This window comes from Micromonospora kangleipakensis (assembly GCF_004217615.1).
Lineage (GTDB): Bacteria > Actinomycetota > Actinomycetes > Mycobacteriales > Micromonosporaceae > Micromonospora > Micromonospora kangleipakensis.
In genome coordinates this window covers 5,324,337-5,439,679 of the sequence record NZ_SHLD01000001.1, presented here as the reverse complement: position 1 = coordinate 5,439,679, position 115,343 = coordinate 5,324,337, and the positions used below count along the sequence as shown (strand labels likewise).

Genomic DNA, 115,343 nt, shown 5'->3' with positions numbered 1-115,343 from the left:
AGCGCCTGCCGCATGGAGTCCCAGTCGAAGAAGGTCTCCCAGAGGGTGCTCAGTGGATCCATGTCACCGTCCGCCCTGCTCGTTTCCGTCGCTCGGGATCAGGAAGCCGCCGAGGCCGACGGCGCCGGGACGCTGCCGCTGCCCGGCTTGAAGTCGGCCGGGACCGGCCGGCCCGGGTAGTACTGCGCCTGGAGCTTCGTCCAGGTGCCGTCGGCGATGACCTCGTCCAGGCCCTTGTCCAGCGCCTCGCGCAGCTTGTCGTTGCCCTTGGCGAACGCGTACGCGGTCGGCGCGGGGCTGAGCTGCTTGGCGGCAACCGTGATCTTGCCGCCGCTGTCGGCGGCGGACTTCTCGCCGATCTCGGCCGGGGCGATCCACGCGTCAGCGGTGCCCGCCTTGAGCTGGTTCAGCGCCCCGTTGTAGTCGGGCACCCGCACCGGGTTGAGGTTCTTGCCGGTGGCGTAGTCGTCCTGCACGGTGCCCTGCACGACCACCACCCGCTTGCCGGCGAGCTGGTCGAAGCTCGTGATCGACGAGCCGGCCGGCACGTCGAGTCCGAAGTAGCCGAAGTCGTAGCCGTTGCCGAAGTCGACGGTCTTCTTCCGCGCCTCGGTGATCGTGATGGACGAGCTGCCCACGTCGAACTTGTGGTTGTTGACCTGCGACAGCAGCGCCGAGAAGTCGGTGCCGACGAACTCCACCTTCAGGCCCGCCTTGGCGGCGACCGCGGTGAGCAGGTCGTTGTCGAAACCGGTGAACTTCCCGTCCTTCAGGTACACGTTCGGTGGGGCGTCGGTGAGCGTGCCGGCCCGCAGCACGCCGGGCTGGAGCAGGCCGTACGGGTTGGCGGCCTCGCTGGTGGCGGCGTCGTCGCCGCAGGCGGTGAGGCCGGTCGCGGCGAGCACGGCGGCGGCGCCGAGCGCGGCGACGCGGGTCAGGGCAGGAAGGAATCGCACAGGTGTCTCCAAGGTCGCGTGGCGGCGTGGACGCACGCCGCCGACGGCACGCCCGGGGCGGGCGAGCCGGAGTGGGTGGTTCGAGGAAGGGGGTTGTGGCGCTCAGCGCGCGTCGGCGCGGCGACAGCGGTCGCTGCACACCCGCATCAGGTCGACGTGCCGGCGCTTGACCAGCGCGAAGCCGGCCGGGTACGCGACATCGTCGGTGAGTGGGGCGCGAAGATGAGCAGACATGGTTCCCTCGGGTCGGTGATGACCTGGGTACCAGGCCACGCTTGCACCGGCGTGCTGCCGGTGCCTGGTCTTCACCCGGGGCACCCCACCGCGGAGGAGGGTTGCCGGCCAGCGAGCCGGGGCTTGACGCTGGCGCTCATGACCTGCCGAGAAGGCTAGCAGCAGCGCCGCCCCGATCGTCCAGCCGTTATGACCACGCTCACGTAGGTAGCCCCGGCAAGGGACGCCGGCGGCGCCCTCGGCTCAGGGCCGGCGCGCCGCCGCGGGCGTGGCCGTCGCGGTCTTCGTGACCCGCCGGTGCCCGTCCGGGTGGGCGGGCACGATCGGCGCGTCCCGTCCGGTGCCGTGCCGCCCGCCCGCGGTGGGGGAGGAGGTCTTCTGCTCGTGGTAGTCCTGCTCCACGTTGACCGTCCAGACGTCGTGACCGGCGCCGTGGGCGATGTTCTCGGCGGTCAGCATCGCGGTCAGCATCGAGTGGTCCTGGTTGTTGTACCGGTGCATGCCGTTCCGCCCGACCGGGTGCACGTTGGGCACCTCGCGGGCCAGCCAGTCCCGGATGACGTCCACGTTGTGCTGGTACCGCTCGTCGTACACCGGGTAGGCCTTCGGCATCCGGACGACGTGGCCGGCCTCCACGCAGCCCGGCCGGACCAGGCCGAGCCGCTCCAGCTCCGCGGTGGCGAGCGCGATCAGGTCCGGGTCCGGGGTACGCCACATCTCGTCGTCCTCGAAGACGAAGTACTCCAGCCCCAGGCAGGTCCGCCCGTCCTTGACCAGGTACGGCGACCAGGAGCCGAAGTTCTGGATCCGCCCCACCTTCGCCGCCGGGTCGTGCACGTAGATCCAGTTGTCCGGGAACGAGAACTCCTCCGGGACGACCAGCGCGACGGTCAGGAAGTCCCGGTAGCGCAGGTCGTCGGCGGCGGCGAGCACCTCCGGCGGGGCGGCCGGGCGCATCGCGCGGACCAGCGCGGAGATCGGCATCGAGGAGATGACGTGGTCGGCCGGCTCGGTCCGCTCACCGACCGCGTCGGCGACCGTCACGCCGGTGGCGCGCCGGGCCGCCGGGTCGCGGTGCACGGCCCTCACCCAGGTGCCGGTACGCACCGAGCCGCCCCGCTTCTCCACCTGCTCGGTGCAGCGTTCCCACATCATCCCCGGCCCGTGCTTCGGGTACTGGAACTCCTCGATCAGGCTGGTGACGTCCTTCCGGTTGCGCCTAGGGAGGAGGGCGTTGAGCACCGCCTTGGACAGCGACAGGTTCTTGATCCGCTGGGCGGCCCAGTCGGCCTGCAACTGGTCGGCCGGCATCCCCCAGACCTTCTCCGTGTACGTCTTGAAGAAGATCGAGTAGAGGCGCCAGCCGAACCGGGCCGACACCCAGCCCTCGAAGTGCGACTGGTCCTTCGGCGGCCGCAGCCGGGCCTGCCCGTACGAGCCGACGCAGCGCAACGCCTCGACGATGCCGAGGTTGCGCAGCGCGTTGCCGGCGTTGAGCGGGTAGTCGTAGAGCGCGCCGCGGTAGTAGATGCGGCTCATCCGCGGCCGGAGCAGGAAGTCCTCGTCGGGCAGGATCTCGTGCCAGAAGTCCTCGACCCGGGACACCTTGGTGAAGAACCGGTGGCCGCCGATGTCGAAGCGCCAGCCGTCCCGCTCCACCGTGCGGCTGATCCCGCCGACCACGTCGTCGGCCTCGAAGACCCGGACCGGCTCGCCGTGCCGGAGCAGCTCGTACGCCGCGGTGAGTCCCGCCGGCCCGGCGCCGATGACGACGGTGCCGTTCTTCTCGCCCATGCTCTCCGAGCCCTCCGCCGCCGTCCGGTCAGTTGCGGCAGCGCGGTTACCCGGTCTGCCCCCGATCTCACCTTCCCGTGCGGCGCGATTCTCGCCGCTCCCCGGCCGGTCCGCCGCCCGCCTCCGCCGCCCGCGCCCGTCCCGGTCCTGCGCCAGATCGTTGCCAGCTCGCCGACATCGCGCCATCAGGCGCCGCCGGACCCCGTAACGTCGGCGACGTGCAGACGATCACCGCCCGCGGGCAGGTGTCAACGGCTGGGGAGCGGGAATGCCGGGCGACGGTTCGCGCCCGGGGGCGGTCGCGGGCGGGGCGAGGCGTGGGGGACGGATGGTGGACGGGCGAGCAGCCGGCGTGGCCGGCGGTCCCGCCACGGACCGGCCGGGACCGCGAGTCCAGGTTCGCCGCGCCGGCCGCGGGCTGTCCCGGCTCGCCGCCCGGGTGCCCGCCCCGTGGGGCTTCGTGCTGGCGGTCTTCGGCGGTTCGAAGGTCGTGCTCAGCCTGGTCGGCGTGATCGCGCTGAGCGCCTGGGACGGCGTGCCCGGCACGCCGCCCGCCGACGAGACGACGATGCGGGAGCAGCAGGACGCCGTCTCGCCGCACCGGTGGGTCTCGCTCTGGTTCGCCTGGGACTCCTTCCTCTACGACCACCTGGCCCGGCTCCCGCTGGACCGGCCCTGGCGGGACTTCGGCTTCCCGCTGCTCTACCCGTTCCTGGCCCGGCCGGTCGCGCCGCTGCTCGGCGGGCACACCGCGTGGACCCTGCTGCTGATCAGCAACCTCGCCCTGATCTTCCAGCTCTACTACGCCCACCAGCTGGGCGCCCGCCTGCTCGGCGCCGGGACGCCGGGCGGCGACGACCCGGCGGGCGGTCGGCGGTTCGTGCGTTACCTGCTGCTGCTGCCGACCGCCTTCCTGTTCCAGGCGGCGCTGACCGAGTCGCTCTTCCTCTGCCTCGCGCTGGCCGCCTTCTGGTACGCCGAGCAGCGCCGCTGGCTGCTGGTGGGGATCATCGGCTACTTCCTGGCGCTGAGCCGCTCGGTCGGCTTCCTGGTGGTCGTCCCGCTCGCCCTGGTCCTGCTGCGCGAGCACCGCTACCGGCTGGACCCCCGCACGCTCCGGCGCTACCTACGGCGGGGCTGGCCGCTGCTGCTGGTGCCGGCCGGCTGGCTGACCTTCATGGCGTTCTGTCGCTGGCAGTCCGGCGACTGGTACGCGTACAAGCACGCCCAGGAGCGGGGCTGGGGGATCACGGTGCAGAACCCGTTCCGGGTGGCGTACGCGGCGCTGACCGGTGAGAACAGCGCCGACGCGCTGCGGGTCTGGTGTGCCGTCGCCGTCCTGGTGGTCGTCCTGGCCGGACTGCGCCGGGCCGAGCTGCCGTACCTGGTCTACACGGCGATCGTGGTGCTGGTGCCGCTGTCGATGGGCCCGCCGGTGCACAAGAGCCTGCTGCGCTACCTGCTCGCCGCGTTCCCGGTCGGCCTGGTGCTGGCCCGCTGGACCCGCCGGGCCAGCCTCGACACCTGGCTGACCGCCGCGCTCGCCGTGCTCCAGGGGGCGCTCTTCGTGGTCTGGCTGACCTACTGGACGCACTTCATCATCTGAGCCCGGTCTTGCTATGCAACGAGTTGCATAGCAGGATGCTCGGCATGTCGTTGGAGCACGCCATCCTGGTCTCGCTGCTGGAGCGGCCCGCCTCCGGGTACGACCTGGCCCGGCGCTTCGACCGCTCGATCGGCCGCTTCTGGACCGCCACCCACCAGCAGATCTACCGGGTGCTCAAGCGGATGGCGGCGGACGCCTGGATCGTCGGCGAGGAGATCGGCCAGGACGGGCTGCCGGACAAGAAGGTCTGGTCGGCGACCCCGGCCGGCCGGGCCGCGCTGATCGCCTGGCTGCGCGCCCCGGTGCAACCGGAGGCGGTCCGGCACGAGCTGGCCGTCAAGATCCGCGGGGCCGCGTTCGACGACCCCGCCGGCCGCGCCGCGCTGGTCGCCGAGGTCGAGCGGTACCGCGCCGACCACGAGGCCACCCTCGCCGGCTACCTGGCCGGCGAGCGCGGCGACTTCCCGGACCCCGACGTGCTGGACGCCCGCGAGTCGCTCCAGCACGTCGTGCTGCGCGGCGGCATCGCGTACGAGCGGATGGTGCTGGCCTGGCTCGACGACGTCCTCGCCACCCTCCGCGACCTCGACCCCCCGACCAGGAAGGCGACCCCGTGACCGACCCGCTGCTGCTCAACCCGCGCACCTACGACCCCACCCACCTCGACGAGCCCTCCCGCCGGCTGCTGCGGGCCACCGTCGACTGGTTCGAGCAGCGCGGCAAGCAGGCGCTCGTCGACAGCTACAACCGGCGCGACTGGTACGGCGACTTCCTCGACTTCGCCGCCAAGGAGGGCCTCTTCGCCACCTTCCTCACCCCGGCCGCGGACGGCGGCGGCGACCCGGACAAGCGCTGGGACACCGCGCGCAACGCGGCGCTCAGCGAGATCCTCGGCTTCTACGGCCTCGGCTACTGGTACACCTGGCAGGTCACCGTCCTCGGCCTCGGCCCGGTCTGGCAGAGCGGCAACGCCGCCGCCCGGGCCCGCGCGGCCGAGCTGCTGGACCAGGGGCACGTGATGGCCTTCGGCCTCTCCGAGCGCCCGCACGGCGCCGACATCTACTCCACCGACATGGTGCTCACCCCGGACGGCGCGGGCGGCTTCCGGGCCACCGGCGGCAAGTACTACATCGGCAACGGCAACGTCGCCGGGCTGGTCTCCGTCTTCGGCCGCCGCGCCGACGTCGAGGGCCCCGACGGATACGTCTTCTTCGCCGCCGACAGCCGGCATCCCGCGTACCGACTGGTGCGCAACGTGGTCAACGCGCAGATGTACGTCAGCGAGTTCCGGCTGGAGGACTACCCGGTGCGCGCCGAGGACGTGCTGCACACCGGGAAGGCCGCCTTCGACGCCGCGCTGAACACCGTCAACGTCGGCAAGTTCAACCTCTGCACCGCCTCCATCGGCATCTGCGAGCACGCCATGTACGAGGCGGTCACCCACGCCCACGACCGGGTCCTCTACGGCAGGCGGGTCACCGACTTCCCGCACGTCCGCCGGGAGCTGACCGACGCGTACGCCCGCCTGGTCGCGATGAAGCTGTTCAGCGACCGGGCGGTCGACTACTTCCGCTCGGCCGGCCCGGACGACCGGCGGTACCTGCTGTTCAACCCGATGACCAAGATGAAGGTCACCACCGAGGGCGAGAAGGTCATCGACCTGCTCTGGGACGTGATCGCCGCGAAGGGCTTCGAGGCCGACACCTACTTCGACAAGGCCGCCAAGGACATCCGGGGGCTGCCGAAGCTGGAGGGGACGGTGCACGTCAACCTGGCGCTGATCCTCAAGTTCATGGCGAACTACCTGTTCCAGCCGACCGGCCACCCGCCGGTGCCGACCCGCCACGACGCCGCCGAGGACGAGTTCCTCTTCCGGCAGGGCCCGGCCCGCGGCCTCGGCGCGATCCGCTTCCACGACTGGCGTGCTGCCTACGACGCGCACGCGCAGGTGCCCAACGTGGCCCGGTTCCGGGAGCAGGCCGACGGGCTCTGCGCGCTGCTCGCCGCGCACGCCCCCGACGAGACGCAGCAGCGCGACCTGGACTTCCTGCTCGCGCTCGGGCAGCTCTTCGCGCTGGTCGTCTACGGCCACCTCATCCTCGAGCAGGCGGAGCTGACCGGGCTGGACGCCGACCTGCTGGACGAGATCTTCGACCTCCTGGTCCGCGACTTCTCCGCGCACGCCACCGAGCTGCACGGCAAGGCGGCCACCACCGAGGAGCAGGCCGCCTGGGCGCTGGCCCACGTCCGGCGCCCGGTGCGGGACGCCGAGCGCACCGCCCGGGTCTGGGAGCGGGTGGCCGCGCTCTCCGGGACGTACGAGATGCGCCCCTGACCGATCGCCTTACCGCCGGGTCCCTGTTCTTCCCGCTACAAACCTGATGACGTGAACGGATCACCTCGGCGCGATCCGTTCACGTCGTCAAGTTCGTAGGGACAAGCGGGGATCCGGTCGCCCGGCCCGGCCGACCGCCCCGACGCTTCGCGCCCTCTCTTCCGGTCCGGCGCGGGAGTGCACGCGGGACCGGCCCGCGTCGCGGCCCCGTCAGGCCAGCGCGGTGGTGAGCCGGCGGGCCTCCGTCACCAGCCGGCTCCCGCCGCCCCGTGCCACCACGTCGGCCAGGCCCGGCACCTCGATCCGTACCCCGGTCGCGGTGGCGGTCTCCGCGGCCAGGGTGAGCAGGTCCGGGGTGCCCCGGGGCGGCGTCGGCGCGGCCAGCAGCGCCGGCAGCGTCGCGGCGAGCAGCCGCCACGTGCTCAGCCGGGCACCGGCCGCGACCGCGTCGCGCAGCGGGGTCGCCGCCCGGGCGAGCGTCACCTGGCCGTCCGCCGCCAGCGCGCCGAGCTGCGCGCCGACGGCCGGCGCGTCCAGGTCCCTGGCCGCCGCCAGCATCAGCAGGGCGTCGAGCGTGGCGACACGGTCCACCTCGTGCCGGGCGCACAGCCCGTACGCCAGCGCCAGGTCGAGCGCCGGGCCGCCCGCGCCCGTGCACTCGGCCAGCACCGGCAGGACCGTGGCACCCTCCCGCAGGTCCTCCTGCGCCGCCTTCGCGACTTCGGCCAGCAGGTGCGCGGCGACCAGCCCCCGGTGCCCGGGCAGCAGAGCCGGCCACAGGTCGCCCCAGCCGCCGTGCCCCCGTCCGACCAGGTGCGCCGGCACGGTGAGCAGCCCGAGCGGGTCGGCCACGCCGTCGGGTGGGGTGGTGGCGACCACGGTCCGCCGTTCCGGCATGCGGTCGTACCGGAAGTCGTAGTCGCCCATCCGCTCCCGCCGGCCGACCGTCACCACCCGGTGGACCGGTGCCGGGAGGACGTCCCCCCGCAGCCAGCCGGCCAGCTCGGCGCCGGCCGGCGTACCGAGCGCCGCCGCCCGCGCCGCCAGCGCCTCGTCCACGTCGGCGGGCAGCCGCAGCAGCGCCTGGGTGATGTCCCACCGCCAGACCGGGCGGCCGCCGAGGGCGGCCAGCCGGTCGTACAGCGCGGTCGGGTCGACGGCGCCGGCGGCCGAGGTGGGCGCGGCGAGCAGTCCGGGATCGTCCCGCCCGTCCAACCGCTGCCCGATCTCGGCGAGCCGGGCGCAGTACACCTGCGCCAACGCGGACCGGCGGGGCGGCTCGCCGGCCGGCCGGCCCCGGAACGGGCGCAGCGCCCGAGGGCGGGAGTCGGTGAGGATTCCGGCCCACTGGTCGCGGCGGGTGGCCGCCTCGGCCGGGGCGGCGGCGGCCAGCAGGACCCCGTGCAACTGGGCCGACAGGTTGAACACCGCCCACGGGTGGTCGAAGGCGCCGACCTGGTGGCGTTGCAGCACCGGCAGCAGCGCGGTCTCCAACCGGTCCCGGTCGGTGGTGCCCAACCGGACCAGCCCGTCGAGGACCCGCTCGACCGCCAGCGCCGGCCAGCGCCGGCCAAGCAGCGCCGACACCTCCTCGACCAACTCGTCCACCTCGGCGATCGGGGGCGGGACGGCCGCCGCCGGGCCCGGGGGAGGCAGCTCGTCGCCGGCCATCGTCACCGCGACGGCGGGGACCGGCCGGTGCCCGTGCCGCTGCGCTAGCGCCATCGCCCGGTCCCGCAGGTCCGCCGCCGGGTGTTCGGCGGCCACCGCGAGCGCGGTGGCGATCTCCGCCGCCCGGTCCGGCTGCTGCCGGGCGAGCTTGTCCAGCCAGGACAGCTGCGCCCGCACCAGCGCCTTCTCCGGCCGGGTCAGCACCGCCCGGGCGGCGTCCAGCAGGGACTCCAGCTCCACCGCGTCACCCGGGTCGCGCAGCGCCCGCAGCGCCGTCGTGGCGACCGGCCCCGGCCCGTCGGCGAGCAACCGTAGGTACGCGCTCGCCCGCGCCGCCACCTCCTCCGGGGTCGGCGTCAGCAGGTCGTGCAGGGCCAGGAACGGGCGCAGCGCGACTGGCCGGTCCCCGCGCAGCAGCCGACCGAGGACCCCGTCCAGCAGGACCGCCCGGTCGACCCGCCCCTCCGCCGCCAGCGCGGCCAGGGCCCGGGGCGCCGCCTGCCGGTCGCCGCCGAACGTCAGGTCGGCTCCGACGCCGTCCACCTCGAACAGCCGGGGCAGCAGCACGTCCAGGAACGGGTCGGCGCGCAGCCGGTCGAGCAGGGGTGGCTGCTGCTGGCCGGAGGGCCGCTGCCACCACATCGCGTACGCCCAGCCGGCGACGAACGCGTCCCCGGTCGGCGGCGGCACCTTCTCCGCCAGCAGGAGCCCCGCCGTGAAGCGCCAGCCTTCCCACGGCTCGCTGCGGCGCATCCGGTCGGCCAGCTTGTACGCCAGGTCGGCCAGCCAGGTCACGCCCCGCTGCCGGGCCATGGCGACCACCGGCTCCGGGTCGGCGTCCCGCAGCATGACCGACCGCCGGCCGAGCAGCGCCGCCGTCTTCGTCGCGGTGCTGAGCGTGCCGACGGCCGCCAGCGCCAGCGCGGTCGCCTCCTTCCCCCACCACCAGTTGTCGCGCCGCCGCCGGACGTGGGCGACCAGTTCGTCGCCGAGCGCCCGGCGGGCCGGCTCGTCCAGCCCGTTCAGCGCCGACCGGACGGCGTGCACGTCGCCCCGGATCAGGGACTCGAAGAAGTCCGTCACGCCCCCACCTCCGCCGGCGCCGCCACCATCGACACGGCCAGGGCATGCTTGCAGGGCCCGCGCTGCCCGCGGTGCCGCCCCCACCATCGGCAGGAGCAGGTGTACGCCCCGTCCGGCAGCCGCCGCACCCGGTAGACCTCGTCGCCGCTGCGTACCGTGGCGTGCTCGCCCTCCCGGTGCACCGCGCCGCGCTCGACCAGCACCCGCGCCCCGACCAGGCGGGGGTTGTCCCGCTCGGCCCGCCCGGCGTCGTAGGGCATGACGCGGTGGAAGTACCCGCCCTCGGCCACGTCGTAGCCGACCCGCCCGGCGGTGCCGAGCTGGGCCAGCGCGGCACGGACCCGGCCGTCGGGCAGACCGGCCGCGTCGGCGAGCGCGGCGACGTCGATCGTCGGGTCCCAGGAGAGCAGGGCGGCCACCAGTTCCGCGTCGTCAACCACCTCGTCAGCGGCGAGTGCGAGCAGGGCCGCGCCCTCGCCGGAGAACCCCCGGTACGGCTCGGGGGAGAGGGTCAGCGACAGCCGCAGCGCCCCGGTGTCGAGCTCCCAGGTGCTCGGCACGGCGGGGGAGCCAGCTCGCACCGGTGGCCCGTACACCCGCAGGGTGCGCGCGTGCCGGAGCAGGCCGCGCAGCGCGGCGAGCCGGCCCGCACCGGCCAGGCAGACGGCGCCCGGCGCGGGCCGCGAGGTCAGCCGGAGCGTACGCCCGGCGGGCACCGCCCAGAGCACCGAACGGTCGGCACCTCCGAGGAGCCGGCGCAGGAACGCCGCCCCCTCGGCGGCGGGAATCTCGGCGCGTGGCTCGAACGCCGCGGTGAGCACCTGCACCTCGGCGAAGCCGCGCAGCCACCGTCCCGGCAGCGGGACCTTCCGCTCTACCACCGCGGCGTCCATCGTCGAGACCGTCAGGTCGTCCGGGCCGACGGCCACGTGCAGCGGCTCGATGCCGCCGACCCGGGCCAGCGCCTCCCGCAGCGGCGGGTTGACGTCGACGTTGGTGGTGCCGTGCCCGACGATCTCGCCGTCGAAGCCGGCCGGCACGATGTCCATCCGGGCGTACACCCCGCAGCAGCCGGAGAACGACTCGAAGCGCAGGCGGTCCCGGCTGCCCGTCACCACCGGGTCCAGGCTCGCCGGGCTGACCGGCTGGTGGTAGCGGGTACGGGCCACCTCGGCGACGGCGAGCAGCCCCGTGGCCGCCGCCGCGGGGGTGGTCAGGTACCCGGAGAAGAACCGTGGGTTAGCCGCCGGGCCTCCGCAGGTCTGCAGGTCGAGACCGGCGGGGTGCAGCGCGGACGGCTGGCGGTATCGGTACGTCTGGACGGCGTTCACGGCGCACACCGTAGGGCGACGGACCGACATCCCCGCCCTCGGCCTGCGAGTGCCGTGTCCACAAACGTTGGCCGGGTTGGCCGGGGTGGGAAAGTGTCGTAGGGGTGGTGTTGGCTTCGGTTCGTGCCTCGCCGTCGGGATCCCGCCGCTCCGCGGGTCGTGCATCGCACGGCGCGGGTCGCGTTGCGGGTGACGCCGGGTCAGCGGCGGCGGTGTTTCGGGCTGCTGCGCTCCGCCGGTGACGTGTGGGCGTGCGTGTTGGAGGTCAACGCGTGGCGGCGGCGCCGGCGCCGGGACGCGCCGCTGGTCGGCTATCAGCAGTTGTGCTGCGAGTTGGCGGCATCCGGGCCGGGCACGTTCGCGGAACTGGATTCCGTCGGTGCGCGGTCGGTGTTGCGCCGGTTTTCGGATGCGTGGTTCGCGGCGGCGAAGCGCCGCAGCGCGGGTGACGTGTCGGCGCGGTTTCCGCGTCGGCGGCGGGGGTTGGTGCCGGTGCGCTGGTATCACGGCACGTTCACCCTCGACGGGCGCCGGGTGCGAATCCCCACCGCCAAAGGCAGTGCGCCGTTGTGGGTGCGGCTGGCGCGGGAGGTGCCGTATCCGGTCGAGCAGGTCCGGTCGGTCACCCTGCTGTACGAAGGTGGGCGCCTGTTCCTCGACGTGACCGCCGAGGTTCCGGTGGCGGTCTACCCGCCCGGTGAACAACCGGACCCCGGCAGGGTGGGCGGGGTGGACCTGGGGATCGTCCACCCCTACGCCGTCGCCGGCCCCGACGGGGACGGGTTGCTGGTGTCCGGGCGGGCGATCCGCGCCGAACACCGCATGCACCTGGCCGACACGAAAGCCCGCCGCCGTGCCGTGGCACGTCGGGCGCCGAAGCCGGGTGAGCGGGGGTCGCGGCGGTGGCGGCAGTACCGGCGTCGGGCCCGCCTGGTGGAGGGCCGGCATGGCCGGCGGGTCCGTCAGGCCCAGCACGAGGCGGCCCGCAGCGTCGTTTCGTGGGCGGTGGGTCAGCGGGTGGGTGTGCTGCACGTCGGGGATCCCCGCGGGGTGTTGGACCTGCCGGCGGGCCGGCGGCACAACCTGCGGTTGCGGCAGTGGCAGATCGGCCGGCTCCTGCAGGTCCTCACTGACAAGGCCACCCTGGCCGGCATCAGCGTTCGGCTGGTCGACGAACGCGGCACGTCCTCCACCTGCCCCGCCTGCCGAAGGCGGGTACCGAAACCCCGCGGCAGGACGTTGTCCTGCCCGCACTGCGGATTCTCCGGGCACCGCGACCTGGTCGCGGCTGCCATCATCGCCACCCGTATCCCGGGCGGCGGATCTACCACCCCGGCAGCTGTTGTGCTGCCGGAGGTGGTCACGCACCGTCGAGCCGGCCGGCACCTTCCCGGTGCCGGTCGGTCCCGACGTGACCCCCGCCGTCCAGCGCACGACCGGGCGGCGCGAGGATCAGTTGGCCCGCGGAGGCCCGCCCCACCACCCAGCGGTGGGGAGTCGCTCGCTCCCAAAGCGAGGATCCACAACAGCCACCGAAAACCCGGTGAACGTTAGTGGACACCGCACTAGGTTGCTCCCCGTGTTCGCCCTTCCCCTGACCGACGACGCCGAGCTGCGGCCGCTCGAACCGTGGCACTCCGACGAGTTCCTCGCCAACCTCGACCGGTGCCGGGAGCACATCTCGCCCTGGGTGGGGGCGTCCTTCGTGGCCACCGACGCCGCCTCCGCCCGCAAGGTCCTGCAGAACTACGCCGACCGGTGGGCGCGCGACGACGGCGGCATCTGGGGCATCTGGCAGCGCGGCACCCTGGTCGGAGGCGTGCTGTTCGTGTCGCTCAACACCACCACGGGCGTCTGCGAGGCCGGGTGCTGGCTGGAGCCCGCCGCCGAGGGGCAGGGCCTGGTCACCCGCGCGGCCCGCGTGATCATCGACTGGGCGATCCGGGAACGCGGCATCCACCGGGTCGAGTGGGTGACCAAAGCCGGCAACGAGCGCAGCATCGCCGTCGCCCAGCGGTTGGGCATGCGCCGCGACGGTGTCCTCCGTGCGGCAGCCCCGACCTCCACCGGCCGGGCCGACATGGAGGTCTGGTCGGTGCTGGCCCCGGAGTGGACGGCCTGACGTTCTGTCGTACCCGGGCATCACCATGTGTCCATGGCTGCCCCTGCACTGGCCGACCGGCCTCCCCAGCCGCGTGCCCTGCCGCTCCGTGAGGTCCGCACCCGGCTCACCCAGCTCGTCGCCCTCGCCGAACTGACCGACACCGTCACCGTCGTCACCCGCGACGGCGACCCGCGTCCGGTCGCCGCGATCGTGCCCGCCCCGGCCGCCCGGACGGCGGCGCAGGCCCGGGCCGACTCCGAACGTATCGCCGCGATCAGCGCCGGCTGGTCTCGTCGCCTGGAGGAGCTGCACCGGCAGAGCGGCCGGCGGCACGCGGCCGAGCTGCGCGCGCTCACCGACGCCCTCGCCGAGGTCTGGGCGGAGCTGGATCGCCGGGCACCCGTCGGCGATCCGGTGCTGGCCCGGTTGCGCGCTGCCCACGCCGACCTGCTGCGCGATTGACCCGGCCCGGTTGGTCGGTCACCGACCACGATATTCACCGTCCGGCGCTGCTGACCGGCTGATTGACTGAGGTTTGATGATCGACTGGCGCACTGAGATCGACGAGATGTCGCTGGCGAAGCGGCTCGTGCAGGACGTCGACTCGGAAGGGCTGTGGCGGTACGCAGACTGAGCGTCTGCGGCGGAGAAGTTCGGAGACCTGAGTCGGTCAACGAACGGGCTGTCCGGAGCGACACCGACGATGGCGACGACCCGTCAGCGGGCCGCCGCCACCGGCACGTACGTCGTCAGTCCCGGCCGCGCTGGGCGCGGTAGCGGCGAATCAGCGCGGCGGTGGAGGAGTCCACGTCGCCGAGGTCCGGCTTGGTCCCGGTGAGCTTCGGCGCGAGCTGGTTGGCCATCACCTTGCCCAACTCCACGCCCCACTGGTCGAACGGGTTGATGTCCCAGACGGTGCCCTCGGTGAAGACGATGTGCTCGTAGAGGGCGATGAGCTGGCCGAGGGTCGCCGGGGTGAGCTTCGGCGCGATGATCGAGGTGGTCGGGTGGTTGCCCGACATCACCCGGTGCGGCACCACGTCGGCCGGGGTGCCCTCCGCCTCGACCTGCTCGCGGGTGCGGCCGAAGGCCAGCGCGGCGGTCTGTGCGAAGAAGTTCGACATGAACAGGTCGTGCATGTCACCCAGGTCGTGGTTGGGCTGGCTGAACGCGATGAAGTCGGCCGGGATGAGCAGCGTCCCCTGGTGGATGAGCTGATAGAAGGCGTGCTGCCCGTTGGTGCCGGGCTCGCCCCAGAAGATCTCCCCGGTCGGGTACGTGACCGGCTTGCCGTCGACCGTGACCGACTTGCCGTTGCTTTCCATGGTGAGCTGCTGGAGGTACGCCGGGAACCGGTGCAGGTACTGCGAGTACGGCAGCACCGCGTGGGTCTGCGCGCCGAGGAAGTCGGTGTACCAGACGTTGAGCAGGCCCAGCAGCGCCGGCAGGTTCCGCTCCACCGGCGTGGTGCGGAAGTGCTCGTCGACGGCGTGGTAGCCGGCGAGCATCTCCCGGAACCGCTCCGGCCCGATCGCCAGCATGACCGACAGGCCGACGGCCGAGGGCAGCGAGTACCGGCCGCCCACCCAGTCCCAGAAGCCGAACATGTTCGCCGGGTCGATGCCGAAGTCGCGGACCCGCTGCTCGTTGGTGCTGACGGCGACGAAGTGTCGGGCGATCGCCGAGTCGTCGGCGTCCAGTCCGGCGAGCAGCCAGCGCCGCGCCTGGTTGGCGTTGGCGAGGGTCTCCTGGGTGGAGAACGTCTTGCTGACCACGATGAACAGCGTGGTGGCCGGGTCCAGGTCGGTGGTCTTGTCGTGGATGTCGGTGGGGTCGATGTTGGAGACGAAGCGGCAGGTGATGCCGGCGTCCCGGTAGGCCTTCAACGCCTCGTACGCCATCACCGGCCCGAGGTCCGACCCGCCGATGCCGATGTTGACCACGGTGCTGATCCGCTCACCGGTGTGCCCGCGCCAGGCGCCGGAGCGGACCCGTTCGGCGAACGCGGACATCCGGTCGAGCACGCCGTGCACGTCGGCGATCACATCCTGTCCGTCCACCACCAGCTTCGCCTCGCGGGGCAGCCGCAGCGCGGTGTGCAGCACGGCCCGGTCCTCGGTGGAGTTGATGTGTTCGCCGGAGAACATGGCGGCGATCCGGTCGGTCAGCCGGACCCGCTCGGCGAGGGCGGTGAGCAGAGTGAGCGTCTCGTCGGTGACGAGGTTCTTGCTGTAGTCGACGTGCAGGTCGGCGACGTCGCCGGTGAGCCGCTCACCCCGCTGCCCGTCGGCGGCGAACAGCTCCCGCAGGTGGGTGCCGCGCATCGCCTCGGCGTGCTTGCGCAGGGCCTGCCATTCGTCCGTGGTGGTGACGTCCACAGCCATCGGGTCGATCTTCTCCTTCACGACGGGTCGGTCGGCGGGCACTAGTCGGGTCCGCCGCCGGCGACTCCACCAGCCTGCCACCCGGGGCGGGCCGGCGCGACGCGACGCGACATCGCCCACCCCGTGGAACCGCCGCCTTCCGGTATCCCGGCGACACACGGTTGGGACGCCTGTTCGACACGCCGGTCACCTCGGGACAGCGTACCGTCGCGGAACGTAAGCTCCTTGGTCCGTGGCTGTTCGGCCCGGTGAGGAGGCGCCATGGCGACGGTGATCGGTCCCCGGCACCCGTCCGACCCGGACGAGCCGGCCGACGACGACGCCACCGTCCTGCCCGAGCTGGAGGACGGCCACTGGATGCACCGGGCGACCGAGTTCGCGCACACCAGCTTCCAGGCGGTGGCCCGGCGGCTGCCCGCGCTGGTTCGCGAGGCGGTAGTCCTGGCCTGGGGGACCAGTCGCCGGGACACCGTCGCCTCCATCGGGCTCAACGTGGCGGCCGGCGTGATGACCACGCTGGGCCTGCTCGCCACGACCGGCGTGCTCCGTCAGCTCTTCGCCGCCGGGCCGACGCCCGACCGGATCCGCGCCGCGCTGCCCGCGCTGGCCCTCGCCGGGCTCGCGGTGACGGTCAAGGGCGCGCTGACCGTGGCCGCCGGCTGGGCGCAGGCCCGGCTGATCCCGCAGATCAACTACCAGGTGGAGCTGCGCCTCTTCGAGACCACGACGACGGTGGAGCTGGCCGCCTTCGACGACGCGGGCTTCGCCGAGGAGATGGACCGGGCCCGGGACCGGGGCATGGCCGAGGCGGCGTCGATCGTCGACCACACCGTCAACCTGCTCACCGGCGTGGTGGGGGTGCTGGCGACCGCCGCGGCGGTGACGGTGGTCCAGCCGGTGCTGCTGCCCTGCCTGCTGCTCGCCGCGGTGCCGGAGGCGGTGACGGCGGTGCGGATGGCCCGCCGGCAGTACCTCGTCATGCTGGCCCGGATCACCCGCCGCCGTCGGATGTGGATGCTGGCCAACCTGATGGCGGACCGGCACACGGCCGCCGAGGTACGGGCGTACCAGATGCGGGACTTCCTGCTCACCGAGTTCCGCCGGATGATGGCGGCGGAGACCCGGGCCGAGCTGCGGCTGGCCCGCTCGCAGAGCACCACCCGCGCGGTCGGCATGTCGGCGACCGGCATCGCCGCCTTCGGGGTCTACGCGGTCCTCGGCGGGCTGCTGCTGGTTGACGTGGTCGCGCTGGCCGCCGCGGCGACCGCCCTGCTGGCGTTGCAGTCCGCCCGCTCCTCGCTGCGGATCGCCGTGTTCGCCACCAACTCGCTCTACGAGGACGCGCTCTACTACCAGGACTACCGGGACTTCCTCGACCGGGCCCGGCAGCGCGTCCCGGTCGGCGGCGGCCGGCCCGTCGACGGCTTCGACCGGATCGAGCTCGACCGGGTGAGCCTGCGCTACCCGGACACCGCGACGGCCGCCGTGGACGGGGTCAGCCTCACCATCCGACGTGGTGAGGTGATCGCCCTGGTGGGGGAGAACGGCTCCGGCAAGACCACCCTGGCCAAACTGATCGCCGGCCTCTACCGGCCCACCGACGGGGTCATCCGCTGGGACGGCACGGACACCGCCGAGCTGGACCCGCGGCAGACCGGCGCCCAGGTCGCGGTGATGACCCAGGACTGGTGGAAGTTCCCGTTCACCGCCGGGCAGAACATCCGGATCGGCCGGCACGACCGGCCGGCCGACCGGCCCGGACCGAGCGTCGAGGACGCCGCCCGCGGCGCCGCCGCGCACGACATGATCACCGGCCTGCCGTACGGCTACGACACCCTCCTCGACCGGCAGTTCAAGGACGGCCAGGACCTCTCCGGCGGCCAGTGGCAGCGGCTGGTCGCCGCCCGCGGCCTCTACCGGGACGCCCGGCTGCTGATCTGCGACGAGCCCTCCGCGGCCCTCGACGCCCGGGCCGAGCACGCGCTCTTCCAGCACCTGCGCCGGCACCCCGAGCGGGCGGTCGTGCTGATCACCCACCGGCTCGCCAACGTCCGGCACGCCGACCGGATCTTCGTCATGGACCACGGCCGGCTCGTCCAGCAGGGCGACCACGACGAGCTGATGGCGCAGGACGGCCCCTACCGGGAGCTGTTCGAGCTGCAGGCCGCAGGCTACCTGGCGGGCGCGGGGGACGGCACCAGCTGACCGGCGCGGCCTTGACCTCGAGCGCACTCGAATTCCTAGGTTGGTCGGACCGGCCCCGCCGCCCGGACAGCGCGGCGCATCCCTCGGGAGGACTCATGCGTTACCGCGTGCTCGGCGGCACGGGCATCGAGGTGAGCGTCCACTGTCTCGGCACGATGATGTTCGGCGCGGTCGGCAACCCCGACCACGACGACTGCGTCCGGATCGTCCACGCCGCCCTCGACCAGGGGATCAACTTCGTGGACACGGCCGACATGTACTCCGCCGGCGAGTCGGAGGCGATCGTCGGCCGGGCGCTGCGCGGCCGGCGGGACGAGGTGGTGCTCGCGACCAAGGTGCACTTCCCGATGGGGGAGGGCCCCAACCGCGGTGGCAACTCCCGGCGCTGGATCGTCCGAGAGGTCGAGGAGAGTCTGCGCCGCCTGGACACCGACTGGATCGACCTCTACCAGGTGCACCGCCCGGACCACACCACGGACGTCGAGGAGACCTTGGGCGTGCTCAGCGATCTCGTCCGGGCCGGCAAGATCCGGGCCTTCGGCTGCTCGACCTTCCCGGCCGAGGAGATCGTGGAGTCGCATCACGTCGCCGAGCGGCGGGCGCTCGGGCGGTTCCGCACCGAGCAGCCGCCGTACTCGATCCTGGCCCGGGGGATCGAGAGCGCGGTCCTGCCGGTCTGCCAGCGGTACGGCATGGGGGTCCTGGTCTGGAGTCCGCTCGCGTCGGGCTTCCTCTCCGGCCGGTACCGTCCCGGCCGGGCGGTCGACCTCACCGCCGGCCGGGCGGCCCTCACCCCGGCCCGGTTCGACCCGGCGATCGCCGGCAACGCCGCGAAGTACGCCGCGGTGGAGGAGCTGCTAGCGCTCGCCGACGAGGTCGGCTGCACCCTGCCCGAGCTGGCGGTGGCGTTCACCGTGGCGCACCCGGCGGTCACCTCGGCGATCCTCGGCCCGCGCACCATGGAGCAGCTGGAGGGGCTGCTCAAGGGGGCTTCGCTCACCGTCGACGACGCCGTCCTCGACCGGATCGACGAGATCGTCCCGCCTGGGGTGAACCTCTACCAGCCGGACGGGGCCTGGGCGCCGGGGGTGCTCACCGACCCGGCCCGTCGGCGGCGTCCGCTGCCGGACCGCGCGGCCGCCTGAGCCGGCCGGACGCGCAGGCCGTCGGGTCGCGCGGGCCGCTGGACGCCGCGGCCGGTCCTCGGGCAGGATCCCGGGGATGCCGCAGCCGACGTTCCGCCGCGCGGGCGTCGTCCTGGCCGCGTTGGTCGTGCTCGCCGCCGGCTGCACGACGCCGGACCGTACGCCCGTCGCCGCGCCCGGGACGGTCACCCCGGCTCCGACCGGGGCGGTGACCGGCACGCCGGTCGCGCCGAGCCCGGCCGCCTCCGGTCGGGTCGGCTTCGGCAGCCGGCCGCGTCCGGTGGCCCGGGCCTGCCCGGTGCTGCCGGCTGACAACGTCTGGCACGCCGACGTCTCCCGGCTGCCCGTGCATACCCGGTCAGCGGCGATGGTCGGCGCGATCGGTGCCGGCGCCACCGTCCATCCCGACTTCGGCGCGGGCACCTGGGCCGGGGCGCCGATCGGCATCCCGGTCACCGTCGTCCCCGCCGGGCAGCGGCGGGTCCCGGTCACCTTCTCCTACGCGGCCGAGAGCGACCCGGGGCCGTACCCGATCCCGCCCGACGCGGCGATCGAGGGCGGGCCGCGCGGCGACGGCGACCGGCACGTGATCGTCTGGGACCGGGCGGCCTGCCGGGCGTACGAGCTCTTCGACGCGCACCCGGCCGGCGGCGGTTGGTGGGCCGGCTCCGGGGCGGTCGTCGACCTCCGGTCGAACCGGCTGCGCCGGGCGGGCTGGACCTCCGCCGACGCGGCCGGTCTGTCGATCCTCGCGGGTCTGGTCCGGTACGACGAGGTCGCCGCCGGCCGGATCGACCACGCCATCCGGGTCACCGTGCCGCGTACCCGCACCGGCTGGACCTGGCCGGCGACCCACTCCGCCTCGGACGCGTCCGACCCGGCGCTGCCGCAGCTCGGCCAGCGGCTGCGGCTCAAGCGGTCGGTGGACGTCTCCCGGCTGCCCCGGCAGGCCCGGATCGTCGCCGAGGCCATGCAGCGGTACGGCCTGATCGTCGCCGACCACGGCTCCGCGTGGTTCCTCTCCGGCGCGCCGGACGAGCGGTGGGACAACGACGCGCTGCGGACGCTGGGCGGCCTGCGCGGCAGCGACTTCGAGGTGGTCGACGCGTCCGGGCTGATGGTCGGACCCACCTCGGGCGCCACCCGCTGACCGGCGATATCCGTCGACGGGTGCCACCGTGTGGGCCACACTGTCGCCGTGGATCATCGCGACCTGGTCCGGGTGAGCAAGAAGATGTCCCTGGCGCTGCGGCACCGGCCGGACCGGTTCGGGCTGACGCCGGACCCGGCCGGCTGGGTGCCGGTCACCGACCTGCTCGCCGCGCTGCGGATCAGCCGCACCGTCGTCGACGAGGTGGTGGCCGGGAACGACAAGCAGCGCTTCGCCGTCGAGCGGGGCGCCGACGGCGTCGACCGCGTCCGGGCCAGCCAGGGGCACTCCATCCCGGTCGACCTCGGCCTGGCCCCGACGCCACCGCCGGACCGGCTCTACCACGGCACCAGCGCCGCGGTCGTGCCGTCCATCATGGCCGAGGGCCTGCGTCGCGGCGGCCGGCACCACGTCCACCTCTCGCCCGACGTGGAGACCGCCCGCCGGGTGGGCGCCCGGCGGGGCGGCCAGGTGGCGATCCTCATCGTCGACGCGGCGGCGATGGCCCGGGACGGTCACCTCTTCTACCGCAGCGCGAACGGCGTCTGGCTCGCCGACGCCGTCCCCGCCGCCTACCTGACCGCCTGACCTCGCCCCGCCGCCACGACGCCGCCCGCCGCGTCCGCGCGGCGGTGTGCCGGACGGGCAACGGGTCGCGAGGTCAGGCCACGGTCACCGGGTGCCGGACCACGCCGTCGAAGAGGTACCCGAAGTCGTTGTGAGCGGCGGTGTCGGGCTGGCCGGCCCCGGTCACGTCGGTGGCGCGGGCGCGCAGCGTCCACCGGCCGGGGGCGGGCGGCCGCCAGACGGTGGTCCAGCGCTGCCACGCCCCGCCCCGGTCGGCGGCGACCAGCTCGGCGGGGCGCCAGTCCTCGTCGCCTGTGCTGACCTCGACCCGGGCGATCGGCCCGTTGCCGGACCAGGACCGGCCGCGCAGCAGCACCTCGGTGCCGGCCGGGATGCGGGCGTCCCAGGCCAGCTCGAAGGCGCTCTTCACCGACTGGGCGGCCAGCTCCCCGCCGCCGCCCGGATGCCCGGGGCCGAACATCCGGTAGAGCTGGGTGTTCCAGGGGGAGAAGAGGGGAGTGGCGGAGACCTCGACGGCTCCCACCCACTTGATCGAGGAGATGCCGATCCAGCCGGGCACCACCACCCGCACGGGGAAGCCGTGGTCGGCGGGGAGCGGCTCGCCGTTCATCTCGTACGCCAGCAGCACGTCGTCGAGGGCCTTGCCGACCGGCAGCGGCCGGCGTACCCGGCCGAGGTTCACCCCGCCGGTGACGTACTCCGGGTCCAGCCCCTCCGGCATCACGTCGACCGCCGCGTCGGTGAGGCCGGCCAGCCGGAGCACGGTGCCCAGCCGTACGCCCCGCCAGCGCGCGACGCCGACCCCGCCGAGGCCCCAGGCCACGCCGGGGGAGGCGGCGCCCTGCTGCTCGATGAAGAAGCGGCGCCCGTTGCCGGCGCACTCGACCAGCGCGGATCCCTCCTCGGCGGGCAGTCTCCGCAGGTCGGAGAGGCTGAACTCGACCGGGTCCCGCCGGGTCGGCGTGCCGCGCAGCCCGGTGCCGAAGAGGCGCAGTTGCCAGGTCTCGGCGTCCAGCCGGGGCGTCACGGTGTGGTTGCGGACGAAGAACCGGTCGTTGGGGACGACATGCCCCTGCCCGGCCATCGCCTCCCACCGCATCTCGGCGTTGCTCTCCAGCCGCCGGAACAGCTGCGGCGGCAGCGGCTTGGCGATGGGCGCCGCGACGGCACCGGCTCCGGGGTCGACGCCGACCGGGGCGCGGGTGACGGCGACCGGTTCCCGCTCCTCGGCGGCGGCGGTGACGGCGGCCATGGCCACGCCCAGCTCCAGCAGCTCCTGGCGGGACACCCCGTCGCAGCGGGCCCCCCCGGCGAGCCACTGCCGGGTCCGGTGGGCGTCGTGCTCGACTTCGTCCTGGGAAAGCGGGCGTGACACGGTGACCTCCGAGCTCGGCGACGCAGCATTCCTATTCAATCAGTGGAAATAGCCGTCGATCGGAGCCGGTGGTGGCGCGGCTGGCCGCGGCACGGCGGGGATCAGACCGTGCGCTGGCCGGCGAAGAAGTCGGCCAGCGCCCGGGTGTGGGTGGAGAAGGCCAGCTCGACCGGCTCGGTGAGGACCAGCCACTCCGTGGCCTCCTCGGTCGGCGCGGACGGCGGCAGCTCCCCGGCCGCCCGCTCGGGCAGTACGCCGAAGACCATCATGGTGCCGCCGGCGGGCGCCCCGTGCACCGCGAAGAGCCGCGCCTGTTCGGGCTCGGCCAGCAGGCCGGTCTCCTCGCGCAGCTCCCGGACCAGCGCCTCCGACCACTCCTCGCCGTACTCGATGAACCCGCCGGGCAGCGCGAGCTGGCCACGGGCCGGCTCGATGTCGCGGCGGACCACCACCACCCCCAGGCCGGTCGCCGTGCGTACCGGCAGAATCGCCACCGCGACCGGCAGTGGGTTGCGCCAGACGGTCTGGCCGCAGTCCGCGCAGACGCGCGGCCAGCCGGCTCCGGCCGGGTAGGCCGTGCCGCAGTACGAGCAGTGCGAGTACGGTGCGCCGGTCACGCCGCAGCACGTTACCCGCCGGGCCGGCGGAGCGCTCCCGTCACCCGGCCGGCTCGGGGCGCGTCTCCGGGTGCCGGAGCTGCTCGGCGATCCGCTGGACGTCCGCCATGGTCATGCCGGTCCGCTGCGCCACCGCGAGCGGGTGGTCGGTGGGCTCGACCTCCACCGCCGGCTTCTCGCCCACCGGCCGGGTGTGCACGTGGGTCTTGAGCTCCAGGGTGCTCACCCCGTAGAGCGGCAGCTCGGTGGAGAGCCAGCCGAAGTAGGGCGGCTCCGACTCCCGGCCCGGGGTTTCCCACAGCTGCACCGTGCGGCCGAAGTTGGCGGCGCTCAGCGAGACCCAGACTCCCCAGGAGAACGTCCCCTCCGCGTCCCGCAGGGGGATCTCGAGGTTGCCCTGGACGAAGAAGTGCTCGCCCCGGATGACGCAGAGGTCGGGGGTCAGCTCGCTGTCGTCGGCCGCCGCCAGCTCCTCGGACCAGAAGGCGGGCGCCTGGGTGCGGTAGGAGAGCGGCAGCTCGTCGTGCCGCCGGCCGCAGGTGACGCAGGTGTATCCCGGAGTGTCGCGCACCGGCCCGACCCTAGCCGATCACTCCCGGCCGTGTCGGTCGCGCAGGACGGCGCGGGCCTCCATCAGCGCGAAGCCGCACGGCCGGCTGAGCGGGGCGCCCGGCTAGCCGGGCGCCCCGCGCCGCGGGTCAGGAGGCCGGCACCCCGGTGTACGCGGCGGTGGTCCGCTGCGCCGCCGCCCGGGCCTCGTCGGCCGGGGTGCCGGCCGCCACGCTCGCCTCGCACCAGCGCTCGCTGCTCAGCGTCATGAACTGGCGGCCCTCGTCGGAGCCCATCCAGGCGGCGGCCTCCGCCGGGGCGACCCCGCTGCCGTCGGCCGCCAGGTGCGAGGCCAGGCCGAGCAGCCCCATGTCCCAGCCGACGCCGGTGGCGCCCGGTCCGAACTCGGCCCAGCGCTGGTCGTCCACGTGCGCGACGTGCTCCAGCTCGAACCGGGTACGTCCCTCGCCCGCCGGGCTGAGCCGCACCTCGATCCAGCTCACCTCGCCGCCGTACTCCCAGGTCGCGGCGAAGCCGTGCGGCGGGTCGCAGCGCTCGACGGTGCCGCCCGCGTTGCCCTCCAGCTGGTAGCGGCCGCCCAGCCGCAGCTCGCCGGAGATCGGCAGGAACCAGCGGGGGATGCGGTCGGCGCTGGTGCAGGCGTCCCAGACGTCCTCCAGCGGCGCGTCGTACGTCTGACTGATGATGCTCACGCGCGCCTGCCCGGCGGGCAGCGTGCGGCTGCCGACGGTGCGCTCGACGGAGCTGATCTGTCCGATCACGTCGATCATGGTGTTCTCCTCTCGTCGGGGCCGGCCTCGCGCAGCCGCCGCTCCCGCCGGCCGCGGGCCAGTTCGGTGGCGAGGGCCTCCAGCGGCGGGGTCCAGAAGCGGCGGAAGTGGTCCAGCCAGGCGTCGACCTGGCGGAGCGGCTGCGGGTCCACCGCGTAGAGGCGGCGGGTGCCCTCGGGCCGTACGGTCGCGAAGCCGTTGTCGCGCAGCACCCTGAGGTGCTGCGACACGGCCGGTTGGGAGATGCCGAATTCCTGTTGGACCGCCGCGCAGAGGCTGCCGGCGGTCTGCTCGCCCTCGGCGAGGAGTTCCAGGATCCGGCGGCGGATCGGGTCCCCGAGGACGTCGAAGGCGTGCACGGACCCTTTCTATCAGATCTCGCTTATATAAGCGAGCGGCGTTGGTGCCGGTGTCGGCGCGCCGCCCGGCGTAGCTCGTCGGCGCCCCAGACGATCGGCGGGAACGCCAGCAGCAGCGCCAGCATGGCCGGCTCGGGCGGCCGGGTGCCGAAGACGTCCTGCACCGGCGGAACAGTGACGATCAGCGCGGCGAAGACGATCTCGAAGGCGATGCCCCGGAGCAACAGCCGGTTGCTGAACACCCCCACGGACCGCAGCGAGGCGTGTTCGGTGCGGACCGCGAAGGCCGTGCCGATCTGACAGGAGACGATGCCGAGGAAGGTCATGGTGGTCGCCTCCCGGTACGCGTCGTGCAGCGGAGTGCCCGGTCCGGTCGGCGCGCCGGGCGTCCAGCCCGCCCGCAGCAACAGTGTGAAGAACCCGCTCAGCACCAGAACCGTCGCGATCAGCCCGAGGAAACCCCAGCCCCGGATCACCATTGGGGCGTTCACCACCTTGTCGCTGCGCCGCCGGGGCGGCCGGTTCATCAGCCCCGGCTCGGCGGGCTCCCGGCCGAGTGCGAGGGCGGGCAGCGTATCGGTGCCCAGATCGATGGCGAGGATCTGCAGGACGGTCAGCGGCAGCGGCACTGTACCGGCAGAGAGCGCGAAGATCAGGAAGGGCACGACCTCCGGCGTGAGGTGCGCGAAGATGTAGACGATGAACTTGCGGACGTTGTCGTAGACCCGGCGACCGGCGGCGACGGCGGCGACGATGGTGGCGAAGTTGTCGTCGGTGAGGATCATCGTGGCGGCCTCCCGGGTGACGTCGGTGCCGGTCCGGCCCATCGCCACCCCGATGTCCGCCCGCCGCAGCGCCGGCGCGTCGTTGACCCCGTCACCGGTCATCGCCACCACCTCGTGGTTGGCCCGCAGCGCCTCGGCGATGTGCAGCTTCGCCTCGGGGGAGACCCGGGCGAAGACCACATCCCGCCGCTCGCCGAGCAGGTGGCGCAGCTCATTGGCGGCCATCCGGTCGAGCTGCGCGCCGGTGATCACGGTCGGCTCGCCCCGGGTGATGCCGACCTGCCGGGCGATCGCCGCGGCGGTCAACCCGTGGTCGCCGGTGACCATGATGATCCGGATGCCCGCGGTGTGGCAGCGGGCGACCGCCTCCGGCACCTCCGGTCGGGGCGGGTCGACCATCGCGACGAACCCGAGGAAGGTCAGCTCCCGCTCGGCGTCCGCGCGCCCCGCCGGCACCGTCGTCAGCCGGCGTCGGGCCACGCCGAGGACCCGCCGGCCCTGCCCGGCCTGCGCGGTCACCGCCGCGTCCAGCTCCTTCCGGTACGCCTCGTCGAGCGGCCGTTCGGACCCGTCCGCCCGGATCACGCTGGTGCACCGGCGCAGCACCTCCTCCGGCGCGCCCTTGGTGTGCAGCCAGAGCTGCCCGGCCTCCTCGTCGACGGTGGACATCAGCCGCAGCTTCGGATCGAAGCGGAACTGCGCCCGCCGCCCGGCATGGTCGGGGTCCGTCACCCCGAGGTCGGCGGCGAACCGGAGCGGCGCCACCTCGGTCGGGTCGCCGCTGTCCACGTGGGCGTTGTTGCAGGCCGTCACCGCGACGGCCAGCGCGCACAGCGCCGCGTCCGGTCGGGTGCCGGGACCGGGAGCCGGGTCGAGCAGCGTGTCGGCGGCCCGGACCGCCACGACCCGCATCTTGTTCTCGGTCAGGGTTCCGGTCTTGTCGGTGCAGATCACGTCGGTCGAGCCGAGCGTCTCCACCGCGCTGAGCCGCTTCACCACGGCGCCCACCCGGGCCAGGCTGCGGACGCCGACGGCCAGCGCGAGCGTGATGGTGGGCAGCAGCCCCTCCGGCACGTTGGCGACCAGCAGACCGATGGCGAAGGTGAAGGCGTCGGAGATCGACATTCCGGCGACGAACACGCCGATCGGGAAGAAGACCAGCCCGGCGCCGACCGCCACCGCGGCGATCAGCCAGGCGACCCGGCGGACCTGCTTCTCCAGCGGGCTCTCCTCGCGCCCCACCCGCTGCGACAGGGCGGCGATCCGGCCCAGCTCGGTCCGCATCCCGGTGGCGTGCACCAGCGCCCGGGCCTCCCCGCTCAGACAGTTGGTGCCGCTGAAGACCAGATTGGCGGCCTCGGTCGGCCCGCCGGCGGACGACGGCGCGTCGGCCGAGCGGTAGACCGGCTGGGACTCGCCGGTGAGGGCGGAGAGGTCGACCTCCACCAAGCCGTCGATCAGGCGGGCGTCGGCGGAGATCCGGTCCCCCTCGGCGACGGCCAGCACGTCGCCGGGGACCAGCTCTGCCGCCAGGATCTCCTGCCAGCGTCCGTCCCGTCGGACCCGGGCGTGCCGGGGCAGGTAGCGGGTGAGCGCCTCCACCGCCCGTTCGGCCTGGCGTTCCTGCGCGGAGGCGAAGAGGGCGTTCAGCGCGATCACCACCAGGATCGCCACGGCCAGCACGGCCGTGCCGGCCACCCAGGCCAGGGCCGCGGCCACCCAGAGCAGCAACGCCAACGGGTGGACGACCTGCCGTCCCAGCTCCCGCCACCAGCTCCGCCGCCGCTGCCGTCGCAGCTCGTTCGGCCCGTACGTGGTCAGCCGCCGCCGGGCCTCGGCGGTCTCCAGCCCCTCCGGGCCGGCGGAGAGGGCCCGGTACAGCTCTGCCAGCGGCGCCCGCGGGTCCGGCCCGCCGGTCGCCGCCTGCTTCTCCGCCACGGTCCCAGGCTGCGGCACGGTCCGGCCCCGGCGGGCCCGGTTCGGGGTTTCCATGACCGGACCCGCTCGGTGGTTGCGGTGAACCGCCACCAGCCCGGCGCCACGACCGGCCGACCGGATCCCGTGACCGGGGTGTTGACGACGCCGGGCTGGGGTTTCCGGGCCGCTCCTGGTCAGCCGAGCCGGGCGGCCACCGCGCTGCGCAGCTCGGGGAGCCGGTCGTGCAGCAGCCCCGGGCACTGGGTGTTGTTGAAGTCCTTGTGGCCGTAGATCTCGGTGGCCGGGATGGCGTACTGCTGGCAGGTGAACGCGCAGAAGAGCACCAGGCTGTCCCAGAGCGCCTGCGGCGGCTGCACGTCGAGGTAGATGCCCTCGTTCTCGATGCCGATGGCCTGGCTGTTCTGCCCGACGCAGTGTGCGCCCTGGACCATGGTCTGCCCGTGCAGCAGCGCGTAGAGGCTGCCGTGCCGGCCCTCGGTGAGGTACCCGCCGCGGCTGTTAGTGAAGTGCTGCCCGGAGTCGAGCCAGCCGTTGGCGTCCATGTGCAGGTTCTGGATGTCGCGGGAGTTGGCGTACGCGTGGGCCAGGCTGTAGTCGGTCGAGTTGGGGAACGCCGTGTGGTGGACGATGATCTTGTTGGGGCGGCTCTGGACCACGGTCACCGCCGACGACGGCGGCCGGGCGCCCCAGGTGGCGCAGTTGGCGATCACCGGCTGGTCGACGCGGGTGGCGAGCGCCCGGGCGCTCCGGTCGCCGGTGAGCTGGCCGAGGGCGGTGACGCCGGCGGCGGCGCCGAGCAGGACGGCGCCGCGCAGCATGGTCCGCCGGGGTACGGGGACGGACATCGGGACCTCCTCGAGGGGACGGTCCGGTGGCGGGCCGGGGCGGCCCGCCACCGGCGGCGGTCAGCAGGGTCCGTTGCAGGCCAGCACCTTGAGCCGGTCCCAGGTGCCGTTCCAGACGTTCTGGTCGCCGGGGAAGGTGCCGGAGGAGGCCCACTGCCAGAAGGAGTACGTCGACCAGCCGGCCGGCAGGGTGCCGACGGTGCTGGAGTACCGGGCGATCCAGAGCGGGTTGTTGGCGGCGAAGCCGCTGTAGTTGCCGGTGCAGGTGGTCCACCAGTCGGTGGTGGTGTAGATGGTCGCCCACCGGCCGGTGCGGGAGTGGTACTGGTTGACGAAGGAGGCGATCCAGCTGCGCATCGCGGACTGGCTCAGCCCGTAGCAGGTCGAGCCGTACGGGTTGTACTCGATGTCGAGCGCGCCGGGCAGCGTCTTGCCGTCCTTGGACCAGCCGCCGCCGTGGTCGACGAAGTAGTTGGCCTGGGTGGCGCCGCTGGTGGTGTCCGGACGGGCGAAGTGGTACGAGCCCCGGATCATCCCGACGTTGTAGGAGCCGTTGTACTGCTGGGCGAAGTACGGGTTGGTGTAGTACGTGCCCTCGGTGGCCTTGACGTACGCGAACCGGGCGCCGTTGTTCCAGGCGGCGGACCAGTTGACGTTGCCCTGGTGGCTGGAGACGTCCATGCCGGGCAGGCCGGCCGGGGCGGCGCTGGCCGGGGTGGCGCCGAGGGTGGCCGAGGCGGCCAGGGTGACCGTGGCGAGCAGGGCGGCCGCGGCGGCCCGCAGCGCCGATCTGAGGGGACGGTTCATCTTTCCTCCCGGGGGGATGCCGCAGCACGCGGCGGGAGTGGCGAAAGGAACTGTCAGTATTAGGTCACAAGGTGAAGATTAACTTCAATAGATACATGGAAGATTTTCTCTACGATGCGGCGGGTCGCGGCTCAGCCGGCGAGGGCGGCGAGCACGTCCGCGGAAATCATCCCGGCCGGCGTGTCGATCCGGCGGTGGCCCGTTCGTGTGGAGGGTGAAGGGGCCGGCGACGGACCGGCCGCCGGGCGAGGAGGAGACCGTGAAGCAGTACCTGATCAGCATGTACCAGCCGACGGGCGAGGCGATGCCCGAGCCGGAGTTCCTGGCCGAGGTGATGCGCAAGGTCGACGCCATCCACGACGAGCTGGTCGAGGCCGGGTCGTGGGTCTTCGGCAACGGGCTGCACGCCCCGGAGACCGCCACCGTGCTGCGTCCGAAGGGGGAGGAGGTGCTGGTCACCGACGGGCCCTACCTCGAGGGCAAGGAGTACCTCGGCGGTTTCACCATCATCACCGCGCCCGACCTGGACGCCGCCCTGGAGTGGGGCCGCCGGTACGCCCTGGCGACCACCCTGCCGATCGAGGTGCGCCCGTTCCAGGGCGAGGTCTGACCGTCGCCGATGCCCGAGCTGACCGACGTCGAGCGGGTGTTCCGCGCGGAGTACGGCCGCGCGGTCGCCGTCCTGGTCCGCGTCCTCGGCGACATCGACCTCGCCGAGGAGGCGGTCCAGGAGGCGTTCACCACGGCGGTCGGCCGCTGGCCGGTCGACGGGGTGCCGCCGAGTCCCGCCGGCTGGATCATCACGACCGCCCGGAACCGGGCGATCGACCGGCTGCGTCGCGAGGCCACCCGGGCCGACCGGCACGCGCAGGCCGCGCTCCTGTACGCCCGCGACGCACCGGCGGAGGAGGGACCCGTGCGCGACGACCGGCTCCGCCTGATCTTCACCTGCTGTCACCCGGCGCTGGGCGCCGTCGCCCGGGTCGCGCTGACCCTGCGGCTGCTCGGCGGGCTGAGCACCGCCGAGATCGCCCGCGCCTTCCTGGTGCCGGAGCCGACCATGGCCCAGCGCCTGGTCCGGGCCAAGGCGAAGATTCGGGACGCCGGGATCCCGTACCGGGTGCCCCGCGACGCGGACCTGCCCGACCGGCTCCGGGCGGTGCTGGCCGTCGTCTATCTGATCTTCAACGAGGGGTACACCGCCAGCTCGGGGGAGCGGCTGGTCCGCGACGAGCTGTGCGCCGAGGCGCTCCGGCTCGCCCGGCTGCTCGCCGAGCTGATGCCGGACGAGCCGGAGGTGCTCGGGCTGCTCGCGTTGCTGCTGCTCACCGAGGCGCGCCGGCCCGCCCGCACCGGACCGGACGGCGCTCTGGTGCCGCTGGCCGAGCAGAACCGGGGCCGCTGGGACCGCGAGCTGATCGCCGAGGGGCACGCGCTGGTCCGCCGCTGCCTGCGGCGGGGCCGGCCCGGGCCGTACCAGATCCAGGCGGCGATCACCGCGGTGCACAGCGACGCGGCGACCGCCGCGGAGACCGACTGGGGTCAGATCGTCGCGCTCTACGACCAGCTCATGACGGTCGCCCCCGGCCCGGTGGTCGCGCTGAACCGGGCGGTCGCGGTGGCCGAGGTGGCCGGGCCGGCCGCCGCGCTCGCCCTGGTCGACGAGCTCGACCTGGCCGGCTACCACGTCTTCCACGCCGTGCGCGCCGACCTGCTGCGCCGGCTGGGCCGCACCGGGGAGGCCGCCCGGGCGTACGAGGCGGCGATCGCGCATACCGACAACACCCCCGAGCGGGAGCACCTGCGGCGGGCCCGCGACCGGATGGGGAGGCACCGATGACGGCACCACGCGTACTGGTGGACGGACTGGCCTTCGGGGAGTCGCCGCGCTGGCACGACGGGCGGCTCTGGCTGGCCGACTGGGGCGCCGGGGAGGTGCTGACGGTCGACGCCGACGGCGGGACCGAGGTGGTCGCCCGGGTCGACGGCCTGCCGATCTGCCTGGACCGGCTGCCCGACGGGCGGCTGCTGGTCGTCGCCGGCGGCGCGGGGCGGCTGCTGCGCCGGGAGCCGGACGGCGTGCTGACCCCGTACGCCGACCTGCGGTCGCTGGTGGCGCACCCGTGGAACGAGGTGGTGACGGACGCGCGGGGCAACGCGTACGTCAACACCATCGGGTTCGACTTCCCCGCGGGCGAGTTCGCGCCGGGCGCGATCGCCCTGGTCCCGCCCGACGGGCCGCCCCGGCTGGTGGCCGACGGTCTCGCCTTCCCCAACGGCATGGCGCTCACCCCGGACGGCGGCACGCTGATCGTCGCCGAGTCGTACGCCGCCCGGCTCACCGCGTACGACGTCGCCGCCGACGCCTCGCTGACCGGTCGGCGGGTGTGGGCGGAGATCTCCGGTGCCGCGCCGGACGGCATCTGCCTCGATGCCGAGGGCGCCGTCTGGTACGGCGACGTGCCGAACCGCTGCGCGGTGCGGGTGGCCGAGGGCGGCCGGGTGCGGGACCGGATCGACCTGGACCGGGGCTGCTTCGCCTGCGCCCTCGGCGGGCCGGACGGCCGGACGCTGTTCCTGGTGGTCACCGAGTGGTCCCCGCGGGCGTTGGCCGGCGGCCCCCGCACCGGTCAGGTCCGCACCCTGACCGCCCCCGCCCCGGCGGCCGGCTGAACATGCGGCGACGGTCAGCAGAGCGCGGCGATGAGCCGGTCCCGGGTGTCCGCCGGGTCGACGACGTCGTCGAGTTCGAAGCTCGCCGCGGCGGAGAGCGCCCGGCCCCGGTCGTAGGCGTCGGCGACCAGCTCGTCGTATCGGCGTCGGCGCTCGTCCTCGTCGGCGATCGCGGCCAGTTCCCGGCGATGACCGAGGCGCACCGCGCCCTCCAGGCCCATCGCGCCGACCTCGCCGGTCGGCCAGGCCAGGGTGAGGCGGGTGGTGTGGAAGCTCCCGCCGGCCATCGCCATCGCGCCGAGGCCGTACGCCTTGCGCAGCACCACGGCCACCAGCGGGGTACGCAGCGACGCGCCGGCGGTGAACAGGTCGCCGACCGCGCGCACCAGCCCGGTCCGCTCGGCGTCGGGGCCGACCATGATTCCCGGGGTGTCGCAGAGGCTCACCACGGGCAGGCCGATCCGGTCGCAGAGCCGCAGGAACCGGGTGGCCTTGCCGGCGGCGGTGGCGTCGATGGCCCCGGCCCGGTGCATCGGGTTGTTGGCGATCACCCCCACCGGACGCCCGTCGAGCCGGGCGAGGGCCGTCACCAGGGACCGGCCGTGCCGCTCCCGCAGTTCGAGCACCGAGTCGACGTCGAAGAGCAGGCGCAGGACGCCGCGGACGTCGTAGGCTCGGCGCCGGTTCTCCGGCAGGACGTCGCGCAGCCCGCGCTGGTCCGCGCGGCGCCCGTCGGTCGGGGTGCCGTCCGCGTGGCCGAGGACGCGCCGGGCCAGGCGGACCGCGTCGGCGTCGTCGGCGGCGGCGAGGTCGACGACGCCGCTGGCCAGGTGCGCGTCGAGCGGGCCGACGTCCCGCGCCGCGACCACGCCGAGCCCGGCGGCCTCCACCATGGCCGGTCCGCCCATGCCGATGCTGGCCCCCGCGACGCCGATGGTGACGTCGCAGATGCCCAGCAGTGCCGCGTTGCCGGCGAAGCAGTACCCGGCCGCGACCCCGACCCGCAGCGAGCGCAGCCGGGCCAGCGACGCGAAGGTCGTCAGCTCCAGACCGGCCACAGTCGGGTGGTCGGTGTCGCTCGGGCGGCCGCCGCCACCCTCGGTGAGGACGACGACCGGCAGCCCGTCCCGGGCGGCGACGTCGAGGAGCCGGTCGGTCTTGCGGTGACCGGTGACGCCCTGGGTGCCGGCGAGGACGGTGTAGTCGTACGCCACCGCGGCCACGCGCGCACCGCCGACCCGGCCGACGCCGACGAGGACGCCGTCGGCGGGGGTCGCCGCGGCGAGCTCCGCGAGCGGCCGCCGGGACCGCTGCGCCGCCACGGCCAGGCCGCCGTACTCCAGCCAGCTGCCGTCGTCGATCAGGTCCGCGAGATTCTCCCGTACGGTGCGCCGCCCGGCCGCGTGCCGCTTGGCCGTCGCCTCGGCGCGGGCCTCGTCGCGCAGCCCGGCCTGGCGCTGGAGCACCTCGGCCAGCTCGGCGCGGACGGGTTCCCCAGGCTCCGCCGTCCCGGATCCCGGGGGCGGCTCCTCGTCGCTCACGGGTTCTTGCTGGCCGGGCTCGGCCCGCACCGCTGGGCGTCGCTGCCGGCCGGGCGCCGCCCGGGCTCGGCGGGGTGCGGCGCGACCGGCTCCGGTCCCGGCGGGCGCAGGCCGCCGAGGAAGAGCGCGACGAGCTGGTGACCGACCTCCGCGAAGGTCAGCGGCCCGTCGGGGTGGAACCAGGTGTGCGTGTTGCCCAGGGCGCTGAGGAACGCGTGGGTGATCACGGTGGCGGAGAGGTCGGTACGCACCACGCCGCTGGCCTGCCCCTCGCGCACCAGGTCGCGGAACAGGTCGTGGTAGCGGCGCCGCTCCCGGCGGGTCGCCTCGGCCTGCTCGTCGTCGAGCAGGTGCGCCGATCGGGCCCAGACGGTGAGCTCGTCGGCGTGCTCGGCGGTGTGCTCCACGACGTCGAGGGCGGCCGCGCGCAGCCGCTCCTCGACCGGTCCGGCGCCGTCGGCGATCTCCCGCAGCCGCTGGGTCTGCTCGGCGAGCAGCTCCCGGTAGATGCTGGTGAGCAGCTCGGACTTGGACCCGAACCAGTGGTACAGGGCGCCCTTGGTGACCTCGGCCGCGGCCACGATGTCCTGCACGCTCGTCGCCTCGTAGCCGCGTCGGGCGAAGAGTTCGGTGGCGGCCGCGACGATGCTGCGCCGGGCCGAGCCGCGCGGCGCCCGCCGGCGCCCGGCCGCGGCGGGCGGCTCGGTGGTCGCCACGGTCATCGCGACTCCAGCTGCCGGCGGATCTCGCGCCGGGCGACGTCGCGTACGTGCACCTCGTCGGGGCCGTCGGCGATGCGCAGCGTGCGGGCGCCGGCGTACATCGAGGCGAGCGGGACGTCGTCGGAGACCCCGGCGCCGCCGTGCACCTGGATCGCCCGGTCGAGCACCTCGAGGGCGACCCGGGGAGCGATCACCTTGATGGCGGCGATTTCGGTCCGCGCGGCCTTGGCGCCGTACCGGTCGATCATCCAAGCGGCCTTGAGGGTGAGCAGCCGGGCCTGCTCGATCGCCATCCGGGACTCGGCGATCTGCTGCTGCACCACGCCCTGCTCGGCCAGCTTCCGACCGAAGGCGACCCGGGAGGCGGCGCGGTGCACCGTCAGCGCGAGCGCGCGCTCGGCCAGGCCGATGGCCCGCATGCAGTGGTGGATGCGACCGGGTCCGAGCCGGGCCTGGGCGAGGGCGAAGCCGCCGCCCTCCTCGCCGAGCAGGTGCGACGCCGGCACCCGGACGTCGGTGAAGACGACCTCGCCGTGGCCGTGCTGGTCGTGGTAGCCGAAGACCGGCAGCGAGCGGACCACCTCGACGCCGGGGGTGTCCACCGGCACCAGGATCATCGACTGCTGGCGGTGGGTGTCGGCCGTCGGGTCGGTCTTGCCCATCACGATCATGATCCGGCAGCGCGGGTCGGCGATCCCGGTGGTCCACCACTTGCGGCCGTTGATGACGTACGAGTCGCCGTCGCGTTCGATCCGGGTGGAGATGTTGGTGGCGTCGCTGGAGGCTACGTCCGGCTCGGTCATCGCGAAGGCGGACCGGATCTCGCCGTCGAGCAGCGGGCGCAGCCAGCGTTCCTGCTGCTCGGCGGTGCCGAACATGTGCAGGATCTCCATGTTGCCGGTGTCCGGCGCCGCGCAGTTGATGGCCTCGGGGGCGAGCTCGATGGAGCGGCCCGTCAGCTCGGCGAGCGGGGCGTACTCCAGATTGGTCAGCCCGGAGACAGCGGGCAGGAAGAGGTTCCACAACCCCCGGCGGCGGGCCTCGGCCTTCAGGTCCTCGACGACGGCGGGCAGGTGGTGCAGCTTGCCGGCCGCCGCGAGCTCGGCCCGCTGCGCCGCGTAGACCGGCTCGGCCGGGTAGACGTGGTCGTCCATGAACTCCTGGAGTCGCTTCAGGTGCTCGGCACCGCGTGCGGTCGGTTCGAAGTCCATGGCTGCCTTCCCATTGACGCGCATGTCGGCGGCTCGCTACCGTCGCCGGACGCCGAACATACCGGCTGGTCGGTATGCCGTCCAGGGTGCGGCGCAGCGAACGTGAGGAGTCCCAGGTGAGCGTGATGGACCGGTTCCGCCTCGACGGGAAGGTCGCCGTGGTGACCGGCGCCTCCTCCGGCCTGGGGGTGTCGTTCGCCCGCGCGCTCGCCGAGGCCGGCGCCGACGTGGTGCTCGGCGCCCGCCGGGCCGAGCGACTGCCGGAGACGGGCGCGCTGGTCGAGGCGGCCGGCCGCCGGTACGCGGCCCGCGCCACCGACGTCAGCCGGCCCGAGGACTGCGAAGCGCTGATCGCCACCGCCGTCGAGCACTTCGGGCGGGTGGACGTGCTGGTCAACAACGCGGGGGTCGGCACCGCCGTTCCCGCGACCCGGGAGACGCCGGACCAGTTCCGCGCCGTCGTCGACGTCAACCTGATGGGCAGCTACTGGATGGCGCAGGCCTTCGCCCGGGCCGCCACCAACGGCGGGGCGATCGTCAACATCTCCAGCGTCATCGGCCTGCGCCCCGGCGGCATCCCGCAGGCCGCGTACGCCTCCAGCAAGGCCGGCGTCATCGGCCTGACCCGCGACCTGGCCGCCCAGTGGACCGGCCGCAAGGGCATCCGGGTCAACTGCATCGCCCCCGGCTTCTTCCAGTCGGAGATGAGCGACCAGCTGGAGCCGGGCACCTTCGAGATGGTCAAGGCGCTGGCGCCGGCCGGCCGCCTCGGCGAGCACGAGGAGCTCGCCGCCACGCTGATCTGGTTGGTCAGCGACGCCTCGTCGTACGTGACCGGAGCGACCGTGCCCGTCGACGGCGGCCTCGTCATGCCGTGACCCCCCACCCCCGGTCGGCCGGTGCCCGGACCGGGAGCCACCCGCCGCACAGGAGGTGCCGCATGAGCTTCAACCTCGCCACCATCCTCCGGGAGCCCCGCCGGGAGCACCCCGACAAACCGTTGTGCCACCTCAACGACCTGACCTTCACCTACGCCCAGGTCGACGAGATGTCCGGGCGGGTCGCGGCGGCTCTGCTGGGGCTCGGGCTGCGGCGCGGCGACAAGGTGGCCGTGCAACTGCCCAACCTGCCGCAGTTCCTTTTCACCTACTTCGCCATCCTCAAGGCGGGCCTGGTCATGGTGCCGCTCAACCCGCTGCTGCGCGCCGGCGAGGTGGCCTACCACCTGGCGGACTCCGACACGAAGGTCTTCATCACCTTCGAGCTGTTCGCGGCGGAGGCGGCCAAGGGGGCGGCCGAGGTCGACAGCGTGACGACGTACGTGGTGAACCTGCCGGGCAGCGACCGGCGGCCCGAGGGCACCCGACACTACGACGAGTTGTACGCCGCCGAGGACAGCGCCGAGATCACGCCGACGAACGCCGACGACACCGCGGTGCTGCTCTACACCAGCGGCACCACCGGCCGGCCCAAGGGCGCCGAGTTGACCCACTTCCAGCTCTACATGAACTGCACGGTCGGCGGCGACCTGTTCGGCTTCGCCGACGACGACATCGGCCTGGCCGTCCTGCCGCTGTTCCACGTGTTCGGGCTCTCCAGCGTGCTCAACGTCGCCGTCCGCTACGGCGGCACCATCGTGCTCGTGCCGCGCTTCGAGGTGGAGCCGGTCGTCGAGGCCATCGAGCGGCACCGCTGCACGATCTTCTCCGGCGTCCCGACCATGTACTTCGCGCTGATCCAGGCCGACCTCACCGGTCGGGACCTCTCCTCGCTGCGGGTCGGTGTCTCCGGTGGCGCGGCGATCCCCGGCGAGGTGATCCGGGCCTTCGAGGAGAAGTTCCCCGGCGTGGTGATCCTCGAGGGGTACGGGCTGTCGGAGACGGCCAGCACCACGACCTTCAACATCAGCGCCGAGCAGCGCAAGGTGCTCTCGATCGGCAAGCCGATCTGGGGGGTGGAGACCCGGATCGTGGACGACCTCGACCGCCCGCTCCCACCCGGGCCCGAGCACGTCGGCGAGATCGTGGTGCGCGGCCACAACGTCATGAAGGGCTACTACAAGAACCCGGAGGCGACGGCCGAGGCATTCCGCGGCGGCTGGTTCCACACCGGGGACCTGGCGTACGCCGATGCCGACGGCTACCTGTTCATCGTCGACCGGAAGAAGGACATGATCATCCGGGGCGGGTTCAACGTCTATCCGCGGGAGATCGAGGAGGTGCTGTACGCCCATCCGGCCGTGGTCGAGGCCGCGGTGATCGGCCGCCCCGACGAGAAGCTGGGCGAGGAGGTCGTGGCGGTGCTCAGCGTCAAGCCGGACGCCGAGGTGACGCCCGACGACCTCGTGGCGTACTGCAGGGAGCGGCTCGCGGCGTACAAGTACCCGCGGCAGGTCCGCATCGTCGCGGAACTGCCGAAGGGACCGACCGGCAAGCTCCTCAAGCGGGAGCTGAAGGGGGAGCTGCCCGGGTGAGCCAGGTCGCCACCGGTCAGCAGGGTCCGGACCGGTTGGCGCCGCAGCCACGCGGCACGAACCCTGCACAGCGAGTGCAATAACCGTGGTCGGCAGGGTTGCGGTGACGAGGACGCCGCAGCTCGCCGGCGACCAGGTTCTCGTGGCGCTCGATATCTTCTCAACGCGGCTCTGACCTGGCTGTTGTCTGGATTGGCCCCGCCTTCGTGCCGCGGCGGCAAGCAGAGCCTGAACGGCGGAACATGGACGAGCATCTCCCTCCCGGCGACCCTCACCACCACCGTCGTCCGGACATTGGCTCCCGGTCACACCTACCGCTTCCGGGCCCGGTCGAGCGACCACGCCGGCCTGTGAAGCGGCTGGCAGTACGGCCCGGTGCTGACACCGGCCCTCCACCAAAGACCTCCACCTCGCTGACCTGGTCCGGGACCTGGACCCGGACGGCGCTGACCGGCGCCTGCGGCGGCCACGTCCGGTACTCCACCCGGGCCGGCGCCCGCGCGACGTTCACCGCCAGCACCCGCGCCGTCGGTGGGGTCGCGGCCCCGGCCGCGGCAGGGCGATCGTGTACGTCGACGGAACCGCGGTGGCGACGGTGGACCTGTACGCCGCGACGGTCCAGCCGGCGACGGTGGTCTACGCGTACTCGTCGGCGTCGACCGGCACCCACACCGTCGTCATCTCGGTGGCGGGAACGAGCGGGCGATCCCGGGGTGGACGTCGACGCCATCGTCTCGCTGCGCTGACCGACCCGACGACGTCAGCCGCACAGCATCCGCACCAGCCGGGCCGGACCATTAGAACCGGGTCATCCGGTGGCGGACCTTCGTCTGCGACCGCCCTTCGCGATCGCCTCGGCGCGCCGGTGCCACCCATCGACCGCTTCCCGCAGCTCACCCGGCTCCAGATGCCACTCCTGCTCCCGCACCGGCAACCGTCGCAGCGTTGTCAGGAGGTGGTCGACCTGGCCGATCATGCCGCCGCGCCTCCTGGCCGCCATGGTCCGGCCCGAGTCGGTCAGGAAGAACCGCCGCTGCGATGTCGAGATGAGATCGACGCCCCGCAGCCGACGCACGGCTTGCTCAATCTCGTTCTCCAACAGGATCGCGTGGTTGATGGCGTCCCCGGCGGCGACCACCTCAGTGAGGGAGGAACCCTCATCTCCGTCGAGCACCATGATGGCGGCCAGGACCCACGCGTCGGACCGCGCCCACTCAGCTGAGCCCTCCATCCGAGCAGTGTCTCACCGCCGGTAACCGCGAATCACCATGCCGGCACCGGCAGGCGCGCGGAAAAAGCGGCATGTGCGGACGTCGACGTGGGGCAGCCTGGGCAGGGTAGGCAGTGCATTTCCTGACCTTTAGGATGACCTCCGCCGGCTGGTTCGACCGCTCATTGGACGAGTTCGAGTTCCAGATGCCCTACGGCAGTCGCCCAGAGGAGCGGGCCCGGCCGGCCGCGGCCAGGGCCAAAGTTTCCGGACCTACCTGCCCTACGACAGCGACTGCTACGACTACCCGATGCGCCGGCTCGCCGAGCGCGCCTCGAACGTGGTCTTCTTCGCCCGCGCCCTGGTCCTCAGCGGTAGTCGGCTGGCTTGGGAGAGGGGTTGAGCGGGGCGGCGCCAGCCGGAATGATCCACTAATGGATCTCGTCGCCTCGCTACCTGCCTTCGTTGTTGCCGTTGTGCTGATCTCGGCATCTCCAGGTCCTGCGATGGCGCTGATCATGCGTCGGGCCGCGCTGCGCGGATTCGCCGGAGCGGTGCCGACCGTACTGGGACTGGAGGCCGGTCTCTACCTCTGGGCGTTGTTCGCCGCCGCAGGTCTGGCAGCCATGGTTGCCGCTTCGGAAGCAGCCTTCATTGTCCTCCGGGTGATCGGCGCGGGATTCCTGATCTATCTAGGAGTCAAGGCGTGGCGGACCGCCTGGCAGAGCCGGAAGCTGGGGTCGGTCCAGGAGCCGACCGAGAACCTGCTGTCCAACCCGAAGCGGGGCTGGTGGAAGCCCTTCGGCGAGGGTGCGTTGGTGATGCTCGCCAACCCGAAGGCCGCCGTGTTCATGATCGCGTTCTACCCCCAGTTCGTGCCGGCCGACCGGCCGTTGTTCGCGACCACCGCCCTCCTTGCACTGCTCCAGGTAACTGTCGAGATCGTCCTGTACCTCGGTCTGGCGGCCGTGGTCGGGCGAGCGGGCGCGTGGTTCCGCAGACCGGTGATCCGCCGTCGACTGGAAGCGGTCAGCGGCACCGTGCTCATCGCCCTGGGGCTACGGGTAGCCGCCGCGACCCGCTAACCGCCGCGACCCGCCCAAATCCCCCGTTTGGGGGGTGGCACCGGGGTCGGGCTCGTCGACGGAAGAGGCCATGCTCAGTCGGCGGCAATTGCGGACGTCGGAGGATCCCGTCGTTTGGCCAGCTCGCCGGCGCATGCCACATGCTTGGTCAGCCGGGTTCGTTGATCTGGTCGATGATCTGCGGGTTGGTGGCCCGCCACTCGCTACTTGTGAGGGCGCGGGCTCGTTCGGCCAACCGACGAAGGGCTGCTATCGCCTCCTTGTCCAGCTGCGAGCCGCTGTAGCCGACGTAGGCCACGATCCCCTGTGCTGGCTCCCAGGCGAGCGTGGCGTTGCCGCCGGATATGTGCGAGACGACAGCCGGTCTACCGTGGACCAGCCCTCCGTCGTCGGCTCGCGCGGCGTAGAGCTGATCTTCGAACCCGCCGCCGCTGGTCACCCCGGTGAAGGTCAGACCGCTGCCGAGCGCCTCTTGCTCTCCAACCTCAGCGCTGCCGTAGCGGATCTCGTGGATGGTGGGCGGCCGGTACGGACCCCTAGACAACACCACATACCCGACTGGTTGGTGCATGATGGGCCGGCCGGCCACGACGGTGGTGCGGGCAGCGATGGCAATCAGCTCGACCTCGCTCAGGTCACCACGGATTCGAGCGTAGGCCTCGGCAACCGGCCAAATGACCGTACCGCCTTCCGCCCTGCCGATCACCCCGCCCACATCGACGCTGCGGCCCACCCTCGGGGCGCCAACCGGAAACGTCACAACCGCCCCGTTTCTCCCGAGTGAGCCGTCTGGTCGACGCACAACCAGAGTCCACGGGTCATTCACCGCCGTGCGGTCACAGCTCTCCAGCGTTGAACCGCGCCCGGCCGAGACCCGAGCGATGAGCAGGCCGGCCACCGGGTCCACCGCCGCAGGGCTCTGGGCCCAACCGACCGGCACGCACGCCGGGCCCGCTGAGGTGTCCACCGGCACCGGGCTCGGGCTGGGGCTCGGGCTCACAATGGTCACCCGCCGCACCCCACTATCGCCGGAGTCAACGACGGTCACAGCGAGAACAGCGGCAGACGACAAGACAACCCCGATCACGACCAGCCACCGCGGTAGCGGCCGCCGGGGCTTGTCTGAGCCGAAGCTGACAATGTCCACACCGCCATCATCTACCTTGCTAGGCACGTCCTCGGTGACCCGGCGCCTGAACGCGACAGGCCCACTCCTACTCCCGGCGAGCCAGCCGTACGACATTCACAGCGGCTGACATGACAGTGCACGTGATCACGGCGGCTTGCTGTGCTCGCATCTGCTCGCAGCCGCCAGGCCCGCTGGCGGAGGTGTCGTCCCCCTCGCCCGGATGGCACTAATCTGCCGAGCATGCGCATGTTGCACCTCGGGCTGCGGGTCACCAACCTGGAGCGCTCGCTCGCCTTCTACACAGCGGTCGGGTACGCCAGGATCGGCGGTGTCCCCGAGACAGAGTTCGGCAGCCTGACCATGCTTCAGCTTCCCGACGATCCGTTCGCCAGTCTCGAGCTCGTGTACGACCCCGCGAGACCGGTTGAGGACATCGGCGCCGTCAACCACCTCGTCGTCCAGGTGGACGACCTCAGCGCCACGATCGCCGATCTGGCAACCAGGGGCGTCATGGCCGAGCCGCCGACGGAGCTGGGGCCGGGGATGCGGACGTCATGGCTCACCGATCCCGACGGCTACAGGATCGAGCTCGTGCAATGGCCACCCGATCATCCGGCCGGCATGACGGCGGCCGATTTCGCCTGACCGGCCTGGCCGAACACGAATCGTGGCCGGCTTCATCCCGCTCGACCTCCTGCCGTTGCACCTCGTGCCGCCTCCGCGACAAGACCGGCCGGTCTCGATGAGCATCGGAACCGCCTCAGCCGCACCCAAGCGACGCGCCCGACATTGGAGGTGAGCGGCTACCGCCGGGCAGCCGGGAGCGCGGTCCGCGGCAGTTGAGTGCGCCACCTGCATTGGCAAGACGATGGTCGTACCCCGCGGAGCGCTGTCCCGGACGGTCAACCCGGAGAACTGATCTTCTCCGCCTCAATCGTCATGATCACGCGAGTCTGATCACGGCCACCGAACCACGGATAGGGGCGGCCGAGGTACTTCTGGGACAGGCGGTCGATGTGCTCGACGGCGCCGTGCTCGGTCAGGTCGAGGACCCGGCCGCGTACCGCGATGTAGCGACTCGGGTCCTCCGGGTCGGCGATCGCTACCGCGACGCGCGGGTCGCGTACGACGTTGCGCACCTTCTGAAAACCCTGAACGGTGTTGATGACGATGTGCTTGCCGTCGGTGTCCACCCAGGTCTCGCTGATCTGAGGTGACCCATCGGGCATGAGCGTCGTGATGAAGCAGATGCTGGGCCTATGGAGCAGGTCGACCAGGTCCTCGGGTAGATCCATGATCCGACACTATGCCGCACCCAGCGCCGCCGGGGTGGACAGGCCCGCATAGTGCACTGACTTTGGCAAGACTGCCCCTCGAGCGTCACCGCAGTGCCTGACGGGCGCGCGATCGGCGGCAAATCCGGATGTTGCCGGTTGGTGTTGATCAGTCCGTCATGAAGTTCCACCGCGCGGGCAGGGCGCTGTTGCAGAGGGCGCAGGTGAAGTCGTCGTCCCGCACGATGTTGCGCTCGATGCAGGTGGGACAACGACGGAAGACAACCTTGTCGGTGAAGTTGCCGGGATGGCGTACGCCCACGTGGTCGAGCGCCCCAGCCACGGCAGGCCAGGAGTCCGGATCAGGGCAGTATCCGGTCGACTGATTGGTCACCTCGGCCACGCACCAGCCGGTCTCGGCAGAAGCGAACGTCATCTCCCCGGCGGCGAGGACGTCCGTCCCGCCCGCGAGAGCGACGTGTTCACTGCGACGGGGCGCCAGCCTGAGCATGCCGTCAAGAGCAACGACGAACGTAAGGGGTTCGACGAGGTCCCCGCGGTCCCGCCTGGCGAGCCGGGCGTCGAGCGAGGCAGGCGTATCGATGGCGGCAACAGCGTCCACCGCGACCACCTGATCGCGTAGCTCCGCCGGACCGACATAGCGGTACCGCATGGTCTGCGCCACCGCGCGACAGTATCCAGCGGACACGGAACACGTCTAACGAAAACAGGCCACATAGGCGACGCCCAAGTAACGCCCGGACGGCGACAGGAGAGTTCGGTCGCGGCCGGGTAAGTGAGGACGCAGGCGCCGGACGGGGCCCGGTATATGGCTTGGAATGCCTCCTCGCTTGGCTCACGATGAGCGCATGTCTGATCCCGAGGGTGCGGCTGATGCCGTCGCGACTGACCGCTTGATCCTTCGAAAGCCGAGGCGGGCGGACGTACCGGAGCTGTTCGTGCTGTACGCCGACCCACGAGTGTGGGGGCCCGACCCGCTGAGTCGCCACGATACGATCGAGCAGACCGACAGGATGGTCGATAACTGGTGTGCGGCTTGGCGGCGTGATGGCCTGGGAATGTGGACCGCTTACGGTGCGGACAACACCTTCGTCGGCATTGGGGGCTGCTTCGTCCGCTACGGCGTCGCGTGGAATCTCGGCTTCCGCCTTCTTCCAGGGTTCTGGGGACAGGGCTATGCGCAAGAGATCAGCGCAGCAGCGACGACGGCGGCGCGAGTTCTTCGCGCCGACCTGCCAATGACCGCTTACCTGTTGGAGGGCAACGAACGGTCTCGGCGGGTTGTCGAGCGTACCGGGCTCAGGCTGGCCTGGCGCGGCGCGGACGCGGGGAATCCCGACGCCTCGGCCGTTCGACTGCTCTACAGCGATCGGCAGCTGTCCCAGGAAGCCGTGACTGCTCTGACCGAGCGCTGAACACGCTGGACATAGCTTGCCCCGCTACTCATTCCGAAGCAGTATGAGGCAATCGGGAAGCGCACTGTCATCGGCATGACCGCGCGACCGGCGGCAGCCGAGTGCTCGACGTACCGCACTCCACGCTGCCTTGCACGAACGGTCCGGCTGGCCACGATCGAACAGTTCGGCGCAAACTGCGTGGATCAGCTGGCCGGATTCGCAGTTGTCAGAACCGACGATCGCAGCCGGGAGAACTCCCACTACTCGCGCTGAACGCCAACGCACTCAGCTCGGCAGATTTGGTCGTCTCGGCTGCGCTGCCAACGGCATGTGAGGTCGTTCCTGGTGGCGAAGCTACGACACGATGACAGGCGTGGCGGACGTCGGTAACCACCAGGGCCAGCGGCTCTGGAACGCGACTGTCACGGCGTTCGCGGTCCTGGATGGATTCGGCGTTCGGGTATGTGAGCCGCACCTGGATGCCTGGCGAGGCGCTGACGTCGTCGTGGCCAGCGAGACTGTCACTATCGCGGTGGCGGCGGACTGGTTGGAACGCGAGTTGGCGGTGTGGGTGCACGTCGTCGGAGCGCGCCCCATGCCTGTCGAAAACCTCATTCCCGAGCTGCACGGACTCCTGCGGCTGCCCCGTGACGCGACGCGCGGCGCGCTGCAACGCCGCCTCGAACGCATCGTGCAGGCACTCCAGGCACGAGCACCAGAAGTCCTCGATGGCGGCCAGCGAGCGCTCGCCCGCGTTCTAAAGGCCGGCGGCGAGGCGACGTAACGAGTCAGGGCGTGGGCTGACCACCGGTACCCCGGTAGCCACCGAGGGTCACATCGCCACGCGCTGTGGTCACCGGCCGGCGGGGTGCGAGCGTCCCGGCAGGGCACGCCGACGTCACAGCGTCGTAACGCAGCATTGACGAGCTCCGCTCGAAAGTTACACTCCCGGTGTAATAACCAGCCCCATGCTTCGCCCGAGCCGCCCAGCGCATCCCCCGTCGCCGCGTCTTTGCAAGAGGTGAAGATGAGCCCTCCACCCACCGACGGAATCGATCTGGCCCTTCAGCACGTCGGCGTGCGCTTCGGCGGGCTGGTCGCCCTCGACGACGTCTCCCTGCGGGTGCCGCCCGGCCGGATCGTCGGCGTGATCGGCCCCAACGGCGCCGGCAAGACCACCCTGTTCAACGTGGTCTGCGGGTTCGTCCCGCCGACCAGCGGTGCGCTCACCCTCGACGGCCGGCCGTTCCGGCCGCGCCCGCACCGGCTCACCCGCCTCGGCATCGCCCGTACGCTCCAGGGCGTCGGCCTCTTCCCGGGTCTCAGCGTCGTCGAGAACGTGATGGCCGGCGCCAGCCACGCCGCCCGGGCCGGCTTCGCCGCCGCCCTGTTCGGCCTGCCGCGCAGCGACCGCGACGAGCGGCGGCTGCGGGACGTGGCCCACGACCTGCTGGCCGAGCTGGGCGTCGCGGAGCACGCCGCGGCGGCCCCCGCCGCCCTGCCGTACGCCGTCCGCAAGCGGGTCGCCCTCGCCCGAGCGCTGATCGCCCGGCCCCGCCTGCTGCTGCTCGACGAGCCGGCCGGCGGCCTGAGCGCCGAGGACATCACCGAGCTGGGCGAGCTCGTCACGGCGCTGCCCGGCCGGGCGGGCGGGGCCTGCTCGATCATGCTCGTCGAGCACCACATGGACCTGGTGATGTCCGTCTGCCACGAGATCGTGGTGCTCGACTTCGGCCGGGTCATCGCCGCCGGCACACCCGAGCAGGTGCGGGACGACCCGCTGGTGACCGAGGCGTACCTCGGCGCCGACGTCCCGGCCGGGGCCGCGGCGCCGGGCGCGGGGGCCTCCTCGTGAGCGCCCTGCTGGAGGTGGAGGCACTCAGCTCCGGCTACGGCCCGGTCCCGGTGCTGCGCGACGTCACGCTCAGCGTGCCCGCCGGGACCGTCGCCGCCCTGCTCGGCGCCAACGGCGCGGGCAAGACCACCTTGCTGCGCACCCTCTCCGGCCTGCTCCGACCCACCGGCGGGCGGGTCCGCTACGACGGCGCGGACCTGCGCGGCGTACGGGTGGAACGCCTGGTGCGGCGCGGCCTGGCGCACGTGCCCGAGGGGCGTGGCATCGTCGCCGAGCTGACCGTCGAGGAGAACCTGCGCCTCGGCGGCCTGTGGCGCCGGGACCGGGCCGACGCCCGCCGGGCGCAGGATGAGGTGTACCAGCTCTTCGAGCCGCTGGCCCGGCGCCGGCGGCACGCCGGCCACCAGCTCTCCGGCGGGGAACGGCAGATGCTCGCCATCGGGCGGGCGCTGATCGCGCGCCCCCGGCTGCTCCTGCTCGACGAGCCCTCGCTCGGGCTCGCCCCCCGGGTGGCCGCGCAGATCATGGCGCTGCTGCGCCAGCTCTGCGACAGCGGCGGCCTGACTGTCCTGCTCGTCGAGCAGAACGTGCGCAGCGCCCTCTCCGTCGCCGACCAGGGCGTGGTGATGTCCCTCGGGCGGGTCGTGATGGCCACCCCGGCGGCGCAGCTACGCGACGACGCCACCCTCCGGCACGCCTACCTCGGGTTCTGACCGCCCGCCACGCAGGAAGGATCCGCGCTTGGACCGGTTCTTGTTCCTCACCTTCGACGGACTCGCCACCGGCGCCGTCTACGCGGCGTTCGCCCTCGCCCTGGTGCTCATCTGGCGGGCGGCCCGTCTGGTCAACTTCGCGCAGGGCGCGATGGCGGTGGCGACGGCCTACGTCGGCTACGCCGTCGTCTCCGTCACCGGCTCGTACTGGCTCGGCCTCGGCGCCGCCGTCCTCGCCGGCCTCGCGTTGGGCGCGCTGGTCGAGCGGGTGCTGATGCGCTTCGTCGGTCACGCCAACCCGCTCAACGACGTCATCGTCGCCCTCGGCCTGGTGCTGCTGATCCAGGCGGTGCTCGGGATGGTCTTCGGCAACGAGTACCGGCCGGCGGCCGCGCCGTTCGACACCGACGCGCTCTCCGTCGGCGGGGTCGCCGCGATGTCCCCTTACGACCTGTGGGTCCTCGGCGCGGTCCTGGCGGTCGTGGTGTCGCTCGGGCTGCTCTTCACCCGGACGCCGATCGGCCTGCGGATGCGGGCGTCCGCCTTCGCGCCCGAGGTGTCCCGGCTGCTCGGCGTCAACGTCGGTCGGATGCTGACGGTGGGCTGGGCGCTGGCCGCCGCGGTCGGCGCCCTCGCCGGCATGCTGGTGGTTCCCACCGGGCTGGGGCTGCACCCGCACGCGATGGACCTGGTCTTCGTCGTCGCGTTCACCGCCGCGGTGGTCGGCGGCCTGGACAGCCCGGCCGGCGCCGTGGTCGGTGGCCTGCTGGTCGGTCTGATCCTTTCGTACGTCACCGGCTACCTCGGCCCCGACACCACGCCGCTGGCCATCCTCGTCCTGCTGCTGGCGGTCCTGCTGGTCCGCCCCGGTGGGCTCTTCTCCAGCGTGAGAGCGAGGCACGTGTGACCGCGACCGAGGTCTCCCCGGATCCCCGGCCCACCCGGCCGTCGCCGCTGCGCCGGCTGCTGCCCGGCCCGCCCGGCGCCGCCGGGGCGCGCGGGTCGACGCTGCTGCGCCACCTGGTCCTGGCGGTGCTCGCCGGCACGGCGGTCGTGCTGCTGACCAACCAGTTGGCGCCGTACCAGAACCTCCAGGTCGCCCGGGTCTGCGCGTTCCTCTGCGTGACCGCCGGCTACACCGTCCTGGTCGGGCTCAACGGCCAGCTCTCCCTCGGGCACGGGGCGCTGATGGCGACCGGCGCGTACACGGTCGCCCTGATGCAGCAGGGCTTCGACGAACGGGCGGTGCAGGGCCGGTGGATCCTGCCGCTGTCGCTGCTGCTCGCCGTCGTGGTGACCGCGGCGGCGGGCCTGGTCATCGGGCTGGCCGCCGCCCGGCTGCGCGGTCCGTACCTGGCCGGCGTCACCCTCGCCGTCGCGACCCTGGTCCCGGCGATCACCACGATCTTCACCGACGTGTTCAACGGCGAGCAGGGGTTGCGCTTCCCGATGGAGACGCCGCCGGCGTTCCTGGGCGCGTACTTCCAACCGGAGCGCTGGCTGGCCTGGGTCGCGCTGCTCGCCGCGCTGCTCACGATGCTGCTGATGGCGAACCTGGTGCGCAGTCGGTTCGGCCGGTCGCTGCGCGCCGTCCGCGACGACGAGGTGGCCGCCCGGCTGGCCGGCATCCACGTCGCCCGCAACCAGGTGCTCGCCTTCGTGGTGAGCGCCGCCTGCGCCGGGCTCGGCGGTGGCGTGTACGCGGTGCTCACCGCGACCGTAGCGCCGGGCAAGTTCTCCCTCGACCTGTCGCTGTTCCTGCTGATGGCGATCGTGATCGGCGGGCTGGGCAGCCTCGCCGGCGCGGTCTGGGGAGCGATCCTGCTGGTGGCGCTGCAGGACCTGCCGAGCCTCATCACCGAGACCTTCACCCTGCCGTCGGGCCTGGCCCAGCGGCTGGAGGGCAACCTCGCCCTCGCCGTGTTCGGTCTGATCCTCATCGTCGTCATGCTCGCAGCCCCGGGCGGCCTCCACGGCGCCGCCCGCGCGCTCACCGCACGTCTCAGGGCACGTCGCCGGGCCGCGCGCCGCTGACCCACCCCGGTTCCACCCACCCGTTCGCCCCCGTCGCACCGGAATGGAGAACCATGCATCCCACCGCACGCCGCGTACTCGCGGCCGCCGCCGGCCTCGCGCTGCTGGTCGGCGCTTCGGCCTGTGCCAACGACGAGCAGCAGGCCGCCGAGAACGTCCCGGGCGTCACCGACACCGAGGTGGTGATCGGCACCCACCAGCCGCTCACCGGCCCCGCCGCCCCCGGCTACTCCCGGATCTCCGCCGCCACCAAGGCTTACTTCGAGCACGTCAACAGCAAGGGCGGGGTCAACGGCCGGAAGATCGTCTACAAGGTGATGGACGACGGCTACAACCCCGCGAACACCGACAACGTGGTCCGCAAGCTCGTCCTCGACGACAAGGTCTTCGCGCTCCTCGGCGGGCTCGGCACCCCCACCCACACCAACGTGCTGGAGTTCGTGAAGGCCCAGAAGGTGCCCGACCTCTTCGTCTCCTCCGGCAGCCGGAACTGGAACCAGCCCGACAAGTACCCGACCACCTTCGGCTGGCAACCCGACTACACGGTGGAGGGCAAGATCCTGGCCACCTTCGTGAAGCAGCAGTTCCCCGGTGCGAAGGTCTGCCACTTCGGGCAGAACGACGACTTCGGCCGCGACTCCCTCGTCGGGGTCGAGAAGGTCCTCGGACCGGTGGCGGCCAAGCAGACGTACACCACCACCAACCAGCAGGTCGGCCCGGCGATCGGGGCGCTGAAGGCGGCCGGTTGCCAGGTGGTGATCTCGGCGAGCATCCCCGGCTTCACCGCCCTGGCCATGGGCCAGGCCGCCGGCCAGGGATTCAAGGCGCAGTGGGTGGTCTCCAACGTGGGCGCGGACTACACCACGCTCGCCAAGCAGCTCGGCGACAAGAAGGTGATCCTGGAAGGGTTGATCGCCGACAACTACCTGCCGATGTCGAACGACCCGGCCGACCCGTGGATCCAGGCGTTCACGAAGATCCACCAGCAGTACAACGCGGCCAACCCGATCGACGGCAACGCCGTCTACGGCTACTCGATGGCGTACACCTTCGTGCAGGCGCTGCTGACGGCCGGCAAGGACCTCACTCGCGAGAAGCTGGTCGAGGCGGTGCGCAAGGGCGGCTTCACCGGGCCGGGCCTCACCCCGTTCCGGTACAGCGCGGACGTGCACGCCGGCTACAGCGGCGTCCGGATGAACAAGGTCACGGGCGGCGTGCAGAGCTACTTCGGTCCGACCTGGACCACCGACGACGGTGACGGCGAGGTCAAGGAGTTCAGCGGGACGCCGACCGCGCCGCCGGCGGACGCGATCCCGACGACCTGACCCGGCGTGACCGCCGGCCACCGGGTCGGCGGGCCGGCCGGCACCGGGCCGCCACGGCGCCGTGGCGGCCCGGTACCGGCGGATCGCGGCTGGTTCCGGGGCACGGCGGGCGTCGTTACGCTTTCGGTTCAGCTTCCTCCGGCACCGCCGGCCGTACCGACAGGGGACCGTCACATGATCGACGTGGACGCCGACGCGCCGGCAGCCCGGATGGACGGGCGGGCCGCGCGCGCGGAGCGCACCCGCGGCGCCATCGTCGAGGCGCACCTGGCGCTGATCGACGAGGGGGACCTCAAGCCCACCGGGGAGCGCATCGCCGAACGCGCGGGGGTGTCGCTGCGCACCCTGTGGACCAACTTCAAGGACATGGAGACCCTGTACGCCGCGACCGGGCAGCGGGTCCGGGAGCGACAGGAGGCGCAGTTCCGCCCGATTCCGCCGGAGTGGCCGCTCGGCCGGCGGATCGCCGAGTTCTGCGCCCAGCGCGTCGAGATGCTGGAGGTGCTGGCGCCCACGGCCCGCGCCGCGGCGCTGCGCGAGCCGTTCTCGCCGCAGTTGCGGCGCAACCGTGGGGGCGCCATCGCCCGGGCGCGCGGCGAGCTCGAGCTGGTCTTCGGCCCGGAGCTGACGCAGGTGGGGGAGGGGCGCGAGCGGCTGCTCGACGCGCTGACCGTGGCGAGCACCTGGGCGGCCTGGTCGATGATGCGCGACGCGATGGGGCTGGACGTCGAGGCGGCCCGGGCCATCCTGACGCGGACCGTCGGCGCGCTGCTCGTCGACGCCATCGCCGCCAGCCTCCGCTAACCCACCCCGCCCCCGCCCCGCCCCCTCTATCCCTCCTGCGCCGCCCCTCCCGCGCCGCCCCCTTGCTCTGCACCAACCCACGCGCGACGGTCAAAGGCCGCTCCATGATCGTCTGCACTCCAGGGTCGTGACACGCCGGGTTGAAGCACCGGCGACGTCAGAGGATCTTGTATGCCCCGTAGCAGACCGAGCTGGACGGCGGGGCGTGTCCACAGGGGGCGCGGCCCTCCACAGGAGCGGGCGGCCACGTTGCCCAACTGGTCCGGCGCGGGTGACGGTCTGCGGCGTGAACGGTGTGCTCCAGTTGCTGGTGGACCACGGTGGCAGGCTGGTGACCCGGGGGCTGGCCGTCCAGGTCGTGCCGGAGTCGACGCTGCGGGCCGCCTGCCACGCCGGCCGGCTGCTCCGCGTGCTGCCGGAGGTGTACGTCCACACCCGCCTGGTCCCGCCCCGGCCGCACGCCGACCTTCCCCTCCTCGCCCGCCTGAGTCCCGAGCTGGCTCGGCGCGCCGTGCTCGCCTATGCGGACGGGAGGGGTGCGCTGAGCAGCCTCACCGCCCTCGACCTGTGGGATCTGCGCGGGCAACCCCCAGGCGAGCCGGTGCACCTGGACGTGCCGGCCGACTCCGGTCTCCGCACCCGGCCCCATCTCGTGGTGCACCACCGCCAGGGTTTCACGGCCGAGCCGCCGCACGCGATCACCCGTCGCGGCCTCCCGGTCGTACGGTTGGAACGCGCACTGGTGGACGCGTGGCCGCTGTTGCCGCCAATCGATCGCCCCGCCCCGCTGATCCGGGCGGTCAACGAGCGGCTGACCACGCCCGAGCGGGTCGACGCGGCCCTCGGGACCGTGCCGAAGCTGACCGGCCGGGCCGAGTTGCGGACGCTGCTCGCGAGGCTCACCGCCGGCTGCCGCAGCCCACTGGAGATCTGGGGGCACGACCATGTCTTCACCGGCCCAGACATGCCCGCCTTTCGGCGGCAGGTACGGATCCAAGCCCGGCGACGCACCATCTACCTCGACCTCTACGCGGAACGCGAGCGGGTCGACATCGAGCTCGACGGCGCCACCACGCACGGCGATCGTCGACAGCGCGAGATCGACCTGAGGCGGGACGCGCTGTTGGCCACGCTCGGCATCCTGGTGGTGCGGTTCGCGCACCGCCGGCTGGTGCATGAAACCGACGAGGTACGTCGGGAGATCCTCGCGATCCTCGCCAGCCGTCGTCGTGACGCCTGACGGGGGTGGGGGAGGGCGGTCAGTCGCGCAGCGTACGCAGGATGCGGGCCAGGTCGGCCCGGTCGGCCGCGCCGAGGTCGCCGAAGAAGCGGTCCGCCTCGGCGTCCCGGGCCGCGCGGATGGCGGTGCCGACCCGGGTGCCCTCGGCGGTCGGCGCGACCAGGGTGGCGCGCCGGTCGTCGGGGTCGGGCCGGCGCTCGACGAGGCCGCGTTCCTCGAGCCCGTCGACCACCTCGGTGGTCGAGCGCGGGGCGATGTGCAGGTGCTCGGCGAGCGTGCTCAGCCGCAGCGGGCCGTGCCGCAGCAGCACGGCCAGGGCCCGGGCGTGGCCGGGGTTGATCTCCCACGGTTCGAGGGTGCGGCGGGACTGGTGGCGCAGCCGGCGGGCCACCGCCCAGAACAGCTCGGCCAGGCTCTCCTCGTCGTCCCCGGTCACCGGAATACCGTAGCAGCTCTTCCTGTTGATACCTCATGATGAGGTAACCTCCGCATGTCGACAGGAAGTGAGCGTCCCTTGGAAGCACCCCGTGCAGGCCGCGGTGGCGGCCCCCACACCGTCAGCGCCGCCGAGAAGGCGCAGGCCCGGCAGGTGTCGCTGCGCCGGGTCGGCCGGCTCTTCGCCGCCCACCGCCGGCCGCTGGCCGTCGTCGTGGCGATCATCGTGGCGTCGTCCGTCATCGCGATGGCGTCGCCGTTCCTGCTCCGTACCGTGATCGACCGGGCCCTGCCGGAGCGCGACCTGACCCTGCTGGTCTGGCTGGTCCTCGGCATGGTCGCCGTCGCGGCGGTGACCTCGGTGCTCGGCGTCGTGCAGACCTGGATCTCGACCCGGGTCGGGCAGGAGGTGATGCACCGGCTGCGCGCCGACGTCTTCGCACACCTGCACCGCCAGTCAATCGCCTTCTTCACCCGCACCCGCACCGGCGAGGTGCAGTCCCGGATCACCAACGACATCGGTGGCATGCAGACCGTCGTCACCTCCACCGCCACCTCGATCGCGGCCAACCTGACCACGGTGGTCGCCACCGCCGTCGCCATGGTGGCGCTGAGCTGGCGGCTGTCCCTGGTGTCCCTGGTGGTGCTGCCCCCGGCGATCTGGCTGACCCGCCGGGTGGCCCGGATGCGCCGCGAGATCACCGCGCAGCGGCAGCGGGAGCTGGCCGACCTCAACGTGACCATCGAGGAGGGGCTGTCGATCAGCGGCGTGCAGCTCAGCAAGACCCTCGGCGCCGGGCCGAAGCTGGTCGAGCGGTTCACCGCCTCCTCGGCCCGGCTGGTCGACCTGGAGCTCCGCTCCGAGCTGGCCGGCCGCTGGCGGATGGCCGCGATGAGCGTCATCTTCGCCGCCATCCCGGCGGTCATCTACCTCAGCGCCGGCCTCCCGGCGACCGCCGGCACCCTCAGCATCGGCACCCTGGTCGCCTTCACCGCCCTCCAGGGCGGGCTGTTCCGGCCGCTGATGGGGCTGCTCAACGTGGGCGTCTCGCTGACCGCCTCGCTGGCGCTCTTCGCCCGGATCTTCGAATACCTGGACCTGCCCGTCGAGGTCGACGACCCGGCCCGGCCGGTCGCCGTCGACCCGGCCCGGGTGCGCGGCCACCTGCGCTTCGAGGACGTCACCTTCAGCTACCCGGGCAGCGACACCGCCGCCGTCGCCGGCGTCAGCCTGGACATCCCGGCCGGCACCAGCCTGGCGCTGGTGGGGGAGACCGGCTCCGGCAAGAGCACCCTCGCCGCGCTGATCACCCGGTTCCACGACCCGGCCGCCGGCCGGGTCACCATCGACGGCGTCGACCTGCGCGACCTGCGCCTGGCCGACCTGGCCGCCGTCGTGGGCGTGGTCAGCCAGGAGACCTACCTGCTGCACACCACCGTGCGGGAGAACCTGCGGTACGCCCGGCCGGACGCCACCGACGCCGAGATCGAGGCCGCGGCCCGCGCCGCGCAGATCCACGACCTCATCGCCGGCCTCCCCGACGGGTACGACACGGTCGTCGGCTCCCGCGGCCACCGCTTCTCCGGCGGCGAGAAGCAGCGCCTGGCCATCGCCCGGACGCTGCTGCGCGACCCCCGCATCCTGGTGCTGGACGAGGCGACCAGCGCGCTGGACACCGAGACCGAACGCGCCGTGCAGCGCGCCTTCGACGCCCTGTCCGAGGGCCGCACGGTGGTGACGATCGCGCACCGGCTCTCCACCGTCCGCGACGCCGACCAGATCGCGGTGATCGACCACGGCCGGATCGTCGAGTCCGGCACCCACCAGAGCCTGCTCGACCGCGCCGGCCGGTACGCGGCGCTGGCCGCCTGACCGGGCACGCCCCGACCCGGCGCCGTTCCGACCGCCGGGCCGGGCCGCCCCCGGGCTACCGGCTGAGCGCGGCGCGGACGCGCGGGTCCGCCAGGGCGCGCGCCATCGCCGCCAGCATCCCGCCGGCGCAGAGGCCGGGCGCGCCGACCAGGAACTCCTCGCGCTCCATCCACTCGACCCGCTCGATGCCCGGCCGGTCCAGCAGCGCCTGGTCCAGCGTGCGCGCGGCGTCGTCGTCGTAGCACATCCGGGCCTCGTCGCCGAGCCACAGCCCCCAGTGGAACGGGCCGATGACGTCCGGGCCGCTGTCCGTCTCGTCGTAGATCTCCAGCCACCGGTCGCGCGACTGCGCCGGCGTGACGCCGAGCGCGCTCGCCTCGACGAGGTCCCGGACCGTCAGTGGCTCCATGTCGCGCCCGGTGACCGGCAACACCAGGCCGGCCAGCTCGTCGTCGTGCTCCGGACACGCGCAGTCGGGCCGCCGCGGCGGCGTCCAGTCTTCGCTTCCAGGTCGGTCGATGAAGGCCATGGCGGGATCGTACGGGCGCCGCGTGGTCCCGTGGGGTCGCCGGGACGCCCGGCAGCCCAAGGGCCGGCGAACATCGGACGACCGCCCCGCGCGGCCGGGTCAGGCGCCGGGCCGGTGCCGCCAGGGCCGGCCCTCCTCGTCGGTACGCAGAAAGCTACCGTCGCCGAGCGGCTCCAGATCGTACGAGTTTCGGGTCGGCGCGTCGAGGACGCCCCGGATCTCGCCCGTGCGGACGTCGACCAGGTGGTGCCGGTGCCACTCCTGCTCGGTCTCCTCGTCCTCGCCGACGACCGTGACGACGGCGGTCTCCGGGTCGAGGTAGCCACCGGCCCACTCCACCATCGCGTCGCCCCACTCCTGGCCGAAGGCCGCCAACGGGATCCGGACCACCTCCGCGCCGTCCGGCCAGGTGTGGAAGGCGACGTCCTCCTGCTCGTGGTGCACGGTCATCACGTGCCGGCCGTCCGGGGCGAGGCTGACCACGACCCGGTCCTCCCACGGGTAGTCGGCCAGCCCAATGTCGGCCCCGAGGGGCCGGCCGCGGAACACCCGCGAGCCGTCCTGCCCCTCGCCCACGTCGAGCAGCATGTGCACACCGTCCGGCTCGGGGAAGTGCTCCGCGCCGTGGCCGACGCTCGGCAACTCGACGTCCGCCCGGACGTCGCCCGTCACCGTGTCGACCACCAGCCACCGGTCGAGCCCGTTGCCGCGCATGGCCATCCCGTCCGGCCGGTAGATCCACACGAGCCGCTCATCGAGCGAGAACTCGCACGAGACCCGGGCGTTGACGAGTCCCTGTTCCGGGCGCGGCCCGAACTCCAGCCGCCAGAACACCCGGCCGTCCCGGTCCACGCACCGCACGACGTCCGTCGTCGCGTACACCGCCCGGCTCAAGTCGCGGGTCACCGCCCGGCCCTCGACCCGGCCGTCTTCGCCCATGAGGTCGAAGACCGCGTCCGGGGAGAGCGGGCCCGTCGCGGCCGGCGGTCGGGACAGGTCGTACGCGAACAGCCGCCCGTCGACCAGGCGGGTGTGCACCGGGAGGATCACCGTCATGGCCGGTGAGGCTAGCCGACCGGGGTGACATGAAGATCTCCCGGAAAACCCGATCTCCAACACCTGAGTCGGAGGTCCGTCGTGGGTAGAGTGGCGCGGTGCATAACGGAGTGCAGGCTCAGGTACCGGTGCTGTACGTCTCGGACGCCGACGCCGCCCGGCGGTTCTACGCGGTCTTCGGTTACTCCGAGCAGCGCTCCGGCGGCGACGGCGAGTCCCGCTGGTCGTACCTGCAGTGTGGCGAGCTGACCCTGCTGCTGGCGGCGGTGACGCCGCGCCTGATCATCGTCGAGCTGCCCCTGCTGATCTATTTCTACGTCGACGACCTGACGGCGACGCTCCAGCGGCTGACCGCCGCCGGGCACGCCGTCGAGCGGGTCGGCTACCCCGAGCACGCCCCGGGCGGGGAGTGCCGGACCGCCGACCCGGACGGCAACGTGGTGGTCTTCGGGCAGCGCCGGGCCGTACCCGGGCAGGCCCGGGTCGAGCAGCCCGGCGAGGCGCGCTTCTCGCTGATCCGTCAGGCCGCCGAGGCGGCCAACCGCCGGGGCGGCGCCCCGGCTCACTGCCAGATCGGCGGCCCGCGCGGCGAGGCGTGCCCGGAGCCGGCCGAGGTGAAGCTCGCCGACTCGTGGGGCGACACCGTGTGGGGCTGCATGGCGCACGCCGACGAGGCGCTGCTGAACGCCCGCGGCGCCTTCCTGGCCAACGAGGACGGGACGGGCCTCGGGCCGTTCCTCCAGGCCCGCCAGCCACAGTCGGAGCCCGCCGCCCAGGGCTGACGCCCCGATCAACAGCGGGCTGCGGAGTTCGGTGAAGGTGTCTCGACACCCCAGTTGAATGCGACAACGAGTGGATCGCCCTGCCGGACGCCTGGGTCGTCAACGTCCACCGCAGCGCGGTGGCGGCTTCCTGATGGTCGTCGGGATCGCCAACAGCGATCTTGTGGGGTTGACGTCTCGGATTAGTCAGCCGAGCCGGGAGGCACCACCCAGGCTGTTGGCTGACCGGTGATTGCCGTGATCAGGTCGAAGCCACCGTCGTAGTGCAGCACGGTGGCGCCGTGGCGTTCGGCGGTGGCGGCGATCAGCAGGTCCGCCATCGACAGGGCTCGGTGGTTGCCCTTGTGGAGCGCCTGGACCTGGACGTCGATCGCCCGGTCCCAGATCTCGTCGGGCATGGCCAGCCACTGGAAACCGCCGAGGAGCCAACGCGCGCGCTGCGCGTCCTTGGCCGTGCGGGCACTGTGGATCACCTCGATCTCCACCGCTCCGCACACCGCCAGCAGCCCTCTGTCGGACAACTCATCGAGCACGGGGGCTACGGTGGGCTTGGGCCAGCGGGCGAGCGCCGACTCGTCGAGGACGAAAAGCTCCCGGCTCACGCCGCGTCCGGCTTGGCCGCGCCCGTTCCACCGGTCAGGTCGGGAAGCCCACCGCTCTTGAGCCAGTCGGCAAACTCGCGCCGCTTTTCCCTATTGACCACCGCCTCAAGAGCGGCGTTGACAGTCGCCTTCTTCGTCGTGGTACCCAGGATCTTCGACGCTTCCGCGAGCAGGTCGTCGTCAACGTCCAGGATCGTTCGCGACATGGTAAGGGCCTCTCTGCCGGCAGCGAGCCAGTACCGATGATGTCAAGAATTCGCGTAGTTGATATCACTGCTCTCTGGGCGCGCCGGGCGAGATCACTTGGCTTGCGCGAACGCCACCGCGGCGCGCGACCGGCCCGGAAGTATCCGACCGGTATGTCAGGATGGCGGCATGACGACACCAGAGTTCCCCAAGGGCGCCCCGACCTGGGTTGACATCGGCACGACCGACATTCCGGGTGCCGTCGCCTTCTACACCCGGCTCTTCGGCTGGACACACCTGGATTTCGGACCCGACGCGGGCGGCTACGGAGCGTTCCTCAAGGACGGCCGGCAGACGGCCGGGATCGGCCCGGCGGCGGATCCAAAGCGCGGCACGTCCTGGGCGACCTATCTCGCTACGGACGACGCGACGGCGACCGCTGCCGCCGCGGAGGGCGCCGGCGCAAAGGTGATCATGGCACCGATGCAGGTGATGGACCAGGGCACCATGGCGGTCCTGCTCGACCCGACTGGCGCGTACGTCTCGATCTGGCAGCCCGGCAAGCACCGCGGTGCCGAGGTGACCGGCGAGCACGGCAGCCTCACCTGGGCCGAGCTCATGACGAGCGACATCGCGGCGAGCAAGGCGTTCTACACCTCCGTCTTCGGGGTCACGATGCGGGACGTGGCAATGGGCGGCAACGAGACCTACACGCTCATCGAGGCCGGTGGGCAGCCCGTGGCGGGAGCCATGCAAATCAGGCCCGACTGGGGACCGATGCCCTCGCAGTGGAGCGTCTACTTCGCCGTCGACGACTGCGACGCCACCGCGGACCTGGCCATCTCGCTAGGCGCGACGGAGAGGCTGCGGCAGGACTCGCCCGCCGGGCGATTCGCCACACTCACCGACCCGCAGGGTGGCGTCTTCTCGATCATCAAGAACGACCCGAACTTCTCCATGTGACGCTGCGGCCGGCCCACCGCTCCAGGTGGGCGGCCGCCACAGTGCGTCGCCGAGGTGGCCGCGGTGCTGCTCGGCAGCCGCGGCTCGGTGCGTACCGCGGATGCGCTGCGTCTCGCGGTGGCGGTCGCCGCGGTGCGGGCCGCCGCGGAGGTCGACGCGCTCGCCGACGAGCCACGCCTGCTGCTGCGTCGGCACGCCCGCGCCGAAGCTCCGTTGTCTTTTCGGTGGCAACAACGGCTGGACCGGATCGCACGAGAAGGACCATGCCCGCCGCAAGCTTGCCGGACACGTACGCGTCGGAGCGCTGTCACCAGAGGCGGCGGCCGCTTACGCGATGTCGCAAGGTGTTCCGATCGTGGCGCGAAGCGCCTGCGGGAGTTGCTGAGTAGGCCGTAGGCGGCTCTGACCTACAGAGTCCTGAGTCGCCTTTACTGAAGCGGGCGGGATCCTTGATGGGAGATGTCTGGCTGGCGCTCCACGTCGGCGGCCAAGGGAGGTCCCGTAACTCGGTGAAGGCGAGAAACCGGCGGGAGAGCTACCAGCCCGGGTAGCGGTCCCACCAGTGCGGGTCAGTCGGGGGTGCGTATCCGTTGCCGGACGGGCCGCCGCCGAACTGGGTGACGAGGTCTCGCGCGAGAATGTCGGCAACGGTGGATATCTCGGAGTCGATCCGAAGTACCGCCTCCTGGTCAGCCCAAGACTGCGCAGCGAGTTCGGCAACGGTGAGCAGTTCTACGCCAAGGCGGGGACTGAGATCGCTGTGCCGGAGCGGCGAGGCGATCGGCCGCACAGCGAATTTCTAGAGTGGCATCTCGATACGGTCTACAAGGCGGCTTGAGTCAGGTCATCCTCGCGTGAGTCGGGCGGCGAGGTCCAGGCCCGCCCGGATCGGGTCGTCCGACCAGCGGCTGGCGAAGACGTCCACCAGCTGCCACCCGGCCCGCAGCAGCGTCCGCTGCCGCTCCACGTGCGCCGCGACCCCGTCCGGGTGCACGCCGCAGATCACCCCGACCGCGTCCGCGTCCCCGCCCACGCAGAGGTCGAGCCGCCAGCGGCCGACCGGGTACTCCGGCCGGACCGGCACTCCGAGCCGGCGCAACTCCTCGGCCAGCTCGGCGGTCCAGCCCGCCGCCCGGCCCGCGTCCGGGGCGGCGGCCGGCGGCCGGGCGGCGTACGCGAGGTAGTCCGCGACCAGGCCCTCGGGCGACCGCAGCGAGGTGACCACGGTCAGGCGGTTCCGGGCCCGGGTGACCAGGACGTTGAACAGGTTCGGCTCGGCCACGAACCGGTGCCGGGTCGGCGGGTCGGCGTCGACCAGCCCCAGCGAGGCGATCACCACGTCCGCCTCGCTGCCCTGGAACGCGTGCACCGTCCCGGAGCGCAGGCCGAGGCGTTCGATCTCGTCGACGTCGTACGCGGCCAGCAGCGCCGCCTCCAGCGCGTCGGCCTGCGCCCGGAACGGGCTGACCACCGCGATCCCGCCCCCGGGCGGGTCCGCCGCGAGCTTCCGGACCAGGGCGAGCGCCGCGGCCACCTCCGCCTGATTGACGCCGTCGACCACGGCCGCGTCCGCGACGGTCAGCACGTCGATGACGTCGGCGCGCTCGTTGCGCGGGTGCCGGGTCACCAGTTCCAGCCGGTCGTCGTAGAACCGGCGGGCGGAGAAGCCGATCAGGTGCGGCACCGAGCGGTGGTGCTCGCCGAGCCAGGTGACCGGCGCGGCGCCGGTCGCCACGTCGAACGCGCTCGACCGGCGCACGTCGAGCCGGTCGGCGAAGCGGTCCAGGCCGTGCCGGCGCAGCGTCGCGGTCACGTCCACGTCGGCCACGAACGACACGAAGCGGAGCTGCCGCGGATCGCCGGCGACCAGCGCGTGCCGCGCCCGGGCCAGCACCGGGGCGGCCCGGAGCTGGTCGATGTGCGCCGCCTCGTCGAGCACCACCAGGTCGAACATGCCGGCCACCGGTGGCAGCAGGTCCTCCACGTCGGCGACCGTGCCCACCCAGAGTGGCAGTGCCCGGACCAGCGCCCCGGCGTCCAGCCCGGCGAGCAGCTCGCGGCGGCGGTTGCGGCCGGCCCGCAGCGCCGCGCCGAGTCCGCTGGCGGCGCGGCGCGCGTCGGCGCTCCACCGGCGGGCGCTGGTCGACTGGTGCCGCATCGCCGTGCCGACGGCTGCGGCGAGCGCGTCGTCCGCCTCGGTGAGCGCCTGCCAGGCCGGCGTCAGGTCGGTGCCGCCGGTCGCGGCCAGCCGCGCGGCCGCCCGTACCGCCGTCGCCGCCTCCACCGCGGCCCGCAACCGTTCCTCCGGTACGTCGGCGGTGGCGCCCGCCAACCGCCGTAGCCGGCCGGCGGCGCGGGCCCGCCGCCAGCGCCGCCACCAGCCGGCCCCGGCCCGGGCGGCGCCGGCCAGCGCGGTACGGATCGCCGTCAGGTCGACGTCCGGGTCGAACGCGCCCGGCGCGTCCTGGCTCAGCGCGGGCAACAGCGGTTGCCAGGCGGGCAGCGTGGCGGCCAGGCGCTCCTGGTCGAGGGCGGCGACGATCCCGGCCCGGACGGCGGCGACCCGGCTCCGGGCGGCGTCCACGGCGGCGGCGTCGGCCCGGAGCAGTGCGTCGTCGGCCCCGGCCGCCGCGCCGCCGGCCAGGTCGGCGGCGATCGCCTCGCGGCGCTCCGCGTCGCCGAAGAGCACCGGGACCGGCCCGGGGTGGCGCCGCAGCAGGTCGCCGAGCACGTCCGCCGCGTGCACCGACTGCGTCGCCACCAGCACCGACCCGCCCCGGTCCACGGTGTCCAGCGCGGCGGCCACCAGGGTGTGGCTCTTGCCGTTGCCCGGCGCGCCGGAGACCACCACCACCGGTTCCGTCCGGGTCCGCCGCACCACGTCCCGCTGCGCCGCGTTCAGCGGCAGCGGCGAGAGCACCTCCTCCTCCGCTGCCGGGCCCTCGTGGCCGCGCCCGTCAACCAGGCCGACCGCCACCGCGGACACCCCGGCGGCCCAGGTCGAGCCGCCCGGGCCGCGGCCGGGCACCGCCCCGCCCGGCTGGTCGACCCCCGTGGGCGGCCCGGCGGTCAGGCCCGCGTCGTCGGTGTAGAGCCGGGCCAGGGCGGTCGCCGCCAACCCCGGACGGCCGGCCCAGCTCAGCAGGGTGTCCCGCAGCCGACCGGCGAGCACGTCGCGGGTCACGAAGAGCGCGGCGGCGGCCACTCCGGTGAGCACCGTGTCGTCGACGCTGCGGGGCGGCTTCGCCACCATCCGGTCCAGCTTCAGCCCGGCCGCCCCGGCCGCCGCCGTGATCCACGCCGAGGTGCCGGCCGCCGCCAGCCAGCCCGGCGCGGCCAGCCCGGGGGCGGCTTCCAGCCGGGCGGCCAGCTCCCGGTCCTCGATCAGCGGGGTGAGTTCCAGGTCCCCGGCGGGGACGACCCGGTAGCCGCGCCGGGCGCGGTCCAGCCGGACCGGCTGGGCCAGCAGCGGCAGCCGCACCCGGCGTCGCCCACCGTCCAGGTCGGCCGCGCCCACCACGAAGGCCAGGCCGCGGCGCAGGATCCGTTCGTCGCGGTGCAGCGCGTCCAGTGCCGCCAGGCGGTCCAACCGGGCGCCGCGCGGACCCCGGTCCGGCTCGGGCAGCCAGACCAGCGGACGACCGGTGCCGGACACGTCGAAGACGCGCTCGGCGCCGGCCGGGGCCAGGTCGGCGAGCGCGGTGAGAATCGTCGCCGCCTCCATCGCCCGCCGATTCTGCCGTACCCCGGCAGCGGCCGCCTGAGGCACGACAGCGCTCGTTGCAGTTCGACCTTGAGCTCCGCCACGGGGTGTCGAGTCTCGGGGCCCATCCCTCGCCAGCGGCCGACTCAAGGACTTGCTTGAGCCTGGAGAGGTCGGCCGCTACCAACCCCGCGTCGCGGGCGAAGTCCTCGTCGCTCATGTCGGGGAGCCGGCGCAGCGTGAACACCACCTCGCAGCCGCTTCCGTCGGGAATCACGCGCAGCGGGCTGTAGAAGGTCTCACCGGAGGGCAGCGTCACGTCGTGGTCCAGAACGCCGTACTCGTTGCGGCTGCCTCATCCAGGCCACCGACCGACGTGTGCCGCTACTTCTCCTGCGTCGCCAACTTCTCGGACGGGCAGGGGGTACCTGATCCAGCGCGCGGATGGGCTGGTGGGCACGGTGGGCGGACGGAGCCGGACCTGCAAAGACCACCGCGGCAAGGCACGCCCGGTCTACGAGTAGTTGACCGGACCCGGACGGCTGAATCGCCGCCATGGTGGGGACCGCACCGGGCGGTGGCGCGGGCGCAGCCGTATGGCGCGTTGTTGCATCGACCGTCCACCATGTACCTTATGGACTCCGGCCAAGCCTCGATCAACTTGGTAGCGATCATCATTTCGATCCTGGCCCTCGGCATCTCCTCCTTTCTGACACTGCGACAGGCGGCGTTGGCCCGGCAGGCCAACCAGATCTCGATCTTTGTCGACCTGCTGAGTGAGGTGCGCAGCGTGGACTTTCGCCGGAGGGAGCAGGCCGTGTGGCAGAACCTGCCGCAGCACTCGGCCGCCGGCGGGTTCGACCAGCTTCCCGAGGAGGATCGCGTCAACGCCGAAGTTGTTTGCTCGTACTATTCGGCGCTGGCGTACTGCATCGCTATCGGCGTATTGGATCACGATCTGGCCCTGGCCCCGATTCAGTCTCGACTGATCGCGACCTGGGAGACGGTGCATCCGTTTGTGATTGGCGAACGCGAAAGAGCGGACTACGGTAGCTCGTACTTCAGTCTCCTCGAGGACTTTGTCATGCAGGCGAAGAGGACAGACATCCGGCGGGCGGAAGAGCGGTTGTCTCGCAGGGCGTTTCCGGACCTGCGTCCAAATCGGCGTCTTCGGAGAACGCTCCTCCTTCGGCGGCCAGGCGTACGGGCTGACCCGTCAGGTGTAGTGCCGCTCAACGGTCGGGGAGATGGGGATGGGTCAGGTGCGGCTGTTGTGGAGCCGGGTGTATAGTGGCCGCGTTTACAGGTCCGCGCGTGATGGGCCGTTCATCTTCCACGCGGACACGTGGCGGGAGGCGCTGAATGCAAATGCGCGCTAGGCAGAGCGAGACGCCTGTCGGTGTCTCGCCGCATCGTCCGGCGGCCACCGCGTCAATAGGGTCGCCGCGCGTTCTCGAGGCCGCGGGTTTCTCCCAGGAATTGATCGAAGCCCTGGCCGCCGGCACGATCGACGGGATCCGCGTGCCGGGCGCGCTGAGGCCAGAGGTGTTCAGGGCCGCGGCCGCCGCACTCGACCATATCCAATTCTCGATGTACGACCGGGTCCGCGTCTTCCCGCCTGTGGCGAGATTCGGCGTCTCAATCAACGATCACCGAGTTGACGGCCTGATCGCGGACAGCTATTGGGCCGAGGTCGACGCGGCGCGCAGGGAATGGTCTCGGCTGGGCGTGCACCCTGATCCGTTCGAGGCGTGCCGGAGGCTCATCGGCGACGTCTGGCCGTTCGGCGTTGAACTCAGTCGTTGCGGGGATGCGGCATTCAGTCCTGGCATCATCCGGGAGATCAACAACGGGCTGCAGGTGCATTTCGATGACGCGAATCTGGAACACACGACAGATCTCTTCGACGTGAGGCTGGTCAACCAGTTCGCATTCAATCTTTACCTGACCGTGCCGCCGTCCGGTGGTGAGCTTGTGATCTGGCGCCACCGGAGGCAGGAAAGCGACGAAGCCTACCTGATTCCCGGCAGTTACGGCTATGACGAGGCTGTGGTGGCTGGCATTGAACCGACAGTGATCCGGCCGCAGGCCGGCGAAGTGATTCTCTTCGATCCGCGCAATTTTCATACCGTACGGCCAGCCAAGCGGGGCCGCCGCGTGTCGATCGGCTTCTCCGTTGGGCTGGCGGAGACCGGCAAACTTGTGGTCTGGGCTTAGGGCTCCTTGGTCGAGTCGATCCTGGCCAAGGTCCGGCGTGGACGCGTCACCCTTCAACATGTGGCTAGTCGTCACGGACGGGTGAGTCGGGAGGCGAGGTCGAGGGCCGCCCGGATCGGGTCGTCCGACCAGCGGCTGGGGATGCGAGCGCGACCGCTAGGAGATGTCGCCGTCGCGCAGCGTCTCGCGGAGTGAATCTTCGAGCCGTTGCGCGGCAGCCTTCAGCTCCGCCACCGTTCGCCGTACGTCGCTGGCCAGGTTCTCACCGGTCGTCCCGGCGGCTTCGCCCGCAGCGGTGCCGTCGGTGGCGGTCTCGGCGTCGGCCGGTCGCTGTCGACCGAGCCGGTTGGCGTACTCGGTCCGCCGCAGGTCCACGTCGAACTCGCAGTCGAGCTTCACCAGCTCTTCCCAGTACGGCAGGACGACCTTCCGCACGCGCTCGTCAACGTCCACCCTGACATAGGGGTGACACGTGACCACCGTGTCACCCCGCTGGTAGCGCCACGGGCCGGTCTCCGACAACGCCCGCTCCAGGTCGACCTCAAGTTCCGCCGCCCGGTGCGCCGGGAAGTTGGCGGCATGCTGGGCCGCGAGGTGCGTCAGCTTTCGGACGGCGTCCGGCATGTAGTAGTGCGCGTAGCTGAGCAGCGTCTCCCGACGGAGATCCCATGATGACCAGACGCACCGGGCGTGGAGGTGGAAGTTGAACGTCCGCCCCTGACCCGACACCCGGATCGGTACCGGCGTGTCCAGCCGTTCGGTCACCGGGCCCGCGGGGGCCGCGGGGGCCGAGGTCGCCCCCGAGACAGGCCCCGTCTCCCGCAGGGCATCGATCATGCGCCGCCAGATCTCCCCCAGCTCCCGGCGGAGTGGGGCGGTCCGTCGCCAGAGCGCCAGTGCCGGGTCGACCAGAGGCCGCCGAGGGCCGTCGGACCGCGACGCGGTGCCGGCGGCGTCGGTCAGATCGCTCCCCGCTCCGCGCGGACCCACCCCACTGTGGTCCCCGTCCTCGGTGGGCGCTGCCCGGTCGCCGTCCATGCTTCACGGTAGCCACGCCATGACCGAATTGTCGGCCACCGTGGCCGGTGCCGCACGGCGGCGTCCGGATATTCCGACAAATGGCCTTTCCTCGCTCCGGCCGGTCCATCGACCTGGGCACATGTGTGGATGTTCGGCCCATCCCCAGGTCCACTGTGAGCTGGTCGGATGGCAGGACGGACATCGCCGTTCGACGACAGGAGGGACCGTGCGCACACCATCCCGTGCGTTGACGGGGACCACCGCGCTGCTACTCGCGGCCGGGCTGGTCCTGACCGCAGGAGCTGGCGGCCAGGCGGCACCCCGGGAACAGACCCCCACCCAGGCCCGCCCCGGCGACCTGCCGGGCGACCGCCAGGACAGCAAGGCCAGAGACAACCGACAGGGGCGGATCGCCCCGACCGACCACCAGCGCGACCTGGCCGCCGCGCTCGGCGCGCGGGCCCGCTGGACCACCTTCGGCACCCCCGCCACGCTCGCGTCCACCGGCCGGCCGCTCGCCACCGGCCTGCCCGCCGACCCGGCCGCCGCGGCGCGGGCCTACGTCGCCGCCAACCGGGACCTGCTGGGGCTGACCGCCAGCGGCGCGGCGGCCCTGGAGGAGTTGACCGTCGCCCCGATGGGCGACGGCGCCACCGTCCTGTTCCGCCAGCGCTTCGGTGACCTGCCGGCCGCGGTGGACGGCGTCCTCGCGGTCGGCGTCCGCGACGGCGCGGTGTGGCACGTCAGCTCGTCCCTCGCCCGGGACGGCGGCGCGCCGGCCCCGGCCACGATCAGCGCCGAGCAGGCGCAGCGGGCGGCGGCCACCGACGCCGGCCTCACCGACCCGAAGATCCTGCGTACCGCGCTGGTCGCGGTGCCGACCGCCGACCGGGGCGCGCGGGCCGCGTACGAGGTGATCCTCGGCGCGGACCTCACCGGCGCGGACCCGGCCGCCTTCTCCAGCTACGTGGACGCCCGGGACGGCAGCGTGCTGGTCCGGGAGGACCTCGTCGACCACGAGGCGGACAACCCGCAGTGGGAGGTCTTCCCGAACTCCCCGTCGACCGACCACTCGTCGGCCGACACCCGGGTCCGCTGGTGCTTCCAGGCCGGCGCCGGGTGCGACGAGGTCGTCGGCACCGCCGCGTCGCCGCTGCCCTGGGACGTCGACCCGGCCACCGGGGCGACCACCTGGACCACCAAGGGCAACAACACCATCTCGGTGCAGAACTGGAACAGCAACGACCCGTTCAGCGTCGGCACCGAGACGGCCACGCCGCGGCCGGACCGCAACTACGCCTACCCCTGGACCAACCAGTGGTACGAGCAGCAGTGCAACCCGGACACCTTCACCTCGCCGCAGGCCAACGACATCGACGCCGCCCGGGCCAACCTGTTCGGGATGCACAACCGGATGCACGACTGGTCGTACCACCTGGGCTTCACCGAGGCGACCTGGAACCTGCAACAGGACAACTTCGGCCGTAGCGGCCTCGGCGCCGACCCCGAGCAGGGCAACGCCCAGGCCGGCGGAATCAGCGGCGGCCCGCCGAACTTCGCCGCCCGGGACAACGCCAACCAGATCACCCCGGCCGACGGGGTCGCCCCGATCACCAACATGTACCTGTGGCAGCCGATCGCCGGTTCGTTCTACGCGCCCTGCGTGGACGGCGACTTCGACATGTCGGTCATCGCCCACGAGTACGGCCACGCCATCAGCAACCGCATGATCGCCGGCCCGAACGCCGGGGTCAGCTCCCCGCAGGGGATGAGCGAGAGCTGGTCGGACCAGCTGGCGATGGAGTACCTGTACGAGCACGGGTACGCCGCGCCGGGCCGCCGCGGGTTCGCCATCGGCGAGTACGCCACCGGCGACCCGGACGCCGGCATCCGCAACCACAACATGAGCGCCAGCCCGCTCAACTACAGCAGCGTCGACTACGACTTCGTCGGGCTTCAGGTGCACGCCTCCGGCGAGGTGTGGAGCGCCACCAACGCCGACATCCGGGCCGCGATGATGCGGCGCTACGGCGCGGGCGACGCGGCGCTGCAGAAGTCCTGCGCCAACGGCGCGACGCCGGTCACCGCCTGCCCGGGCAACCGGCGCTGGATCCAGCTCGTCTTCGACTCGTTCCTGCTGATGGCGGTCAGCCAGGTGAGCATGGTCGACGCCCGGGACGCGATGCTCGCCGCCGACCGGATCCGCTTCGGCGGGGCGAACCAGGACCTGCTCTGGAACGCCTTCGCCGCGCGCGGCCTCGGCGAGACCGCGGCCAGCGTCGGCAACGGCGACGTCGACCCGACGCCGGGCTTCACCTCCCCGTACGCGGAGGAGGCGACGCTGACGTTCCGGCCGGTCGTCGACGACGTGGCCGTGCCGGGGGCGCAGCTCTTCGTGGGCCGCTACCAGGCCCGGGCCGTGCCGGTCGCGGACACCGACCCGGCCACCCCGCTCACCGACCAGGTGCGGCTGGTCCCCGGCACGTACGAGTTCGTCGTCCGCGCCCCGGGCCACGGGCACGTCCGGGTCGGCCCGGTCACCGTGAAGGTCGGGCAGGTGCGCGACCTGCCGGTGCAGGTACCGGTCAACCTCGCCTCGGCCACCGCCGGCGCTGCGGTCAGCGGCGACGGCGTCAACCTGGCCCGGATCGCCGACGACGACGAGGCCACCAACTGGGCGTCGCTCGGCAGCCCGGTCGCCGGCCGGCAGGTCACCGTCGATCTGGCCGGCGGCGCCCAGCAGGTACGCCGGGTGCAGGTCAGCGCGATGCTCCGGCCGCCGGTCACCGGCGACCCGGACGCCGGCACGCAGAACCGGTTCTCGGCGCTGCGGCAGTTCCGGGTGCTGGCGTGCGAGGCCACGGGCACGGTCACCTGTGCCGACGCCGCCGACTTCCACGCCGTCTACACCAGCCCGGCGGACGCCTTCCCGTCGGTGGCGCCCCGGCCCCGGGCGCCGGAGCTGATCATCCGGTCGTTCGACATCCCCCGGACGAAGGCGACCCACCTGCGCGTCGAGGTGGTGACCAACCAGTGCACCGGCGCGCCGGACTACGCCGGTGAGCAGGACGCCGACCCGCGGGCGGCGACCGACTGCACGACCGCCAGCGTCCAGGCGAACAACGTCCGGATCGCCGAGTTCCAGGCGTTCGCCCAGTAGGCGACCGACCGGGGTGCGGGTGGGCGGGTATGCCGCCCACCCGCACCTGCGCGTCGAGGCTGGTTCGACGACGGCGCGTCGCGGGCGGGCACGAGTCGCCAGGTGGGACCGCCTACTCGGCGGAGTGCCGGTGCTGAACCGGTCAGTTCGGCTGGTCGAGGATCGCGCTGAACCGCTCCTCGGCCAGGTCGAGCTGGGCGAAGATGTGCCGCTTCACCGGCGCGGACAGCGGGGTGTCCGGCCGGGCGATCAGGTCCCGGAAGACCGGCACCAGGGGGCGGTACTTGGCGGCGGAGCGGGCCACCTTCGGCCCCACCGTGTGGATCACGCCCACCCCGTTGTCGGTGAAGTCGGACATCTTGATCACCCGGGCCCAGGGCTCCCGGTCCAGGCTGGCGGCCACGTGCTCCCGGTACTGGACGTGCCGGTCCCGCTCCGGGTCGTACGCCGGGTTGGTGACCGCACCGACCAGGCGGGCGACGCGCGGGCCGAACCGCGCGGCCAGCGCGGCCAGTGCCGCCTCCGTCGGATCGGCGGCCAGGTCGGGGCCGGCCAGCTCCGCCGGGTGGTCCTCCACGGCGTCGTGCAGCAGGCCGGCGACGATCACGTCGACGTCGCGCACCTGGTAGTGGTGCATCATCCGGATCGCCACCCGCAGCAGGTGGTTGAGGTAGGGCTCGCGCACCCGCCGGTCGTCGCGGTGCAGCTCGGCGGCGAGGTCGAGCGCCTCGGTGAGCCGCTCCCGGGCGGCGGCGTCGAACGCCCGGATCTCCAGCCGGAACCGCTCCAGCAGCCCGGGTTCGCCGTGGATCTCGGTGATCGCGTGCATCGGCATGGTGGCCAGATACGGCGGGAAGTCCATGCGTCACTTATAGCTGATCTTCACCGCCCGCCGGACCCCGGCGTCGGCCTTGCGACGGGAGGTGGACACGCCCCCGCCGGCCCGTCCGGCCGGGCCGGGCCGGCGATCGCGCAGGTGGCCGGCGCTCAGGACCCGCCGGAGAGCCGCTTCACCATCCGGACCGTCGTCCCCTCGGGCGTGCCGACGATCGTCGCCTCGTCCATCACCCGCGCCATGATCAGCCGTCCCCGCCCCCGGTCCGCGCCGGCGTCCGGGTCGCTCGCCCGCCAGCCGCCGTGGTCGCGGACCTCGATCTCCAGCCGGTCGTCCTGCAGCTCGGCCCGGAGGGTGGTGATCGCGCCCGGGGCGAACCGGTAGCCGTGCTCGATCGCGTTCGCGCACGCCTCGCCGGTGGCGATGAGCACCGACTCGACGTCCCACTCGCCCACCCCGAGGCCGCGCAGCCAGGCCCGGAGCCGCTCCCGGGTGGGGGCGAGCTGGGCCGGGTCGGCCGGCACCTCGGCGGTGAAGACCGTCGGCCCCCGGTGCCGGTAGACCAGCACGGCGACGTCGTCGCTGCCGGAGGCCGGCAGCAGGTCGCGGACCAGCCGGTCGACCAGCTCACCCACGGAGATGTCCCGACCCGCGGCGAGCACGTCCACCGCCCGGGAGATGCCCGCGTCGATCAGCTCCCGGCGCCGCTCCACCAGGCCGTCGGTGTACAGCAGCAGCGTCGAGCCGGGCCGCACCCGGGCGACCGTCTCCGGACGCCGGTCGACCGCCACGCTGGCCAGCGGCACCGAACGGGCCCCGTCCAGCAGCTCGGCCGCGCCGTCCGGGTGCATCAGGATGCCCGGCGGGTGGCCGGCGGAGGAGTAGCGCACCTCGCCGCCCGCGCAGTCGATGATCGCGCAGAAGAGCGTGGTGCAGGCGCCGCCGGGAATCATCCGGGCGAAGTCGTCCAGCGCGGAGAGCACCTCGGCCGGGCTCTTGGCCAGGAGCAGCATGGCCCGGCAGGCACTGCGCAGCTGCCCCATCACCGTGGCCGCCGACAGCCCCCGTCCGACGCAGTCGCCGACCACCACGCCGACCAGGTCGCCGGGGAGCGGCACCACGTCGTACCAGTCGCCGCCCACCTCCAGCGGGCGGACCGCCGGCTCGTAGCGGACCGCGAAGCCGGCCGGCAGGTCGGTCGGCCCGAGCATGGCCCGCTGCATGGCCAGCGCCACGCCCCGCTGCGTCTCGTAGGCGTGGGCCCGGACCAGCGCCTGGGCCAGCGCCGCGCAGAGCTGGCGGATCAGCGGCGCGTCCACCGCCGGCATCGGTCGGGGCGCGTCCGGCTCCAGCCAGATCCCCCCGGTGCCGACGCCCACCCCGATCCGGGCCCCGACGCCGGTCACCCGCCCGGCGTCGTCCCGGGCCAGGTACGGGTCGGCCGCCGGCCCGGTCGCCTCGAGAATCCGGCGGATCTCCGGGGTCAGCTCCAGTCCGGCGCCCACCACCACGGGCGTTCCGGCCGGGTCGGGGCTGACCGCCACCCCGCGCGCGCCGCCGAGCAGCTCGCCCAGCTCGGCGAGGCCGCCCGCCAGCACCTCGGTGATGTCGCTGGCGCTGGCCAGCCGGGTGGCCAGCGCGGCCACCGCGGTCTGCCGGGCGGCGGCGCGGACCTCGGCGGTGATGTCGCGCAGGGTGGCCACGTGCAGTCGCTGGCCGGTGACCGGCTCCCGCAGCGCGTTGTAGACCGCCTCCACCCAGATCCGGTGGCCGTCCGCGTGCCGCAGCGGCACGGTCACCCGCCCGCCGTCGGCCGTCGCCATCTCCCGTAATGCCGCATCGACCCCGCGCCACTCCGCCGGCTCGGTCTCCGGGTCCGGCCACCACGGGTGCGGGGCCGGTGTCGGCAGCTCCAGCCGGTCGAGGCCGAGCAGCCGGCAGAAGGCGTGGTTGGCCTCCACCACCGTGAAGCTGACGTCGTAGACCACGAAGGCGTCCTGCAACGAGTCGATCAAAGCGGTGCGCCAGGTCGCCTCCCGGTTGCGCAGCCGGGACAGCTCCAGGTGCGCCCGGACCCGGGCGAGCAGTTCGAGGGAGGAGAACGGCTTGGGCAGGTAGTCGTCCGCGCCGGCCCGAAGCCCCTCCACCGCCGCCTCCTCGCCGGCCCGCGCGGAGAGCAGGATGACCGGCACGCCGGCCGTGCGCCGGTCGGCGCGCAGCGCGGCCAGCAGGGCGAAGCCGTCCATCCGCGGCATCATCACGTCGGTGAGGACCAGATCCGGCGGCTCGGTCGCGACCAGGTCCAGCGCCGCCCGGCCGTCGCCGGCCGCGAGCACCCGGTAGCTGGGCGCGAGCAGGCCGACCAGGAACGTCCGCAGGTCCCGGTTGTCGTCCACCACCAGCACGGTCGGGGCGTCCGCCGGCGGGGCCTGGCCGCCGGCCCGGTCGGTCGCCGCCGGGCCCGGCAGCGCCTCCGGCAGCCAGCGCAGGGCCTCCTCGCCGTACGCCCCGGGCCTGGCCTCCTCCGCGCCGGGCCGGCCCTCGGTGGGCCGGCCGTACGGGATCCGCGCGGTGAACGTGGAGCCCTCGCCCTCGACCGAGCGCACGCCCACCTCACCGCCGTGCAGCCGGACCAGCTCCTGGACCAGGGCCAGCCCGATACCGGCGCCCTCGTAGGACCGCCCGCCGGCGCCGCGTACCCGATGGAAGCGGCGGAACAGCAGTGGCTGCTGGTCGACCGGGATGCCGACGCCGGTGTCGCTGACCGAGAGGGTGACCGTCTCCTGGTCGCCCGTCAGCCGGAGCCGGACGGTGCCTTCCAGGGTGTACTTCAGCGCGTTGGAGAGCAGATTGACCACGACCTTCTCCCACATGTCCCGGTCCACGTACCCGGTGCGGGGCAGCGGCCGCACGTCCACCTCGAAGGCCAGCCCGGCCCCCTCCAGCGCGTACCCGAAGGACTCGGCGATGCCCCGGGTGAGGGCCGCCAGGTCGGTGGGCACCCGCTCCGCCTCCAGCCGGCCGCCCTCGATCCGGGCGAAGTCGAGCATGTCGTTGACCAGTTTGCGCAGCCGGCCGGCGTTGCGGTGCACCAGCTCCAGCCGCTCCCGCTGGGCCGGTGGCAACGGCTCCCGCTCGTCGGCGAGGCTCTCCTGCACCGGCCCGGTGATCAGCGTCAGCGGGGTGCGCAGCTCATGGCTGACGTCGGTGAAGAAGTTGGTCTTGGCCGCGTCCAGCTCGGCCAGCGCGGCGGCCCGCCGCCGCTGCGCCTCGTAGGCCAGCACGTCGGTCAGCGCGGTGGAGACCCGGCTGGCCACCAGGTCGAGGAAGTGCCGGTACGGCTCGTCGAAGGGCAGGTAGGGGCTGACGCCGAGGACCAGCACCCCGACCGGCCGGCCACCCCCGGTTGCCAACAGCGGCAGCGCCACCGCTTCGTCTACCGGAGCGGGGTCCCCGACGCCGTCCGCGCGCGCCAGCGGCCAGGTCGTCCCGGCCAGGCCGGTCACTCGCACCGGCCGCCCCGTCTTGATCGCCTCCGCCACCTCCGCCGGCGGGTCGGCGGCGGTCCGTTCGGCCCCGTCGACGAGGCCGAACGACGCCACCAGGCGCAGTCGCTCATCGTCCGGCGTCGGGCTGTCGCCGTGGGGCAGATCCCCGCTCAGGTAGACCATGCCCGCCGGAAGGTCGGCGGGCCCGCGGGCGAGGATCCGGGAAGCCGCCCGGACGGCGTCGGTCGCGCTGTCCGCCTCGGCGATCGAGAGTTCACCCAGTTGGCGCAACAGTGCCAGTCGGCGGTCGCCGACGACCTGGCCGGTGACCTCGCTGGTGGCGACGAAGACCCCGTCGACCCGCCCGTCGGCGTTCTCGATGGGGCTGTAGGAGTAGGTCCAGTACGTCTCCTCCAGGAAGCCGTGCCGGAGCATGAAGAGCAGCTGATTGTGGGAGTAGGTGGATCCGCCGGACAGCGCCCGCTCGGTCAGGGGACCGACGACGTCCCAGATCTCGGCCCAGCAGTCCACCGCGCGCTGACCGACGGCCGCCGGGAACTTCTCCCCGAGGAAGCTCGTGTACGGGTCGTTGAAGATCTGCACCAGCTCGTGGCTCCACCAGAGCAGCATCGGGATCCGGGAGGGCATGAGGGTCCGGACCGCGGACCGGAGCTCCACCGGCCACGACTCGACCGGCCCCAGCGGGGTCGCCGACCAGTCCGCCGCCCGGTGCGCCGCGCTGGTCGGGTCGTCGCCGGGAAACAGCTCGTCGGCGGCTGTCCCACCCTCCACGTCCGGCCCCCGTCCCGTCCACGTCCCCGGGCCTGGGCGCTCGGTCGCGCTGTAACCCTCCCGTCGCCGGCTATTGTCCCCGGCGGATCCGCGATTCATTCCTCGACCCGGCCGGTTCCGGCTGTCCGTGGGCGGGACCACACTGCCCGGCCCCCACGGGGACGCCGGGTGGGGTGACGCGGGGGTGGGGGCCGCCCGGCGGGGTGACAATCGGCGGATGGACCGGGTGGCGAATCTGCTGGTGGCGCTGCCGCCGTCCCTGGTGCTGGTCCTGGTCTTCCTGCTCCCGGCGCTGGAGGCGTCGACCTTCCTCGGCCTGGTCGTACCGGGGGAGGTGGCCGTTCTGGTCGGCGGGGTCCTCGCCCACGAGGGGCGGCTGCCGCTCTGGGCCGTGGTGGTCGCCGCGCTGGTCGGGGCGGCCGTCGGCGATCAGGTGGGCTACCTGGTCGGCCGCCACTACGGCCGGCGGCTGCTGGACCGGATGCCGCGCCGGTTCGTCCGCTCGGGGGAGCTGCGCCGGGCGCTCGACCTGGTCCGGCGGCGCGGCGCCCTGGCCGTGGTGCTCGGCCGGTGGGCGGCTGCGCTGCGGGCGCTGGTGCCGGGTATCGCGGGCATGAGCGGGATACCGCAGCGCACCTTCACCCTGGCCAACGTCACCGGCGGGGGTCTCTGGGCGGTGACCGTGGCCGTGCTCGGCTATTTAGCCGGCGCCTCGTACCGGCTGCTGGAGCGGCGACTCGGCCTGGGCGGAGAGGTGCTGCTCGCGGTGGTGCTGCTGGCGATCGCGGTGCGGATCTGGCGGGGCCGGCGGGCGGCACGCCGGGAGCGGGCCGCGGAGCGCGCCGACGGGGTCCGGACAAAGTGACGGCGGCACGCCGGTGACGGCGGTCGGTCGGGTGCGGGCGGAATCGGTCGGGCCGCCGCCGCCACGCTCGGCGTCGCGGCGGCGGCCCGACCCCGCCGTCAGTCGGCGACCAGGAAGTCGGCCTGGCCGCGCTGGGTGCTGCGCTCCCGCTGCCGGCGGACCAGGTACGTCCCCGGCGCGATGCCGGAGCCGCCGTGCTCGGGATGGATCAGGTACGCGGGCCGGGTCGCCCGCAGCACGCCGACGGCGAGCCGCTGCCGGTCGCGGACCTCGGTGGTCCACTCGGCGGCGCCCGGCTCGGCGACCAGCGTGTGCGGGTTGCCGCCGGCCGCGCCGCGCAGCAGCTCCACGCCCGACGGCGGCACCGGACGCCAGCGCGCCCGCGCCGGCACCTCGACGTCGTCGAGCACCGCCAGCGGGATGACGATCAGGTCGCCCTGGGCCTGGAGCCCGTCGACGACGGGGATGCGCACCTGCCGCTCCAGGTGGTCGAGGACGGTCAGTCCGGTGCGGTCGGTCAGCTCTTCGAGGGTCAGCTCCATGTGATCACCTTCAGGTTCGTCGGAGGAGTCGGGCGTACTGCTCGCCGGAGAGGCCGTACGACCAGCCGGCGGCGGCCACCGGATCGTCGAGGTCGGCGGGGACGCTGAGGCCGTACCGGCGGCGGTGGCCGTCGCGTTCGACGGAGCCGTTGACCGCCAGCAGGACCCGGGCCGGGGTGCCCCACACACGCTGGGGCAGTTCGTAGAGCTGGAGCCGGCAGCCGGGGTTGCCGGGGTCGAGCGCCTCGGCGACCAGCGCCAACCGGGCCTGGTCGAGGTACGCGTCCCAGCCGAGGCGTTCGATCGCGCAGCGGCGCACCTCGACGTTGCGCTCCGCCCCGATCCGCTCCACCGTCGGCTCCTCGATCACCCACGCCGGTACGGCGGTGCCGTGCCAGGCGTGGCCGCCCCAGCCGTCGGCGTACCCGACCGCCGGCCCGTGCCGGTTGTGGGTGCGGACCTCGCCGTGCAGCGCCCCCGGCAGCGCCTCGGTGTGCGCCACGCCGGTCCGCTCGGTCACCACGCAGACGTCCTCCCGTGGCCACCACCAGCCGCACGAGCGGGCGATGTCGGCCCAGAGGTCGACCTGCCGGTCGTCGTCCGGGTGGAACAGCCCGGGCCGCAGCCGCCGCCGCACGTCGTGGTACGCCACCCAGGGCGCGTCGTGCTGCCCGTGCCAGCGCAGGCCGGGCGGTTCGCCGACCGCCTCGGTGAGCGCGGCCCGCAGCGGCGTCCGGAGCCCGTCGTGCACCGACCGGTCCAGCGAGTCGCGCACCCCGACGACGAGCAGCTCGGCCAGGCTGACGCCGGCGGCGAGCGCGTCGGCCGGCGGCCGGGTACGGGCGATCCGCTCCGTGGTCCACCAGAACGTCCCGGCCGGGCCCGCCCGCTCGTCGAGCCGGCCGGCGAGCCGGTGCGCCACGTCGGCGAGCTGGTGGGCCACGTGCCACGGAGCGGTGGGGTCGACCGGCCCGCCGAGCCGGATCGGGGGTTCGTCGAGCAGGTCCACGGCCTGCCAGGGGCTGGCCGCCCAGTGGAAGCGGGGGCGGCGCCGGCCGAGCAGGGCGTACAGGCCGGTGATGGCCCGTTCCGCGGTCTCCCGATCGGCGGGTTCGGTGTGCAGGGCGGCCCGCAACCACTCGTCGCGGATCTCCGCCGCCCGGTGCCAGCGGTCCAGGTGTGCCGCATGGTGCCGGCCGGTTCCGGCGCGGCGTCTCGCCCGCTGCCGGCTACTGGGGCTCATCGCGCGAGGGCGCGCACGCCCTTTCTCTCGATCATGGACCCGATGCTGGCAGAGCCGCGCCCGTCCCGCAAGGCGGTATCGGGCCGGAGCCGGCGCACGCCGGCCCGGCGGACGACGTCGGCCAGGGTCGCCATGGCCACGTTTCTCGCTGCCGGACCCGAGGCCGAGGCCGGGAGCCGTTCCGCGGTCCGCCAGATCGGTCAGCCGGGGGCCGACGGGTCGGCCAGTTGATCGCCGAGCGGGCTGCGGCGGTAGAGCACGTGTCGTCCGTCGCGGGTGCGGGTGAGCAGGCCGGTCGCGTGGAGCACCCGCAGGTGCTGTGACACGGCGCTGGGCGTCACCGTGAGCCGGCGGGCGATCTCCACCGTCGGCAGTGGCTCGTCCAGGAGGCCGAGCAGCCGCGCTCTGGGCGCGCCGAGGAGCGAGGTGAGTGCGGTCGGGTCAGCGGTCGGCGCCGGGGCCCACAGCGTCGCTACTCCACGGCAGGGGTATGCCAGCAGTGGTGGTTCCGCCGGGCTGACCGGTGGGGCGGGCTTGTGGGAGAACACGGACGGCACCAGCAGCAGCCCTCGGCCGGACACCACAACGCGGTGCCTGCCGATCATCTTGTCGATGTGCAGCACGCCGTCGTGCCAGCGCAGGTTCGGGTGCATGTCGGCGAAGAGCAGGCGCGCGCCGCCCACGGCCAGTTGCCGGGCGCGGTAGGTCATGTCGGCTTCCAGCACGAGTCGCAGCTGCGGCCAGGTCGGCCGGATCGCCACCTCCCAGTACAGCTGCAGCTGGTCGCAGATGGCGTCGCCGAGCGCGAGGACGGGCGCATCGTCGTCCGCTTCGACCCCCCGCAGGACCTCCGGCGGCCGGACCCGCGGGTAGACCGCCAGCACGTCACGGCGCACCAGCTCCGGAGGCGTCCGGCGTACTGCGGCCAGTTCTTCTTCGAAGGTCGCGGCGAACTTCGCCGGCCGGGGCGTCAGGAAGTCCGGAATGGCGCGGTCCGGCCCGACCAGGGAGATCAGCAGGTCGGCGCCGAACGCGTCGAGTCGACCGAGCACCGACCTGCGCCACGGCAGGTGCATCGCGTACAGGCCGGGCTCGCGCAGCACCCGCAGGCTGAGCACGGTCTCGTGGATAGGTGAGATCGCGAACCGGGTGTCCGCGAGGTCCTCGACGTCGAGCACAAAGCTGATCATTAAGCGATACGCTACATCGTTTGGCGACCACCGCCGCGTGCCGTGGACTTCCCGGCATGACACACCAGGTGAACCTGACCGGCCAGGCCGGTCGGCCGGGCACGGCGATCGTCACGGGTGCGGCACGCGGCATCGGCGCCGCGGTGGCCCGGCGTCTGGCCCGGGACGGCCTCGCGGTCGGGGTGCTCGACCTGAGCGAGCAGGACTGCGCCGGAACCGTCGAGGCCATCACCGCCGCCGGTGGATCGGCGCTGGCGATCGGTGCCGACGTCGCCCACGAGGCCGCGGTGACCACCGCCGTAGCGCGGATCGCGGCCGAGCTGGGGCCGCCCACGGTGCTCGTCAACAACGCCGGGGTCGGTCCGCGTGCCGACCTGGTGGAGATGACCACCGAGCAGTGGGACCGGGTCACGGACGTCAACCTGCGCGGGCCGTTCCTGGTCACCCGGGCCGTCTGCCCGCACATGATCGACGCCGGCTGGGGACGCATCGTCAACATGTCGAGCATCTCCGCGGTCGGCGACGCCGCTCGCGTCGACTACGGCAGCGCGAAGGCCGGGCTGATCGGCTTCACCAAGTCGCTCGCCCGCCAGCTCGGGCGGCACGGCATCACCGCCAACGCCATCGCGCCCGGCTTCGTGGTGAGCGACATGACCCGGGCCTCCGCCCGGCACCTCGGCCTCGACTTCGCCGAGTTCCAGCGCCGCGCGGCGGAGTCCATCCCGGTCGGCCGGGTGGGCCGGCCCGAGGACGTCGCGCACACCGCGTCGTACCTGGTGAGCGTCGAGGCGGGGTTCGTCTCCGTCCAGGTCGTCTACGTGGCCGGCGGGCCGGTGGACTGACGTGGTCGACGAACCCGGACCGGCGGTTTCCCCGTGAGCCGTCGGCTGCTGCTGCTCCTCGCCCTCACCTGCGGGGTGGCCGTCGGAAACGTCTACTTTCCGCAGACCATCAGCCCGCTGGTCGCCGCCGGTCTGCACGTCAGCCCCGACTCGGCCGCCCTGGTGGCGACGGCGGTGCAGTTCGGTTACGCCGCCGGGATCTTCCTGCTGGTGCCGCTCGGCGACCGGTTCCCGCACCGCCCGCTGCTCGTCGCCCTGCTCGGCCTCACCGGGGTGGAGCTGTTCGCCGCGAGCATCGCACCCGCGCTGCCGCTGCTGGTCGGCGCGAGCGCCCTCGTCGGGGTGACCACCGTGGTCGCGCCGATCATCGGTCCGCTGGCCGCCGGCCTGACCGCCGACGGCCGGCGTGGGGTGGTCAGCGGCACGCTGCTGAGCGGCTCGATCGGTGGCATGCTCCTTTCCCGCGCCGTCGCCGGAACCATCGGCGACCGGTGGGGATGGCGGGCCCCGTACCTCCTGGCCGCGGCATCCGCGCTGCTCATCGCGGTGGTCATGGCCCGCGTCCTGCCGACGGCACGACCGCCGTCCGGGCACCAGTACCCGGCGCTGCTGGCCGAACCGTTGCGGCTGCTGCGGACCGAGCCCGACCTGCGCCGCTCCGGGTTCTACCAGGCGGCCGTCTTCGGCGGTTTCTCGGCGGTGTGGACCGGGATCGCGCTGCTGCTGACCGGCCCGACGTACGGCCTGGGCGCGCCGGCGCTCGGCATGCTCGCCCTGGTCAACGCGGGGACCATGCTCTGCACCCCGGTCGCGGGACGCCAGGTGGACCGGTGGGGGACCGACGCGGTCAACCTGGTCTGCCTGCTCGGGGTCATCGCCTCGGCGGCCGTCCTCGCGCTCGGCGCGCTCGGCGGGATGGTGGGTCTGGCGGCCCTGGTGCTGGGCACGCTGCTGCTCGATGTCGGCATGCAGTCCGGCATGGTCGCCAACCAGGTGCGGATCTACGCCCTGCGCCCCGAGGTCCGGAGCAGACTCAACACCGCCTACATGACCTGCGCCTACCTGGGGGGTGGCGTGGGTTCCTGGCTCGGCGCCCGGGCCCACGCCCACTTCGGTTGGCTGGGTGTGTGCGTGGTGCTGGCGTTGCTCGCCGCGGCAGCCCTGGTCCGCCACCTGACGTCGACCTCCGCAGCCCGGGCCCGGCTGGTCGGGATCGGCGAACGGGCGTCCGGGGAGCGGTCCGGCCGGGATCTTGCGCCGGCTATTCTGGACAAGTAACATCCAGGATATGAAGTTGAGCGAGGGGGTCGAGTGGGCCCTGCACAGCTGCCTCAACCTGGCCTGGCTGCCGCCGGGGCGGGCGGTGTCGGCGACCCGGCTGGCGGCCTTCTACGAGCTGCCCGCCGCGTACCTGAACAAGCAGTTACAGGCCCTGGTCCGGGCCGGGCTGCTCGCCTCCACCTCCGGGCCGCGCGGCGGCTTCCGGCTGGCCCGCGCCCCCGAGGAGATCACCCTGCTCGACGTGGTCACCGCCATCGAGGGGCCGGAGGAGGCGTTCCGCTGCGAGCAGATCCTCCGCCAGGGGCCGGGCGGCAGCCCGGACGTCGACTACCGGCAGGCCTGCCTGATCTCCCAGGCCATGCGCCGGGCCGACCTGGCCTGGCGGCGGGAGCTCGCCGGGCAGACCCTCGCCGAGCTGAAGGCGGCGGTCGAGCGCCGCTACCCCGACACCCCCGGCAACACCCGCGGTCGCTTCGCCGAGATGTTCTCCTGACCACCGGCATCCCACGACGAAGGGCGAGACCATGACCACCACCGCACCCGTGCACGTCCGGGCGACCGAGGCCACCGTCCTCGCCGACGGGCCGACCAGCCTGATCACCCTGCTCGCCGACGCCGACGTGACCGGCGGCGCGCTGACCGCCAACCGGGCCACCCTGCACCGCGGCTCCCCGGGCGCCCCGCCCCACCTGCACACCAGCGCGGCCGAGAGCTTCTTCGTCCTCGACGGCGTGCTCGACGTGCTGGTCGGCGAGGAGATCACCACCCTGCGCCGCGGCGACCTGCTGGTCGTGCCGGCGGGCACCCGGCACGCCTTCGCCCCGGCCGCCGGCGAGTCCGCCGACGTGCTGGTGTTCTTCACCCCGGGCATCGTGCGCTTCGACTACTACCGGCTGCTGGAGCGGGTGTACCGGGGCGAGGCCGACCCGGCCGAGATCGGCGCGAGCGGCGAACGCTACGACAACCGCTACGTCGACAGCCCCGTCTGGCGCGCCCGGGGCTGACCCCCACCGGCCGCCGCGGGTGGCTCGGCTCAGTCGGCCCGACCCGCGCCGGACGGGGTGTCCGGCAGGATCCGGAAGACCGGGAAGCCGGCGGCGACCCGGGCGAAGTCGGCCGGCGGGGCGTGCCGGTCCACCGGCACGTGCGGTCGGGCGCCGGGGGCGAGTGCCAGGTGCCGGCGCAGGATTGGCGGCCGGTCGGCCACCGCCACCTCCACCAGCCGGACCGGCTCCCGCCGGCCGTGCCGCAGCACCGCCCGACCACCGGCCGCCCGGACGTTGGCCACCCAGTTGGCCCGCTCGCCGAGCATCGCCACCAGGTACCGCCCGCCGTCGTGGTCCGCCACCACCAGGGGCACGGAGACCACCCGGCCGGTACGCCGGCCCGGCACCTCCAGCGTCACCCAGTGCCCGGGCGCCAGCCCGGCCGCGTACTGCCGCGCCGAGAGGCCGTTCAACAGCCGGGCCAGGGCGTTCGGCCGGCCGCCCCGGTACATCCACCGCGCGTGCCGGCGCCAGATCCCGGCGCGGTGCGGGTCACCCGTCGCGGGCATCGGAACCTCCTCGTGAACGGCCGCCACGTTCCATTGGGGACCCCGGGCGCGCCGCGCGGGAGGGCCGACCGGCCCGGTCCGGCCGGGACCCCGGTGGCGGGCGTCGGGCAGTAGGTTGGCCGGATGCACCCGATCGCCTGCGTCCTGCTGGTCGACCGCGCCGGGCGGCTGCTGCTCCAGCTCCGCGACGCGCACGCCCCGCACCATCCGAACGTCTGGGGCCTGCCCGGCGGGCACTGGGAGCCCGGGGAGACCATCGACGAGACGGCCGTCCGGGAGCTGTGGGAGGAGACCGGGCTGCGCCCCGACGGGGAGCTGCGGCTCTTCGCGACGCAGGAGCTGCCCGAGATCGACCGGGTCAAGCACTACTTCTGCGGCGCGACCCGGGCCGGCCAGCGGGACGTGGTGCTCGGCGAGGGCGCGGCGATCGTCTTCACCGCCCCGGACGAGCTCCTCGACGGCCGGCCGTACACCCCGGGCACGGCGGAGCTGCTCACCCGCTTCCTGAGCTCCCCGGAGTACGCCCGCCTCGCCGCCGCCGACTGACGCTGCCGGCCGACCGCCCGGTCGTGCCGGGCGTGGCAACCGGGCCGGCGGGTCGGGCGGTCAGCCGGTGCTCGACCGGTGGCTGAGCACCGGCCGCGCCCGCACCCTGGCCCGGTACGCCTGCCTGCTGGAGGCGGTCCACCGCCCCGAGCTGCGCCCGATCCTCGACCACGGCACCGTGCTCCGGGTCCAGGCCCGGGACCTGCTGGCCCGGGCCGGCGCGCCGGATCCCCGCCGGCAGGGCGACCAGTTCGTCGCGTTCGTCGACGGGCTGCTCTTCGACCGGCTGGTCGGCGCCGGGGCGCTGAGCGCGCCCCCGGCCGGCAGCGCGGAGAGCCGGGCCGACCTGCGCTCGGCGGTGCGTACGCTGCTGCGGGCGTTCACCGGCGGCTGAGCCGGGCCGGGTCAGGCCACCGTGGACCGCTCCCGGTGGGCGCGCGGGCTCACCCCGCGTTCCCGCCGGAACGCCGTGCTCAGCGCGAACGGGCTGCCGTAACCGACCCGGCGGGCCACCGCGGCGAGCGTCGCGTCCGGCTCGCGGAGCAGGTCGGCGGCGAGAGCCAGCCGCCAGCCGGTGAGAAACGTCATCGGCGGCTCGCCGACCAGTTCGGTGAAGCGGCGGGCCAGGGCGGCCCGGGACACCCCGACCTCGGCGGCCAGCCGGGCCACCGTCCAGGGCCGGGCCGGGTCGTTGCGCAGCAGCCGCAGCGCCGGGCCGACCACCGGGTCGCCGGCCGCCGCGTACCAGGCGGGAGCGGCGCCGGGGCGGTCGAACCAGGTGCGCAGCGCGGTGATCAGCACCAGGTCGAGCAGGCGGTCGAGGACCGCGGCCTGGCCGGGGGAGTCCCGCACGACCTCCTCCGCCAGCACCCCCACCAACGGCGTCGGCGACTCCTCGGCGCGGACCGTCAGCGCGGCCGGCAGGGCGGTGAGCAGCCGCCGGCTGACCTCGCCGGCTTGCGGGTACGTCCCGGTCAGCAGCACGGTCGACCCCGGCCGCCCGGTGCCCCAGGTGCGCACCCCGAGCCCCGTCGTCTCGGTGAGCGGCTCGCCGTACAGAGTGGTGCTGCGCTGCCCTGGATGGATCACCACCTGCGGCGGCGTGGCCGGGTCGTCGGCCACCGTGTACGCGTCCGGCCCGCGCAGCACCGTCACGTCACCGGGCCGCACCGGCACCGGATCGCCCTCGTCGGGGACGACCCAGGTCGAGCCGCGCACCACCGCGACCACGGTCAGCGGTGCCCGGTCCTCGATGCGGAGCGCGAACGGCGGATCGAGCAGCGACCGGAGCAGGAACGCGCCGCGCGCCCGCGGGCCGTCGAGCAGCGCGGTGAGCGGATCCATGCGGCTGATCGTAGACGCCGGCGCATGTCTCAGGGCACTTCGACCACTCAGCGTCTCCACTCGGGTGGCTCGGCGGGTCGGCGGGCTGCACCACCTGGTGCTCCGTGGCGCCGGGCGGGGTGCGGCGGGCGCCGGGCCGGCCGGCCCGCGACGTCACCGGTGCCCGGAGTGACCGGCGCCACCGGCCCGGGGCGGCCCTGGGCGCTGCCGTCCGGGTCGGGCCGGCGCACCATGGGTGGGTTCGACCCGGCGGCGGAGGAGGCGGCGATGGCACGCAAGGGCTGGTTCCCGGAGGCCGCGGGGCGGCTGCGGCGGGGCTGGCTGCCGGTGGTGGAGGCCACCCTCGCGGCGACCGTCGCCTGGGTCCTGGCCACCCGGCTGGTCGGCCACCCGCAGCCGTTCTTCGCCCCGGCCGCCGCGCTGATCGTGCTCGGCCAGGCCCGGGGCCAGCGGATGCGCCGGGCCGTGGAGGTGCTGCTCGGGGTGGCCGCCGGGGTGCTCGTCGCCGACCTGGTCGTCCAGGCGCTCGGTCCGCGTACCACGTGGACGGTCTTCACCGTCATCCTGCTGACCGTCGCCCTGGCGGTGGCGATCGGCGCCAGCTCGGTCTCCGTCGTGCAGGCCGCCGTCTCGGCGCTCTACCTGGTGGTGGTCGCGCCGCCGACCGAGTCGCTGATCCCGTTCCGGTTCGTCGACGCGCTGATCGGCGGCGCGGTGGCCGTCGTGGCGAGCCAGCTCGTCGACGCCCGCCGGCCGCTCGCGCCGCTGGTCGCCGAGTTCCGGCAGACCTTCCAGGAGCTGGCCGGGCTCCTCGACGAGATCGCGGCGGCCCTCGACCGGGGCGACGAGGCGGCCGCCCTGGCCGCGCTGGACCGGGCCCGGCACGCCGACGCCGGGGTGGAGCGGCTGCGCGGCGCGGTGCTCGCCGCCGGTGAGGCGCTGCGGCTCAACCTGCGGCGACGCCGCCACATCGGCCGGCTCCGCTCGGTGGAGGGCTCGATCCGGCAGATCGACTACGCGGTCCGCAACGTGCGGGTGCTCGCCCGGGCCGCGGTCACCCTGGTCCGGGGACCGGCGCCTGCGCCGCCCGACCTGGGCGCCGCCGTCCGCACCCTGGCCGAGGCGGTCCGGGCGGCCGGCGACGCGCTCGCCGCCGACCTGGGCGGGCAGGACGGCGTCGCCGACCGGCACGCCGAGCGGGCCGACGCGGCGGCGCTGGCGGCCGTCCGGGTCGCCGGGCGGCTCTTCACCCCCGGCCAGACCCTCCCGCTCGCCATGATCATCGGGCAGGTCCGGGCCACCGCGATCGACCTGCTCCGCGGGGTGGGCGTGGACGACGACGCCACCGTGCTGGGCCGGGTGGACGCCGCGGTCACCGGACCCGCCTGACCGGCGTCAGCCGGCGAGCCAGGCCACCGCCCGCTGCCGGATCTCCGCCGGCACCTCGTGGCCGCCGGCGAACTCGGCGTACTCCACCGGGTAGCCGAGGGAGTGCAGCCGGGGGACCAGCCGCCGGCTGCACACGTCCACCGGCAGCACCCGGTCGTCGGTGCCGTGCGAGACGAAGGCGCGCGGCCGGCCGTGGGTCACCAGCGGCGCGGCGAAGCCGGGGGAGAAGGCCAGCACCGCGTCGACCAGGTCGCCGTTGGTCAGGCCCAGAGAGAGGGCGTACGACGCCCCGTCGGAGAAGCCGCCGACGGCCACCTCCGTCACCGGGTACGCCCCGAACACCGTGCCGAGCAGCTCGTCGATCCGGGCCACGTCGGGGCCGAACCCCTCGACGATCAGGTCCCAGCTGCTCGCCGTGGCCTGCGGGGCGAGCAGCAGCAGCCGGTGCGCGTCGGCGAGCGGGAGCAGCAGGTCGAGCCCCTGCTGGGCCGTTCCGCCGGCCCCGTGCAGCAGCACCACCACCCGGTACGGCCCGTCGCCGGCCGGGGCGTACAGCAGCGCGGGCGGGCGGCCGTCCGGTGCGGTCAACGGGGTCAGGCCGGTGGCGCCCCGGGCCACCGGCGGGGCCGGCCGCGCGTGGAGCCGGCCGTGCCGCGGGTTCTCCTCCTCCGGTCGCCGGTGCGGCGGCGCGGGCTCCGTCACCTCGTCTCGCCCCCTCCCGTCGGCCGATCCCCGCGCGGTTACCCCGCTTGCCGCCGGTCAACCGCCCGGTCGGGCGCTCTCCGGGCCGGGCCCGCTGCCGGTCGGGCCGGGTCGCCGGTCAGGCGCTCTCGCGGGCGACCAGCGTCGACGGGAACGCGGTGACCGGTGGCACCCGACGGCCGTCCAGCACCGCGGTGGCCGCCGCCGTGGCGATCCGCCGGACCGGGTGGGTGGCGGTGGTGAGGGCGGGCGTGCTGACCGCCGCGTACGGGATGTCGTCGAACCCGGCCACCGCGACGTCGCCGGGTACCCGGAGCCCGCGCCCCCGCAGTGCGGAGATCACGCCGAACGCGGTGGCGTCGCTGGCCGCGAAGATCGCGTCGGTCTCCGGCCACCGGGTGAGGACCTCCAGCGCCGCCCGGCCGCCCCGGGCAGCGGTGAAGTCACCGGCGACCAGCCGCACCGGCAGGCCGGCCGCGCGCATCAGCGCCCGGTACGCGGTCACCGACCGGCCGGCGCAGGAGAGCCAGCGCGGCCCGGTGACCATCGCGATCCGGCGGCGGCCCGAGTCGTGCAGGTGGCGGAGCACCGCGTCGGCGCCCCCGCCGTTGTCCACGTCGAAGGAGGGCACGGTCGCCGAGCCGATGCCGATCGAGGCCACCCGGCCGCGCAGGCCGGCCGGCACCGCGTCCAGCACCGGTTCGGTGGTGTTGACCAGCACCATCCCGCAGACGCCCCGGTCCTCGCCGAGCCGCCGCAGGCCGGTGGGTGCGCGCAGGGAGAGCCACTCCAGGGCGACCCCGATCCCGTGCGGCGCGCAGACCCGGGCGGCGGCGCCCACCACCCGGTCGACGTACGGGTCGTCCAGGACCGTGGCGTCGGCGCCGGTCACGGCGATCACCAGCCGGACCCCGGCCCCGCGTACCAGGGCGCGGGCCGCCTGGTTCGGCACGTAGCCGAGCCGGTCGGCGGCGGCGACGACCCGGTCCCGGGCGGCGGGCGAGGCGAATCCGGTGCCGGCGATCACCCGCGAGGCGGTCGACCGGGACACCCCGGCCGCCCGGGCCACGTCCTCGAGCGTCGCCGGGCGTGTCGTCGGCCTGCTCACGTCGTCCTCCACCCGTCCCCGGCCGCGCCCCCGCGCCCGCCCACCCCGGCATCATGCCGGTTCGCGGCGGTCGCCGGTAAGGGGCGGATCCAGCTTGTGGTGGTAGCGCTCTCAGGTGTGCGATCGTCGGCGAGGCAGTCCGCCCGGGGAGAGGAAGACAGCGCTGTGAGCAGCACCACCGAGACACCGACCGCCGACCGGCGGGCGGTACCGCGGCCGGTCCTGGCCGCCCGTACCGGGGTGGCGGTCGTGTTCGCCCTCAACGGGCTGGCGGTGGCCACCTGGTTCTCCCGGGTCCCCGCCGTCAAGGAGTCCCTCGAACTGAGCGCCGGCCGGCTGGGCCTGCTGCTGCTCGCGATGTCCGTCGGCGCGCTGCTGGCGATGCCGACCGCCGGCCTGGTCACCCAGCGCCTCGGGCCGGCCTGGACGGTGGCCACCTCGACCCTGCTCGTCGCGGTCGGCATGACGGTGGTCGGGCTCTCCGCCGGGCTCGCCGGCTCGCTGGCCGGCGTCGCCGTCGGGCTGTTCGCCCTCGGCTACGGCTCCGGCGCCTGCGACGTGGCGATGAACATCGAGGGCGCGGCCGTCGAGAAGCGGCTGGGCCGGACCATCCTGCCCCGGTTCCACGCCGCCTGGAGCCTCGGCTCGGTGGCCGGGGCGGGGATCGGCGCCGGGGCGGCCCGGGTGGGCGTACCGGTCGGCGTGCACCTGACCGCGCTGGCGACGGTGGTGCTGGTCGGCACGCTGCTCGGCGCCCGGTCCTTCCTGCCGGCCGCAGCGGAGGCCGACGGCGCGGCGGAGCCGGCGGCCCGACGGCGGGCGCTGCTGGCCGCCTGGCGGGAGCCGCGCACCCTGCTCGTCGGCCTGCTGGTGCTGGTGATGGCGTTCACCGAGGGCAGCGCGAACGACTGGCTGGCGGTCGCCTTCGTCGACGGGTACGGGGTCAGCGAGGCGGTCGGCGCCGCCGTCTTCGGCGTCTTCGTGGTCGGCATGACGCTCGGCCGTACCGCCGGCACCGTGGCCATCGACCGCTGGGGACGGGTGCCGGTGCTGCTCGGCACCATCGGCCTCGCCGCCGGCGGGGCCACCCTGGCGGTGCTGGCCGGCTCCGGGCCGCTGGCGGTCGCCGGCGTCGCGCTCTGGGGGCTCGGCGCCTCGCTCGGCTTCCCGGTCGGGATGAGCGCCGCCGCCGACGACGAGGACCGGGCACCGGCCCGGGTCAGCGTGGTCGCGGTGATCGGCTACACCGCGTTCCTGGGCGGACCGCCGCTGCTCGGCCTGCTCGGCGACCACGTCGGCACGCTGCGCGCGCTGCTGGTCGTGCCGATCCTGCTGCTGCCCACCCTCGCTCTGGTCCCGGTGCTGCGCCCACCGGCCCGCTGACCCGCCCGGGCCCGACGGTCAGTGTGCTGCCATCCGGCTCGCAGGTGACTGTCAGGAAAGGGTGCTGCACTGGGAGGGACGCCGAGGAGAGGAGCCGGGCAATGGGCTGGTTCAGCCGACGGTCACGCGTCGCCGACACGACCCCGACCAAGCTCGACCGGGAGGCGACCGGGGACGACCTCGCCGCCCTGGAAGCATTCGCCGTCAGCCGGCAGGGCGTGGAGTTCTACCTGGAACCGGAGACCACGGCGACCGACACCACGGTGGTCGCGATCGCCCACGACGGCGAGTGGATCCGCCGCCGCACCGGCTCGCCGCGCGCCGCCGGGAAGATCGCCCAGAAGCACGCCATCCCGCTGTACGAGGCCGGCCGCACCGGCTACCCGGAGCGGATGCGGGCCTGGAACCGGGCCCACCCGGAACGCCACGCCCGCTGAACCTTTCCGGGTTGCCGCGGGTCCGCCGGGACGGTCACTGGGGCGCGCGGAACGCGGCGGCGAGCTCGTCGTCGTACGTGGCGATCGGCCGGCCGTCGGCCGCGTAGGCGACGAGCCGACCGTGTGCCATCGTGGCCGACCGGAACGAGAAGGTGCGCGACCCGGGATAGGGGGCGAGCAGGGGGATGACCCGGGGCGCGCCGCCGGGAGCGGAGTAGTACTCCAGGCGGGCCACCTGCGGGGAGACAATACCGTTGACTCGTACCTTGGTCTTCTCGGTCCTCGTGCCGAAGGTGACCGGCGGGCGGGTGCCGTACGCGGCGCAGGCGGCGGGACCGCGGCAGACGAAGAAGTACCGCGGGTTCACCACGTCGTCGAGGGTGTAGGCCTTGAACGTCGGGTCGGCGCCGGCCGGGAGCGGCTGCACGGCGAAGAACGCCAGCGTCGCCGTGGCGGCCACGCCCACCCGCAGCCACGCCCGGCCGACGGTCGGCTGCCGGTGCGGCCGGGACGCCGCGACCGCGATGCCGCCGAAGCCGGCCAGGCAGAGCGCGCACACACCGAGCGCGCGGGCGTTCTCGAACAGGAACTGCACGCCGGGCCGCGTCGAGACCGGACCCAGCACCGCCCCCAGCGACAGCACCATGGTCACCAGCAGGGCCGCGCCGGCGACCTTCCGGGCGGGTCCGGACGCGCCGATCAGCAGCATCGCGGCCAGCACCGGCCAGACCTGGTGGTGGGTCCAGGACACCGGCGACGCGGCCACGGTGGCGCAGCCGACGAGCACCGCGCCGTGCCCCGGCCGGCCGTGGCGGGTGAGCTGCCGCGCGCGCAGCAAGGCCACCGCGCAGATCGCCCCCACCAGCGCGGCCCAGACCAGCGGCAGGGACGCCTCGTCGACGCCGAGCCGCAGCAACATGCCGTGCAGCGACTGGTTGCCCAGGGAGGCCAGGTTGCCGATCCGGGAGGTCTGGAACACGGTGCCGGTCCAGTAGCTGCGGCTCTCCGCGGGCAGGACGGCGGCGCCGATCCCCGCGCACGCCACGAAGGTGAGCGCCGCGCGACCGGCGTCCCGGTACCGGCCGCTGGCGAGGAAGTACACCACGAACAGCAACGGGGTCAGCTTGATCGCCGCGGCCACCCCGACCAGGATTCCGCGGAACCGGGGCGGCGCGACCCCCATGCCGTCCAGGAGCGCCAGGAGCACGACGAAGATGCTGACCTGCCCGAAGCGGAGGTTGCTCTGCACCGGCGCGGAGAGCATCAGCACCGCGGCCACCGTCGCCACGGCGAGCGGCCGTCGGGACCGCCCGCTCGCCAGCACGCCACCGACCGGCACGGCGATGGCGACCACCGCCGCGACCGTCAGCAGCAGCCAGATCACCTGTGCCACGGACTCGGTGACCGCGGTGACCGGCCAGAGCGCGACCGCTGCGAACGGCGGGTAGGTGAACGGGCCGCCGTTCTCCGCGACGTACGTGTACAGCGGGCGCCCGGACCGCAGCTGGGCCAGCGCCCCGTAGTAGATGTGCAGGTCGGAGAGGCGGTCCGGGCGCCGCAGCACCAGCACGGTGGACACCAGCGCGGTCACCGCGAACCCGGCCCACACCAGCACGACCCGGCGGTCTCGCATCGCCTGAGGATAGGGCAGTCCGGCCTCGGATCGGGGGCGGTGGGCCGGTCAGCCCGCCAGCGCCTCCCGGGCCTGCGCCAGGCTCATCGGGCAGGTCGGCCGCGCGCAGCGCGGCCTGGATCTCCCGGGCGTGCGCCGGGCTCTGCCCCGCGTCGACGATCACACTTCCGCCGTCGCCGGCGACGACGGCCACGCCGGGCCGGACGTTGCCCGGGTCGGGATCGCCGGGAAAGAGCCACACCCGGCCGGCGACATGTCGGAGCGCCACGGTGTCGATGGCGGCAATTCCTCCCTGGGCGATGGCCGGGGTCCACTGTCGACCTCCGGTGCTGGCCGCTCGGGGCGCCCCGGGCCGTCCCGCCAGGGGCGGAGCGGCCGGCGTGGAGTGGGAGACCGTGCGGCGGGAATGGCGTGGAAGGGCGCGGCGCGGACCGGCGAAATGTGCGCCGGGCATCGGCGTCCGCCATTCTGCTCCGGGTCGATCGCGGGTCAGACACATCGACCGCGGGTGATGCTGCTGTCGCGGCCGGTCCCGGCGAGGCGGCCGTTGACCGGCGGCGGGCGGGTGTGGCACCATTCGCGGCCTGACGGCAGTGAAGGAAGCCGGTGTGATTCCGGCGCGGTCCCGCCACTGTCACCGGGGAGCGATCCCCCCTCGTGAGTCACGGCCGTGTGTCTGCGGTTGGAAGGCCGGGGGTGAGCGTCGATCCGGGAGCCAGGATACTTCGGCCGTCGGGAGCTGACCCCAGGGCGTGGACACCCGAGGAGGACCCGATGCACGGCTGCTCTGCCATCGACGATGATCGTCGCATTCGGCCGGCGCGCACCGACGCGCCGTTGACCGCCCACCCCGCCGCACCGCGCTCCGGTCGCACTCCCGTGCGCCCGGCCGCCCGCGTGACCCGGCGCCGCGCCGCCACCGGTCCCGTCCGGCTCGTCGCCGCTCTCCGCTGAGTTCCGTCCCGCCCCGGTCCGCCGCCGGCCGCGTCCGCGTACCCACGCGTCGCCGCTGAGCCGGCCATCGGGCGGCTGACCCCGCGCCCACCCCCTGCCCGTCGGCGGTCGACCCGCCACCTCGGGTGTCACTCTCCGGAGCTGTCCGTGCGCATCCTGCTGCTCTCCACCGCCGACACCGACCTGCTGGCGGCCCGCGCCAGCGGCCCGGGCTACCGGCTGGCCAACCCCGCCCGGGTCGCCGCCGACGCCGTGCCCGCGCTGCTCGACGGCGTCGACCTGGCCGTCGTACGCCTGCTCGGTGGTCGGCAGGCGTGGCCGGACGGGCTCGCCGCCGTCCTCGCCTCCGGCGTGCCGACCGTGGTGCTCGGCGGCGAGACGCTGCCCGACGCCGAGCTGATGGCGGCCTCCACCGTGGCCGCCGGGGTGGCCACCGGGGCGCTGGCCTACCTGGTCGAGGGTGGCCCGGACAACCTCGCCCAGCTGGCCCGGTTTCTCTCCGACACGGTCCTGCTCACCGGCGAGGGCTTCGCCCCGCCCGCGCCCACCCCGCCGTACGGCATCCTCGGCGACCCCACCCACGACCGCGACCGCACCCCGCACCGCCACGGCGACCGCGACCGCATCCCCGACCGCGACGGCGAACGCATTCCCGACCAGGCCGGCGAGCGTGGCCGGAACACGACCAGCGCGACCGACGCCGGTGGCGGCCCGCCGGCGGACGGGCGGCCGACGGTGGGGATCGTCTTCTACCGGGCGCACGCCCTGGCCGGGAACACCGCCTTCGTCGAGACCCTGGCCGACGCGGTCGCGGCGGCCGGCGGGCGCCCGCTGCCGATCTTCTGCGGCTCGCTGCGCGGCCTCACCCCCGGCGCCGGACCCCTCGACCTCTTCGCCCGCTGCGATGCGCTCGTCGTGACGGTGCTCGCCGCCGGCGGGACGATCGCCGCCGACGCCTCCGGCGGGGGCGACGAGGACGCCTGGGACGTCGGCGCGCTCGCCGCCCTCGACGTACCGGTCATCCAGGCGCTCTGCCTGACCAGCACCCGCGAGCAGTGGGCGGCCGGCGACGCCGGACTCTCCCCGTTGGACGCCGCGATGCAGGTGGCCATCCCCGAGTTCGACGGGCGGATCATCACCGTGCCGTTCTCGTTCAAGCGGATCGACGCCGACGGGCTCTCGGTCTACGAACCCGATCCGGAGCGGGCCGCCCGGGTCGCCGGCATCGCGGTACGCCAGGCCCGGCTGCGGCACGTGCCGAACGCCGACAAGCGGCTCGCCGTCGTGCTCAGCTCCTACCCGACGAAGCACTCCCGGGTCGGCAACGCCGTCGGGCTGGACACCCCCGCCTCGGCGGTACGGCTGCTCGCCGCCCTCGCCGACGCCGGCTGGCACCTCGGCGACGGGCCGGTACCCGACGACGGGGACGCGCTGATCCACGCGCTCATCGCGGCCGGCGGGCACGACGTCGAGTGGCTCACCCCGGAGCAGCTCGCCGCCGCCGAGGCCCGGGTGCCGGGGGAGACGTACCGGCGCTGGTTCGACGCGGCCCCGGCCGGGCTGCGCGAGCGGATGCGGCAGCACTGGGGCGAGCCGCCCGGCCAGCTCTACACCGACGGCGGGGACGTCGCCCTCGCCGGGCTGCGGTTCGGCAACGTGGTGCTGCTCATCCAGCCGCCGCGCGGCTTCGGGGAGAACCCGATCGCCATCTACCACGACCCCGACCTGCCGCCCAGCCACCACTACCTGGCCGCGTACCGGTGGCTCGCCGCGCCGGTCGCCGACGGCGGCTTCGGCGCGGACGCCGTGGTGCACCTCGGCAAGCACGGCACCCTGGAATGGCTGCCCGGCAAGGGGCTCGGGCTGGCCGCCGACTGCGCCCCCGACGCCGTCCTCGGCGACCTGCCGCTGGTCTACCCGTTCATCGTCAACGACCCCGGCGAGGGCACCCAGGCCAAGCGCCGCGCCCACGCCGTCGTCGTCGACCACCTGGTGCCGCCGATGGCGCGCGCCGAGACGTACGGCGAGCTGGCCAAGCTCGAACAGCTCCTCGACGAGTACGCGACCGTGCAGGCCCTCGACCCGGCCAAGGCCCCGACGGTGCAGGCGCAGATCTGGGACCTGGTCCGCGCCGCCGAGCTGCACCACGACCTGCACACCGAGCAGAAGCCCGACGCCGCGGACTTCGACGACTTCGTGCTGCACCTCGACGGGTACCTCTGCGAGGTCAAGGACGTGCAGATCCGCGACGGACTGCACGTGCTCGCCCAGGCGCCCACCGGCGAGGCCCGGGTCAACCTGGTCCTCGCCGTGCTCCGCGCCCCGCAGGTGTGGGGCGGCGCCCGCGCCCTGCCCGGCCTGCGCCAGGCCCTCGCCGCCAGCGTCGGCCTGGACGAGCAGGAGCTGCTCGCCGCGCCCGGCACCCGGGTGAGGCTGCCCGAGGCGCTGACCGACGTGGTGGACGGCCCCGCCGCCACCGCCGCCGACGCGGTCGACCTGATCGAGGCGCTGGCCCGCCGCCTGGTCGTCGGCATGGAGACCCTCGGCTGGGACGCCGGCAAGGTCGACGCCGTCGTCCGGGAGGTCGCCGGGCGGCCGATCCCGGACGCCGCCGACGTGCTGCGCTTCGCCGCCCGCGAGGTGGTGCCCCGGCTGGACCGGACCACCGACGAGCTCGACCGGGTGCTCGGCGCGCTCGACGGCCGCTTCGTCCCGCCCGGGCCGTCCGGCTCGCCCACCCGCGGCCTGGTCAACGTGCTCCCCACCGGCCGGAACTTCTACTCCGTCGACCCGAAGGCGATCCCGTCGCGCAACGCCTGGGACGTCGGGGTGGCACTCGCCGACTCGCTGCTCGCCCGGCACCTCGCCGACACCGGGGCGTACCCCCGCTCGGTCGGGCTGACCGTCTGGGGCACCAGCGCCATGCGGACCCAGGGCGACGACGTCGCGGAGATCCTGGCGCTGCTGGGCTGCCGGCCCACCTGGGACGACCGGTCCCGCCGGGTCACCGGCGTGCAGGTGGTGCCCCTGGCCGAGCTGGGCCGGCCCCGCGTCGACGTGACCGTCCGCATCTCCGGCTTCTTCCGGGACGCCTTCCCGCACGTCGTCGCGCTGATCGACGACGCGGTCCGGCGGGTCGCCGCCCTCGACGAGCCGGCAGGCGACAACTACGTCCGGGCGCACGTCGCCGCCGACCTGGCCGAGCACGGCGACGAGCGGCGGGCCACCGCCCGGATCTTCGGCTCCAAACCCGGGGCGTACGGGGCAGGGCTGCTGCCGCTGATCGACGCCCGGAACTGGCGCACCGACGCCGACCTGGCCGAGGTGTACGCCGTCTGGGGCGGCTACGCCTACGGCCGCGGGCTGGACGGGCGGGAGGCGCGCGCCGACATGGCCCGCTCCTTCGCCCGGATCGCCGTCGCCGTCAAGAACCAGGACACCCGCGAGCACGACATCGTCGACTCCGACGACTACTTCCAGTACCACGGCGGGATGGTGGCGACGGTTCGCCACCTCACCGGCGTCGCGCCGGCCGCGTACGTGGGGGACTCGGCGATGCCGCACGACGTGCGGACCCGCACCCTCGGCGAGGAGACCCGCCGGGTGTTCCGGGCCCGGGTGGTGAATCCGAAGTGGATCGCCGCGATGCGCCGGCACGGCTACAAGGGCGCGTTCGAGCTGGCCGCCACCGTGGACTACCTCTTCGGCTACGACGCCACCGCCGGCGTCGTCGACGACTGGATGTACGCGCGGCTCGCCGAGACGTACCTCTTCGACCCCGACACCCGGGAGTTCCTGGAGCGGTCCAACCCGTGGGCGCTCCGCGGGATCACCGAACGCCTGCTGGAGGCCGCCGAGCGGGGCATGTGGGCGGAACCCGACCCGGCCGTGCTCGACCGGCTCCGCGAGACGTACCTGGCCAGCGAGGGCGACCTGGAGGAGCGACAGTGACCGGCTACCCGTTCAGCGCGGTGCTCGGCATGGACGAGATGCGGCTCGCCCTGCTGCTCAACGCGGTCAACCCGGCCATCGGCGGGGTGCTGGTCCGCGGCGAGAAGGGCACCGCCAAGTCGACCGCCGTCCGGGCCCTCGCGACGCTGCTGCCCCCGGTCGACCGGGTGGCCGGCTGCCGCTTCGCCTGCGACCCGGCCGTACCCGACCCGGCCTGCCCCGACGGCCCGCACCCGGCCGGCGGCCACGCCGAACGCCGCCCGGCCCGCCTGGTCGAACTGCCGGTCGGCGCCGCCGAGGACCGGGTGGTCGGCGCGCTCGACCTGGAGCGGGCCCTCGCCGAGGGGGTACGCGCCTTCGAACCCGGCCTGCTCGCCGCCGCCCACCGCGGCGTGCTCTACGTCGACGAGGTGAACCTGCTCCACGACCACCTGGTCGACCTGCTCCTCGACGCCGCCGCGATGGGGCGCTGCCACGTCGAGCGGGAGGGCGTCTCGGTCAGCCACGCCGCCCGGTTCCTGCTGGTCGGCACGATGAACCCGGAGGAGGGAGAGCTGCGCCCGCAGCTGCTCGACCGGTTCGGGCTCACCGTCGAGGTGGCCGCGAGCCGCGACCCCGCCGTGCGGGTCGAGGTGGTCCGCCGCCGGCTCGCCGCCGACGCCGACCCGGCCGGCTTCGCCGCCAGCTGGGCCGAGGCCGACGTGGAGGTGGCCCGCCGGGTCGTCGCCGCCCGCGACCGGCTCGACCGGGTGCGGCTCCCCGACGCCGCGCTGCGGCAGATCGCCGAGGTCTGCGCCGCGTTCGACGTCGACGGCATGCGCGCCGACATCGTCACCGCCCGGACCGCCGTCGCGCACGCCGCCTGGCAGGGCCGGGATCGGGTGACCGCCGACGACGTCCGGGTCGCCGCCCGCCTCGCCCTGCCGCACCGACGGCGGCGCGACCCCTTCGACAGCCCCGGCCTGGACGAGAAGCGCCTCGACGAGGCGTTGCGGCGGGCCCGGGACGAACACCCCGACGACGACCCGCCGGACGGCGGCCCTACCGAAGGGCCCGGGCCCGACGGCGGACCCGGCGGCGGCGGACCGGCCGGCGCCGGACCGGCCGACCACGCCGACGGCGGCGACCGGGCGGCCCGCGGCGACGGCGGCTGGCCGGACCGGCTCGACGACGGGTCCGGGACGGATCACGACGGTGGGTCCGACGGTCAGCCGGGTGCCTACCGGCGGCGCGACGGCGGCCCGTCCGGGGACCAGCCGGCCGGCGGGGTGCAGCCGGTGGCCGTACCCCGGGAGGGCCTGAAGGCCCGGTTGCTCACCGCGCCGGGGATCGGCGAGGGGGTGCCCGGCCGGCGGTCGCGGGCCCGGACCGGGCGCGGCCGGACCACCGGCGCGCGGGCGCCCCTCGGGCGGCCCGGCGCGCTGCACCTGCCGGCGACCCTGCGCGCCGCCGCTCCGCACCAGGCCGCCCGCGGCCGGGCGGCCGGGCCGCTGCGGCTGCGCCCGCACGACCTGCGCGAGGCGGTCCGGGAGGGGCGCGAGGGGAGCCTCGTCCTCTTCGTGGTCGACGCCAGCGGGTCGATGGGCGCCCGGCAGCGGATGGCCGCGGTGAAGGGCGCGGTGCTGGCCCTGCTCAACGACGCCTACCAGCGCCGGGACAAGGTCGCGGTGGTCGCCTTCCGGGCCGCCGGCGCGCAGACCCTGCTGCCGGCCACCTCCTCGGTGCTGGCCGCCTCGACCCGGCTGGCCGAGCTGCCCACCGGCGGGCGGACTCCGCTCGCCGAGGGCCTGCTCGCGGCGGCCGACCTGCTGCGGGTGGAGCGGCTGCGCGACCCGCGACGCCGGCCCCTGGTCCTCGTCGTCACCGACGGCCGGGCCACCGCCGGGGAGCGTCCGCTGGCCCGGGCGGCCCGGGCGGCGGCCGTGCTCGCCGCCACCGGCGCGTCCTGCGTCGTCGTGGACTGCGAGTCCGGCCCCGTCCGTCTCGGCCTGGCCTACCGCCTCGCCACCCAGCTCGGCGCCGACCACCACCCCCTCGACGCGGTCGCCACCGCCCCCCTCCTCAACCTCGCCGCCGTCAACCCGAACAGGAGCGTTGCCTGATGCCGCAGGGAAAGCCGTCCGTCGTACCCGCCGACGGGTTGACCACCCGGCAGCGGCGCCACCGACCGCTGACCATCGTCCACACCGGACAGATGAAGGGGAAGTCGACCGCCGCGTTCGGGCTGGCCCTGCGCGCCTGGACGGCCGGGCTGCCGATCGGGGTTTTCCAGTTCGTCAAGAGCGCCAAGTGGCGGGTGGGCGAGGAGAACGCCTTCCGCGCCCTCGGCGAGGTGCACGAGCGCACCGGCCAGGGCGCCGCGGTGGCCTGGCACAAGATGGGCGAGGGCTGGTCCTGGATCCAGCGCGGCGGCGAGGCCGACCACGCCGTCGACGCCCTGGAGGGCTGGCGGCAGATCCAGCGCGACCTCGCCGCGCAGCGCTACGGCCTCTACGTGCTCGACGAGTTCACCTACCCGATGAAGTGGGGCTGGGTGGACGTCGACGAGGTGGTGGAGACCCTGCGCACCCGCCCCGGCTTCCAGCACGTCGTGATCACCGGCCGGGACGCCGACCCGCGCCTGGTCGAGGCCGCCGACCTGGTCGCCGAGCTGACCAAGGTCAAGCATCCGATGGACGCCGGCCAGAAGGGCCAGAGGGGGATCGAGTGGTGACCGGGGCCTGGGCCCTGGCCCGGCCGGCGGTAACCGCACCGGCCGGCGCATGGGCGCTGGCCCGGGTGGTGGTGGGCGCGCCGGCGAGCGGGCACGGCAAGACCACCGTCGCCACCGGGCTGCTCGCCGCGCTGCGCCGCCGCGGCCTCACCGTCAGCCCGCACAAGGTCGGCCCCGACTACATCGACCCCGGCTACCACGCGCTCGCCGCCGGCCGGCCCGGCCGCAACCTCGACCCGTGGCTGGTCGGCGCGGAGCGGATCGCACCGCTGCTGCGGCACGGCGCGAGCGTCCCCACCCCCGCCGACATCGCCGTGGTCGAGGGGGTGATGGGGCTGCACGACGGCGCGGTCGGCCGCGGCGCGTACGCCTCCACCGCCCACGTCGCCCGGCTGGTCGAGGCGCCGGTGCTGCTGGTCCTCGACACCACCGCCCAGGGCCGCTCCGCCGCCGCGCTGGTGCTCGGCATGCGCGCCTTCGACCCCGGCGTGCGGATCGGCGGGGTGATCCTCAACCGGGTCGGCTCGCCCCGGCACGAGACCCTGCTCCGCGACGCGCTCGCCGAGGTCGGCGTACCGGTGCTCGGAGCGGTCACCCGGGCCGTCGAGGTGGCCGCCCCCTCCCGCCACCTCGGGCTGGTGCCGGTCGCCGAACGGGCCCCCGAGTCGCTCGCCGTCGTCGCCGCGCTCGCCGACCTGGTCGAGTCCACCGTGGACCTCGACGCGGTGCTCGACCTGGCCCGCACCGCCCCGCCGCTGACCGTCCCGGCCTGGGACCCGGCCGTCGCCGTCGGCGGCCCCGCCGGCACCGCCCGCCCGGTCGTCGCGGTCGCCGGCGGTCCGGCCTTCACCTTCTCGTACGCGGAGACCACCGAGCTGCTCACCGCGGCCGGCGCGGAGGTGGTGACCGTCGACCCGCTGCGCGACCCGGCGCTGCCCGCCGGCACCCGGGCCGTCGTCGTCGGCGGCGGCTTCCCCGAGGTGCACGCCGATGCGCTCGCCGCCAACATCGGGCTCCGCGCCGAGCTCGCCGGCTTCGACGGCCCGGTCGTCGCCGAGTGCGCCGGCCTGCTGTACCTCGGCCGGGCCCTCGACGGGGTGCCGATGTGCGGGCGGCTCGACCACACCGCCCGGATGACCGGCCGGCTCACCCTCGGCTACCGCGACGCCGTCGCCGCCAGCGACTCCCCGGCGCACCGGTCCGGCGACCCGGTACGCGGACACGAATTCCACCGCACCGTCACCGACCCCGGCCACGGCGACCGGCCCGCCTGGCGCTGGGACGGCGCCGCGCACGGCTTCGTCACCGGCCGGGTGCACGCCTCCTACCTGCACACCCACTGGGCCGGCCACCCGCACGCCGCCCGCCGCCTGGTCGAGGCGGCGAGCCGGTGAGCGCCCGTGCCGGGGACCGGCCGACCGCCGGCGTGCTCACCGGCGTCGGGGTCGGGCCGGGGGACCCGGAACTGCTCACCCTCAGGGCGGTCCGGGTGCTGCGCGAGGCGGACGCGGTGTTCGTACCCGTCATGGACCGGCCGGCCGCCGAGGGTGACGCGCCCCCGGGCCGCGCCGAGGCGACCGTGGCCGCGCACGTGGCCGCGGACCGGCTGCGCCGGCTGCCGTTCGCCCTCGACGACCGGGGCGGCGTGACCGCCCGCCGGGAGCGGGCCTGGGACGACGCCGCCCGTGCGGTGGTGGCCGCGATCGACGCCGGCGCCCGGTCGGTCGCCTTCGCCACCATCGGCGACCCGAACGTCTACTCCACCTTCGGCTACCTCGCCCACGGCGTGCGCGCGCTGCGCCCGGCGGTCGAGGTCCGCACCGTGCCCGGCGTCACCGCCATGCAGGAGCTGGCCGCCCGCAGCGGCGTCCCGCTCTGCGAGGGCCGGGAGCCGCTGACCCTGCTGCCGGCCACCGCCGGACTCGCGCCGGTCGCCGACGCCCTCGCCGGCCCCGGCACCGTCGTCGTCTACAAGGGCTGGCGCCGCCACCCCGAGCTGCTCGACGAGCTGCGCCGGCAGGACCGGCTCGGCGACGCCGTGCTCGGCCGGGCGCTCGGCCTGCCCGACGAGCGGATCGGGCCGGTCGACGACGACGCCGACGACCTGCCGTACCTGTCGACGCTGCTGGTCCGGGCCCGCCGGGACCGCCGGGGAGGAAAACTGTGACCGCCACCGGAAAGATGTGGTTCGTCGGGGCCGGCCCCGGCGCGGCCGACCTGCTCACCCTGCGCGCCGCCCGGGTGATCGCCGAGGCCGACGTGGTGGTCTGGGCGGCCAGCCTGGTCCACGCCGACGTGCTCGCCCACGCCCGCCCCGACGCCGAGATCGTCGACTCCTCCCAGCTCCCCATCGAGGGGGTGCTGCCGCTCTACCGGCGGGCCGCCGAGCACGGGCTGACCGTGGCCCGGATCCACTCCGGCGACCCGGCGCTGTGGGGGGCGGTGCAGGAGCAGCTCGACCTCTGCCGGGCCCTCGGCCTGGCCGTGGAGATCGTGCCCGGGGTCTCCTCGTTCACCGCCGTGGCCGCGATCGTCGGCCGGGAGCTGACCATCCCCGAGGTGGCCCAGTCGGTGATCCTCACCCGCCTCGAAGGCGGGAAGACGCCGATGCCGCCGGGGGAGCGGGTCCGCGAGTTCGCCCGGCACGGCACCACCATGGCGCTCTTCCTCTCCGCCGCCCGCTCCGGGCAGGCCCAGGCCGAGCTGCTCGCCGGCGGCTACCCGCCCGACACCCCGGTCGTGGTCGCGTACCAGGCGACCTGGCCCGACGAGCTGGTGGTCCGCTGCCAGCTCGGCGAGCTGGCGGCCACCGTCCGGGAGCACAAGCTCTGGAAGCACACCCTCTTCCTGGTCGGCCCGGCCCTCGCCGCCGGCGGCACCCGCTCGCACCTCTACCACCCCGGGCACTTCCACACCTTCCGCCGGGCCGAGCCCGCCGCCCGCGCCGAGCTGCGCCGCGCCCGCGCCGCTGCCGACCCGGCCCCGACCGGCGCCGACGCCGCCGGGGACAGGCAATCCCGATGACGTACGCCGAGCCGCCGCTGCGCGAGCCGGACCTGCCGCGCACCGCGAAGGTCCGCCCCACCGCGCTGCGTACCGGCTGGACCACCGGCGCCTGCGCCACCGCCGCGGCCAAGGCGGCGGTGACCGCCCTGGTCACCGGGGTGCCGCAGCGGGAGGTGGAGATCGGCCTGCCCGCCGGCCGGCGGGTCAGCTTCGCGGTGGCCCGCTGCGAGGTGCAGCCGCGCCGGCGGGCCGAGGCGGTGGTGGTCAAGGACGCCGGGGACGACCCGGACGTCACCCACGGCGCGGAGCTGACCGCCACCGTGGACTGGCGGGACAGCCCCGGGCTGCGCCTGGACGGCGGCCCCGGCGTCGGCACCGTCACCAAGCCCGGGCTGGGACTGGAGGTCGGCGGTCCGGCCATCAACGAAACCCCGCGCCGCATGATCGGGCAGGCCGTGGCCGAGGTGGTCGACCTGACCGAGGTGGGCGTGCGGGTGGTGATCAGCGTGCCGCGCGGCGAGATCATGGCGCGCAAGACCACCAACCGGCGGCTCGGCATCCTCGGCGGCATCTCCATCCTCGGCACCACCGGGATCGTCCGCCCGTTCTCCACCGCCTCGTGGCGGGCCAGCGTGGTGCAGGCGGTGCACGTGATGGCCGCCCAGGGGGAGCGGACCGTGGTGCTCTGCACCGGTGGGCGTACCGAGCGGGCCGCCCGGGAGCTCCTGCCCGAGGTGCCCGAGGTCTGCTTCGTCGAGGTCGGCGACTTCACCGGCGCGGCCGTCACCGCCGCCGTCGGCGACGGCATGACCGGGGTGGTCTTCGTCGGCATGGCGGGCAAGCTCGCCAAGCTGGCCGCCGGCATCCTGATGACCCACTACACCCGGTCGAAGGTGGACCTCTCCCTGCTCGGCGTGGTGACCGCCGAGGCCGGCGGCGACGACGAGCTGGCCGCGGCGGTCACCGCGGCGAACACCGGCCGGCACGCGTACGAGCTGTGGGAGGCCGCCGGCCTGCTCGGCCCCGCCGGGGACCTGCTCTGCCGCCGGGTCCGCCAGGTGCTGCTCCGCTTCGCCGAGCACGCCGTCGAGGTCGACGTGGCCATGGTGGACTTCGCCGGCTCCCGGATCGTCGCCTCCTCGGGCCGGTGGGCCGCATGACCACCCCGCCGCCCGCGGCCGGCGACCCGGTCACTCCTGGTGACGACGGCCGCCGGCAGTTCACCCGCGACCGATATGACTCCCAGTCATATTCATGCCTGAGGGGTATATCGCTCACCGGACAGGTGCCCGCCGCCGGGGCACTGGTGACCGTGGTGGGGATGGACGCGGCCGGGTGCCCGGCGCACCCGGGGCTCGCCGAGGCGCTGGCCGGCGCCGGGCTGGTGGTCGGGGCGGCCCGGCACCTCGCCGCCGTACCGGTGCCGCCCGGCTGCGCCACCGTCGCCCTCGGCCCGCTCGGCCCCGCGCTGGACCGACTCCGCGCCGCCGTCGCCGCCGGCACCCCGGCCGTCGTGCTGGCCAGCGGCGACCCCGGGTTCTTCGGCATCGTCCGGCGGCTGCGGGCGGCCGGCCTGCCGCTGCGGGTGCTGCCCGCGGTCTCGAGCGTCGCCGCCGCGTTCGCCCGGGCCGGGCTGCCCTGGGACGGCGCGGCGGTGGTCACCGCGCACGGGCGGGACCCGCGGGCGGCGCTCAACGCCTGCCGCGCGCTGCCCGCCGTCGCGGTGCTCACCGCGCCCGGGGCGGGGGCGGCCGAGCTCGGGGCGGGCCTGGTCGGCTGGGCCCGCCGCCTGCTGGTGGCCGAAAACCTGGGTACGCCCGACGAGCGGGTCACCTGGACCACCCCGGCGGAGGCCGTCGGGCGGGCCTGGGCCGACCCGCACGTGCTGCTCAGCCTCGCCGCGCCGCCGGCCGATGCGGCGGCCGGGCCGCCATCCGGCGCACCCGGCACCGGCGCGTCCGGTGTCGGCGCACCCGGCGTCGGGGGAGTCCGCGGGCCCGCAACCGGGGCGATGCGCGCGGACGACCAGCCCGCGGCCGCGCCGCCCGGCGGCTGGGCGCTGCCCGAGTCCGCGTACGCGCACCGCGACTCGATGATCACCAAGGCCGAGGTGCGCGCCTTCGCGGTGGCCCGGCTGCGGCCCCGCCTCGGCCGGCTGGTCTGGGACGTCGGAGCCGGCAGCGGCTCCGTCGGCATCGAGTGCGCCCTGCTCGGGGCGGCCGTCGTCGCCGTCGAACGCGACCCCGCCGCACCGGTCCTGGCCAACGCGGCGCGGCACGGCGTCGACGTCCGGGTGGTGACCGGCAGCGCGCCGGCCGCCCTGGCCGGGCTGCCCGACCCGGACGCCGTCTTCGTCGGCGGGGGCGGCACCGACGTGCTCGCCGCCGTCGCCGCCCGCCGCCCGGAGCGGGTGGTGGTGACCCTCGCCGCGCTGGACCGGGTCGCGCCGGCCGTGCACCTGCTCCGCGCCGCCGGCTACACGGTCGAGGGCAGCCAACTCGCCGCCGCCCGCCTCGCCGACCTGCCCAGCGGGTCGATCCGGCTCGCCGCCACCAACCCCGTCGTCGTCCTCACCGGAGAGCGCCCGTGACGTCCGTCCACACCATCGACCGCCCGGCGGGGCAGCCGCACCCGACGCGGATCGGCCTCGTCGCGGCCACCGCTGCCGGCCGGCGGCACGCCAATACCCTCGCCGCGGCCTGGCCGCACGCCCGTCCGGTCGACGGGGCGACCGTCGCCGACGCGCTCCGCACCGCCTGGACCAGCTGCGACGCGGTGGTGGCCTTCCTGGCCACCGGGGCGGTGGTCCGCGTCCTCGCGCCGCTGCTCGGCGACAAGCACACCGACCCGGCCGTGGTGGTGGTCGACGAGGCGGCCCGGCACGCGGTCGCGCTGCTCGGCGGGCACGCCGGCGGCGCCAACGCCCTCGCCGCCGAGGTCGGCGCGCTGCTCGACGCCCGGCCGGTGGTCACCACCGCCACCGACGCCGCCGGCCTGCCCGGGCTGGACACCCTCGGCTGGCCGGTCGAGGGGGCGGTGGCCGCGGTGACCCGGGCGATCCTCGACGGCGAGCCGGTCCGGCTCGTCGCCGACGCCACCTGGCCCCTGCCCGCCCTGCCGGAGAACGTCGCCGCGGACGCGCCGGAGAACGCCCACCGGCTGCTGGTCACCGACCGGATCGTGTCGTTGGACGACCGTACCGCCGTGCTGCGGCCGCCGTCGCTGGTCGCCGGCATCGGTTCCAGCCGGGGCGTCACCGCCGCCGAGGTGACCGACCTGCTGCGCCGGGCGCTCGCCGACGCCGGCCTGAGCCCGGCCAGCCTGCGCTGCCTGGCCAGCGTCGACCTGAAGGCCGACGAGGCGGGCATCATGGCGACCGCCGACGCGCTCGGCGTACCCCTGCAGACCTGGCCGGTCGCGGAGCTGGCGGCGGTCGACGTGCCGCACCCCAGCGAGGCGGTCCGGGCCGCGGTCGGCACCCCCAGCGTCGCGGAGGCCGCCGCGCTGCGCGGCGGCGGCGCGCTGCTGGTGCCGAAGACCGCGTCGGCGATGGCCACCGTGGCGGTCGCCCGGCACGCCCCGCGCGGCCGGCTGGCGATCGTCGGCCTCGGCCCCGGCGCCGCCGACCTGCGCACCCCGCGCGCGGTCGCCGAGCTGCGCCGGGCCGCCGTGATCGTCGGCCTCGACCAGTACGTCGAGCAGGTCCGCGACCTGCTCCGGCCCGGCACCCGGGTGCTGGCCAGCGGGCTCGGCGCGGAGGAGGAGCGCGCCCGGGCCGCCGTCGCCGAGGCCACCGCCGGGCACGCCGTCGCGCTGATCGGCTCCGGCGACGCCGGGGTGTACGCGATGGCCAGCCCCGCCCTCGATCACGCCGACGAGCGGATCGACGTGGTCGGCGTGCCCGGGGTGACCGCCGCCCTCGCCGCGTCCGCGCTGCTCGGCGCGCCGCTCGGTCACGACCACGCCTACCTGAGCCTCTCCGACCTGCACACCCCCTGGGCGGTGATCGCGCGGCGGGTCGCCGCCGCCGCTGAGGGCGACTTCGTGGCGCTGCTCTACAACCCGCGCAGCCGGGCCCGGGACTGGCAGCTCGGCGCCGCCCTGGAGACCTTCGCCGCGCACCGGCCGCCACACACCCCGGTCGGCGTGGTGCGCAACGCCAGCCGGCCCGGCGAGCGGGTGCACCTGGCCACCCTGGCCACCCTCGACCCGGCGCTGGTCGACATGTACAGCGTGGTGGTCGTCGGCAGCTCGCAGACCCGGGTCGTCAGCGGCCGGATGGTCACGCCGCGCGGCTACCGGTGGCGCCCGTGACCGCCGAACGGGCGCCGGCCGCGCCCCCGCCCGTCGGCGCCGGGCGGACCGCGCCGGTGACCGTCGGCGCCTGCCAGGGCTGCGGCGCCTGCCTGCTGACCTGCCCCGAGCACGCCCTGCGCCCGGTCCCCGGCGGCCTGGCCGTCCGCGCGGACCGGTGCACCGGCTGCCTGGAATGCCTGGAGATCTGCCCCGTGGACGCGATCCGCGTCAACCCCGAGACCCGAGGAGAGCGATGACCGCCACCCCCACCACCGCCGCCCCGCCCACCGGCCGCTGGAGCCGAGCCGAGCGGGTACGCCTCGGCGGCATCGTCTGCGCCGTCGCCATGCTGCACGTCGTCGGCGTCAGCCTCTACCTGTACTGGAACGACCAGCCCGTGGCGGCCGGCGGGCTGGCCGGCGCCGGCACCCTCGCGTACCTGCTGGGGGTGCGGCACGCCTTCGACGCCGACCACATCGCCGCGATCGACGACACCACCCGGCTGATGCTGCTGCGCGGCCGGCGGCCGGTCGGCGTCGGCTTCTTCTTCGCCCTCGGGCACAGCGCGGTGGTGCTGCTGCTCGCCCTGGTGATCGGCCTCGCCTCGGCCCACTTCACCGGCACCGGGATGGTCCGGATCCGCGAGGTCGGCGCCACCGTCGCCGTGGTCGCCGCCACGCTGTTCCTGGCGCTGGTCGCCGTGCTCAACGCGGTGGTGCTGACCGGGCTGGCCCGGCTCTGGCGGCGGCTGCGGGCCGGTGCGCTGGACGAGGCGGAGCTGGACCTGCTGCTGCTCAACCGGGGGCTGCTGCACCGGGTGCTCGGCGCCCGCGCCCGGACGCTGGTCCGCTCCTCGTGGCACATGGCCCCGGTCGGGTTCCTCTTCGGCCTCGGCCTGGAGACGGCCAGCGAGGTGACCCTGCTGGCGCTTTCCGCCAGCACTGCGGCGGCCGGTGGCCTGCCCGTGCTGGCCCTGCTCACCCTGCCGCTGCTCTTCGCCGCCGGGATGTCCGCCATGGACACCGCGGACTCCCTGCTGATGAGCCGCGCCTACTCGTGGGCGTACCGGCAGCCGGCCCGGCGGCTCTGGTACAACCTGGCCACCACCGGGATGACCGTGCTGGTCGGCGGCCTGGTCGCCAGCGTCTACCTGGCCGCGCTGCTCACCGACCGGTTCGGCGTCACCGCCCTCGCCGGATACGCCTCGATCGCCGACCACTTCGAGCAGCTCGGCTACGCCGTGGTGGCGCTCTTCGTGCTCGCCTGGGGCGGCGCGGTCGCGGTGTGGCGGCTGCGCGGCTTCGACCGCCGGTACGGGCAGACAAGCCGATGAGCCGCGTCGTGCACCCGATCGAGCGGGAGTCCTACCGGATCCTGCGGTCCCGGGTCGACCTGTCCCACCTGCCGCCGCTGACCCGGGCGGTCACCGAGCGGGTGGTGCACGCCAGCGCCGACCTCGCCTACGTCACCGACCTGGTCTGCGACGAGGCCGCCCTGGCCGGCGGGCTGGCCGCGCTGCGGGCCGGCGCGTCTGTCGTCACCGACGTCTGGATGGTCGCCGCGGGGATCACCCGGCGGGATGTCGTCTGCCCGGTCGCCGACCCGGCCGCCGCCGTACTGGCCGGCGAGACCGGGCTGACCCGCTCGGCGGCGGCGGTCCGGATCGCGTACGACCGGGTCGGGCCCGGGGCGGTCTGGGTGGTCGGCTGCGCGCCGACCGCGCTGGTCGAGCTGATCGCCCTCGACGCGGCGCCCGCGCTGGTGGTCGGGCTGCCGGTCGGCTTCGTCGGCGCCGCCGAGTCCAAGGCCGCGCTGCGGGCCAGCGGTCTGCCCGCGGTCTCCAACGTGGGCGAGAAGGGCGGCTCCGCGGTGGCCGCCGCCGCCCTCAACGCCCTGCTCTACCTGGAGGAGACGTCATGACCCCGGACCGCACCCCGCTGCTGATCGTCGGGCACGGCACCCGCAGCGCGCCCGGGGTGGCGCAGTTCGCCGCCCTGGTCGACCGGATCCGCCGCCGGGGCGTCGTCGACGACGTCGAGGGCGGCTTCATCGAGCTGTCCCGGCCGCCGCTGACCGACGCGGTCGGCGCGCTGGCCGGCCGGGGGCACCGCAACCTGGTGGCGCTGCCGCTGGTGCTCGCCGCCGCCGGGCACGGCAAGGGCGACATCCCCGCCGCGCTGGCCCGGGAGAAGCAGCGCCATCCCGGGCTGCGCTACGCCTACGGCCGGCCGCTCGGGCCGCACCCGCTGCTGCACGAGATCCTCGCCGCGCGGATCGACGCCGTCCTCGACGGCACCGACCGGGCCGGCACCTGGATCGCGCTGATCGGGCGTGGCTCCACCGACCCGGACGCCAACGCCGAGGTCGCCAAGGTGGCCCGGCTGCTCTGGGAGGGGCGCGGCTACGCCGGCGTCGAGCCCGGGTTCATCTCCCTCGCCGAGCCGGCCGTGCCGGCCGTGCTGGAGCGGCTGCGCCGGCTCGGCGCCCGGCGGATCGTGGTCGCCCCGTACTTCCTCTTCGCCGGGGTGCTGCCGGACCGGATCGTGGCGCAGTCCGACGCGTACGCCGCCGAGCACCCGGAGCTGGACGTGCGGGTGGCCGACCTGATCGGCGACTGCGACGCCCTGGCCGACCTGGTCCTCGAGCGGCACGCCGAGGCGCTGCGCGGGGACATCCGGATGAACTGCGACACCTGCGCGTACCGGGTGGCGCTGCCCGGGTTCGCCGACAAGGTGGGCCGGCCGCAGACCCCGCACCACCACCCCGACGACCCGGCCGGCGGCCACGACCACCATCACCATCACCGTCACGACCCGGGCCTGCGCCCGGGCCAGGTCGCCATCGTCGGCGGCGGGCCCGGCCCCGACGACCTGATCACGGTACGGGGGAAGGCGTTGCTGGACGCCGCGGACGTGGTGGTGGCCGACCGGCTCGCCCCGGCCGGCCTGCTCGCCGGGCTGCGCCGGGAGGTGCTGGTGGTGGACGCCGCGAAGGTGCCGCGGGGCCCGTCGGTGGGGCAGGACACCATCAACGACGCGCTGGTCGCGCACGCCCGCGCCGGCCGGCGGGTGGTCCGGCTCAAGGGCGGCGACCCGTACGTCTTCGGCCGCGGCCACGAGGAGGTGCAGGCCTGCGCGGCGGCCGGCGTGGAGACCGTGCTGGTGCCGGGGGTGAGCAGCGCGGTCGCCGCGCCGGCGCTGGCCGGCGTGCCCGTCACCCATCGCGGGATCGCGCACGACGTCACCGTGGTCTCCGGCCACCTGCCGCCCGGTCACCCGGATTCGCTGGTGGACTGGCCGGCGCTGGCCCGGACGCGGGGGACCGTGGTGCTGCTGATGGCGGTGGACACCATCGCGAAGATCGCGGCCGTGCTGATCGAGCACGGCCGCGACCCCGGGTCACCGGCGCTGGTGGTGCAGGACGCCGGCCACCCCGGGCAGCGGGCGCTGCCGAGCCGGCTCGACGAGGTCGGCGCGCTGACCGTCCGGGAGGGGGTACGGCCCCCGGCGGTCGTCGTGCTCGGACCGGTGGTGGCGCTGCGCGCCCCGGACCGCCAGCCGACGGCGCCGGGTCAGGAGCCGCCCGGGTAGTGGTGGTGAGCGGGACTCGGCCGCGTGGCGGTGGCTCAGCCGGTCAGCGCGTGGGCGAGGGCGTAGCCGAGCGCGGCCGCGCCCAGCCCGGCGACCACGCTGGCCAGCGCGTTGGCCACGGCGTGGAAGCGGGCGCCCTCCCGGGTCAGCCGCAGCGTCTCGTAGCTGAGCGTGGACCACGTGGTCAGCGCGCCGCAGAACCCGGTGCCGAGCAGCGCGGTCACCGCCGGCGCGGCCGGGATCGCGGTGACCGCGCCGAGCAGCAGCGACCCGGCCACGTTGACGGTGAGCGTCCCCCACGGGAACGGCGAGTCGTGCCGGGCCTGCACGGCGCGGTCGGTCAGGTAGCGCAGCGGCGCGCCGAGCGCCGCCCCGAGCGCGATCAGCAGGACGGTCACCGGGCCGCCCGCCGGGCCAGCAGCCGGGCGGCCGCCGCGTCCCCGACCCAGACGGCCACCAGCGCGCCGACCAGGGTCGCCGCGAGGTACGCCAGCGCGGTGCCCGCCGCGCCGGCGGTCACCGCCCGCTGCGCGTCGACCGCGTACGCGGAGAAGGTGGTGAAGCCGCCGAGCACCCCGACGCCGAGGAACGGCCGGACCAGCGGGGGCACCGGGCGCGCCCCGATCACCGCCATCAGCACGCCGATCAGCAGGCAGCCGGCCAGGTTGATGCCGAAGGTGGCCCACGGGAAGCCGGTGGGGGAGTGCGGGAACGCGGACTGGATGCCGGCCCGGGCCAGCGCGCCGAGCACGCCGCCGGCGGCGATGGCGCCGAGCACCGCCGCGGGGTGGGCGGTCAGCTCCGCCCGGTCGGCGGGTACGTGCAGGTCGACGTCGGGGTCGACGCGGAACTCGGGTGGTGGTGTCACGGTGCCTCCCCACCAGGACGGGCATCACTGGCAGGGACCGTTGGCGAGCGTGTCGCGGTTCTCCCGGCGTGGCCCGGGACGGCGGGCCCCACCGCCGGTCTCCGGCCGAGCATAACCCCGCGCCGTACGGCGGTCGGCGGTGCCCGCAGCGCGGCATCTACACCGAGCTGACCCCGGCCGGCTCCGAGCTGCTCGCCCGGGCCCGGCCCACCCACGACCGGGTGCTGGCCGACGCGCTGGCCGAGGGGGAGCGGACCCCGGAGCTGGCGCCGCTGGTGGACGCGCTGCACCGGCTGCCCGCCGCCCGCTGACCCCGGCACCCCTCGGCCTCTGGGCCCGGCTCCGCACGCCGCACCCGGCACCCGCCGCCGCTCCCGGGCCCTGCCCATGACCTGGCACGACAACCCGGTACGGGCGTACGGTACGCAGCATCGCCCGGCGCCGCGCGGCGTCGGGACACCGTCGCGCAGGAGGCAGCCGTGCAGGACCGCACCCCTCGTCCGGAGGAGCTGGAGCCCGTGGAACGGGCCGGCGTCGACGAGCTGCGGGCGCTGCAACTGGACCGGCTGCGCCGGTCGCTGCGGCACGCGTACGACAACGTGCCCCACTACCGCCGCGCCTTCGAGGCGGCGGGCGTCCACCCCGACGACTGCCGGGAGCTGGGCGACCTGGCCCGCTACCCGTTCACGGGCAAGGCCGACCTGCGGGAGAACTACCCGTTCGGCATGTTCGCCGTGCCCCGGGAGCGGATCGCCCGGCTGCACGCCTCGTCCGGCACCACCGGCCGGCCCACCGTCGTCGGCTACACCAGGGACGACCTGGCCACCTGGGCCCGGCTGATGGCCCGGTCCATCCGCGCCGCCGGCGGCCGGCCCGGCGACCGGGTGCACGTGGCGTACGGCTACGGCCTGTTCACCGGCGGGCTCGGCGCCCACTACGGCGCCGAGGAGCTGGGCTGCACGGTCATCCCGGTCTCCGGGGGCATGACCGAGCGACAGGTCATGCTGATCCGCGACTTCGAGCCGGACGTCATCATGGTCACCCCCAGCTACATGCTGGCCATCGTGGACGAGATGGAACGCCAGGGCGTCGACCCGAAGTCCACCTCGCTGCGGGTCGGCATCTTCGGCGCCGAGCCGTGGACGGAGGACATGCGCCGGGAGATGGAGCAGCGGCTCGACATGCACGCGGTGGACATCTACGGGCTCTCCGAGGTGATGGGCCCCGGGGTGGCCGTCGAGTGCGTGGAGACCAAGGACGGCCTGCACCTGTGGGAGGACCACTTCTACCCGGAGATCATCGACCCGGTCACCGGCGCGGTGCTGCCCGACGGCGAGCAGGGCGAGCTGGTGCTCACCTCGCTGACCAAGGAGGCCATGCCGGTGGTCCGCTACCGCACCCGGGACCTCACCCGGCTGTTGCCCGGCACGGCCCGGACGATGCGCCGGATCGAGAAGATCACCGGGCGGACCGACGACATGATGATCGTGCGCGGGGTGAACGTCTTCCCCACCCAGATCGAGGAGCTGATCCTGCGTACCCCGGCGCTGTCGCCGCACTTCCAGTGCGTGCTGGACCGGCAGGGCCGGATGGACACGCTCACCGTCAAGGTGGAGCGGCGGGTCGGCGTGTCCGCCGACGAGGCCACGCGGGCCGGGGCGGCGCTGGTGGAGCAGGTCAAGAACACCATCGGGGTCAGCGTCGCGGTGCAGGTGATCGAGCCGGACGGGGTGGAACGGTCGATGGGCAAGATGCGCCGGATCGTGGACCAGCGGCGGGGGCACTGAGATGGGGGAGCGTGCCGGCCGTACCGCGGCGCACGACATGTTCGATGCCGACGTGGCCTCCAAGGGGCTCGGCATCGAGCTGGTCTCCGCCGCCGACGGCGCGGCCGTGGCCCGGATGCGCGTCACCGCGGCCATGCTCAACGGCCACGCCATCGGCCACGGCGGCTTCGTCTTCCTGCTGGCCGACACCGCGTTCGCGCTGGCCTGCAACAGCCACGGGCCGGTGACCGTCGCCGCCGGCGGCGAGATCAGCTTCCTCCGCCCGGTCCGCGAGGGTGACCTGCTGGAGGCCCGGGCCACCGAACGCACCCGGTACGGCCGCAGCGGCATCTACGACGTCACGGTCTGGCGGGACGACGAGGTGGTCGCCGAATTCCGGGGCCGCAGCCGGACCCTGGCGCCCCGCGCCGACCAGGGCTGAGCGGCCGGCGGATCATCGCCCGCCCCCCGGCCCGGCGGCGCCGCGCCGCCGGAGAGCTGGCACGATGGCCGGATGGGACAGATCCTGCTCTTGCATTCCGTGTACGGGCTGCGCCCCGCGGTGCTCGCCGCCGCCGACCGGCTGCGCGCCGCCGGGCACCGGGTGGTCACCCCCGACCTGTACGGCCTGCCGGCCGCGCAGACCGTGGAGGAGGGCTTCGCCCTGCTCGACAAGGTCGGCCGGGACGTGGTGCTCGACCGGGCCCGCGCCGCGGCGGCGGACCTGCCGGCCGAGACGGTGCTGGCCGGCTTCTCGATGGGCGCCGGCGTGGCCGGGGCGCTGCTCGCCGAGCGGCCCGCCGCGGCGGCCCTGCTCCTGTTGCACGGCACCGCGGGCGCGCCCGAGGCGGTCCGCCCGGGGCTGCCGGTGCAGCTGCACCTCGCCGACCCGGACGAGTACGAGCCGCAGCACGAGGTGGACGAGTGGCAGCGGGCGATGACCGCCGCCGGGGCGGACCTGTCGGTGTACCGCTACCCGGGGCCCGGGCACCTCTACACCGACCCGGACGTGCCCGACCACGACCCGGTGGCCGCCGGGCGCACCTGGGACCGCGCGCTGGCGTTCCTCGCCGACCGCTGACCCGCTCCGACGGTCCGGCCCGCCGGCCGGCGCCGGATGCGCTGTCGACGCGGGCAGCTCCACCGGGGCGGGCCGGTACGTCCGTCCTGGGCGCCCCGACGCCCGGTTCGCCCGCTCCCGGCCGCCTCCGCCGCTGGTCAGGCGGCGGCGAGCGGGATCGGTCCGGCCGCGGTGGGCCCGGTCCGACGGCGGCGGACCGTGGCGTCGGCCAGCCTGACCGGGGACCCGGCCGGCGCGGCGGGCGCCGCCTTTCCGAGCGGGGCGACCGGCCGTGGCCGACTGCCCGGCGGTGTCGACCGCGGTGATCCGGCGAGCGGGACGACCGAGCCCCGCCGTGCCGTCGTGGGCGGCGCCGGTGGGCCGACGGTCGCCAGGCCCGGCGGGGTCCCGCCGCCCGGCGCTCGGACCGGGTCCGGGGTGGACGATCCCCACCGGGGTCGGCGGACCGGGACGGGCGGGGCGAACCCGGCATGCCCCCCGGCCGCCCCGGCCGGATCGGCCCCCGCCCGGTCCGGTCCGGACCAGCTCGGGGTGACCGATCCGGAGCCGGACCGGTCTCGCGGCGCGGACCGGGAGCCGGCGCCGGCGAGCGCTGTCCGTCGGGGCGCCACCTCGGCCGAGTGCCGCCGCTGCCAGACGCCTCCGACCGGGCGCGCGGTATCGGGGACCCCGGCCGGACGCGCGGTATCAGGGACGGCGTTCGGGCGTGCGGTGCCGGGGACGCGGTCCGGGCGCGAGCCGGCGCCGACCGTGCAGGCCGCGGCGAGCGGGGCCCCGGCCCGCCGGGCGAACTCCGCCCGGACCGCGCGGGGCAGCCGGTGCCGCGCCACCCGGGCCACCGCCGGCTCGGCCACCGTGTACCCGCCCCGGGCTGGCCGCCGCAGCAGGCCGCCCGCCACCAGCTCCCGCAGCACCGGCTCGGCCCGGCCCGGCACCCAGCCGAGCAGCCGCTCGATCGTGCCGGCCGCGAAGCGCGCGCCGAGCTCCGCGCCGGCCATCAGCACCGCCCGGTGGTCGCCGTCCAGCCGGTCCAGCCGGGCGTCGACGATTCGGCGTACCGGGTCGGGCACCCGCCCGGCCGGCGCGCCGCCGCCGTCCTCGTCGAGCGCCCGCACGTAGGCCTCGGCGACGGCCGGGTTGCCGCCGACCAGCGGCAGCAGGTCCCGGGCCAGCGCGGCCGGTCGGCCGGCCCGGCCGAGCAGGTGCCGCAGCAACCGTCCGGTGTCGACCGTGCCGAGCGGAGGCAGCGGCACCCGGCGACGCCGGTCGCCGGCGCCGGGCAGCACGTCCGCCCAGCCGGTGCCGTGGGTGGCGACCACCGCCAGCGGCAGGCTCCGCTCGGTCGCCGCGGCGAAGAGCCGGTGCAGGAAGCGGTTCATCGCCGGCGCCGCCCGGTCCAGGTCGTCCACCGCGACCACCACCGGCTGTCGAGCGGCCAGCTCCAGCAGGATCTGCCGCCAGACGTCGGCGCCCCGGCCCGCGGCACCGGCGTCCTCCGGCGCGGCGAGCAGCTCCGCCAGCGTGTGCGCCGCATGACCCAGCCGGGCCGGCGGGAGCAACCCGTCGAGCGCCGTGGCCAGCCGCCGGCGTACGGTCGGCGGCAGGTCGGTGTCGCGGACGCCGGCGAACCCGCGGACCATGTCGGCCAGCGGCGCCAGGCCCCCCTCGGCGTACGGCGGGCAGTGCGCGACGCACCAGCGCACCGGCGCTCCGTCCACCGTCGACACCGCCCGGGTCAGCTCGTGCAGCAGCCGGCTGCGCCCGCTGCCGGCCGGGCCGGCCAGCGAGATCCAGCGGGGCCGGCGGTCCCGGACCGCCCGGGCGATCTCGTCGCCCGCGGCGGCCAGCTCCCGGCGCCGGCCGACCAGCGGGCCGTGGTGCGGGGTGGGACGCGACCGGCTCGTACCGGCGACCCGCCAGACGTCCAGCGGCAGCGCCTTGCCGGCGACCGTCATGGAGGCCAGCGGCCGCTGCTCCACCAGGCCGGCGGTGGCCCGCTGGGTGGCGGCGCAGACCACGACGGCGCCCGGCGGGGCGTACTCCTGCAGGCGGGCCGCGGTGGTGATCACCGCGCCGCTGGCCGTGCCGTGACCGCCGTCGCGGGTGGCGGCGAGGTCCACCAGGACCTCGCCGGTGGCCACCCCGACCCGGACCCGCAGCCGGGTGCCGGCCGGCACCCGCCGGTCGACGGCCTGCTGGATCTCCAGCCCGGCCCGCACCGCCCGGTACGCGTCGAAGCCGTCGGAGGCGTGCGCGCCGAAGAGCGCCATGACCGCGTCGCCGATGTACTTCTCCACCACGCCGTTCCAGCGGCGCAGCACCCCGGCCACGCTGTCGAAGTACGCGCGCTGCAGGGCCCGCACGTCCTCCGGATCGAGCCGCTCGGTCAGGCCGGTCGACCCGACGATGTCGGCGAAGAGCACGCTGACCGTGCGTCTCTCCTCCGGCACCGGCCATCGTGTCGAGCTGACGACATCCCGACGTCCCACCTTCGTGGACATTGGCATCGCACCCACCTTTCCCCCCGCTCCGGTGCCTGACGACCTCCGGAGACTTGCACCACCGGGTTCTCGGGGGATCGGCAGAACGACGTATGTCGGCCACCCGCAACCTTTAGTCGCAATGTCGACGCGAGGAGTACCACAAGGGCGCTGAGGCCGTAGAACGGTTCGGGAGTCTGTGATTAGGCTGCGAGCCATGGCCAGCGATGTGGACACCGCACCGCTCGTCGGCCGTGCCGACCAGCTCGCGGCGCTGCGGTCGGCGCTGCTCGACGACGTCGCGCAGGGGCACACCGCGGCGGTCTTCCTCACCGGCGAGAGCGGGGTCGGCAAGACCCGCCTGCTGGCTGAGGTCAGTGCCCGGCTGCGGGATGCGGGCGCGCTGGTGCTGACCGGCACCTGCCTGGACATCGGGGACGCCTCCCCGCTGCACCCGCTGCGACAGGCGCTGCGCCGCTTCGACACCGAGCTGACCGCCGCCCAGGCCCGCACCTCCTCGGCGGTGCGTGGCCTGCTGCAGGTGTTCGACGACGAGACCCCGGGGCCGGACGGCGCCGGCGCTCTGCTGGAGCGGGTCTCCCGCGGCCTGCACCTGGTGGCCGGCGGTCGCCCGCTGGTCATCGTGCTGGACGACCTCCAGTGGGTCGACCGGAGCACCCGTCAGCTCCTGCTCTACCTGCTCGCCGGCCTCGGTGACCTGCAACTGTCGGTGCTCGCCGCGATCCGGGCGGAGGCGCTGCAGGGCGCCCACCCGCTGCGCCGCGTCCTCACCGAGCTGCGCCGGCTGCGGTCGGTCCGGGTGGTCGACCTGGCGCCGCTGGACCGGGCGGACACCGACCGGTTGGCCGCGGCCGTCGTCGGCCGGCCGCTGAACCCGGAGGCGGCCGAGCTGGTCTGGCAGCGCAGCGGCGGCAACCCGTTCGTGGCCGAGGAGCTCGCCCGGGACCTGCGCGAGGGCCGCGACGGGCTCTCCGACACCCTCCGGGAGATCTTCCTGGCCCGGGTCGACGCCCTGCCGCAGCACGCCCACGCGGTGGTGCACGCGGTCGCCGCCGGTGTCGAGCCGGTTGAACACTGGCTGCTGGCGCAGGTCGTCCGGCTGCCCGAGGAGGAGCTGATCGAGGCGGTCCGGGCCGCGGTGGCGCACCGGCTGCTGGTCGGCGCCGACGAGGGCTACCGGCTGCGGCACCGGCTGGTCGCCGAGGTGCTGGCGCACGAGCTGCTGCCCGCCGAGCGGTCCGCCCTGCACCGGCGCTACGCCGAGGCGCTGACCTCGGCCACGGCGGAGCTGCACCAGGCCCGGCTGGCGCACCACTGGCGGCTGGCCGGCGAGCCCGCCCGCGCGTTGCCGGCCGCGATGGCCGCCGCCCGGGAGGCCGAACGGCTGCACGGTTACGCCGAGGCGCACCGGCACTGGTCGGCGGCGCTGCAGCTGGCCGACGCGCCGGCCGCGGTCCCGCCGGAGCCGGACCGGGCCACCCCGGTCGAGGTCGACCGAGCCGAGCTGCTGGAACACGCCGCCGAGGCGGCGCACCACTGCGGCGAGCACGCCCGGGC

At 74.4% G+C, this 115,343-nt stretch carries 103 protein-coding genes and 2 riboswitches (2 of these 105 cut by a window edge); of the genes, 61 read left to right on the top strand and 42 right to left on the bottom strand.

All coding sequences use genetic code 11. The features are described from left to right. The 4 genes from EV384_RS26195 to EV384_RS26185 all read right to left on the bottom strand — a co-directional run. Positions 1–62 carry the beginning of an amino acid ABC transporter permease gene (locus EV384_RS26195; protein ID WP_130337397.1) on the bottom strand. Its footprint begins 733 nt before the window's first position, so 62 of the gene's 795 nt are visible here — the first part of the coding sequence; it begins with the start codon at positions 60–62; its stop codon lies off the left edge, out of view. 36 nt (positions 63–98) lie between these two features. Next, positions 99–956 carry an ABC transporter substrate-binding protein gene (locus EV384_RS26190; protein ID WP_130337395.1) on the bottom strand — a complete coding sequence of 286 codons (858 nt, stop codon included), beginning with the start codon at positions 954–956 and terminating at the stop codon, positions 99–101. Between the two features lie 102 nt (positions 957–1,058). Beyond that, the gene (locus EV384_RS36890; RefSeq protein WP_278045642.1) at positions 1,059–1,190 is read right to left on the bottom strand and encodes a hypothetical protein; all 132 of its coding nucleotides are present in this window, start codon (positions 1,188–1,190) and stop codon (positions 1,059–1,061) included. A gap of 32 nt (positions 1,191–1,222) precedes the next feature. After that, a riboswitch (SAM riboswitch) is annotated at positions 1,223–1,334 on the bottom strand. Between the two features lie 99 nt (positions 1,335–1,433). Further along, positions 1,434–2,984, bottom strand: a complete 1,551-nt coding sequence (locus tag EV384_RS26185) for an NAD(P)/FAD-dependent oxidoreductase (protein ID WP_242624299.1) — start codon at positions 2,982–2,984, stop codon at positions 1,434–1,436. Positions 2,985–3,336: 352 nt separating this feature from the next. Here EV384_RS26185 and EV384_RS26180 point away from each other — a divergent pair, with 352 nt between their 5' ends. Genes EV384_RS26180 through EV384_RS26170 form a run of 3 tightly spaced genes read left to right on the top strand, consistent with a single transcriptional unit; the run spans position 3,337 to position 6,925 of the window. Further along, entirely contained in the window at positions 3,337–4,590 is a 1,254-nt protein-coding gene (locus EV384_RS26180) for a hypothetical protein (RefSeq protein WP_242624298.1), read from the top strand. 44 nt (positions 4,591–4,634) lie between these two features. Continuing rightward, on the top strand, positions 4,635–5,207 hold the full coding sequence (locus tag EV384_RS26175; RefSeq protein WP_130337393.1) for a PadR family transcriptional regulator: 573 nt from the start codon (positions 4,635–4,637) through the stop codon (positions 5,205–5,207). After that, a complete protein-coding gene (locus EV384_RS26170; protein ID WP_130337391.1) occupies positions 5,204–6,925 on the top strand; it encodes an acyl-CoA dehydrogenase family protein in 1,722 nt (573 codons plus the stop codon). The genes EV384_RS26175 and EV384_RS26170 overlap by 4 nt, the downstream gene beginning before the upstream one ends. Positions 6,926–7,135: 210 nt before the next feature. Here EV384_RS26170 and EV384_RS26165 read toward each other — a convergent pair whose 3' ends face one another. Then, on the bottom strand, positions 7,136–9,679 hold the full coding sequence (locus EV384_RS26165; protein WP_130337389.1) for a DUF6493 family protein: 2,544 nt from the start codon (positions 9,677–9,679) through the stop codon (positions 7,136–7,138). Next, complete coding sequence (locus EV384_RS26160) at positions 9,676–11,010, bottom strand: SWIM zinc finger family protein (protein WP_130337387.1); 1,335 nt, start codon at positions 11,008–11,010, stop codon at positions 9,676–9,678. The genes EV384_RS26165 and EV384_RS26160 overlap by 4 nt, the downstream gene beginning before the upstream one ends. Positions 11,011–11,169: 159 nt before the next feature. On the opposite strand from EV384_RS26160, the gene EV384_RS26155 reads away from it, so the two are divergent. The 3 genes from EV384_RS26155 to EV384_RS26145 are packed head-to-tail and all read left to right on the top strand — an operon-like array spanning position 11,170 to position 13,576. After that, on the top strand, positions 11,170–12,564 hold the full coding sequence (locus EV384_RS26155; protein WP_165440075.1) for an RNA-guided endonuclease InsQ/TnpB family protein: 1,395 nt from the start codon (positions 11,170–11,172) through the stop codon (positions 12,562–12,564). Between the two features lie 25 nt (positions 12,565–12,589). Next, positions 12,590–13,132 (top strand): GNAT family N-acetyltransferase, encoded by a 543-nt coding sequence (locus EV384_RS26150; RefSeq protein WP_130337383.1) that lies wholly within the window; start codon positions 12,590–12,592, stop codon positions 13,130–13,132. Positions 13,133–13,165: 33 nt separating this feature from the next. Beyond that, entirely contained in the window at positions 13,166–13,576 is a 411-nt protein-coding gene (locus tag EV384_RS26145) for a type II toxin-antitoxin system Phd/YefM family antitoxin (protein ID WP_130337381.1), read from the top strand. Positions 13,577–13,863: 287 nt separating this feature from the next. Here the strand turns inward: EV384_RS26145 and pgi are convergent, their stop codons facing one another. Then, entirely contained in the window at positions 13,864–15,498 is a 1,635-nt protein-coding gene (gene pgi / locus EV384_RS26140; protein WP_130340827.1) for a glucose-6-phosphate isomerase, read from the bottom strand. Positions 15,499–15,759: 261 nt separating this feature from the next. Here pgi and EV384_RS26135 point away from each other — a divergent pair, with 261 nt between their 5' ends. From EV384_RS26135 to EV384_RS26120, 4 genes are all read left to right on the top strand, one after another. Further along, positions 15,760–17,703 (top strand): ABC transporter ATP-binding protein, encoded by a 1,944-nt coding sequence (locus tag EV384_RS26135; RefSeq protein WP_130337379.1) that lies wholly within the window; start codon positions 15,760–15,762, stop codon positions 17,701–17,703. A gap of 95 nt (positions 17,704–17,798) precedes the next feature. After that, a complete protein-coding gene (locus EV384_RS26130; protein ID WP_130337377.1) occupies positions 17,799–18,848 on the top strand; it encodes an aldo/keto reductase in 1,050 nt (349 codons plus the stop codon). 76 nt (positions 18,849–18,924) lie between these two features. Next, positions 18,925–19,998: a hypothetical protein gene (locus EV384_RS26125; protein WP_130337375.1), complete on the top strand. Its 1,074-nt coding sequence runs from the start codon at positions 18,925–18,927 to the stop codon at positions 19,996–19,998. A gap of 48 nt (positions 19,999–20,046) precedes the next feature. Next, positions 20,047–20,586, top strand: a complete 540-nt coding sequence (locus EV384_RS26120; RefSeq protein WP_130337373.1) for an RNA 2'-phosphotransferase — start codon at positions 20,047–20,049, stop codon at positions 20,584–20,586. 73 nt (positions 20,587–20,659) lie between these two features. Here the strand turns inward: EV384_RS26120 and EV384_RS26115 are convergent, their stop codons facing one another. The 8 genes from EV384_RS26115 to EV384_RS26080 all read right to left on the bottom strand — a co-directional run bounded on the left by EV384_RS26115 (position 20,660) and on the right by EV384_RS26080 (position 28,652). Continuing rightward, positions 20,660–21,961, bottom strand: a complete 1,302-nt coding sequence (locus EV384_RS26115) for a sulfite oxidase (RefSeq protein WP_242624297.1) — start codon at positions 21,959–21,961, stop codon at positions 20,660–20,662. A gap of 101 nt (positions 21,962–22,062) precedes the next feature. Then, complete coding sequence (locus tag EV384_RS26110) at positions 22,063–22,578, bottom strand: NUDIX domain-containing protein (RefSeq protein WP_130337371.1); 516 nt, start codon at positions 22,576–22,578, stop codon at positions 22,063–22,065. Positions 22,579–22,618: 40 nt separating this feature from the next. Beyond that, complete coding sequence (locus tag EV384_RS26105) at positions 22,619–23,149, bottom strand: DUF2199 domain-containing protein (RefSeq protein WP_130337369.1); 531 nt, start codon at positions 23,147–23,149, stop codon at positions 22,619–22,621. Positions 23,150–23,276: 127 nt separating this feature from the next. Further along, positions 23,277–23,918, bottom strand: coding sequence for an SRPBCC family protein (locus EV384_RS26100; RefSeq protein ID WP_130337367.1), 642 nt, complete (start codon positions 23,916–23,918; stop codon positions 23,277–23,279). After that, positions 23,915–24,277, bottom strand: coding sequence for an ArsR/SmtB family transcription factor (locus EV384_RS26095; RefSeq protein WP_130337365.1), 363 nt, complete (start codon positions 24,275–24,277; stop codon positions 23,915–23,917). The genes EV384_RS26100 and EV384_RS26095 overlap by 4 nt, the downstream gene beginning before the upstream one ends. Positions 24,278–24,300: 23 nt before the next feature. Further along, positions 24,301–27,000, bottom strand: a complete 2,700-nt coding sequence (locus EV384_RS26090) for a cation-translocating P-type ATPase (protein WP_242624296.1) — start codon at positions 26,998–27,000, stop codon at positions 24,301–24,303. Positions 27,001–27,173: 173 nt separating this feature from the next. Continuing rightward, a complete protein-coding gene (locus EV384_RS26085; protein ID WP_130337361.1) occupies positions 27,174–27,845 on the bottom strand; it encodes a peptidoglycan recognition protein family protein in 672 nt (223 codons plus the stop codon). A 60-nt stretch (positions 27,846–27,905) separates the two neighbouring features. After that, positions 27,906–28,652: a lysozyme gene (locus EV384_RS26080; RefSeq protein WP_130337359.1), complete on the bottom strand. Its 747-nt coding sequence runs from the start codon at positions 28,650–28,652 to the stop codon at positions 27,906–27,908. Positions 28,653–28,911: 259 nt separating this feature from the next. Between EV384_RS26080 and EV384_RS26075 the strand changes: the two genes are divergently transcribed. The 3 genes from EV384_RS26075 to EV384_RS26065 are packed head-to-tail and all read left to right on the top strand — an operon-like array spanning position 28,912 to position 31,325. Then, a complete protein-coding gene (locus EV384_RS26075; protein ID WP_130337357.1) occupies positions 28,912–29,262 on the top strand; it encodes a YciI family protein in 351 nt (116 codons plus the stop codon). Positions 29,263–29,280: 18 nt separating this feature from the next. Beyond that, the gene (locus EV384_RS26070) at positions 29,281–30,492 is read left to right on the top strand and encodes an RNA polymerase sigma factor (RefSeq protein WP_130340825.1); all 1,212 of its coding nucleotides are present in this window, start codon (positions 29,281–29,283) and stop codon (positions 30,490–30,492) included. Further along, positions 30,489–31,325 (top strand): SMP-30/gluconolactonase/LRE family protein, encoded by an 837-nt coding sequence (locus EV384_RS26065; protein WP_130337355.1) that lies wholly within the window; start codon positions 30,489–30,491, stop codon positions 31,323–31,325. The genes EV384_RS26070 and EV384_RS26065 overlap by 4 nt, the downstream gene beginning before the upstream one ends. A 14-nt stretch (positions 31,326–31,339) precedes the next feature. Here the strand turns inward: EV384_RS26065 and EV384_RS26060 are convergent, their stop codons facing one another. From EV384_RS26060 to EV384_RS26050, 3 genes are read right to left on the bottom strand one after another with little or no spacing between them, the layout of a single operon-like run. Next, positions 31,340–32,866, bottom strand: coding sequence for an acyl-CoA carboxylase subunit beta (locus tag EV384_RS26060; protein ID WP_207232463.1), 1,527 nt, complete (start codon positions 32,864–32,866; stop codon positions 31,340–31,342). Continuing rightward, on the bottom strand, positions 32,863–33,588 hold the full coding sequence (locus EV384_RS26055; RefSeq protein ID WP_130337351.1) for a TetR/AcrR family transcriptional regulator: 726 nt from the start codon (positions 33,586–33,588) through the stop codon (positions 32,863–32,865). The genes EV384_RS26060 and EV384_RS26055 overlap by 4 nt, the downstream gene beginning before the upstream one ends. Further along, positions 33,585–34,799, bottom strand: coding sequence for an acyl-CoA dehydrogenase family protein (locus EV384_RS26050; protein ID WP_130337349.1), 1,215 nt, complete (start codon positions 34,797–34,799; stop codon positions 33,585–33,587). Before EV384_RS26050 ends, EV384_RS26055 begins: the two co-directional genes overlap by 4 nt. Before the next feature lie 125 nt (positions 34,800–34,924). On the opposite strand from EV384_RS26050, the gene EV384_RS26045 reads away from it, so the two are divergent. Both EV384_RS26045 and EV384_RS26040 read left to right on the top strand, forming a co-directional pair. Beyond that, positions 34,925–35,677, top strand: a complete 753-nt coding sequence (locus EV384_RS26045; protein WP_242624531.1) for an SDR family NAD(P)-dependent oxidoreductase — start codon at positions 34,925–34,927, stop codon at positions 35,675–35,677. Positions 35,678–35,739: 62 nt separating this feature from the next. Beyond that, the gene (locus EV384_RS26040; protein ID WP_130337345.1) at positions 35,740–37,272 is read left to right on the top strand and encodes a long-chain-fatty-acid--CoA ligase; all 1,533 of its coding nucleotides are present in this window, start codon (positions 35,740–35,742) and stop codon (positions 37,270–37,272) included. Between the two features lie 808 nt (positions 37,273–38,080). On the opposite strand, the gene EV384_RS26035 is transcribed toward EV384_RS26040, so the two are convergent. Continuing rightward, on the bottom strand, positions 38,081–38,503 hold the full coding sequence (locus EV384_RS26035) for a hypothetical protein (RefSeq protein ID WP_130337343.1): 423 nt from the start codon (positions 38,501–38,503) through the stop codon (positions 38,081–38,083). A 413-nt stretch (positions 38,504–38,916) separates the two neighbouring features. On the opposite strand from EV384_RS26035, the gene EV384_RS26030 reads away from it, so the two are divergent. Beyond that, the gene (locus EV384_RS26030) at positions 38,917–39,567 is read left to right on the top strand and encodes a LysE family translocator (protein WP_130337341.1); all 651 of its coding nucleotides are present in this window, start codon (positions 38,917–38,919) and stop codon (positions 39,565–39,567) included. 148 nt (positions 39,568–39,715) lie between these two features. Here the strand turns inward: EV384_RS26030 and EV384_RS26025 are convergent, their stop codons facing one another. Continuing rightward, entirely contained in the window at positions 39,716–40,465 is a 750-nt protein-coding gene (locus tag EV384_RS26025; protein WP_130337339.1) for a hypothetical protein, read from the bottom strand. Between the two features lie 471 nt (positions 40,466–40,936). Between EV384_RS26025 and EV384_RS26020 the strand changes: the two genes are divergently transcribed. Then, the gene (locus EV384_RS26020) at positions 40,937–41,341 is read left to right on the top strand and encodes a VOC family protein (protein ID WP_130337337.1); all 405 of its coding nucleotides are present in this window, start codon (positions 40,937–40,939) and stop codon (positions 41,339–41,341) included. Between the two features lie 257 nt (positions 41,342–41,598). Here EV384_RS26020 and EV384_RS26015 read toward each other — a convergent pair whose 3' ends face one another. Then, a complete protein-coding gene (locus EV384_RS26015; protein WP_130337335.1) occupies positions 41,599–41,991 on the bottom strand; it encodes a PPOX class F420-dependent oxidoreductase in 393 nt (130 codons plus the stop codon). 148 nt (positions 41,992–42,139) lie between these two features. Further along, the gene (locus EV384_RS26010; RefSeq protein ID WP_242624295.1) at positions 42,140–42,655 is read right to left on the bottom strand and encodes a hypothetical protein; all 516 of its coding nucleotides are present in this window, start codon (positions 42,653–42,655) and stop codon (positions 42,140–42,142) included. A 184-nt stretch (positions 42,656–42,839) separates the two neighbouring features. On the opposite strand from EV384_RS26010, the gene EV384_RS26005 reads away from it, so the two are divergent. The 9 genes from EV384_RS26005 (at position 42,840) to EV384_RS25965 (ending at position 51,359) form a co-directional block, all read left to right on the top strand. Continuing rightward, complete coding sequence (locus EV384_RS26005) at positions 42,840–43,406, top strand: GNAT family N-acetyltransferase (protein ID WP_130337333.1); 567 nt, start codon at positions 42,840–42,842, stop codon at positions 43,404–43,406. 355 nt (positions 43,407–43,761) lie between these two features. Then, the gene (locus EV384_RS26000) at positions 43,762–44,172 is read left to right on the top strand and encodes a hypothetical protein (protein WP_130337331.1); all 411 of its coding nucleotides are present in this window, start codon (positions 43,762–43,764) and stop codon (positions 44,170–44,172) included. A 243-nt stretch (positions 44,173–44,415) separates the two neighbouring features. After that, positions 44,416–45,243, top strand: coding sequence for an ABC transporter ATP-binding protein (locus EV384_RS25995; protein ID WP_130337329.1), 828 nt, complete (start codon positions 44,416–44,418; stop codon positions 45,241–45,243). Next, complete coding sequence (locus EV384_RS25990) at positions 45,240–45,956, top strand: ABC transporter ATP-binding protein (protein WP_130337327.1); 717 nt, start codon at positions 45,240–45,242, stop codon at positions 45,954–45,956. The genes EV384_RS25995 and EV384_RS25990 overlap by 4 nt, the downstream gene beginning before the upstream one ends. 28 nt (positions 45,957–45,984) lie before the next feature. Continuing rightward, the gene (locus tag EV384_RS25985) at positions 45,985–46,863 is read left to right on the top strand and encodes a branched-chain amino acid ABC transporter permease (protein WP_130337325.1); all 879 of its coding nucleotides are present in this window, start codon (positions 45,985–45,987) and stop codon (positions 46,861–46,863) included. After that, the gene (locus tag EV384_RS25980) at positions 46,860–47,990 is read left to right on the top strand and encodes a branched-chain amino acid ABC transporter permease (protein WP_130337323.1); all 1,131 of its coding nucleotides are present in this window, start codon (positions 46,860–46,862) and stop codon (positions 47,988–47,990) included. Before EV384_RS25985 ends, EV384_RS25980 begins: the two co-directional genes overlap by 4 nt. 53 nt (positions 47,991–48,043) lie before the next feature. Next, positions 48,044–49,315 carry an ABC transporter substrate-binding protein gene (locus EV384_RS25975; RefSeq protein WP_130337321.1) on the top strand — a complete coding sequence of 424 codons (1,272 nt, stop codon included), beginning with the start codon at positions 48,044–48,046 and terminating at the stop codon, positions 49,313–49,315. A 174-nt stretch (positions 49,316–49,489) separates the two neighbouring features. After that, a complete protein-coding gene (locus EV384_RS25970) occupies positions 49,490–50,119 on the top strand; it encodes a TetR/AcrR family transcriptional regulator (RefSeq protein WP_130337319.1) in 630 nt (209 codons plus the stop codon). A gap of 286 nt (positions 50,120–50,405) precedes the next feature. Further along, positions 50,406–51,359, top strand: a complete 954-nt coding sequence (locus tag EV384_RS25965; RefSeq protein ID WP_130337317.1) for a DUF559 domain-containing protein — start codon at positions 50,406–50,408, stop codon at positions 51,357–51,359. A gap of 19 nt (positions 51,360–51,378) precedes the next feature. Here EV384_RS25965 and EV384_RS25960 read toward each other — a convergent pair whose 3' ends face one another. After that, positions 51,379–51,795 (bottom strand): MarR family winged helix-turn-helix transcriptional regulator, encoded by a 417-nt coding sequence (locus EV384_RS25960; protein WP_130337315.1) that lies wholly within the window; start codon positions 51,793–51,795, stop codon positions 51,379–51,381. 78 nt (positions 51,796–51,873) lie between these two features. On the opposite strand from EV384_RS25960, the gene EV384_RS25955 reads away from it, so the two are divergent. After that, entirely contained in the window at positions 51,874–53,667 is a 1,794-nt protein-coding gene (locus EV384_RS25955) for an ABC transporter ATP-binding protein (protein ID WP_479724760.1), read from the top strand. Positions 53,668–53,722: 55 nt separating this feature from the next. On the opposite strand, the gene EV384_RS25950 is transcribed toward EV384_RS25955, so the two are convergent. Both EV384_RS25950 and EV384_RS25945 read right to left on the bottom strand, forming a co-directional pair. Beyond that, positions 53,723–54,196, bottom strand: coding sequence for a hypothetical protein (locus EV384_RS25950; RefSeq protein WP_130337311.1), 474 nt, complete (start codon positions 54,194–54,196; stop codon positions 53,723–53,725). Between the two features lie 99 nt (positions 54,197–54,295). Then, positions 54,296–55,252, bottom strand: a complete 957-nt coding sequence (locus tag EV384_RS25945; protein WP_130337309.1) for a hypothetical protein — start codon at positions 55,250–55,252, stop codon at positions 54,296–54,298. A gap of 98 nt (positions 55,253–55,350) precedes the next feature. On the opposite strand from EV384_RS25945, the gene EV384_RS25940 reads away from it, so the two are divergent. Continuing rightward, entirely contained in the window at positions 55,351–56,034 is a 684-nt protein-coding gene (locus tag EV384_RS25940) for a VOC family protein (protein WP_130337307.1), read from the top strand. A gap of 182 nt (positions 56,035–56,216) precedes the next feature. Here the strand turns inward: EV384_RS25940 and EV384_RS25935 are convergent, their stop codons facing one another. Further along, entirely contained in the window at positions 56,217–56,636 is a 420-nt protein-coding gene (locus tag EV384_RS25935; protein ID WP_130337305.1) for a PIN domain nuclease, read from the bottom strand. Continuing rightward, entirely contained in the window at positions 56,633–56,842 is a 210-nt protein-coding gene (locus EV384_RS25930) for a type II toxin-antitoxin system VapB family antitoxin (protein ID WP_130337304.1), read from the bottom strand. The genes EV384_RS25935 and EV384_RS25930 overlap by 4 nt, the downstream gene beginning before the upstream one ends. Before the next feature lie 169 nt (positions 56,843–57,011). Here EV384_RS25930 and EV384_RS25925 point away from each other — a divergent pair, with 169 nt between their 5' ends. Both EV384_RS25925 and EV384_RS25920 read left to right on the top strand, forming a co-directional pair. Further along, positions 57,012–57,785, top strand: coding sequence for a VOC family protein (locus tag EV384_RS25925; RefSeq protein WP_130337302.1), 774 nt, complete (start codon positions 57,012–57,014; stop codon positions 57,783–57,785). Positions 57,786–58,347: 562 nt separating this feature from the next. Next, positions 58,348–58,623, top strand: coding sequence for a hypothetical protein (locus tag EV384_RS25920; RefSeq protein WP_242624294.1), 276 nt, complete (start codon positions 58,348–58,350; stop codon positions 58,621–58,623). A gap of 6 nt (positions 58,624–58,629) precedes the next feature. Here EV384_RS25920 and EV384_RS25915 read toward each other — a convergent pair whose 3' ends face one another. Further along, complete coding sequence (locus tag EV384_RS25915; protein ID WP_242624293.1) at positions 58,630–61,554, bottom strand: AAA domain-containing protein; 2,925 nt, start codon at positions 61,552–61,554, stop codon at positions 58,630–58,632. Positions 61,555–62,122: 568 nt separating this feature from the next. Between EV384_RS25915 and EV384_RS25905 the strand changes: the two genes are divergently transcribed. Then, the gene (locus EV384_RS25905; protein WP_130337300.1) at positions 62,123–62,779 is read left to right on the top strand and encodes a DUF4760 domain-containing protein; all 657 of its coding nucleotides are present in this window, start codon (positions 62,123–62,125) and stop codon (positions 62,777–62,779) included. Between the two features lie 188 nt (positions 62,780–62,967). Next, positions 62,968–63,705, top strand: a complete 738-nt coding sequence (locus EV384_RS25900; protein ID WP_165440074.1) for a 2OG-Fe(II) oxygenase — start codon at positions 62,968–62,970, stop codon at positions 63,703–63,705. Between the two features lie 156 nt (positions 63,706–63,861). Here EV384_RS25900 and EV384_RS25895 read toward each other — a convergent pair whose 3' ends face one another. Then, positions 63,862–64,470 carry a hypothetical protein gene (locus EV384_RS25895; protein ID WP_130337296.1) on the bottom strand — a complete coding sequence of 203 codons (609 nt, stop codon included), beginning with the start codon at positions 64,468–64,470 and terminating at the stop codon, positions 63,862–63,864. 502 nt (positions 64,471–64,972) lie between these two features. Between EV384_RS25895 and EV384_RS25890 the strand changes: the two genes are divergently transcribed. Further along, positions 64,973–67,885, top strand: a complete 2,913-nt coding sequence (locus tag EV384_RS25890) for a M36 family metallopeptidase (protein ID WP_242624292.1) — start codon at positions 64,973–64,975, stop codon at positions 67,883–67,885. 142 nt (positions 67,886–68,027) lie between these two features. Here the strand turns inward: EV384_RS25890 and EV384_RS25885 are convergent, their stop codons facing one another. Beyond that, entirely contained in the window at positions 68,028–68,747 is a 720-nt protein-coding gene (locus EV384_RS25885; RefSeq protein ID WP_130337292.1) for an HD domain-containing protein, read from the bottom strand. A gap of 125 nt (positions 68,748–68,872) precedes the next feature. Beyond that, positions 68,873–73,000 carry a SpoIIE family protein phosphatase gene (locus EV384_RS36885; protein ID WP_130337290.1) on the bottom strand — a complete coding sequence of 1,376 codons (4,128 nt, stop codon included), beginning with the start codon at positions 72,998–73,000 and terminating at the stop codon, positions 68,873–68,875. 217 nt (positions 73,001–73,217) lie between these two features. On the opposite strand from EV384_RS36885, the gene EV384_RS25875 reads away from it, so the two are divergent. Continuing rightward, entirely contained in the window at positions 73,218–73,865 is a 648-nt protein-coding gene (locus tag EV384_RS25875; RefSeq protein WP_130337288.1) for a DedA family protein, read from the top strand. Positions 73,866–73,963: 98 nt separating this feature from the next. On the opposite strand, the gene EV384_RS25870 is transcribed toward EV384_RS25875, so the two are convergent. The 3 genes from EV384_RS25870 to EV384_RS25860 all read right to left on the bottom strand — a co-directional run bounded on the left by EV384_RS25870 (position 73,964) and on the right by EV384_RS25860 (position 76,840). Continuing rightward, the gene (locus EV384_RS25870; protein ID WP_130337286.1) at positions 73,964–74,407 is read right to left on the bottom strand and encodes a hypothetical protein; all 444 of its coding nucleotides are present in this window, start codon (positions 74,405–74,407) and stop codon (positions 73,964–73,966) included. Between the two features lie 10 nt (positions 74,408–74,417). Continuing rightward, the gene (locus tag EV384_RS25865; protein WP_130337284.1) at positions 74,418–75,650 is read right to left on the bottom strand and encodes a DUF6745 domain-containing protein; all 1,233 of its coding nucleotides are present in this window, start codon (positions 75,648–75,650) and stop codon (positions 74,418–74,420) included. 200 nt (positions 75,651–75,850) lie between these two features. Then, the gene (locus EV384_RS25860; protein WP_130337282.1) at positions 75,851–76,840 is read right to left on the bottom strand and encodes an ArsR/SmtB family transcription factor; all 990 of its coding nucleotides are present in this window, start codon (positions 76,838–76,840) and stop codon (positions 75,851–75,853) included. Positions 76,841–76,896: 56 nt separating this feature from the next. On the opposite strand from EV384_RS25860, the gene EV384_RS25855 reads away from it, so the two are divergent. From EV384_RS25855 to EV384_RS25840, 4 genes are read left to right on the top strand one after another with little or no spacing between them, the layout of a single operon-like run. After that, a complete protein-coding gene (locus tag EV384_RS25855; protein WP_130337280.1) occupies positions 76,897–77,682 on the top strand; it encodes an SDR family NAD(P)-dependent oxidoreductase in 786 nt (261 codons plus the stop codon). A gap of 33 nt (positions 77,683–77,715) precedes the next feature. Beyond that, positions 77,716–78,960, top strand: a complete 1,245-nt coding sequence (locus EV384_RS25850) for an MFS transporter (protein WP_130337278.1) — start codon at positions 77,716–77,718, stop codon at positions 78,958–78,960. Between the two features lie 10 nt (positions 78,961–78,970). Then, the gene (locus EV384_RS25845; protein ID WP_130337276.1) at positions 78,971–79,456 is read left to right on the top strand and encodes an RrF2 family transcriptional regulator; all 486 of its coding nucleotides are present in this window, start codon (positions 78,971–78,973) and stop codon (positions 79,454–79,456) included. Positions 79,457–79,487: 31 nt separating this feature from the next. Continuing rightward, complete coding sequence (locus EV384_RS25840) at positions 79,488–79,967, top strand: cupin domain-containing protein (protein WP_130337274.1); 480 nt, start codon at positions 79,488–79,490, stop codon at positions 79,965–79,967. 29 nt (positions 79,968–79,996) lie between these two features. On the opposite strand, the gene EV384_RS25835 is transcribed toward EV384_RS25840, so the two are convergent. Continuing rightward, positions 79,997–80,518, bottom strand: a complete 522-nt coding sequence (locus EV384_RS25835) for a nitroreductase/quinone reductase family protein (RefSeq protein WP_242624291.1) — start codon at positions 80,516–80,518, stop codon at positions 79,997–79,999. A gap of 123 nt (positions 80,519–80,641) precedes the next feature. Here EV384_RS25835 and EV384_RS25830 point away from each other — a divergent pair, with 123 nt between their 5' ends. Both EV384_RS25830 and EV384_RS25825 read left to right on the top strand, forming a co-directional pair. Then, the gene (locus tag EV384_RS25830; protein WP_130337272.1) at positions 80,642–81,064 is read left to right on the top strand and encodes an NUDIX hydrolase; all 423 of its coding nucleotides are present in this window, start codon (positions 80,642–80,644) and stop codon (positions 81,062–81,064) included. 67 nt (positions 81,065–81,131) lie between these two features. After that, positions 81,132–81,458: a hypothetical protein gene (locus EV384_RS25825; RefSeq protein WP_242624290.1), complete on the top strand. Its 327-nt coding sequence runs from the start codon at positions 81,132–81,134 to the stop codon at positions 81,456–81,458. 11 nt (positions 81,459–81,469) lie between these two features. On the opposite strand, the gene EV384_RS25820 is transcribed toward EV384_RS25825, so the two are convergent. Continuing rightward, positions 81,470–82,408, bottom strand: a complete 939-nt coding sequence (locus EV384_RS25820) for an AraC family transcriptional regulator (RefSeq protein WP_130337270.1) — start codon at positions 82,406–82,408, stop codon at positions 81,470–81,472. A gap of 168 nt (positions 82,409–82,576) precedes the next feature. On the opposite strand from EV384_RS25820, the gene EV384_RS25815 reads away from it, so the two are divergent. Further along, on the top strand, positions 82,577–83,797 hold the full coding sequence (locus EV384_RS25815; protein WP_242624289.1) for an FUSC family protein: 1,221 nt from the start codon (positions 82,577–82,579) through the stop codon (positions 83,795–83,797). A 6-nt stretch (positions 83,798–83,803) separates the two neighbouring features. Here the strand turns inward: EV384_RS25815 and EV384_RS25810 are convergent, their stop codons facing one another. After that, positions 83,804–84,499 carry an alpha/beta hydrolase gene (locus EV384_RS25810; protein ID WP_130337268.1) on the bottom strand — a complete coding sequence of 232 codons (696 nt, stop codon included), beginning with the start codon at positions 84,497–84,499 and terminating at the stop codon, positions 83,804–83,806. 118 nt (positions 84,500–84,617) lie between these two features. Then, positions 84,618–85,607 (bottom strand): LacI family DNA-binding transcriptional regulator, encoded by a 990-nt coding sequence (locus tag EV384_RS25805; protein WP_130337266.1) that lies wholly within the window; start codon positions 85,605–85,607, stop codon positions 84,618–84,620. 165 nt (positions 85,608–85,772) lie between these two features. Here EV384_RS25805 and EV384_RS25800 point away from each other — a divergent pair, with 165 nt between their 5' ends. Both EV384_RS25800 and EV384_RS25795 read left to right on the top strand, forming a co-directional pair. Next, positions 85,773–86,990, top strand: coding sequence for an MFS transporter (locus tag EV384_RS25800; protein WP_130337264.1), 1,218 nt, complete (start codon positions 85,773–85,775; stop codon positions 86,988–86,990). A gap of 101 nt (positions 86,991–87,091) precedes the next feature. Beyond that, on the top strand, positions 87,092–87,427 hold the full coding sequence (locus EV384_RS25795) for a hypothetical protein (RefSeq protein ID WP_130337262.1): 336 nt from the start codon (positions 87,092–87,094) through the stop codon (positions 87,425–87,427). Positions 87,428–87,461: 34 nt separating this feature from the next. Here EV384_RS25795 and EV384_RS25790 read toward each other — a convergent pair whose 3' ends face one another. After that, positions 87,462–89,060, bottom strand: coding sequence for a glycosyltransferase 87 family protein (locus tag EV384_RS25790; protein ID WP_130337260.1), 1,599 nt, complete (start codon positions 89,058–89,060; stop codon positions 87,462–87,464). Positions 89,061–89,656: 596 nt separating this feature from the next. Beyond that, positions 89,657–89,786: riboswitch (cobalamin riboswitch) on the top strand. Between the two features lie 375 nt (positions 89,787–90,161). Between EV384_RS25790 and cobN the strand changes: the two genes are divergently transcribed. The 13 genes from cobN to cobA all read left to right on the top strand — a co-directional run bounded on the left by cobN (position 90,162) and on the right by cobA (position 107,570). After that, entirely contained in the window at positions 90,162–93,965 is a 3,804-nt protein-coding gene (gene cobN / locus EV384_RS25785) for a cobaltochelatase subunit CobN (RefSeq protein ID WP_130337257.1), read from the top strand. 29 nt (positions 93,966–93,994) lie between these two features. Next, positions 93,995–96,067, top strand: a complete 2,073-nt coding sequence (locus EV384_RS25780; protein ID WP_130340820.1) for a VWA domain-containing protein — start codon at positions 93,995–93,997, stop codon at positions 96,065–96,067. Next, positions 96,067–96,678 carry a cob(I)yrinic acid a,c-diamide adenosyltransferase gene (gene cobO, locus EV384_RS25775; RefSeq protein WP_130337255.1) on the top strand — a complete coding sequence of 204 codons (612 nt, stop codon included), beginning with the start codon at positions 96,067–96,069 and terminating at the stop codon, positions 96,676–96,678. Before EV384_RS25780 ends, cobO begins: the two co-directional genes overlap by 1 nt. Before the next feature lie 14 nt (positions 96,679–96,692). Continuing rightward, positions 96,693–98,072: a cobyrinic acid a,c-diamide synthase CobB gene (locus tag EV384_RS25770; RefSeq protein ID WP_423202971.1), complete on the top strand. Its 1,380-nt coding sequence runs from the start codon at positions 96,693–96,695 to the stop codon at positions 98,070–98,072. Positions 98,073–98,104: 32 nt separating this feature from the next. Then, positions 98,105–98,845: a precorrin-2 C(20)-methyltransferase gene (gene cobI, locus EV384_RS25765; RefSeq protein WP_130340818.1), complete on the top strand. Its 741-nt coding sequence runs from the start codon at positions 98,105–98,107 to the stop codon at positions 98,843–98,845. Positions 98,846–98,859: 14 nt separating this feature from the next. Beyond that, positions 98,860–99,702, top strand: a complete 843-nt coding sequence (cobM, locus tag EV384_RS25760; RefSeq protein WP_130340817.1) for a precorrin-4 C(11)-methyltransferase — start codon at positions 98,860–98,862, stop codon at positions 99,700–99,702. Beyond that, positions 99,699–100,844, top strand: a complete 1,146-nt coding sequence (locus EV384_RS25755) for a cobalt-precorrin-5B (C(1))-methyltransferase (protein ID WP_130337253.1) — start codon at positions 99,699–99,701, stop codon at positions 100,842–100,844. Before cobM ends, EV384_RS25755 begins: the two co-directional genes overlap by 4 nt. A 98-nt stretch (positions 100,845–100,942) precedes the next feature. Further along, complete coding sequence (cbiE, locus tag EV384_RS25750) at positions 100,943–102,274, top strand: precorrin-6y C5,15-methyltransferase (decarboxylating) subunit CbiE (RefSeq protein WP_242624528.1); 1,332 nt, start codon at positions 100,943–100,945, stop codon at positions 102,272–102,274. A 14-nt stretch (positions 102,275–102,288) separates the two neighbouring features. Further along, on the top strand, positions 102,289–103,998 hold the full coding sequence (gene cobJ, locus EV384_RS25745) for a precorrin-3B C(17)-methyltransferase (protein ID WP_130340816.1): 1,710 nt from the start codon (positions 102,289–102,291) through the stop codon (positions 103,996–103,998). After that, positions 103,995–104,237 (top strand): DUF362 domain-containing protein, encoded by a 243-nt coding sequence (locus EV384_RS25740; RefSeq protein ID WP_130337249.1) that lies wholly within the window; start codon positions 103,995–103,997, stop codon positions 104,235–104,237. The genes cobJ and EV384_RS25740 overlap by 4 nt, the downstream gene beginning before the upstream one ends. Continuing rightward, entirely contained in the window at positions 104,234–105,313 is a 1,080-nt protein-coding gene (locus tag EV384_RS25735) for a HoxN/HupN/NixA family nickel/cobalt transporter (RefSeq protein ID WP_242624288.1), read from the top strand. The genes EV384_RS25740 and EV384_RS25735 overlap by 4 nt, the downstream gene beginning before the upstream one ends. Beyond that, positions 105,310–105,900 carry a precorrin-8X methylmutase gene (locus tag EV384_RS25730; protein ID WP_130337245.1) on the top strand — a complete coding sequence of 197 codons (591 nt, stop codon included), beginning with the start codon at positions 105,310–105,312 and terminating at the stop codon, positions 105,898–105,900. The genes EV384_RS25735 and EV384_RS25730 overlap by 4 nt, the downstream gene beginning before the upstream one ends. After that, positions 105,897–107,570: a uroporphyrinogen-III C-methyltransferase gene (gene cobA, locus EV384_RS25725; RefSeq protein ID WP_130337243.1), complete on the top strand. Its 1,674-nt coding sequence runs from the start codon at positions 105,897–105,899 to the stop codon at positions 107,568–107,570. The genes EV384_RS25730 and cobA overlap by 4 nt, the downstream gene beginning before the upstream one ends. A 35-nt stretch (positions 107,571–107,605) precedes the next feature. Here cobA and crcB read toward each other — a convergent pair whose 3' ends face one another. Then, positions 107,606–107,968, bottom strand: a complete 363-nt coding sequence (gene crcB, locus EV384_RS25720; protein ID WP_130337241.1) for a fluoride efflux transporter CrcB — start codon at positions 107,966–107,968, stop codon at positions 107,606–107,608. Next, positions 107,965–108,438, bottom strand: a complete 474-nt coding sequence (locus EV384_RS25715) for a FluC/FEX family fluoride channel (RefSeq protein ID WP_130337239.1) — start codon at positions 108,436–108,438, stop codon at positions 107,965–107,967. Before EV384_RS25715 ends, crcB begins: the two co-directional genes overlap by 4 nt. 68 nt (positions 108,439–108,506) lie before the next feature. Between EV384_RS25715 and EV384_RS25710 the strand changes: the two genes are divergently transcribed. From EV384_RS25710 to EV384_RS25695, 4 genes are all read left to right on the top strand, one after another. Continuing rightward, positions 108,507–108,749, top strand: coding sequence for a hypothetical protein (locus EV384_RS25710; protein WP_207232462.1), 243 nt, complete (start codon positions 108,507–108,509; stop codon positions 108,747–108,749). A 168-nt stretch (positions 108,750–108,917) separates the two neighbouring features. Next, positions 108,918–110,225: a phenylacetate--CoA ligase PaaK gene (paaK, locus tag EV384_RS25705; RefSeq protein WP_130337237.1), complete on the top strand. Its 1,308-nt coding sequence runs from the start codon at positions 108,918–108,920 to the stop codon at positions 110,223–110,225. 1 nt (position 110,226) lies between these two features. Next, positions 110,227–110,646 carry a hydroxyphenylacetyl-CoA thioesterase PaaI gene (gene paaI / locus EV384_RS25700; RefSeq protein ID WP_130337235.1) on the top strand — a complete coding sequence of 140 codons (420 nt, stop codon included), beginning with the start codon at positions 110,227–110,229 and terminating at the stop codon, positions 110,644–110,646. Positions 110,647–110,718: 72 nt separating this feature from the next. Further along, positions 110,719–111,285 (top strand): dienelactone hydrolase family protein, encoded by a 567-nt coding sequence (locus tag EV384_RS25695; protein WP_130337233.1) that lies wholly within the window; start codon positions 110,719–110,721, stop codon positions 111,283–111,285. A gap of 137 nt (positions 111,286–111,422) precedes the next feature. Here EV384_RS25695 and EV384_RS25690 read toward each other — a convergent pair whose 3' ends face one another. Then, a complete protein-coding gene (locus EV384_RS25690) occupies positions 111,423–113,792 on the bottom strand; it encodes an adenylate/guanylate cyclase domain-containing protein (protein WP_242624287.1) in 2,370 nt (789 codons plus the stop codon). 190 nt (positions 113,793–113,982) lie between these two features. Between EV384_RS25690 and EV384_RS25685 the strand changes: the two genes are divergently transcribed. Next, positions 113,983–115,343, top strand: partial view of an ATP-binding protein gene (locus tag EV384_RS25685; protein ID WP_130337231.1) — the 5' portion only. 1,606 nt of this gene lie beyond the right edge of the window; only the first 1,361 of its 2,967 coding nucleotides appear in the window; it begins with the start codon at positions 113,983–113,985; its stop codon lies beyond the right edge, outside the window.

Bases quoted from the DNA above. Each gene is read 5' to 3' on its own strand.
- EV384_RS25975 (WP_130337321.1), top strand. From the start codon at position 48,044: ATGCATCCCACCGCACGCCGCGTACTCGCGGCCGCCGCCGGCCTCGCG.
- EV384_RS25795 (WP_130337262.1), top strand. From the start codon at position 87,092: ATGGGCTGGTTCAGCCGACGGTCACGCGTCGCCGACACGACCCCGACC.
- EV384_RS26185 (WP_242624299.1), bottom strand. From the start codon at position 2,984: ATGGGCGAGAAGAACGGCACCGTCGTCATCGGCGCCGGGCCGGCGGGA.
- EV384_RS26085 (WP_130337361.1), bottom strand. From the start codon at position 27,845: ATGTCCGTCCCCGTACCCCGGCGGACCATGCTGCGCGGCGCCGTCCTG.
- EV384_RS25925 (WP_130337302.1), top strand. From the start codon at position 57,012: ATGACGACACCAGAGTTCCCCAAGGGCGCCCCGACCTGGGTTGACATC.
- cobM (WP_130340817.1), top strand. From the start codon at position 98,860: ATGTGGTTCGTCGGGGCCGGCCCCGGCGCGGCCGACCTGCTCACCCTG.
- EV384_RS26130 (WP_130337377.1), top strand. From the start codon at position 17,799: ATGCGTTACCGCGTGCTCGGCGGCACGGGCATCGAGGTGAGCGTCCAC.
- EV384_RS25835 (WP_242624291.1), bottom strand. From the start codon at position 80,518: ATGCCCGCGACGGGTGACCCGCACCGCGCCGGGATCTGGCGCCGGCAC.
- paaI (WP_130337235.1), top strand. From the start codon at position 110,227: ATGGGGGAGCGTGCCGGCCGTACCGCGGCGCACGACATGTTCGATGCC.
- EV384_RS25855 (WP_130337280.1), top strand. From the start codon at position 76,897: ATGACACACCAGGTGAACCTGACCGGCCAGGCCGGTCGGCCGGGCACG.
- EV384_RS26080 (WP_130337359.1), bottom strand. From the start codon at position 28,652: ATGAACCGTCCCCTCAGATCGGCGCTGCGGGCCGCCGCGGCCGCCCTG.
- EV384_RS26050 (WP_130337349.1), bottom strand. From the start codon at position 34,799: ATGGACTTCGAACCGACCGCACGCGGTGCCGAGCACCTGAAGCGACTC.
- EV384_RS25780 (WP_130340820.1), top strand. From the start codon at position 93,995: ATGGACGAGATGCGGCTCGCCCTGCTGCTCAACGCGGTCAACCCGGCC.
- EV384_RS25730 (WP_130337245.1), top strand. From the start codon at position 105,310: ATGAGCCGCGTCGTGCACCCGATCGAGCGGGAGTCCTACCGGATCCTG.
- EV384_RS26135 (WP_130337379.1), top strand. From the start codon at position 15,760: ATGGCGACGGTGATCGGTCCCCGGCACCCGTCCGACCCGGACGAGCCG.
- EV384_RS25995 (WP_130337329.1), top strand. From the start codon at position 44,416: ATGAGCCCTCCACCCACCGACGGAATCGATCTGGCCCTTCAGCACGTC.
- EV384_RS25950 (WP_130337311.1), bottom strand. From the start codon at position 54,196: ATGGCCTTCATCGACCGACCTGGAAGCGAAGACTGGACGCCGCCGCGG.
- EV384_RS25790 (WP_130337260.1), bottom strand. From the start codon at position 89,060: ATGCGAGACCGCCGGGTCGTGCTGGTGTGGGCCGGGTTCGCGGTGACC.
- cobA (WP_130337243.1), top strand. From the start codon at position 105,897: ATGACCCCGGACCGCACCCCGCTGCTGATCGTCGGGCACGGCACCCGC.
- EV384_RS26175 (WP_130337393.1), top strand. From the start codon at position 4,635: ATGTCGTTGGAGCACGCCATCCTGGTCTCGCTGCTGGAGCGGCCCGCC.
- EV384_RS25945 (WP_130337309.1), bottom strand. From the start codon at position 55,252: ATGACGGTGATCCTCCCGGTGCACACCCGCCTGGTCGACGGGCGGCTG.
- EV384_RS36890 (WP_278045642.1), bottom strand. From the start codon at position 1,190: ATGTCTGCTCATCTTCGCGCCCCACTCACCGACGATGTCGCGTACCCG.
- EV384_RS25865 (WP_130337284.1), bottom strand. From the start codon at position 75,650: ATGAGCCCCAGTAGCCGGCAGCGGGCGAGACGCCGCGCCGGAACCGGC.
- EV384_RS25755 (WP_130337253.1), top strand. From the start codon at position 99,699: ATGACGTACGCCGAGCCGCCGCTGCGCGAGCCGGACCTGCCGCGCACC.
- EV384_RS25875 (WP_130337288.1), top strand. From the start codon at position 73,218: ATGGACCGGGTGGCGAATCTGCTGGTGGCGCTGCCGCCGTCCCTGGTG.
- EV384_RS25905 (WP_130337300.1), top strand. From the start codon at position 62,123: ATGGACTCCGGCCAAGCCTCGATCAACTTGGTAGCGATCATCATTTCG.
- EV384_RS25695 (WP_130337233.1), top strand. From the start codon at position 110,719: ATGGGACAGATCCTGCTCTTGCATTCCGTGTACGGGCTGCGCCCCGCG.
- EV384_RS26005 (WP_130337333.1), top strand. From the start codon at position 42,840: ATGTCTGATCCCGAGGGTGCGGCTGATGCCGTCGCGACTGACCGCTTG.
- EV384_RS25735 (WP_242624288.1), top strand. From the start codon at position 104,234: ATGACCGCCACCCCCACCACCGCCGCCCCGCCCACCGGCCGCTGGAGC.
- EV384_RS25690 (WP_242624287.1), bottom strand. From the start codon at position 113,792: ATGCCAATGTCCACGAAGGTGGGACGTCGGGATGTCGTCAGCTCGACA.
- EV384_RS25930 (WP_130337304.1), bottom strand. From the start codon at position 56,842: ATGTCGCGAACGATCCTGGACGTTGACGACGACCTGCTCGCGGAAGCG.
- EV384_RS26055 (WP_130337351.1), bottom strand. From the start codon at position 33,588: ATGACCGTGGCGACCACCGAGCCGCCCGCCGCGGCCGGGCGCCGGCGG.
- EV384_RS26040 (WP_130337345.1), top strand. From the start codon at position 35,740: ATGAGCTTCAACCTCGCCACCATCCTCCGGGAGCCCCGCCGGGAGCAC.
- EV384_RS25860 (WP_130337282.1), bottom strand. From the start codon at position 76,840: ATGATCAGCTTTGTGCTCGACGTCGAGGACCTCGCGGACACCCGGTTC.
- EV384_RS26045 (WP_242624531.1), top strand. From the start codon at position 34,925: ATGGACCGGTTCCGCCTCGACGGGAAGGTCGCCGTGGTGACCGGCGCC.
- EV384_RS26100 (WP_130337367.1), bottom strand. From the start codon at position 23,918: ATGATCGACGTGATCGGACAGATCAGCTCCGTCGAGCGCACCGTCGGC.
- EV384_RS25830 (WP_130337272.1), top strand. From the start codon at position 80,642: ATGCACCCGATCGCCTGCGTCCTGCTGGTCGACCGCGCCGGGCGGCTG.
- EV384_RS26015 (WP_130337335.1), bottom strand. From the start codon at position 41,991: ATGGATCTACCCGAGGACCTGGTCGACCTGCTCCATAGGCCCAGCATC.
- EV384_RS25870 (WP_130337286.1), bottom strand. From the start codon at position 74,407: ATGGAGCTGACCCTCGAAGAGCTGACCGACCGCACCGGACTGACCGTC.
- EV384_RS26020 (WP_130337337.1), top strand. From the start codon at position 40,937: ATGCGCATGTTGCACCTCGGGCTGCGGGTCACCAACCTGGAGCGCTCG.
- cobO (WP_130337255.1), top strand. From the start codon at position 96,067: ATGCCGCAGGGAAAGCCGTCCGTCGTACCCGCCGACGGGTTGACCACC.
- EV384_RS25840 (WP_130337274.1), top strand. From the start codon at position 79,488: ATGACCACCACCGCACCCGTGCACGTCCGGGCGACCGAGGCCACCGTC.
- EV384_RS26145 (WP_130337381.1), top strand. From the start codon at position 13,166: ATGGCTGCCCCTGCACTGGCCGACCGGCCTCCCCAGCCGCGTGCCCTG.
- EV384_RS26035 (WP_130337343.1), bottom strand. From the start codon at position 38,503: ATGGAGGGCTCAGCTGAGTGGGCGCGGTCCGACGCGTGGGTCCTGGCC.
- EV384_RS26030 (WP_130337341.1), top strand. From the start codon at position 38,917: ATGGATCTCGTCGCCTCGCTACCTGCCTTCGTTGTTGCCGTTGTGCTG.
- EV384_RS26065 (WP_130337355.1), top strand. From the start codon at position 30,489: ATGACGGCACCACGCGTACTGGTGGACGGACTGGCCTTCGGGGAGTCG.
- EV384_RS25845 (WP_130337276.1), top strand. From the start codon at position 78,971: ATGAAGTTGAGCGAGGGGGTCGAGTGGGCCCTGCACAGCTGCCTCAAC.
- EV384_RS26125 (WP_130337375.1), top strand. From the start codon at position 18,925: ATGCCGCAGCCGACGTTCCGCCGCGCGGGCGTCGTCCTGGCCGCGTTG.
- EV384_RS25820 (WP_130337270.1), bottom strand. From the start codon at position 82,408: ATGGATCCGCTCACCGCGCTGCTCGACGGCCCGCGGGCGCGCGGCGCG.
- pgi (WP_130340827.1), bottom strand. From the start codon at position 15,498: ATGGCTGTGGACGTCACCACCACGGACGAATGGCAGGCCCTGCGCAAG.
- EV384_RS25970 (WP_130337319.1), top strand. From the start codon at position 49,490: ATGATCGACGTGGACGCCGACGCGCCGGCAGCCCGGATGGACGGGCGG.
- EV384_RS25885 (WP_130337292.1), bottom strand. From the start codon at position 68,747: ATGGACTTCCCGCCGTATCTGGCCACCATGCCGATGCACGCGATCACC.